This is a genomic window from Pseudomonas sp. P1.8 (assembly GCF_001269805.1).
Lineage (GTDB): Bacteria > Pseudomonadota > Gammaproteobacteria > Pseudomonadales > Pseudomonadaceae > Aquipseudomonas.
In genome coordinates this window covers 1-114,768 of sequence record NZ_LHVM01000025.1, presented here as the reverse complement: position 1 = coordinate 114,768, position 114,768 = coordinate 1, and the positions used below count along the sequence as shown (strand labels likewise).

The following is a 114,768-nucleotide window of genomic DNA, read 5'->3' as shown; positions in this document are numbered from 1 at the left end:
GTCGAAGCACTGGGCGAGGGCGCACGGGTGACCTGGTCTGGGAGGTTTGAACCGGTGGGAGTGAGCAACGAGGAAGTGGAGGCGTTGTTTACCGGCATCTATCAGGGCGGGCTCGAGGCATTGCAGGCCAATTACCCGGTCTGACCGTCAAAACACCAATCACCCTGTGGGAGCGGGCTTGCCCGCGAAGGCGGCGTGTCAGCCAACCTGTTTGTTGAATGAGAAACCGCCTTCGCTAGCAAGCCAGCTCCTACAGAGGGACAGCGGTGTTCAGGCTTGAGGAATCAGACTCTCCCGACAGTCGAGCACCAGACGTGCACCGCCCAGTTCGCTGCTGCCAACGTCCAGCGTAAACCCGTGCAGGCTGACGATCGCGGCGACGATCGACAGCCCCAGCCCGAAGCCACTTTGTTGATTGCCTGCATCGGCGCGATAAAAACGCTGGAACACGGCTTCGCGTTCGGCCTCGGGGATGCCGGGGCCGGAGTCGAGGACTTCGATTCGAGTATGTCCGCCCTGATTGACCCCACGCAAAATCACGGCACCCCCGGGAGGGGTGAATTTGATCGAGTTGCTCAACAGATTCGCCACGGCCTCGAACAGCAACGCCCGGTCGCCATGCATTGCTGGCAACGACGCTGGCAGGTGCAGTTGAAACACCAGGTTGTCGTCTTCTGCCAAGGGCAGGTAGAACTCGTGCAGTTCTCGCAGCAACGGCACCGGGTCCAGTTCAACGAAGCCGGAACGCCGCTGGCGATCCTCCAGTTCGGAGATCCGCAACAACCCGCGAAAACGCGCCATCAAGGTATCGGCTTCGCCAAGTACCAGGTCCAGTTGCGCGGCTTGCGATGAGCCTTCCCCCGCCTGTTGCTGCATGCGATACAGCTGCGCACGCAGGCGGGTCAGAGGCGTTCGCAAGTCATGGGCAATGTTGTCGCACACGCCCTTGACCTCATGCATCAGACGCTCGATGCGTTCGAGCATGACATTGACGATCGCAGCGAGCATGTCCAGTTCATCTCGACGATCCGACAGCGGCAGACGTCGGGTCAGATCGCCGGCGACGATGGCTTCAGCGCTGGCCTGAATGGCGCGAATGCGCCGCAACGGACGCCGTCGCAGCAGATGCCAACCGATGATGCCCGGCACGATGGTCAGGGTCATGCCCCATAGCAACGCGTGCAGGATGATCCGGGTCACGGCGAACAGCGAGCCGTTGTCCCGCATCAGAACCAGCCAGCGGCCATCCCGGGTCTGGGTCGCCACGGCGTCGCAGCTGTCGGCGGGCAGGGTTGGGTCGTCGGATTCGGCGCAGTCGCCGAGCATGTGGATCTTGCCGTCCAGCGGCAGGCCTTTGGGGATGTGACGCAGCGCGCCGTGGAGGTATTGGTGTTGGGCATCGAACAGGCCATAGGCATCGATGCCGCGAATGTCGAAGGTCATGCTGACGGCAAGAACGTCTTCCAGTTGTTCACCGGAAAATCGCGAGAACAGGTGCTGGCGTTGCATCAGCGAGTGTTTGGCCAGGTTATCCAGGTACGCGGAGACCTCGTAGTACATGACACCCATGAGAATCCCGCTCCAGATCACGAACAGCGAACTGTAGAGCGCCAGCAAGCGGCTGCTGGAAGAGCGCCAGCCCTTAGACGGGTTCGGCAATGACATAACCGGAGCCTCGCACGGTCCGAATCAGTGGGACATTGCCGGGCGGGTCGATCTTTTTGCGCAGACGGCCGATATGTACATCGATCAGGTTGGTGCCGGGGTCGAAGTGATAGCCCCAGACCTCTTCGAAAATCATCATGCGCGAAAGGATCTGTCCGGTGTTGCGCATCAAAAATTCCAGCAGTTTGTATTCGGTGGGCAGCAGCGTCAGCAGCTGGCCGTCACGGCTGGCTTCGTGGCTGATCAGGTTCAACTCGAGATCTGCCACCCGCAGCGTGGTGGCCTGGGCGGTCACGGTATTTTGTCGACGTAGCAGTACTTCGACCCGGGCGGCCATCTCATCGGTGGCGAAGGGTTTGGTCAGGTAATCGTCGCCGCCGGCACGCAAGCCGCGCACTCGCTCATCGACGTCGGAGAGGGCGCTGATCATCAGGATCGGCGTCGCCACGCCCATGGTCCGCAAAGTGGTCACGATCGCCAGGCCATCCAGTTCGGGCAGCATGCGATCGAGGGTGATCAGGTCATAGTGGCCGCTGACGGCGCGCTCCAGGCCTTCGCGGCCATTGTCGACCCAATCGACTTCCAGGCCGTGGCTGCTCAGTTCGGCGACGATTTCCCTCGCGGTCACGGCGTCGTCTTCGATGGTCAAGATGCGGGTCATAGGCGGGCCTGATTCAAGTGTTCACAACGTTGTGAGGCATTTTGCCAAGAAATGACCGCAGGTTTTCTAAATAAAAGTTCATGGACAACCACGAAGGGGTCAATGCAGAAAACCCGCTGTCTTGAGCGGTTCGTTGCATATTGCATGAACACTGGAAGTTCAAACTTTATAAATGATTGAAATATAGCGATTTATTCAAAGTCTGCGACTGGCACGGCGACTGCAATCACTCGAGTGAGAGTTGTAACACCATTTTTCTGCCTGGAGCGATACAACAATGAATAGATCCTCTGATGGTTTCTATCCTGCCGTGGAAGAGTCGAGCACGGTCTCGGGCGTGTCCTGGGGGGCGATCTTCGCCGGGGCCGCTGCGGCGGCGGCGCTATCGCTGATTTTGGTCCTGCTCGGCTTCGGTCTGGGGTTCTCGGCGGTTTCGCCCTGGGCTCATGAAGGCGTGAGCGCCAAAAGTCTGGGCATTTCAACGATTGTCTGGCTGGCGTTCACACAAATCATTGCATCCGGGTTGGGCGGTTACATCGCCGGACGTCTGCGGGTGAAGTGGGCGAATATGCACGGCGATGAAGTGTATTTCCGCGACACGGCCCATGGTTTTCTCGCCTGGTGCGTGGCGACCCTGGTCACCGCAACGCTGGTGGCCGGGTCGGTGAGCAGTCTCGTCAGCGGCGGTGTGCAGGCCGGGGCGCAGGTTGCAGGAGGCGCTGCCAGTGCAGTGACTCAAGTCGCGGGCACGGCGGCTGGCAAAACCGATAGCGATCAGTACGGTTACTTCATCGACAGCCTGTTTCGCGATGATCGTCCGGAAGCCGTCAGCGATGATGCCGCGCGTGGGACGGTCACTCGCATTTTTGTACGTTCGCTAAACAATGGCGGGCAATTGGCCGCTGAAGACCGCACCTACCTGGCACAACTGGTGGCACAACGGACCAACCTGACCCAGGAGGATGCTGAACGTCGGGTCGATGAAGTCTATGCCCGCACCCAGAAAGCTGTGGCCGACGCCAAACTTGCCGCGCAACAGGCGGCGGACACTGCCGCCAAAGTGGCTGCCATGAGCACGTTGTGGATGTTCGTTGCACTGCTGGCCGGCGCGTTCTTCGCCAGCCTCGCCGCGATTTTCGGCGGTCGTCGTCGGGATGCCGTGGTGTATCTGGAAACCGACACTTACGTGACCACCCCACCTGTTCGCTAACCCAGGAGAATCACCATGCGCTCATTACTGCTGTTTTTTCTCGGTGTACCAATCCCGATCATTATTCTGATTGCGTTGTTTGTGCATTGAGTCCACCGCCGCTTCAAGCTTTGGGTGAGGCGGCAATTTTCGCGAGCAGGCTCGCTCCTACGGGAGACTCCAATCCCCCTGTAGGAGCGAGCTTGCTCGCGATTACGCCAGATCAGGCGAAAGGAATCATCAGTCGATCGGCGTGCTGACAAACACTTCCAACCCCTCGGCATAAGCGGTAAAGGCCACGATCCGCGGAAATTGCGCCGCATCCACCTGGTCCGGCACCACTAGATTGGTAAAGCTCCATGCCACGGCGAGGGTGATGCCATCCTGATCAATTGAACCGTCCGTTTTCAACGGATACTTTTCCAGTTCACGCTCGAGTTCCGCATAGGCTGCAGCCAGTTGCCCTTCGACCCTTTGCACCCAGGGCTCGAACTGAATGTCCTCTGGTCGCAAGTTACGCTCGTAATAAAGCTGAACGGATTTTTCGCTGGCTGCCAAGGCCAGGCCAATCAGGCGCAGTGCGCGAAGGCGCGGGATCGCTTCGCTGGGCATCAAGGTGTTGGCGGGTTTGGCCAACGTCTCGAGGTAATCGATGATCAGCGTTGAATCCATCAACACTTCACCATCGTCCAGTACCAGCGTCGGCGCCTTGACCACGGGGTTGATCTGCTGGAATCGCTCAAAGTGGCGGAAAACCGATACCGAGTCATGCTCGAGTGCGATGGCGAGGTATTTGGCCGAGATGGCGACGCGTCGTACGTAAGGTGAATCCAGCATGCCGATCAGCTTCATGGTTCCTTTCCTTTATATGGCCGTTTCGGGAGGGACAACCTTAGCTGACGTTCTGGGCGCTGCAAATGCAGCCGTTTGTCCTCTATATAAAGCCGCTCGATTGAATTTCTTGCTATAAACGCACTCCGATAAACGCCCAAAAGCCTGTCGCAGAGCATTTTCAGGTCTTTGTCGGACAAATTCACTGTCTTTTCGGTTGCTGATGCCTCAAGTCGGCCGTAGACTGCCGCCCCTCGTAAATTGAGTGCCGGGTGGCGCTTTGAACAAACGGCGCCTTTGCGCTGACCTGCTCCGGTCTGCCGGAACGCTCCCTTATTCGCCTTAATGCACGTTTTTTTATAGAGATATCAATGACAAAGGACAAGTTGCTGGCCATGCCGGCGGATGACTACATGAATGCCGAGCAACATGCTTTTTTCTCTGAGCTGTTGCAGAACATGAAAGTCGAAACTCATGAGCGCATCGAACAGAACCGCATCGCCATCGAAAGCCTGGATACCCCGGCCGATCCGGCAGACGCGGCTTCCGTGGAAGAAGAGCGCACCTGGCTGGTGAACGCGATCGACCGCGACCAGCGCATGCTGCCGCAGTTGGAACAAGCACTGGAGCGCATCAAGGAAGACAGCTTCGGCTGGTGCGACGACAGCGGTGAAGCGATCGGCCTCAAACGCCTGTTGATCAGCCCGACCACCAAGTACTGCATCGAAGCTCAAGAACGCCACGAGCAAATCGACAAGCACCAGCGTCAGGCTTGATGACGGTGAGGTAGCCCTTCGAACAGGGCTGCCTTTGGAAAAGATCGCAGCTTTCGGCAGCGCCTGGCTATTGGGGTGCTGCCGAGGCTGCGATCTTGCTTTTGCGCGCCTGTAAAAATTGAGTGTGACGGAGTAGGCGCTCAACAATTGTTACGGGTTGAGCAACAAAGCTGTGCAGAGTGATCGCTTTTTCCTCTTTGGAAAACTAATTAACATATCTACTAGTTAGGTTGCTAATGAAGTTGAGAGGTCAACATGCAAAGCAAAGTCGATGTCGCGGTCATGATTGGCAGCGGTGTGCCCGCCACGCTACGTGCTTTGGGACGCACTGTGTGTTGGGTGGTGTTGCTCAACGGCGAGCGTCGCGGCACGGCATTCTCCAGCCGTACTGAAGCCGAGGAGTGCAAGGCTGCCTGGATGGCGCAATTGAATGCCCGTGCCCCTGACAGCCTGCATTGAGTCCGTAGTCGGGATTACTGGTGCATTCGCAGATTCAAATCATCGACTGCCTTTGCCCAGTCAGCGTCTTCGCGCAGTTGCTCTTTCAGGAAGGCCGCCTGTTGCGGCGACCAGAACTCGGCATCAATGAGTTTTTTGGCGTCGGGCAGAGGGGAATGGCTGGCAATGAAATCGTCGATAGCATTGTCATTGGAGTCCAGGCCGAGCTGGTCGAACAAGCCTTTCAAGTCGTGGGTCGGTGATTCCATCTTCATCTCCTTGCAAGTGATCGGTCGCGTCGGGATACGAAAGCGCGGCTTCATTGCATCTGAGGAGGCCGCGCTTGAGGAGTTCGATCGCGATGTTCAAACGCAGCAATGAGCATAGACCGCAAACCAGACCTCAGGCTTTCAACGCCCCGGCATCCACGGCAGCTTTCAATTCAATGGCCGATGCCTGTGCGGCAAGGGCCGCTATGTCCGAGGTTTTGAACCAGCGATCTTTTTCGACCTGATGGTAAGTAACGGTCTTTAGTGGTGGTTTGGCGCGCATGACAATGACCGCTTGGAACTCGCCATCGATTACTCTGGCTTCGCCCCGGATAAAAAACTCGCCGATATCAAATTCCGTCACGTAACAGCCTTCCCTTGTAAATATATTGTTGTCTTCAACGCGGCCCGGCCTGGTGGGCCGCGTTTTATTGGGCGGGCAGTATGGCAGTAGTTGCCTGTCGGCGGTTGTTAAGTCGTCGGGCAGGTGAAAACAGCTCTTGGCACATTCGGCGCGGGTGAGTCATTAATGTGACTCAAGAAACCGGGCAAGGGCACAGGCTTCGTTATGGCTGGCCCGGAAACCTCTGACGCAGCCCGTGGAAATTTCCTTGATATGGAAAAAGGCCTTGCCCGCCAATATCACCTGAAAACGGGGCTGGTGCGGTTCTTCAAACGGTGGCTGATGGAAGGACAGCAGCACGGAATGCAGCGTCGAATGTTCTCCAGTGGCAGGTGCAAGTGGATGGGCGAAGTGTGTCAACGTACACATATGAAGTCCTTTTCATGAGTTTACCGACGTATGTACGTCGTTTACGGGTAGTCTGGAAGCGCATCGCTGCTCTAGAATCACCCTCACTGGTGGGTGAGCCACGTTTATCTAAAGCAATTTTTCGCGTGTGATATGTAGGAAAAGTGTTTTTCTTGATCGGTTTTTTCCCTGAAGTTGATAGTCCATAATTTCTGGCCGCAGGAAGGGCGTTTTCCTTCAGCCTATGACGAACGCCATGCAGGACGATACGCCTGTCGTTCCAGTATTCTTGCGACGCTTCGTGCTGAATGAGTGCACTGCTCATTAGGGATTTCAACGTGGGTCATCTGGTTTCACCTTCGGCATTGCCGCTATTTTTGGCCGTGCGCTTTTCCTGCGTGCGGCATTCTTTTCAGACGTGGGGATGTTTCCTTGGCAGTAAGTAATCTCGATATGCATGCTTTGTTTGTGTTGGGTGATTTGCGCGCAAAGCTGGTCAAGCTGTTTCAGTCGCGTTTCGTCTACGTCACCGAGCAGAGTGCTGAAGGCATTTACATTGCCGAACTCGACACCGAATCAGCCTTGGTGGTGGACGACAAACCCGGACTCAAACTCAAGGTCGGCGATCATTTCAGTGCATCCGTCTTGCCCAGCCGCGAGGGCGGAAAACTGGACATCAAGTTCCGTGACATCAAGCTGACTGTTTATGGGCTGGGCGATTACGCCTTCGTCACCACTGCCGCCGGTCATGCCATTTTGTTCAGGGAAGGGCACAGCGTAGTGACGGTTTTCGCCGCCCACGAGCAATTGCAGGAAGGCCTGACGAAAACCCTGAAGGCGGTAACCGGCAAGGCAGCCAAGTGGCGCAAGGGCGAACTGGTGACATTCAAGGCCAGCGAGTAATGACTTTGAACCGCGCCGACTTCCACGAACAGAACCTGGTCAGCGCTCAAGCCCTGGCGCAGAAGTTGTTCGAGCAGAGGGCTGTTCTGCAGGGCGCCTGGCTGAACTGGGTGGCCTCACAGATTTACCTGCTGCGGCCGGCGGAGTACGCCAGCATGGTCAGAAGAGAGCTGACCCGCTTGCAGGAAATTTCCGGAAAATGATCCATGCCCCTCGAAAGCAGGAACCTCTACTACAGTCAGTTGACTGAGTATTCAGAGGCTTTGCGGTCTTCTGCCAGGCCATCCTGCTATTGCTGTGAACAGCACGAGGTGCAAAAGCATGAACGGATTTCGACGGTTGCTGGTTGCTGTCACGGCCACCTTCGCGTTGCTGGCAACGCCCGCCCAGGTGTTCGCCGCCCAGGCACCGATCCACTTCGCCGATTTGAACTGGGAAAGCGGCAGCCTGATCACCGATGTCTTGCGCATCATCGTCGAGAAAGGCTACGGCCTGCCCACCGACACCTTGCCGGGCACCACCATTACCCTGGAAACCGCGCTGGCCAACAATGACATTCAGGTCATTGGCGAAGAGTGGGCCGGTCGCAGCCCGGTCTGGGTCAAGGCAGAAGCCGAAGGCAAAGTGGTGAGTCTGGGCGACACAGTCAAGGGTGCCACCGAAGGCTGGTGGGTACCGGAGTATGTGATCAAAGGCGACCCGGCCAAGGGCATCAAACCCATGGCGCCGGATTTGCGAAGTGTCAGCGATCTGCCGCGTTACAAGGACGTGTTCAAAGATCCTGAGGCGCCGAACAAAGGGCGCTTTCTCAACAGTCCCATCGGCTGGACCTCGGAAGTGGTCAACAAGCAGAAACTCAAGGCCTACAAGCTGGACGACAGTTATGTGAATTTCCGCAGTGGTTCAGGCGCGGCGCTGGACGCGGAGATCACTTCGTCTATCCGTCGTGGCAAGCCCGTGCTGTTCTACTACTGGTCACCCACGCCGTTGCTCGGTCGCTTCAAACTGATCCAGCTGGAAGAACCACCCTTCGACGCCGAAGCCTGGAAGACCTTGACCGACGCCGATCATCCCGATCCCCGACCGACCCGCTCGCTGGCATCGAAGTTATCTATCGGCGTATCCACGCCATTCCAGAAGCAGTATCCGCAGATTGCCGAGTTCTTCAGCAAGGTCGATTTCCCTATTGATCCGTTGAACAAGGCGTTGGCCCAGATGAGTGAAAAACACACGTCGCCACGTCAGGCTGCCGAGGAATTCATGAAGCAGCATCCCGACGTCTGGCAGGCCTGGCTGCCCAGGGATGTAGCGGACAAGGTCGCTGCGGGGATGAAGTGATACCGTGAACCTGAGGCTCGTTTTGCATGGTGCGACACGGGTGTTCACATCGCCCGCAAGTGTCGGCGGTGACATGGAACTACCAATGGTCAGCCCGACTGATGCCGCCGCCAATCGGTCGTGCGCTTCATCAAATGCCGACTAGGATGTTTGTTCAGATCCCTTTCAAGGATGCCTGAACATGACCTTGGTGTTGGCTCAATGGCTGGTGACGACGTTTGCCACAATCAGCCTGATGCATGTGTACTGGGCGGTGGGTGGCGAATGGGCGGCAGTCGCTGTGGTGCCGCAAGTGCCGGTCGAGGGCGAGGTGCGATTGCGGCCCGCTTTCAAGCCGCGAGGCTGGATCACGCTGGGTGTGGCGGTGGGTTTGCTGCTGATTGCGATGGTTGTGTGTTTGCGCGTTGGTTGGTGGTTGCCGCAGGTACATCATCCGGCACTGCAATGGTTGATCAGTGCGATTGCCGTGATGTTGTTCGCCAGGGCCATTGGTGATTCGGAACTGGTGGGTTTTTTCAAGGAAGTCAAAAATTCGAAATTTGCCCAGCTCGATACCTGGGTTTACTCACCGCTGTGTGTGTTGTTGGGTTCGGGTTTGCTGGCGGTTGCCTGGGCCTGAGCAAAGGCGGGATCAGCCACCGCTTTCGGTCCTGCGGCTGCTCACCTCGGCCGGCACATCGTCACCGGCCATGCGCTTGCGAAACAGCGCTGCACGTGCCAGCAGCAAAGTGGTCACGGGCACGGTGACTGACAGCAGGATCGGAATCAGCCAGGCATGCAATACCGGCCCGGACTTGAGTGCCGAAAAGTAAATGATCGAAGCCAATGCCACGCACCAGGCACCCAATGTCGAGGCCAGCGCCGGCGGATGCATGCGCTGGAAGTAGTCCTTCATGCGCAACAGCCCGATCGCACCGATCAACGTGAATAGGCCGCAAAGGACCAGCAGGATCGCCACCGGAATTTCCACCCACAACGACAATTCCATATTCATTCGATGACCTCGCCACGCAGAAGGAATTTCGCCAGGGCAAACGAGCCAACGAAGCCGAACAGGGCGATCAGCAGCGCCGCCTCGAAGTAGGTGTCGCTGGCATAACGAATGCCCAGTGCCAGCATCATCAGCATTGCGACGATGTACAGATAATCCAGGGCGAGGACCCGGTCCTGGGCCGACGGCCCCCTGAACAGTCGGACCAGGGTCAGAATCATCGACAGGGAAAGCAGGAACAGGCTCAACAGAATCGCGTTCGACAGTAATGGGCTCATTCGAAGATCTCCATCAACGGGCGTTCGTAGGTCTGTTTGAAATGCTCGATGAAGCGCGCCTCGTCGTCCAGATCGAACACGTGCAGCAGCAGGATGCTGCGATCCAGAGCCAGTTCAGACCAGACAGTACCGGGCACGACTGTGGTGATCATCGACAGTGCCGCGAGGCCATTGGCGTCGCGCAGGTCCAGCGGCACCTTGATGAACCGCGAGCGCGGTGGGCGGCGACCCGCGTGAAGCACGGCCCAGGCGACAGCAAGATTGGACGCCAGCACGTCACGACCGACGATCAGGATCAGACGCAGGATGACTCCGGGCCGACGAATGCGAACAGGCAACGGTCGCAATCTGCGCATCATCAGCGGTGCGCAGAACCCCAGCACACCACCCAGCAGCAAGTTGCCGGGTGTCATCGACAGATTCAGCAGCAACCATAACAACCATAAGGCCAGCGATAGCCACGGCGCAGGAAACAGGCGCTTCACGGTTGCACCTCCAATACGCCAGCCTTGCCTTGCGGGTTAGGCACAACACGGGTGTCGAGCACGGCTGTCACGTATTGCTGAGGGTTGTTCAGGGCGTCGGCGGCTGCCTGGGTGTAGCGCAGCAACGGTTCGGCCTTGAAGGTCAGCAGGATGCTCAAGCCCAGCAAGGCGAAGATGGGGATGCATTCGAGGCGTCGCAACACAGGGGAGGGGCGTTCCGCTGGCGTCCAGAAGCGCTGGATGCCCAGGCGTGAAAAGGTGATGAGCGAGGCCAGTCCTGAAACAATCAACAACACCAGCAAAGCCCATGCAGCGGTCGACACCGGCTCGGTGCCGCCATTGCCCAGACCCTGTGGATTGAGCAGGGCGTTGAGCAGGCCGAGTTTGCCGATAAATCCCGAGAGCGGCGGCATCCCGATAATCAGCAAGGCGCACGCGATAAAGCTCAGCCCGAGAAATGCCATGGTCCAGGGAATCACCTGGCCGACCACGGCTTTCTGTTCGTCATCAAGGTTGATGCCTTTAGGCGGATGCAGGGATTCCAGAGGTCGCGGAAGCAGTTCTGTTTCGTCCTCCAGCAGCAGTTCATTGGCCGAACGCGAGCGTTCGATCAGCTCGGCCAGCAGGAACAAGGCGCTTAACGCCAATGTCGAGCTGACCAGATAAAACAGCGCCGAGCTCACGAGGTTCGGTTGCGCGAAACCGACGGCCGACAGCAGAATTCCCGCCGATACCAGAATGCTCAAGCTGGCCATGCGTTCCAGGCGTTGGGTGGCGAGCGTTGCGACGGCCGCGCAAACGATGGTGGCCATACCGCCATAGATCAGCCAGTCTGCGCCAAAAAACGCCGATGCCCCGGCCTGTGCGGAGAATAGCAGCGTCCACAAACGCAGCAGGGTGTAGACGCCAACCTTGGTCATGATCGCAAACATCGCTGCGACCGGCGCGCTCGCCGAGGAGTAGGCCGGTACCAGCCAGAAATTCAGCGGCCACATCCCGGCCTTGGCCAGGAATGCCACCGCCAGAATCCCCGCGCCGGCATGCAGGAGCCCGCGATCGGCTTGCTCCACCAGCGGAATTTTCTGCGCCAGGTCGGCCATGTTCAGTGTTCCGGTGACGCCGTAGATCAGCGCAGCACCAATCAGAAACAACGACGAGGCCAACAGGTTGATCGTGATGTAATGCAGCCCTGACGACACCCGCGCCCGCCCCGAGCCGTGCAGCATCAGGCCGTAGGATGCGGCCAGCAGCACTTCGAAAAACACGAACAGGTTGAACAGGTCGGCCGTGAGGAAGGCCCCATACAATCCCATCAGCTGGATCTGGAACAGCGCGTGGAAACTCGAACCGGCACTGTCCCAACGCGCCATGGCGAACAGCAGGGCGCTGACGCCGATGATGCCGGTCAGCACCAGCATCAATGCCGACAGGCGATCAACCACCAGCACCAGACCAAAGGGCACTTGCCAGTTGCTCGGCAGGTAGACACCAATGGAGCCCGGCACGCCGGTGGTTTGCGTCCATTGCAGCAGCGCCACCGCAATGCCCAGCCCGAGCAGGCTGGAGACCAGATTGATTTTGGCCTTCAGCGGGCGGTGCTTTTCGCCGAGCATCAGCATGATTGCAGCCGTCAGCAGCGGCAGCAGGATCGGTGCGACGATCAGGTGGTTCATCGCCATCATTCCTTAGGCTCCCGGCCGTCCACATGGTCTGTGCCGGTCAGACCCCGGGACGCCAGCAGCACCACCAGGAACAATGCGGTCATCGCGAAGCTGATGACGATGGCGGTCAGCACCAGCGCTTGTGGCAACGGGTCGGTGTAGTGCAACAAGTCCTGGGGTACGCCGTCCTTGATGATCGGCTCTTTGCCGATAAACAGACTGCCCATGCTGAAGATGAACAGATTGACGCCATACGACAGCAGGCACAGGCCCATGACCACCTGGAACGTCCGTGGTCGCAGGATCAGCCAGACGCCGGACGCGGCCAGTACGCCGATGGCGATTGCGATGACTTCTTCCATCAGACGGCTCCCTTGGCGACAACGGATTTGGGTTGGGCGGCGGTTTTGTGCCCGCGGACCGATTGGTGGGCAAGGGCCGTGAGGATCAACAGAGTCGAGCCGACCACGACGCCGTACACGCCGATGTCGAAGAACAACGCGCTGGCGAGGTGAATATCACCCAGCAACGGCAGGTCGAAATGCCAGGTATGAGTGGTCAGGAACGGATAGCCAACGACCATCGCGCCCAGGCCCGTGACCGTGGCAATCAACAGTCCCGTGCCCATCCAGCGCAGCGGGCGCAGGCTCATTTGTGCTTCGACCCACTGCGTGCCGGCGACCATGTATTGCAGGATGAACGCCACCGACATCACCAGCCCGGCGACAAACCCCCCGCCCGGCTGATTGTGCCCGCGCATGAACAGGTAGAACGACACCACCAGTGCAACCGGCAGCAACAGGCGTACCAGCACCGCCGGTACCATCATGAAGCCGAGGGCGGTGTCGCTGGCGTGGCGCGGGTTGACCAGGTCAGTGACCACGTCCGGAGCCAGCAGGCGTTGCTGGGCCGGCAGTTGCAAGCTTTCTTTGGGTGGGCGGAAGCGGCGTAGCAGGGCATACACCGTCAGGGCCACGGCGACCAGTACGGTGATTTCACCCAGGGTGTCGAAGCCGCGGAAATCCACCAGCATCACGTTGACCACGTTGCTGCCGCCACCCTCTGGGAGGGCACGGCTCAGGTAGAACGAGGAAATATCGTTGGGTGTCTGGCGTGTCAGCATCGCATAGGACAGTAGCGCCATGCCGACACCGACGGCGGTCGACAGCAGCAAGTCGCGGATACGCCGCACACGGGCGCGGCGCAGGCTGCCTGGCAACGGCGAGACTTCCTCGATCCGTCGCGGCAACCAGCGCAGCCCCAGCAGGATAAGCACCGTGGTCACCACTTCGACCGCCAATTGCGTCAGCGCCAGGTCCGGTGCCGAGAACCACACGAAGGTGACACACGTCATCAGGCCGCAGACGCTGACCATGGTCAGGGCTGCAAGCCGGTGATATTTGGCTTGATACGCTGCGCCCAGGGCACAGACGATGGCCAGTAACCAGAGCGTGACGAAGACGATCGAGCCCGGGATTTTCGGCCGGTCGCCCCAGCTCAGGCTGCTGTGCAGCATCGGGGTCAGCCCGGCCAGCACCGCGACGAGGACCACCAGAAACAACTGCGCCTGCAAGCGATGGGTGCCCAGGTGCCGTTCCAGGCGACGAGCCAGGCGCATCATGACCACAAGATTGCGTTCGAACAGACGCTTGCCGTCCAGACGGCCTATCAGGGGCGGCCGCTTGAATCGTCCGCGTTTAAGCTGATTGCGCAGCAGTAGATAAAGCAGGGTGCCGCAGCCCAGCGCGATCAGGCTCATGATCATCGGTGCGTTCAAACCGTGCCAGATCGCCAGGCTGTACTCGGGCAACGTGCCGCCGACCACCGGTTGCGCAGCGGCAGCGAGTATCGGACCGACCACCTGGGCAGGGAAAATCCCGACGATCAGGCACGCCAGCACCAGCAGCTCAACCGGTGCACGCATCCAGCGTGGTGGCTCGTGGGGTGTGTGCGGCAGATCGGTCGCGGTCGGGCCAAAAAACACATCTACGGTGAAGCGCAGGGAGTAAGCCACGCTGAAAGTGCCGGCGATGGTTGCCACGATTGGCAGGCTCAATTCGACCCAGCGGGTGGCGTTGATGAACACGGTTTCGGCAAAAAACATTTCTTTCGACAGGAAGCCGTTGAGCAAGGGCACACCGGCCATCGAGGCGCTGGCGACCATCGCCAGTGTGGCGGTAAACGGCATCAGCTTGTACAGGCCACTGAGTCTGCGGATATCGCGGGTACCGCTTTCATGGTCGATGATGCCGGCCGCCATGAACAGCGAGGCCTTGAAGGTGGCGTGGTTGAGGATGTGGAACACTGCCGCGACGGCGGCCAATGGGCTGTTCAGGCCGAGCAGCAGAGTGATCAGGCCCAGGTGGCTGATGGTCGAGTACGCCAGAAGCCCCTTCAGGTCGTTCTGGAACATTGCGCAGTAAGCACCGAGCAATAGCGTACAGGCGCCGGCGCCGCTGACGATGTAGAACCATTCTTCACTGCCCGAGAGCGATGGCCACAGCCGTGCCAGCAGAAACACCCCGGCCTTGACCATGGTCGCCGAGTGCAGGTATGCCGAGACGGGTGTAGGCGCGGCCATGGCGTGGGGCAGCCAGAAGTGAAAGGGGAATTGCGCACTTTTGCTCAGGGCGCCGATCAGGATCAGGGGTAGCAGAATGGGGTAGAGGGCATGGGCTCGAATCAGATCGCCGGCGGCCAGGACCTGGTCCAGGTCATAGCTGCCGACCACATGGCCGAGGATCATGACCCCCGCCAGCAAGCATAAACCGCCCGCGCCGGTGACCATCAGCGCCATGTAGGCACCGCGACGCGCATCGGCGCGGTGGTGCCAGTAGCCGATCAACAGGAACGAGAAAAGACTGGTCAGCTCCCAGAAAAACACGATCTGGATCAGGTTGCCCGAGATCACCAGGCCGAGCATGGCCCCCATGAAAGCGAGAAAAAATGCGAAGAAGCGCGGCACCGGATCGTCCGGTGACATGTAGTAGCGGGCGTATAGCGACACCAGTGTGCCGATGCCCAGAACCAGCATCGAGAACAGCCAGGCGAAGCCGTCCATGCGCAGGATGAAGTTCAGGCCCAGGCTGGGCAACCACAAGAACTCTTCACGGATCACGCCGCCATCGGCGATCTGTGGGTACAGGAGCGCGACCTGAACGGTGCCGATCAAGGCGACCAGGCCTGCCAGCAGCGATTCGGCGTTACGGGCGTTGTGCGGCAACACGGCCGCCAAACAGCTACCTATGAAAGGCAGAAGTAGTAGAACTATCAGGGACATAGGCTTCTAATCTGCGGAAGTTTGTGAAGCATCATACGTGCCAGCTCCCGGATCGCCAAACACCAAGCTGTCGCAGAATCCTACAAGGTAGACGGAAAAGCCCCGCTTCACATTGTTTACTGTCCGTCAAAAAAGATCGCAGCCTTCGGCAGCTCCTAGAGAGGGTTGCATACATCCGTAGGAGCCGCCGAAGGCTGCGTTCTTTTGATCCTGTTAATGACTGCGTTCACTCTCCAGCGATTCGCCAACATCTGCAGCGGCCTTACCCTTGGTCTTCAACTCACTGACAATCACCGCCGCGACAATCAACCCGGCCCCGAGCAAGGCAATTGCTGGCAGCCGTTCGCCAGCGATGCGCCCGACAATCCCGGCCCACACCGGCTCACCGGCATAGATCAGCGTCGCCCGGGTTGGCGAAACACTTTTTTGCGCCCAGTTCATTGCCACCTGAATGGCTGCACTCGCTGCGCCCAGGCCCAGTGCGCTGCACAGTAACAGCCACGAAAAATCAGGAATCGCCTCATTGGTCGGCACCACCAGCAGGAACGACAGTCCCGATGTGACCGCCAATTGCACCACGGTCACTCGGCGCACATCGACCTGACCGGCATAGGTGCTGATCAAAATGATCTCTGCGGCGATGGCCACCGCGCTGATCAAGGTGGCGATTTCCCCGGGACTGAAGTTGAACGAAGCACCGGCAGGGCCGGACACCAACATCAACCCGGCAAAGGCCAGCATGATGCCGATGCTGGGCATCAAGCCCGGACGTCGTCCCAGCACCAGCCATTGCAGCAACGGCACGAAAGGCACATACAGGGCGGTAATAAAGGCCGATTGGCTGCTGGGAATGCTCTGTAAACCGACCGTCTGCAAGCCGTAACCGAGCATGATCGCCACGCCGATAAAGGTCCCCGCCTTGAGTTCAAACAGGGTCAGTTGGCGCAGGTGACGCCATGAGAAGAGCGCCACGATGCTTGCCGCGGCGGCAAAGCGCAGGCCGACGAAAAACATCGGCCCGCTGACGGTCATTGCGTGCTGCACCAAGAGAAACGTGCCGCCCCAGACCATGGTGATCAGCACCAGCACGCATTCGGCCTTGCTGAACCTGGTGAAACGGGAGGAAGCCTGGGGGGAATTCAACGACGTCATGACCTTGCACGCTACTTGAGAGGGACGCACAATGCGTCGAATGTTGCGCAGTATACTGCCCAACCCTACCAAGTGAGCAATATAGTGCACAAAGATTCTCCCCCGCGGGCTTCGGTCCTGCAGCATGTCAGTCAAAATGTTCGACGCCTGCGCCATGCCGCCGACTTGAGCCAGACCGCATTGGCGCAGAAGTCTGGTGTCAGCCGGCGCATGCTGGTGGCCATCGAGGCGGGTGAAAAGAATGTCAGCCTGACCACCCTCGATCGTGTTGCCGAAGCCCTCGACGTTGCCTTCAGCGATTTGATTCAGGCACCCGACGCCCGCGATCCCAGCCGCATCAATGAACTGGCCTGGACCGGAACCCTCCCAGGCAGTAAAGCGGTGTTGCTATCCAAGGCCACCGCGAGCCGGGAAGTGGAGCAGTGGGAGTGGTGCCTGCAACCGGGCGAAGTGTATCCATCCGAACCGGACGCCGATGGCTGGAGCGAGCAGATCTATGTCTTCGAAGGCTGCCTGACGGTCATGCTGGGCGAACACGCGCAGAACATTGCCCAAGGCGAGTTCTTCATGTTCGCCAGCAATCAGCCACATTGCTATCGCAACGACGGGGCGGTGGCGACGCGGTTTGTGCGTAATGTGGTGATCTGAACAGGGAGTGCATGATGGAGCAGGGCTTGAACAATGACGCGGATATCCTGATTGTCGGCGGCGGGCTCAGCGGCACGATGCTGGCGGCGCAGTTGCTGCGTCTGCCGGGACAGCGGCGCGTACGGGTGATCGAACCTCGGGCGGAGCTGGGGCGGGGCGAAGCTTACAGTGCCGTGGAATTGGGGCATACGCTCAACGGCAATGCAGCGCGGATGAGCGTCGACCCGGACAATGCGGATGACCTGACCCAATGGCTGACTCGCTATATTGCTGACGGCGGCTGGCCAGAGTCGGATCAACAACCTGTGCCGATCAGCGAACTGTTTCCGCCTCGGGGGATTTTCGGTCTTTACGCGCAGCAACGTCTCAGAGAAGCGCAGGCGATGGGGGCTCTGAACGGCTCGACGCTTGAGCACGTGCAGGCCGAAGTGGTCGATTTGCAAACCGATGCCGAGGCCGTGCGGTTGACCTTGAGTGACGGCCGTTGCTTGCGCGGAGCATTTGCCGTGCTGGCCACAGGCATGTTCCCCGCCGCGCGGACACCACAAACCGAATCCAGCGGCCTTAACGCCGCCGCACTCGATCCATGGGATGTTGCGGCCATGCAGCAGCTCGATCCGCAGTCGACGGTGTTGATCATCGGGTCCGGCCTGACCATGGTCGATGCCGTGGTCTCGCTGGAGCAGGCCGGGCATCGGGGGCCGATTGAAGTGTTTTCCCGACATGGCTTGCTGCCCCATGTGCGCCGCCAGCCTCCGGCATGGGAGGATTTTCTCGCTGAGGACTACAGCATTCGCACACCTCGTCAGCTGATGCGCGAGCTTCGTCGGCACTGCCGGGACGCCATCGCCCAAGGCATCGACTGGCAGGCGCCGCTGGACACGGTACGCGCGCATATCGGCCGCTTGTGGCATCAGGCCAGCGACGTGCAGCGTCGGCAGTTTGTGCGGCATGTACGGCCGTGGTGGGAAAGCCATCACCACCGCTCGCCGCCGCTGAGCGCTGAATTGGTGGCGCGCTTATATAAAGAAGGACGATTGCGGATTCACGCCGCTTCTTTCAAGGGACTTGAGTCTTCAACCGGCGACCGGGTGAGTATTCGCCTGCGACGTCGCGGTCAAGCGCACACCGGTGTCGTCACCGGCGCAGCATTGATCAACTCCAGCGGCATCGAATATGACTGGCGCCGGGTCGCACGCCCATTGCCACAGCAACTGCTGGCCCGCGGGCTGGTTCAGCCGGGGCCGTTGGCTTTGGGCATTGCTGCCGAGGTTGACGGCGCGGTGTTGAACATCGACGGTCAGGCTGCCAGCCGTTTGTTTGCCATGGGGCCGCCATTGCGTGGAATGTGGTGGGAAAGCACGGCGGTGACGGATGTGGCGAGTCAGGCAAAGGCGCTGGCGCAGCGGCTTGTCCGAGGCGCGATTGGTTAATCCGCACGGGTCTTTGTAGGAGCGAGCCTGCTCGCGATGGTCGTCAACGATGACGCGTTCTGATTGCTTCAACGCGGCGCTCTTGAGTCCATCGCGAGCAGGCTCGCTCCTACAGGGTGCTACGCCCGGAAAAAAAAACGCGGCTCTTCCCAAGGGCCGCGGTTTTTCATGCCTGGCAATTACTGCTGCAACACGGTTGCCTGGTTGGCCGATCCATATTGCTGCACGTTGGCAGTCTGGGTCATGCCACTCTGATCGACGCTGGCGATGTTGCCGGTGCCGCCCTGGGTGACATAGGCCACGTTCATGGTGTCAGCCTGTTTGACAGTGATCATGTTGTCGCTGCCATACAGCTGGGTGGTATTGGCCAGGTTTCCGGTGCCGGACTGGTCGAACTCGGTGGTGTTGCCGGTTCCGCTGGTGGTGCCGACGGCCAGGTTGGTGGTACCACGCTGATCGGAGATCAGGATGTTGTCGGAGCCGTTCTGGTCGAAATACAGCTCGTTGTAAGAGTCAGCCTGGCTGATCGTGGTTTTGTTGCCAGTACCGCTCTGATTGGTCGTGACGATATGGCCCTCGCCATTCTGCGTAAAGTTGGCGATGTTTTCGTTGCCGTTCTGGTTGATGGTTGCACGTTGGCCGGTACCGAACTGACCGCCGGCTTGCGGGCCCTTCCAATTGCTGGCATAGACCTTGTTGCCGTCACCCACCGAGTTGGCATTGAGCACGTGACTGTCGCCACTCTGATAGGTGAAGTGCACGTTGCCGGTGCCCTCTTGGTACAGCGCGACCGTCGAGCCGATCGACTCGAACTGGTCGGCGTAGATCGCGTTCAGATCACCCACTTGCAGCACTTGGGCCACGTTGCTTTCGCCGTAACTCTGGTCGACCACTGTTTCGTTGCTGTTACCAATCTGGTTGACGGCGGCTTCGCTGGGAAGCTGGCTTTCCTGCCAGACCTCGGTGCCGTTGCCGTTGCCAAACTGGTTGATGGCCACGTTGCCGCCCTCACCATTGCGCTGATCGCCATAGGCATAGTTGCCGTCACCGGTCTGGTCGATGCCGATCTGGCCTCCGTTGTGGAACACCTGCTCGGCGGTGCCGTAGTTGAAGTTGCCGCTCTGCTGGATTTGCGCGTTATTGCCAACGCCTACCTCCATTTGTTCGATGTTGGTTTCGTTGAAGTCACCGAACTGCAAACTCTTGGCCGACGTGCCGTCCTGACTGTCCTGATAGATGAAAGAGAAGTTGCCGTTGCCCTGTTGTTGTTGCAATGCTTCGCTGCTACCCACGCCGATCGACTGACTGGCGTGGCTGACGTTAGTGGTGCCCGATTGTTGTTGGGTGATAGTGCTGCCGTTCTCGTAAAGCTGTTCGGCGTAGCCGGCGTTGAAATCACCGATCTGCGTCTGGTCGATGGTGCTGCTCGCGTTATCCTGCACGGCGGCCGCATCATTACCTTCCCCGAACTGCTGCTGGGTGGCGGTACTGAACGGGGCCAGGTTCTGCTTCACATCGGCGATGTTGGCTGTCCCGACCTGGTCCTGGTTGGACAGGCTGTCGTCAGCCATCGCCTGGGCACTGACAATGACCAGGATGGCGGCGGTAATGGGCGTCAATTTGAACATGATGAAACCTCCAGGTGGTGCAGTGCTTTAGCGATACTGTTTGACCGAAACGCTCATGCCGTTCCCGGACTGGGTCACGGCGCTTTGCAGCCCCGCGCCGGCCTGTTCGATGCTGGCGTCGTTGTTGTTGCCGTTCTGGGAAATCTGCGCGCGGTTATGGCTGCCGTTCTGGGTAATCGAGGCGGCGTTGCCGGAACCTTGCTGGTTGATCATGGCCATCAGGTCATTCCCTTGTTGCAGGATATAAGCCTCCTGGTTGCTGCCCGACTGGACAATGGTGCCGAGCAACGACTGACCGTTCTGTTGCAACAGCGCGAGGTTGGCCTGCCCGTTCTGATCGATCAGAGCGTGTTGGCCTATGGGTGGTGGCAACTCACCGAGATCGCCACCGGGGCCGAGGTCTTCGTTTTCCATCAAGTCATCGGCGCGCACGCCAGCACTGCTGCAGAGCAGAAGCAGGCAGAGCAGGGCAGCGGTCGACGTTTTCATGGCGAAGTCCTTGGGTTGAAGGCTTGCCCCACCGGCTGTACCGGCCGGTGGGGCAAGCGGTTACTGCACGGTGACCGCGACGTTGCGCACGGAGCCGGCGGCGGAACGGATGGTTGCCGTCGGGTTGACCGATGGAACGACCGCGTTGGTCAGGTTCATGGTCCAGCGCCCGGTAATCGCCACAGGGACGGTGCCGAGGGTGACCAACCCGGTCGGCGTGGTGACCTGGATGGTGACCGAGTTACCGAGGAGCGCCGACGACGTACCGGTGAAGGCCCAGGTAAAGCGGCCTCCGGCACGGGCAGTGACCGAGGACGCCGTTACGTTGAACACTTCCAGGACCACGGCTGGCGACACTTGCACGGTGACCGTGGCCGGTGCCGACAGGGCGCCGAAGCTGTCCCGGGCGACGTAGGTGAAGGTCGTGGTGAACGGTGCCAGGATCGTTGCCGGCGGGGTGTAGACGACGGCCGCACCACTGATGCTTACCGTGCCGCGCCCTGCCGCCGGTGGGGTGACACTGGCGACCGCCAGCGGTACGTTGCCCTCCGGATCCGTGTCGTTGGCCAGCACGTTGATCGTGATTGGCGATGAGCCCTGCACCGAGATGTTGTCGACCACGGCCACCGGAGACTGGTTAGGCGCAACGGTGACGGTCACGGTCGCCGCAGTGCTCGAGGCCAGGCCTTTGGCGTCCATCGCCTTGTAGGTGAAGGTTGTGGTCAGCAATCCGTTGACAACGGCCGGCGGGGTATAGACCACCGCGGTCGTACCGCTCAATGCCACGGTGCCCTGGCCTGCGGCCGGTGGAGTCAGCTCCGTGATGCTCAGCGGCGTGTCGCCATCCGGGTCATTGTCGTTGGCCAGCAGGTTGAGGGTGACCGGTACCCCGAAGCCGGTGGAGCCAGCATCAGAGACCGCGATCGGCGCCCGGTTCTCGCCGGTGTCCGGTGCCGAACCGGCCACCACGACAGCTTCTGTGTCCGCGCCGCCCGCCGCCGATTTGACCGTGACAGTGGCCGGTGGTTGGGGCAGATCGGAGACAGTCAGGCGTTGCAGGGTGCCATTCTTCGACAGGCGTCCGAAGCCCTGGGCGACCATATCCGGAACCACGGTTTCATCGGAGGACGTGGCTTCGATCAGCAGGCTGTGATTGTTCCAGTCGTAGCGAGCCGTCTGGATTTTCACGATGTCGCTGAGCTTGCTCGAGACAGCCGTGGGACGAGTGGTGCCGGCCGGGTTGGTCGCGGTGACCACAACAACTGGAGGCACGTTGCCGGTGAACAGGCGATTAGCGAAGAACTGGCCATGGTCGTCGCCCCACATAGTGGTCTGGCACGGCGTTGGTGGCGGTCCGGGGACAAGGGCGACGGATTCGCGGAAGCACAAGCTCGAGCTGTTGCCTGACTTGGCAAAGACCTCTACGCGGGTTCCGGCTCCGGTGCGGCGATAAGAGGCACGGTCGATTTCCACCGGCGTCTGCGCCCGGCTGTCGAGCACCTTGCCGGCCACCGTGAACAGGTTGGTCTGGATGGTCCCGGCCGGGCCCACGATGCGCACGAAGTTGGTGTTGAACGGGCTGCCGGTGACGGCTTCAGTGAGGTTCGGATCGCCGACGTAGGTTTCGACGGCGCCGGTGTCCGGGTTCACTTCGGTGTAGGGCGCGTTGACACTTTTCAGGAACGGCCCGATTGCACCGCCCACGGCGCCGCTGAAATTGCCCGGAGCGCCGATGCCGATGTCCTTGGTGATGTTGATGGCGCGGCGTCCCGGTGTGGTGACGTTGACCGTTTCCACGCCGTACGGGTGAGTGATGGTGTAGGTGCCCGCAGTGGGCACGTTCACGCGGATACGGATCCGCGCGAAACTTTGCTGATCGCCATCGACCGGGTTTTCCGAGGCGAATGCCGCTTCGATACCGGCCACGTAGACGTCCATGCCGTAGCCGGCGCCGTTGTTGGGGATGTTCGTCTCGGCCAGGAACCAGAAGGCTTCCGGTGGCCAGTTGTCAGGGAACACCATGGGCTGGGTGTCGTCGTACACACCCGGTTCCGGCAGCAGGGTGCACATGTAAGCCGGTGGCACGCTGACCGCTACCCGCGAACTCGCCGCCCGTGACTGGCACAATTCCATCGAAAGATTGTTGGTGTCCTGATACCACATGGGGAATTTCCCCGTGGCGAAGGTGTAGGGGCCGGGGTCGACGGCAGCGAGTTGCGCGAATGCACTGCCGGACAGCGATAGAGTCAGTCCCAGGGCGTTGAGCGCCAGGCGTGGCCAATTGTTCATGATGCCTCCTGATGAGGATCTGGGCATGTGAGCGTTCATTGCACGATGACCACTTCTTCGGTGTCGCCGCCGCCATTGGAAGACGACACATGGACCCTGGCTGGCGGATTCGGCGTGATGCCGGTGGCCAGGCTTTTCACTGCGCCGTCACCGCTCAACGCGCCGATGGCGACGCCAGTGCCGGTGGTGGCGGTGAGCACCGGTGGTGAGGTTTCATCGCTGGTCGAGGCCACAATCGTGATAAGCCCGCTGCTCAGGCTGTACTCGGCACGTGAGATCACCACCAGGTCAGTCAAGGGCATGGCAATCGTGGTCGGAGTGCTGCTGGCAATAGCCACGTGGTTGTCAGCGGTGACTTGCAACATGCTTGGCAACGTCGGGTTTTCAGGGGACTGGGTGTACCAGTGGCCCGTGGTGTTGGCTTCAATCAGGTTCAACACCGGGCTGTTGCTGTCCAGGGTCACGGTGGCAGGCGCCGGTGGTGCCATGACGAACACGTCCTGCTGGGCCACCGGAGCGCTGGCGCCGGCTTTGCGCGAATACGTGCTGCGTTCGGCAATGACGGGCGTCGGCCGCACGACAGTCGACAACTTGCCGGAAACGGCGAAGGCGTCGGTACGCAAGTCCAGGCCATTGGGGCCTTCGATGCGGATGAAGTTGGTGTTGAACGGACTGCCGGTGACAGCTTCCGAGAGGTTCGGGTCGCCAACGAATTGTTCAGCGGTACCGGTGAGCGGATTGGTTTCGGTGTAGGGGCCGTTGACACTGCGCAGGAACGGACCGATGTCACCCTTGAGGGCGCCGTCGTAGGTTTTCGGCGTGCCGATGCCGATGTCTCGAGTCATGTTGATGGCGCGGCGCCCAGGAGTATCGATGTTGAAGACGTCGACGCCGTAAGGGTGAGTGATGATATAGGTGCCGGCGGTAGGCACGTCGACGCGAATGCGGATACGGGCGAAGCTGACCTGGTCACCTTCGACGGGTTCTTCAGCGGCGAACGCGGCTTCGATGGCCGACACGTAGGTCAGGTCAATGCCTCGGGCCGCATCGACAATCGCGCCATCGGCGGTAAACCAGAACGCTTCGTCGGGAAAGTTGGTCGGGAAAACGATCGGTTGCGCGTCGTCAAATACGCCGGGGGTCGGCAGCAAATTGCACATGTAAGTGGGGGCGCCCGGCGCACTTGGGACGCGAGAACTGACAGCCTTGGACAGGCATAGATCGAGGGTTCTGCCATGGGTGTCCTGGTACCAGGAGGCGAAGCTCCCATTGGCAGGCAGGTAGGGTCCGGGGTCAACAGCAAACAGCGCCGCCTGGGCAGCGCCTTGGGCAAAAGCGGTAACGATCAAGGCGATCGCGGTTTTCGACAGTAAAGGGTGCATGAGTATTCCCTCTATCAGAGTACCTGTCCCTTGATATGGGCCAGTTGACAGGACTTCGGCAACTTCCATACCAATTTGTAAAAACAGCCTCGAAGTGCCCGCGTCACGGGCCTGCGGGGCGCGTCGGGGAGCAAGTCAGCGATTTCGCTAAAGGGCCACTGTCCCCAGGTTTGGGGGTGGATTGGGAGAGCGGGGGAGGTGCGGAAAGGCATTACCCGAATTGGGGCAATCCGCCATGAGTGGGCTATAAAGCTATGGGGTCTACCGAGAACCACTCGATGAATACAATTGCCGATGCACTTCCGTCCGACAGCGAAATTCGCCTGAGTACGCGCAAGCAGCCGTTCAATCTGTTGCGCTGGTTTTCGTTGATCAGCATGGCGGTGATCGGCACGGTCGCCGTGGCGTTGGGGGCGGTGTCGACGCGTTTTGTCATCACCGAAAGCGTGCAACGTGATGCGTTACTGACCTCGCAATTCATTCAGGCGATTGCCGCGGCGGAGGTGCGGCATGTGTCGATCCCCAACGTGCGGACCATGGGCGAATTGCTCGATCCGCGAAAGGACCGCGACTTTCCCGACGTTGACCCACTGGCCCGGGCCAGTGCCCGAGGCGAATTTCTGGACCATATCGAGCACCTGCCCGACGTGATCCTGGCCAACATCTATGCCCCCGACCGCATGGTGATCTGGTCGACCAATCCGTCTCTGATGGGCACCACGATTCATGCCGACGACGACCTCAATCGGGCGTTCATCTCCAAGACGCCGGTGTCGGCCAGTTATCACGATGTCGACAAGACCCGCATGGAGCAAAAGTTTGTAGTGCCCCCTGAATACATTTTCATCGAGAACTACATTCCGTTGTTCGACGCTGATGGCAGCACGGTCACGGCCATGGTCGAAATCTATAAAGAACCGCAAGACCTGATCAACCGAATGGAGCGCGGGTTGGTGATGATCTGGTTGGCCACTGCCCTGGGCGGCGGCCTGATTTACCTGGGCCTGTACTGGATCGTGCGGCGCGCTGCGATTTTGCTGGCAGAGCAGCAAAAACAACTGATCACCAATGAGACGTTTGTGGCGTTGGGCGAGATGTCATCGGCGGTGGCCCACAGCTTGCGCAATCCGTTGGCGACCATCCGTTCCAGCGCCGAACTGGCGCTGGAGTTCGACACCGGGCCCGCGCACAAGAACATCAACGACATCATCGGCCAGGTCGATCGCATGTCCAAATGGGTACGGGAGTTGCTGCAATCCCTGCGTCCGCTCAACGACGATCCCGAACCGGTCAATCTGGTGGCAGCGCTGCATGACAGCCTGATGGCCTACGAGTATCAAATCACCAAGGCCAAGGTCCGTGTCGAATTCCTGCCGGAACAGACTCCCATGGTGCTGAGCCAACACGTGCAGCTCACGCAGATCCTCAACAGTCTGCTGTCGAATGCGGTGGAGGCCATGGACCGTGGCGGCACCCTGACCCTTAAGATAGAACCGATCAACGCTCAGCGGGTGAGCCTGGTGGTCAGCGACACCGGCAAAGGGATGACCGAGGAACAGCGCCGCATGGCATTCCGCCCTTTCTTTACCACCAAGCAGGGTGGGCTTGGCGTCGGACTGGTATTGGTCAAGCGGATCATGGAGCGGTTTGGCGGTACGGTGACGCTGAACAGCCATGAGGGCGAGGGCACCTCTGTGCGCCTGTCGTTTACGTTGGTTGCCCCTGAAAAGGGTATGAATTCTCCCCGTTAACGGGTGCCAATCCCCAGTCGGTCCCCAAGTCATGGCAGTTTGATGTTGTTAAGCCATTGTTTTGGTTGTGTAAACAAATTTGTATAAGCCGGTTACAAATCTGGCGAGATCCTTGCAAAACCACCAGCACCCCCTTCACGACTTCGAGGCGGCTGGTGATGGACAAAAAAGCGCTCGACCTGGCGAAGCAAACTCCGCGCGCTCGTGCCTTGGGTATGCACCTCATATTGGTGCTGGTGACCGGGTTGCTGGCGAGCCGCATGCTAGTCGCCAACCCAGCGCCGCCCACACCCGCACCGGTCGCCGAGCCGCCTTCTACAGCTGTCGTCGACTCCGCCACGCCGTGGGGTGCCGACTACTTTCCCAACACGCTGTTGACCGATCAGGACGGTCGGCAGGTGCATTTTTTCGATGACATGATCAAGGGCAAGGTGGTGGTGATCAATTTCATCTTCACCTCGTGCAGTGACTCCTGCCCGCTGGAAACCGCGCGTCTGCGCCAGGTGCAGAAGCTGCTGGGGGATCGGGTCGGCAAGGACATCTTCTTTTACTCCATCAGCATCGATCCCTTGAGCGACACACCCGAGGTGCTCAAGGCTTACTCGCAACGTTTCCAGGTCGGACCGGGCTGGCAGTTCCTCACCGGGGAGTTTGCCGACGTCACCGAACTGCGGCAGAAACTCGGATTGTTCATCGAAGGCGTCGATAACGGACGCAGCAAGGACCACAACTTGAGCCTGATCGTCGGCAACCAGGCCACGGGGCGCTGGATGAAAGCATCGCCGTTCGAGAACCCCTGGATTCTGGCGGACCAGCTGGCCAACACCTTGCATAACTGGAAGCAGCAGAGCGTTTCAGAAAGCTACGCCAATGCGCCGCAAATTCGCCCGCCGAGCAATGGCGAAGAACTGTTCCGCACCCGCTGCGCGTCGTGTCACAGCCTGGGGCCAATGGACGGACAGGGCATCGGACTGCGCAGCATCGGCCCGGACCTGATCGGCGTGACCCGTCAACGCGATCCGGCCTGGCTCAACCGCTGGATCCGTGAGCCGGACCGCATGCTGGCGGAAAAAGACCCGATTGCGATGCAAATGTTCGAGCGCTTCAACAAGATCCCGATGCCCAACTTGCGCATCGATGAGCATTCGGCTCAGTCGATCATCGAATTTCTGCAGGCAGAAACCGATCGCCAGCATCCGCCGGTGACACCACTGGCCAGTGGTAACGATGAGCAAGAGCATCATCATGCAGTCGCACCCAAGGACATGACGCAGGTGCAATAGTGTCGAAATACTTACGTTGGCCATTCAATTGCTATCAATGTTACCTACACTGATTCGAAGCGGCTGAAAAGGCTGGATTTCCAGGACCCCAGGACACCCCCATGCAGATGCTGGAACAAGAAAAAGTACCTGCGCCGCAACTGCCGCCAGCGCAACGCAAGGGATGGCGCCCGCAGTTCAATCTGTTGCGCTGGTTTTCCCTGGCAAGCTTTTTGATCATCGCTGGGGTAGCGCTGGGGCTGGGTTATATCTCCACGCGTTTTGTGGTGGATGAAAGCATCGAGCGTGATTCGATGCTGACGGCGCAGTTCATACAAGCCATCGGTGCAGCAGAGATACGCCATGCCGGAATCACCCCGAACCGGACCATGGGTGAAATGCTCGACCCGCGTGACGACAATGCCTATCCCGATGTCAGCCCGGCAGCCCGAGCGTCTTCGCGTGTGGAGTTTCTCGACCATGTGGAACACCTGCCGGACATTTTGCTGGCGACGGTGTACGCCCTGGACCGCACGGTGGTCTGGTCGACCAATCCCGAGCTGATCGGCGTACGTATCAAGGACGATGATGAACTCGACGAATCCTTCGAAATGAAAGAGGCCGTGTCCACCAGTTACCACGAGATCGACGAAGAGCGTCCGGAACAGCGTTTGCTGCGCGAGCCCGAGTATCTGTTCATCGAAAATTACATCCCGATGTTCAACGCCGACCGCAGCAAAGTGATTGCCATGGTGGAAATCTACAAGGAGCCTCGGGATCTGATTGCGCGTATCCAGCGGGGTTTCAAGTCGATCTGGCTGGCCACCCTGATCGGTGGGGCGGCGATTTACCTGGGATTGTTCTGGATTGTGCGCCGCGCAGCCATGCTCCTGCAGAGCCAGCAGAAACAATTGATTGCCAACGAAACCTTTGTCGCCCTCGGGGAAATGTCCTCGGCCGTCGCGCACAGCCTGCGCAATCCACTGGCCAATATCCGCTCCAGCGCCGAACTGGCCCAGGAAATCGCCAGCCAGACCGCGCAGAAGAATATTGGCGACATCATCAGCCAGGTGGACCGAATGTCGCGTTGGGTCCGCGATTTGCTGATGTCGTTGCGGCCGATGAATGACGACCATGAGACGGTCGATCTGAGCCTGGCGCTCGAAGATACCTTGAGTGCCTTCGAACCCTTGATCAGGCGTTCTAACGTCGAAGTACGGTTCACCCCGCAAAGTGTTCCACCGGTCGTCAGCCAACAGGTGCTGCTGACGCAAATTCTCAATAGCCTGTTTGCCAATGCGCTGGAGGCGATGCCCAAGGGCGGAGTGTTGACGATCGATATCGATTCGCCCAGCCCCGGGACGCTGCGCATGGCCCTGACCGATACCGGCAAGGGCATGTCCAGGCAGCAGCAGCAAATGGTCTTCAAGCCGTTTTTTACCACCAAGCAAGGCGGGTTGGGCGTCGGCCTGGCATTGGTCAAAAGAATAATGGAGCGTTTTGAAGGCTCGGTCGAACTGACCAGTCAAGAGCAGGAAGGAACCCGCGTGTGTCTCAATTTCAAAGTGGCATCGGGAGGGGAATATGGAGCACAGCATTCTGCTGGTCGAGGATGACGAAATCCTTGCCGGGAATATTCAGACCTACCTGGAGCGAAAGGACTTCGAGGTGACCGTCTGCCATTCGGCTGAAGACGCACTGGAGCAATTGGGTTCTTTCCTTCCGGACGTGGTACTGACCGACAACTCGTTGCCGGGCATGAGTGGTCACGACCTGATCCAGAAGTTGCGCATCAGCGCGCCGGATCTGAAAGTGATCATGATGACCGGCTATGGCAACGTCGAAGACGCCGTGGTCGCGATGAAAGAGGGCGCTTTCCATTACGTGACCAAACCGGTGGCTCTGCCGGAGCTCAAGCTGTTACTCGACAAGGCGCTGGCCACGGACCGCATGGAGCGCACGCTGTCGTTCTATCAGGAGCGCGAAGCCCAGAAATCCGGGGTGCAGGCATTGATTGGCGAGTCGGCGCCGATGGCTTACCTCAAGGGCACCATCGCCCAGTTGCTCGACGCCGAGCGGCGCATGGCCAACAGTGATCTGCCGCCCGTGCTCGTCGAAGGCGAGACGGGCACCGGCAAGGAACTGGTGGCCCGGGCACTGCACTTTGACGGGCCGCGCAGCAAAGGCCCGTTCATTGAATTCAACTGTGCCTCCATCCCCTCCAATCTGGTGGAGTCGGAACTGTTCGGGCATGAGAAGGGCGCCTTTACCGACGCCAAGGATCGTCGACTCGGGTTGGTGGAAGCCGCCGACGGCGGCACGCTGTTTCTCGATGAAATTGGTGAAATGGACCTGCTGCTGCAAGCCAAACTGCTCAAACTGCTGGAAGACCGGACCATTCGCCGGGTTGGCTCGGTGAAGGAACGCAAGGTCGACCTGCGGGTGATCAGCGCCACCAACTGCAACCTCGAGCAAATGGTTCAGCAAGGAAAATTCCGTCGCGATCTGTTTTTCCGCCTGCGCATCATTTCGATCAAGGTCCCGCGTCTGTATGCCCGAGGCGCTGACATCCTGCTGCTGGCCCGGCACTTTCTGGCCACCCATGGCAAGCGCTACGGCAAGCCGAACCTGCATTTCAGCGACCAGGCCGAAGAGCTGCTGCTCAGCTACAGCTGGCCGGGCAACGTGCGGGAATTGCGCAACATGCTGGAGCAAACCGTGTTGCTGGCGCAAAGCGACACGGTTGCCGCCCATCAACTGAACGTCTGCCTGAGCCTGGTGGACGAGCCGCCGATGTTTCAGCATGAGATGCCGCCCAGCGATCAGCGACCGTCCTACAACGGCACCGAGTCGATGAACCTGCCGGAAGTTGAACGTGACATGGTGCGCAAGATGCTCGACAAGACCGACTGGAACGTCACCAAATCGGCGCGCCTGTTGGGCCTGAGTCGCGACATGCTGCGTTACCGGATTGAAAAGCTCGGCCTGGCGCGTCCGGACAAACGCCAGTGGTAGAACTCACTGCATCAGCGGGCCTTGTCTTAAGCACGCCTGCACGCAACCGGGATCGTCGACTTCCTGGTTCACGTAGATGCCGCGCTCTGGATCATAGGAGCGGATGAACACGCGAACGGTGGCATCGGCCACCGTGGGCAGGCGCGAGTCGGAAAACACGTGCTCGCTTGAAACCGGAATGAAATCACCGGGCGAGGTGGGGATGTACGCCCCCGGCGGCACCGTGCTGATGCTCGGCGGGACAGGATGGGCAAAGGGCTGGTCGGCGCCGTAATAGTTGAACTCGCTGCTGTAGCTGTCGGTTTGCATCGGCGCGTCGTCGGCGTGGGCACTCAAGACAGCAGTCAGACAAAGGGCGAACAGCAGCGTCAGATCGGCTTTTTTCATGGCAACACCTGCGATTTCGGTTTTCCCGCAATTCCCCAAGGCCATTAACTATAGCGTTCCCGTGGGCGGATGTTGGTGCTGCATGGATTACACCTTCGCAACAACTCCCGGAATTAGGGTGATCTAGACTCGGCTCGGTCAATCGAAAACCCCGAAGCGCTGGAGCGTGCAATGGAAATGCCGACAAACGAAAACGCCATCGCGAGCAATCGTGAGGCCTGGAATGACTCCGCTCGACATCATAAAAACGGCCCTGACTGGCAACCCCTGTTGCACGCAGTGGCGCAGACGGATTTTTCCTGCCTGGACGACACCCTGACCAAGTTGCTGATTCAGGTAGGAATCGAGGGCAAGGACGTGGTGCAACTGGGTTGCAACAACGGCCGCGAAAGTCTGTCGCTGTTTGCGTTGGGTGCACGCCATGTGGTGGGCGTCGACCAGTCCGAGGCCTTTCTCCAACAGGCGCGGGAACTGGCAGCGCACTCACCTCATGCGCCGCAATTCATCGAGGCCGACATCCACCGTCTGCCCGTTGAACTGCATGAGCGCTTCGACGTGGCGCTGATCACCATCGGCGTCCTGAACTGGATGCCCGACATCGGCGAATTCTTTCGCCATGTGGCGCAGGCATTGAAGCCAGGCGGTGCACTGGTGGTGTACGAGACCCACCCGTTCCTGGAATTGCTCGATCCAGAGGCGAGCGATCCTTTTCGCCTGGCCACTTCATACTTTCGCCAAGAGCCTTTCGTGCAGCATGAGCCGATCGTCTACGAAGGCAAGGTCGAACAACCCGCTGCGCCGTCCTACTGGTTCGTCCACACCTTGGGCGACTTGTTCGGCGCGGCCATTGCGGCCGGGTTGCAGATCCGCCACTTCAAGGAATACCCACACTCCAATCGCGAAGAACTCTATGACCGCTATGAGCGGCAAGAGGCGCAGGTGCCGATGTGTTTCACGTGGGTAGTGGTGAAGGACAGATGATGACCCGCCATGTTCAGCGGAAGAATTCTCCAGGCGTCTCACCAAACTGCTGACGAAAAGCGGCGATAAACGCCGATGTCGAATCGTAGCCGCAAGCGAGCGCCACGTCGGTGACTCGCTCACCTTGCTCCAGCGGCGTCAGCGCCCCGAGTAACCGCAAGCGCTGGCGCCAGGCGCGGAAAGTCAGGCCGGTGTCGCGCTGGAACAGGCGGCTGAGGGTTTTCTCGGTCACGCCGAATTTTTCGCTCCAGTGACTGAGCGTGGTTTGTTGCTCCGGGTGTGATTCCAGGCTTTGGGCGATTTGCCGCAAGCGACTGTCCTGAGGCAGGGGCAGCATCAAGTCGATCTGCGGCGCTTCAGCCAACTGGTCAAGAATCACCTGAGCCAACCGGCCGTGCGGCCCGCTCTGATCGTACTCCACCGGAACCTGGCTGAAAGCGCGGATCAACTCGCGCAACAGGTCGCTGACGCCCAGCACATGACACCCCGGTGGTGCCCACGTCGACACGCTGCAATCGATATACAAACTGCGCATCTCGGTACGCGGCGAGCTGAACACCCGGTGCGGCATGCCCGCCGGAATCCACACCGCACGCTCCGGTGGGGCGACGAAACGCCCGGCGCCGGTCTGTATTTCCAGCACACCTTGAATCGCATACGACAACTGCACCCAAGGATGGCTATGGCGCCGGGTAAGGGCCCGATTGGGCAGCGATTCGGTTCGACCGTAGAGGGGGCGCGGCAGGCTGGACAGGCCCGGGATAGTGCGTCGAACGCTTTTGTCATGTCCTTTAGGCGGCATCGGCTGGCTCATCGGCGTTAGTCGGTAATGATCAGGCACGTTAGAGTCGCTTTCACGCACTGGCAACCCCCGGATGATCAAGCCCATGACCCGCCCCCGTTTATTACCCGACAACTTCACCCTGACCCTGATCGGCGTGGTAATTCTTGCCAGCCTGCTGCCCGCCAGCGGTCAGGTGGCGGTCGGGTTCGGCTGGCTGACCAACATCGCCATTGCCTTGCTGTTTTTTCTGCACGGCGCCAAATTGTCCCGTGAGTCGATCATCGCCGGTGCCGGGCATTGGCGCCTGCATTTGCTGGTGTTCAGCCTGACCTTTGTGCTGTTTCCGATATTGGGCCTGGCGCTCAAGCCACTGCTGTCGCCGCTGATCGGCGACGATTTGTACATGGGCATGCTCTACCTCTGTGCACTGCCCGCGACCGTGCAATCGGCGATTGCCTTTACTTCGTTGGCGCGGGGGAATATTCCGGCGGCGATTTGCAGCGCGGCGGCGTCCAGTTTGTTCGGGATATTTCTCACGCCGTTACTCGTGACGTTGCTGCTGGATGTTCAGGGCAACGGCGGTTCGACCCTCGATGCCATCCTCAAGATCAGCGTGCAGCTGTTGCTGCCGTTCATTGTCGGGCAGATTGCGCGGCGCTGGATTGGCGACTGGGTGGCACGCAACAAGAGCTGGCTGAAATTCGTCGACCAGGGCTCGATCCTGCTGGTGGTCTACGGCGCATTCAGCGAAGCAGTGATCGAAGGCATCTGGCACCAGATTCCGTTGCTGGATCTGGTCGGGTTGGTGGTGGTTTGCTGCATCGTTCTGGCGTTGGTGTTGCTGGCGTCGACGGTGCTCGGCAAAGCCTTCGGCTTCAATCAGGAAGACCGCATCACCATTCTCTTCTGCGGCTCAAAGAAAAGCCTGGCGACCGGCGTGCCGATGGCGCAGGTGTTGTTCGCTGGCAGCACGATTGGCTTGTTGATTTTGCCACTGATGCTGTTTCACCAGATTCAATTGATGGTGTGTGCAGTGTTGGCGCAGCGCTATGCCAAACGACCGGAGTCGATTCCCGAGCTGATGGCTCAGGTTGATCCTTGATGAGTTGGGACTGGAGCCTGTGCCGCTCCAGTCCCGTTTTTTGGGTTCACCACCCAATCCCGGAAACCCGTAGGAGCCGGCTTGCTGGCGATGAACCCAAGTACGCCGCGTTTATCCAGTTCACCTGCGTTATCGTTAACGCCCATCGCTGCGATGCGGCGACCCGACAAGCCAGCTCCTACAGGGGAGCGTGCCCACGTTGAAATTACCGTTGGTCAGCCTTCAAAGGCGGAGTACGTGGCGGGATCATGCGCTTGTTGCCGGTCGACTCGAAGGCCGACGCCAGGTGCAGCAGCGACGAGTCGTCGTAGGCACGACCGGCAAACGTCAGGCCGACCGGCATGCCGATATCCGGCATCACACCCATTGGTACGGTGACTGTTGGCACACCGAGGTGACGGATGGCGAGGTTGCCGTTAGCCACCCAAACCCCGTTGCTCCAGGCGATATCCGCCGATTTTGGATCGACATCGGCATTCGCCGGACCCACGTCGGCGACCGTCGGGAACAGCACTGCGTCGAGGCCCAGGCGATCCATCCAGTCTTCCAGGTCGATCTTGCGGGTTTTCTCCAGACCGCGCAGGCCATCCGGCACCGTGGAAATCTGGTCCCACGGGGTGATGCCGCGCTCGGCCATCCGCACGTATTCATCCATGCCGGCGGCCAGGTCGCCTTCACGGTTGGGCAGGGTGCCCGGGTCATGAGGGAAAATCTGCGGCCCGTCGACATCCACCAGACGATTCAATTTTGGATCGCCGTTGGCTTGCAGGAAATCATCGAAGGCCCAGGCCGTCAGGTCCCACAGTTCATGGTGTAAGAATTCTTTGGAGACGATGCCGCGATTGAACACGGTCGGCGCGCCAGGACGATCGCCTTCACAATTGGAGACCAGCGGGAAATCCACTTCGAGCACTTCGGCGCCAGCGGCTTCGAGGGCCTTGCGCGCCTGTTCCCAGAGACCGATCACCGAAGGGCGGGTGTGGATGCGTTGGCCGGTCGGCCCACCGATGCCCGGCGACTCGGACGTACCAGCTTCAGGGTCGGCGTTGATGTACATGCGCGGGACGCCGAACTTCTTGCCTTTGAGCGCTTCGCTGTTTGCCGCGAGCGAGGCATAGGATTCGGGGCGCACCTCAGACGATTTCGGAATCGGCACCCAGGGTTGCAAGCGCCACAGATCGCCACGGGTGTCCGGGTCATCGGCCACTACCACGTCGAGCACTTCGAGCAGGTCGGCCATGGTTCGGGCGAACGGCACCACCACGTCCATGGTCGGCGTCAGCGGCCAGTTACCGCGTACCGAAATCACACCACGCGATGGTGTGTAGGCGCACAAGCCGTTGTTCGAGGCCGGGCCTCGGCCGCTTGACCAGGTTTCTTCCGCCAAACCGAATGCGGCGAAACTGGCCGCGGTCGCCGTACCCGCGCCATTCGACGAACCGGAGGCGAAAGGGGCGGTGAGGTATTCAGCGTTGTAGGGACTTTCGGCACGGCCGTAGACCCCGCGTTGCATCCCGCCATTGGCCATCGGCGGCATATTGGTCTTGCCCAGGCAGATCGCTCCGCCGGCGCGCAGGCGTTCGACGGTGAACGCATCGCGATAGGCGACGAGGTCTTTGAAAGCCGGGCTGCCCGAAGCGGCGGTCAGGCCCTTGACCAGATAGCTGTCCTTGGCCGTGTAAGGGATGCCATCGAGCGGACCCAGTGTTTCGCCCTTGGCGCGGCGGGCGTCGCACGCTTGAGCTTCGGCCAGCGCCTCGGGGTTGGACACCACGACGGCGTTGAGGGCGGTGGGTGTATGCGGACCGTCATAGGCCTCGATCCGGGCAAGATACGCTTGCACCAGTTCAACCGACGTGGTCTGGCCGGATTCGAGCGCGGCGCGCAATTGGGCAATGGAAACTTCGGTAACTTCGATCATGCTGCCACCGCCGTTTGCAGGTGGAGGTTCCCAAACACTTCACGTTTCTCGAAATGGACGTTCATATCGTTATTCTCATTGCACTGTCTGGCGCGACAGGGTCGGGTGTTAAAAATACTGAGCACTATTTAGCATTAAACCGGGTTTAGAGGAATATCTTGTCCAATTTATCTTACAGACGAAAGAAAAAGGTACTTCACCCATTCCCGAGAACTGTAGAAGCCGGCTTGCTGGCGATGGACTCCGGTGCGCCGCGTTTATCCGGTTTATACGCGTCATCGTTAACGACCATCGCTGGCGAGCCAGCTCCTACAAAAGACCGCGTTCGAGTCGAAAATGATGTGAACTCCAAACCAGTGAAAGAACCAGAAAAAAGGCCACCACAACCCGACGTTGTGGTGGCCCGAGGGTGACTCATTTTAGCACCGGATCACAGCCATTGGCCGCGTGATCAATGCGCGCCGGCAGCCTTGTTCAGATCGCTTTCGGCCCATTCGGTGTAGACGCAAGCGTCGGCGGTGGCCCAGCGCACTTTTACGCTGTCGCCGGCCTTGAGCGGCATGCCGGCGGCGGACAGCGCCTTTACCGTCATCGAGGTGCCACCGGCGGTGATCACGCTGCAGGTCTGGCTTTCCCCGAGAAACAGCACTTCCACGACCTTGGCCGAGACCTCGTTCCAGCCAGCGGCCAGCGGTTCGGCCACGGCTTGTTCGGCACTCAGGGCCAGGGCCTTTTCCGGGCGGACCATCAGCAGCACATCCTGGTCGGTTTGCAGGCCGGCAGTCAGACGGATCGACAACGGCTGGCCTTCAAAGGTCGCCACCGCATTGCCCTGAGCCTTGAGCTTGAGGAAGTTGGAGTTGCCGAGGAACGACGCAACAAAGGCATTCGGCGGATTCTGATAAAGGTCATAGCCGCTGCCCAAACCGACGATCTTGCCGTGACTGAAAATCGCGATGCGCTGGGACAGGCGCATGGCTTCTTCCTGATCGTGGGTCACGTAGACGATGGTGATGCCCAGGCGCCGATGTAGCTGGCGCAGCTCATCCTGCAAGTCCTCGCGCAGCTTTTTGTCCAGCGCACCGAGCGGTTCGTCCATCAGCAGGATGCGCGGCTCATAGACCAGCGCCCGGGCAATGGCGACTCGTTGCTGTTGGCCACCGGACAATTGCGAAGGGCGGCGATGGGCGAATTGCTCAAGTTGCACCAGTTTGAGCATCGCATCGACCCGGCGTTCGCGTTCGGCGGCCGCCAGTTTGCGGATGGCCAGCGGAAAGGCGATGTTGTCGCGTACCGACAGGTGTGGAAACAGCGAGTAGCGCTGGAACACCATGCCGATGTCGCGTTTGTGAGGCGGCACGTTCACCAGCGACTGGCCGTTGACCAGGATCTCGCCGCTGCTTGGGGTTTCGAAGCCGGCCAGCATCGACAGCGTGGTGCTTTTGCCCGAGCCGCTGGAACCGAGGAAGGTCAGGAACTCGCCGTCCTTGATGTCCAGCGAGATGTTGTCCACGGCGGCGAAGTCGCCGTAGTGCTTGTTCAGGTTGCGCAAGCTGACCAGGGGTTTGTCATTTTGCTGCGCGGCCTCTTTGATCACTGCACTCATGTCGTACTCCTGGCGCTCAAGCGCTGATTTCGTTGCGCCGGCGCAGAGCGGCGGCGATCACCATGACCAATACCGAGAGGCCGATCAGCAGCGTCGAAGCGACGGCGATCACGGGCGTCAGGTCCTGGCGCAGGGTGGTCCACATTTTCACGGGAAGGGTTTGCAGGGTCGGGCTGGCCATCATCACGCTCAGCACCACTTCATCCCAGGAGACGAGGAAGGCGAAGAGAGCGCCGGCCACCATGCCAGGACGGATCGCCGGGAACGTCACCTTGAACACCGCTTGCAAGCGCGAGGCGCCGCAGATCACCGCCGCGTCTTCAATCGACTGATCGAACAGCTTCAGCGAGTTGATGATCGAGATGATGGTGAACGGCAACGCGACGATCACGTGGCTGACCACGAACGCGAACATCGTCCCGGTGTAACCCAGTTTCAGGAACAGCGCGTACACCGCCACGGCGATGATCACCAGCGGCACGATCATCGGCAGGGTGAACAGACCGTAGAGCATTTCCCGCCCGGGGAAGCGGCCCCGCACTAGAGCAAACGCGGTTGGCAGGCCCAGCGCGACGGCGAAGAACGTGGTCAGCACCGCAACCTTGAGGCTGGCCATGGCGGCATTCATCCAGTCGGCATTGGAGAAGAACTGGACGTACCATTTCATCGTCCAGCCCGGCGGCGGAAACACCAGCCATTGCGACGAACCGAACGACAGCAGCACGATGAACACGATCGGCAGCAGCAGGAACAGACCGATCAACCCGGTGGTGGCGTACAGGCCGAAGCGCATGCGCCGGCTCATGGCATTGGGGGTCAGGAGCATGACGGTTTACCTCGCGTTGCTGGCGCCAACCGGGGATTCCGGTTGAAGCTTCAGGTAGAAGTAGAACAACACCAGCGTGATCACGATCAGCAACGCGGCGCCGGCACTGGCCAGGCCCCAGTTGAGGAACGACTGCACCTGCTGAATGATGAACTCGGGCAGCATCATGTTCTGCGCGCCGCCCAGCAGTGCCGGGGTGACGTAGTAACCGAGGGACATCACGAACACCATCAAGCCACCGGAGAACAACCCCGGCCGGCACAGCGGCAGGAACACCCGGAAGAAGTTGGTCCAGGGACTGGCGCCGCAGATCGAACCGGCCTGCAAAATCATCGGGTCGATGGCCTGCATGGTCGCCTGCAACGGCAGCACGATGAACGGGATCATGATGTAGCTCATGCCGATCACCACGCCGGTGAGGTTGTGCACCATCTCCAGCGGTTGATCGATGATGCCCATGGCCATCAACGCCTTGTTGATCACCCCGGAGGCTTGCAGCAACACCAGCCAGGAATAGGTGCGGGCGAGCAGGCTGGTCCACATCGACAGCAGCACGATGTTGAGGATCCAGCGGCCCCAGCCACGCGGTACCAGCGTGATCGCCCAGGCCAGCGGAAAGCCTAACAACAGGCTGAACAGCGTCACCAGACCCGCCACCGAGAAGGTGTTCAACAACACCCGTGCGTACGCCGAGTTGGCGAACAGTTGTTCGTAGTTGCCCAGCCCAGGCACCGGTTCCAGCACGCCGCGCAACAGCAAGCCAATCAATGGTGCGAGGAAGAACAGACCAAGAAACAGCAGAGCGGGGATCAGGTTGCTCGAACCGCGCCAGCGTTGTGCCAGGGAAGGAGATCGCTTCATCACAGCTGCCTTGGCGTTCGCCGAACCGGCAGCGCCCGTGGCGCTCCCGGTGGCAGTGGATGGGCGAGATGCGGTTGCTGTCATTTTCATTTGACCAGCCATTCGTTCCACCGTGTCGCGATGGCCGGACCGTTCTTGGCCCAGTACGCGAAATCAAGAGTGATCTGATCCTTTGCGTAAGCGGTCGGCAGGTTAGGGGCCAGCGCCGAATCCAGGCGCGCCACGCTGTCGACGTTGACCGGGGCGTAGGCGGTCAGGTTGGAGAAGTCGGCCTGTCCTTTGGCGCTGCTGGCGTTGGCCAGGAACTTCATCGCCGCGTCCTTGTTCTTCGAGCCTTTGGGAATGACCAGAATGTCGGCCATGACCAGGTTCTGTTTCCAGCTCACACCGACCGGGGCGCCGTCTTCTTGCAGGGCATGGATCCGGCCATTCCAGAACTGGCCCATGCTCGCTTCACCGGAGGCCAGCAGCTGCTGCGACTGCGCGCCACCGCCCCACCAGACGATGTCTTTCTTGATGGTGTCGAGTTTTTTGAAGGCGCGGTCGAGGTCCAGCGGGTAGAGCTTGTCCGCCGCTACACCGTCGGCCAGCAGTGCCAGTTCCAGTACGCCAGGGCTTGGCCATTTGTAGAGGGCGCGTTTACCGGGAAAGGTCTTGGTGTCGAACAGCGCGGACCAGTCCTGAGGCTTGTTGGCGCCGAGCTTGTCTTCGTTGTAGCCGAGGACGAAGGAGAAGAAGAACGAACCGACGCCGTGATCGCTGACGAAGCGCGGGTCGATCTTGTCGCGCTCAATGACTTTGAAATCGAGGGGTTCGAGCAAGCCTTCGGCGGCGGCGCGCAGGGCGAAGTCGGCTTCGACATCGACCACGTCCCACTGGACGTTGCCGCTCTCGACCATCGCCTTGAGTTTGCCGTAGTCGGTCGGGCCGTCCTGCACCACGGTGATGCCGCTGGCTTTGCTGAACGGATCGGCCCATGCCTGCTTCTGCGCATCCTGGGTGCTGCCGCCCCAACTCACGAAGTTGACGCTTTCAGCTGCCATCAATGCCTGGCTGGTCACGCTCAGCAGTCCCGCAAAAAGCACTGCGGTCGCACGTTTGTTCAACACCATTTTCACGCCCTCATTGTTGTGTTTATGAGCGGGGCTTTCTTGCCCGCCTATCGGGAGCAGTAGGTCCGTCGAGTCAGTGCTGACTGTCCGGTCTATGGAATATCATATTATGGTATTCCAAACTTTGTGCAAGCATTTTGCCGTACCGGCTATCAGCAAAAATGAGAGAACCCTTGGAGGAGCTGGCTTGCCAGCGAATGCGGTCGTTCAGCCATTGTTGAAGTCGTCTGACACGCCGCCTTCGCTGGCAAGCCAGCTCCCACAGGTTTTTTCCATGTTGGGAGGGCGGCGTTACTCGGTGAATGGAATGCTCTCCACCACCTCCAGGTCATACCCGGTCAAACCCGCATACTTCAGCGGCGGGCCGAGGTGGCGCAGCTTGCCGACGCCGAGGTTCTGCAGGATCTGCGCACCGGTGCCCACCTCCGAATAAATCCGCGATTGCGAGCGATTGAACTGCCGGGGCGCCTGGGTCAGTTGCGGCACTCGTTCGAGCAACGCCTGCGAGGATTCGTGATTGGCCAGCACCACCACCACGCCGTGGCCTTCCTCCGCCACCCGTTGCAATGCCGCCCACAACGTCCAGTTGCTCGGTCCGCTGTATTCGGCACCGACCAGATCGCGCAACGGGTCGATCACATGCACACGCACCAGCGTCGGTTCTTCGCGACGCAGATCACCCATCACCATGGCCATGTGGACACCGCCCTCGATGCGATCCTCGAAGGTGATCAGACGAAAGGTGCCATGCACCGTCGGCAGTTCGCGCTCACCGATGCGCACCACGGTGTGCTCGGTGCTGAGGCGATAGTGGATCAGGTCAGCGATGGTGCCGATCTTGATCCCGTGCTTGCACGCAAACATTTCCAGGTCCGGGCGGCGGGCCATGGTGCCGTCATCGTTCATCACTTCGACGATCACCGAGGCCGGGGTATGACCCGACAGGCGCGCCAGGTCGCAGCCGGCTTCGGTATGGCCGGCACGGGTCAGCACGCCGCCTTCACGGGCGCGCAACGGGAAGATGTGGCCGGGTTGCACGATGTCGTCGGGGCCGGAACGGGCGGCGACGGCAGCGGCCACAGTGCATGCCCGATCCGCTGCCGAGATGCCGGTGGTGACTCCGACTGCAGCCTCGATGGACACGGTGAAGGCGGTGCTGAACACGCTGCCATTGCTGGGCACCATTTGCTCCAGGCCCAGGCGTTTGCAGTGCTCGTCGGTCAGGGTCAGGCAGATCAGGCCGCGTGCTTCTCGGGCCATGAAGCTGATCGCCTCGGGTGTGCAGCAATCGGCGGCCAGCAACAGGTCGCCTTCGTTTTCCCGGTCTTCATCGTCGACCAGCAGGACCATTTTGCCGAGGCGGTAATCTTCGATGATTTCTTCGATGCTGTTGAAGGGCATGCTGGAGTCTCGGTGTTTGTTGGATGGGTAATCTGGTATACCATAATACAAAATAAACCAAGAGGTCACTATGAAGGCGTACTGGATTGCTCATGTGGATGTCACTGATGCTGATCAATACAGCCAATACACCCAGCGGGCGCCGCAGGCGTTTGCGCTGTATGGCGGTCGGGTTCTGGCTCGGGGTGGGCGTAGTGAGGCGATGGAAGGGCGGTTGACGCCGCAGCGTAGTGTGGTGATCGAGTTTGATTCCTACGAGCAGGCGGTGGCTTGCTATCACTCGGCGTTGTATCAGGAGGCCAAGGGGTATCGTGAAGGGGTGGCTTTGGCTGAGGTCATCATTGTCGAGGGGGTGGTGGGGCTCTGAAAAACGCCTGAGTACATATCCGTTTCTGCGGTAACGGCGGCTTATGGTTCCGCTCTTACAGCGGGTCACTTTTGGCAAACGCCCTCCGGTTGGCTTCGCTGGCACCTACATGCGATGAGTTCGACTGCGTCGAACGGCGCTGCGCGCCCATCCCCGGATGAACACCTCCACTCAGCCTCCCGAGGGGGCGGGTGGATCAAGATCAAGAGCTGCAGGCGAGCTAACGCTCGGCCTGATGAGTGGTGAAGAGCATGGGTGTACGCCGCTTTTGCTTTTTTCTTTTTGCTTTTCTGTAGGAGCTGGCTTGCCAGCGATGACGGCCTGCCAGCCAACCAATCCCTCGCAGATACACGCAAATCAAACTGTAGGAGCTGGCTTGCTAGCGATGGCGGCCTGCAAGCCAACCAATCCCTCTCAGATGTACTCAATCTCTGTAGGAGCCCGGCTTGCCGGCGATGGCGGTGTGTCAGGTGCCGCAGGGTTGGCTGGGGTGGCGCCATCGCCGGCAAGCCAGCTCCTACAGGGAGGGTGTAGAGCCTCACGATCAGGCCGGCCGGTAGGCCGCCTCGCTTTGGCTTTTGATCTTCTTGCCCCATCGAGAGGCCGAGTGGAGGTTCTGCGCAGTGGGCAACCCGGCATGGATGCCGGGTTAGCCGCCCCCGGCCATGGATGGCCGATGGCGGCGGGCCCACGGAGCAGGACCGGAGCGAGGGCATGCCGAGCCTAGGCGAGGCACCGAACGAAAGGGGCAAGAGCCTTTGGTTACTTTGGGCTTTTCAAAGTGACCCGCTGTAAGAGCGGAACCATAAGCGGCCGTTACCGCAGGAATGGATGTGTACACCCGAAAGCCAGCGTCGAACGACAAATCTTCGCGAGCAGGCTCGCTCCTACAGGGGAGTCGGTTACCAAAATTCGAACAACAGAAAACAGATCAGCGAATAAAGTGAATCTTCCCGCTGTCATCATTACCCATGTAAATGCCATACACCCCAGCCTGCCGCTCCTCGATATAACGCTCGAGAATCTGCCGGATCGCCGGGTAGTAGATGCTCTCCCAAGGGATATCCTCAGGCGCGAAAAACTTGTAGTCGAGGGTTTCCGGGCCGTACTGGCCGGTGATCTCCAGCGCGATGGCGCGGAAGATGATGTACACCTCGCTGATCTTCGGCACGCTGAAAATAGAATACGGCGAGACGATTTCCGCCCGCACGCCGCTTTCTTCCCAGACCTCGCGCAAGGCCGCCTGCTCGGTGGTCTCGCCGCTTTCCATGAAGCCTGCCGGCAGCGTCCAGGTGCCGGGACGCGGCGGGATCGCTCGCTGGCACAAGAGGTATTTGCCATCCTGCTCGATGATGCAGCCGGCAATGATCTTTGGATTGATGTAATGGATGTAGCCACAACCGCGACACATCAGGCGCTCGTGCGTATCGCCCGGCGGCAACTGCTGACCGAGATCAGCGCTGCCACACTTGGGGCAAAAGCTCGGGCTGAACATTTTCAGCGACCTATGCGCGGTTCTTTCAGCGCGATGGGCAGGGTGATCGGCGGCGTGGCACCGGTTTCTTCCTGCTTGCGCTTGAGGTAATCCAGGGCCACGGCGGCGGCCGCACGCACGTGGTCGACGCAAGCCTGGTGGGCAACCAGCGGATCGCCACCCTTGATCGCCTCGACCATGCGTTCCATCTCCTGATTGCTGGCACCGCGCCGATTTTCCTGGGATACCGACGTCGCGCGCAGGTAGCTGATGCGTGCCTGCAACTGACGCAACTGAGTGGCCGCGACATGGTTGCCCGAGCCTTCGAGCAGCACATCGTAGAAACCCTGAACCGAGTCGATAACCTGCTGCAGTTCGCCGTCTTTCAACGCCTTGCGGTTTTCTTCCAGGGCTTTTTCCAGGGCCTTGATGTCTTTGGCCTTGGCGCGCAGGGTGAACAGTTGCACGATCAGCCCTTCGAGCACGCAGCGCAGCTCGTAGATGTCCACGGCATCGGCCAGGGTGATGATCGCGACACGCGGGCCCTTGGCGTCGGCGAATTCCACCAGGCCTTCGGATTCGAGGTGACGCAAGGCTTCGCGCACGGAAGTACGGCTGACGCCCAGGCGATCGCACAGATCGCGTTCGACCAGACGGTCTCCCGGCAGAAGCTGGAAGTTCATGATGGCGCTTCGCAGTTTATCCAGCACGATTTCGCGCAGGGTAACGGGGTTGCGATTGACCTTGAAGCTGTCGTCGAGTGGCAGGCGTTTCATGGGGTCCGCTCTGATTGTGGCTGTCCATGCAAAAAGAGCACGTCGATTACGGGAATCTGGGTGCCCGGTCGATCAAACAGCCAAGGGTTAACTGGAGGCCTCGGCATCGGCTTCGGCGAAGGCTTCTCGGGCGAGCCGGAAACTGTCGACGGCAGCGGGGACACCGCAATATATGCCGACCTGAAGCAGAATTTCGCGTATTTGCTCACGACTCAGGCCGTTACGCAAGGCGCCGCGCACATGCAGTTTGAGTTCATGGGGCCGGTTGAGGGCCGAGATCATCGCCAGGTTGATCATGCTGCGCTCCTTGAGCGACAAGCCTTCGCGACCCCAGACGTGGCCCCAACAGTACTCGGTGACCATTTCCTGCAACGGCCGGGTGAAGTCGTCGGCGTTTTCGATGGAACGGTTGACGTAGGCCTCGCCCAGCACCTGGGTGCGGATCTTCAGGCCTTTTTCGTATTTCTCGTTGTTCATTCCGATGCTCTCCCGTGGGGGATTTGGATCTCGTAGGAGCCCGGCTTGCTGACGATGGCGTACTCGAAGACGCCTTCGCCAGCAAGCCGGCTCCTACAGGTTGAACCCGCGTTTCAGAGGCCACCCATCAAGGTGTATTTGAGTTCCAGGTAATCCTCGATGCCGTACTTCGACCCTTCACGGCCCAGCCCCGAGGACTTGATGCCGCCAAACGGCGCGACTTCGGTGGAAATCAGCCCTTCGTTGATCCCGACCATGCCGTATTCCAGTGCTTCGCTCATGCGCCAGGCACGGCCAAGGTCGCGGGTGTAGCAGTAGGCTGCGAGGCCGAATTCGGTGTCGTTGGCCATCTCGACGGCCTGGGCCTCGGTATCGAAGCGGAAAACGGCGGCCAGCGGACCAAAGGTTTCATCCCGGGCGACCTTCATTTGCGTGGTGACGTCGATCAGTACGGTCGGCTGAAAGAAACCATTGCCCAACGCATGACGTTCGCCACCGCACAGCAGTTGTGCACCGTGCTCCAGCGCGTCTTGCACGTGGTCTTCGACCTTGGCCACGGCACGTTCATTGATCAGTGGCCCTTGAGTGACGCCATCATCGAAACCGCTGCCGACCTTGAGTTGCGAAACCCGTTCGGCTAAACGCATAACAAAGGCGTCGTGGATGCCGTCCTGCACCAGGAAGCGATTGACACAGACGCAGGTCTGCCCGGCGTTGCGGAATTTGGCGATCAGGGCACCGTCAACGGCGCGCTCCAGATCGGCGTCGTCAAAGACAATGAACGGCGCATTGCCGCCCAGTTCCAGCGAGACTTTTTTCAACGTCGGCGCGCACTGGGCCATCAGCAATTTGCCGATCCCGGTGGAGCCGGTGAACGACAGTTTGCGCACGAGTGGGCTTGAGGTCAGCTCACCACCGATGGCAACGGCATCACCGGTGATCACGTTGAAAATGCCGGCGGGAATCCCGGCCTGTTCCGCCAATGCGGCCATCGCCAGCGCGGAGAACGGCGTTTCCGGCGCCGGTTTGACGATGCACGGGCAACCGGCCGCCAGCGCCGGGCCTGCCTTGCGGGTGATCATCGCCGCCGGGAAGTTCCACGGCGTGATGGCCGCGACGACGCCAATCGGCTCCTTGCTGACCACAATGCGCGCATCGCCCTTGTGGCTGGGAATGGTGTCGCCGTAGATGCGCTTGGCCTCTTCGGCGAACCACTCGATGAAGCTTGCGGCGTAGAGGATTTCGCCCTTGGCTTCGGCCAGTGGCTTGCCTTGTTCAAGGGTGAGGATTTCAGCCAGGGTGTCGGCGTTTTCCAGCATCAAGGCGTGCCAGCGCTTGAGCGTATTGCTGCGCTCCTTGGCGGTCAGTGCACGCCAGGCCGGCCAGGCTTTGTTGGCGGCCTCGATGGCCAGGCACGCATGCTCGGCGCCGAGGTTCGGCACCCGGCCGATGAGTTCACCGGTGGCCGGGTTGAAAATGTCCTGACAGGCGCCATCCGGCGCGTCCAGCCATTGGCCATTGATGTAGGCCTGTTGGCGGAACAGTAACGAGGCTGCTGGGCTCATGCCGGCTCCTGAGAATAATGGGTTACCTGTAGGAGCGAGCCTGCTCGCGAAAAACCCGAGAACGCCAAGGGCTGTCAGACAGCACGCGTTATCGTTCACGACCATCGCGAGCAGGCTCGCTCCTACAGGGGGCTGTGTCAGGCCAGGGTGGGCAGCGGGCCCAGCTTGCCTTTGTGATAGATCATCGGCGTCACCGGTTGCGCGGGCAGGATCAGGTTTCTCACCGCGCCGACGATGATCGCGTGATCGCCGCCGTCGTATTCGCGCCACAGTTCGCACTCGATGATCGCCGTGGCTTTGGCCAGGATCGGGTTACCCAGATCGCTCAAATGCCATTCGATGCCTTTGGCCTTGTCCTTGCCTTTACCGGCGAAGGCATAGGCTTCGGCGGTCTGCTCGGCGGACAGCAAATGAATCGCGAACTGCTTGCTGTCGCGCAGCACCGGGTAGGTGTCGGAGCCGTAGTTGGGGCAGAACAGCACCAGTGCCGGGTCGATCGACAGCGCACTGAACGCGCTGGCGGTGATGCCGACGATGCCGCCGTCCGGGTCGAGGGTGGTGACCACCGTGACCCCGGACGGGAACGAGCTCATGACGTCTTTGTAAATGCCGGGTTCGATCATTTTCCAGGACTCCTAGCGCATCACAAACGGATCAGGCATCGGTGCCTGGGAGAGATTGATCCATACCGTTTTCACCTCGGTGTAGGCCAGCACCGAATCGATGCCGCTTTCGCGTCCATAGCCACTGTTCTTGAAGCCGCCAATCGGCGCCATGGCCGACACGGCGCGATAAGTGTTGACCCAGATGATCCCTGAGCGCACGTCCCGGGCCAGGCGATGGGCGCGGCCCAGGTCGCGGGTCCAGATGCCGGCGGCGAGTCCGAACTGCGAGTCGTTGGCAATCGCCAGCGCTTCGGCTTCGTCCTTGAACCGGATGACCGAGGCCACCGGGCCAAAGACTTCTTCCTGCATGATTTTCATCGAGTTGCGGTCGCACTCGAACAGTGTCGGTTCGTAGAACCAGCCCTCACCCAGATTGGTCGGACGTTTGCCGCCCAGGCGCAGACGCGCACCTTCGGCGATGGCATCGGCGACCAGGCCTTCGACCACGGCCAATTGCTGCGCGGTGGCCATCGGTCCCATTTCGCTGTTGTCGTCCAGGGGGTTGCCGATACGGATGCGCTGGGCGCGTTCCACCAGACGGCCAACGAACTCATCGTAGATTTCATCCTGCACCAGCAGGCGCGAACCGGAGACACAGCTCTGTCCGGAGGCGGCGTAGATCCCGGCGATGGCGCCGTTGATTGCGCTGTCGAGGTCGGCGTCGGCGAAAATGATGTTCGGCGATTTCCCCCCCAGTTCCAGCGACAGTTTGGCGAAGTTCTCCGCGCTGCTGCGCACCACATGCCGTGCCGTGGCCGCGCCGCCGGTGAAGGCGATCTTGCGGATCAGCGGATGGCGGGTGAGGGCGGCGCCGGTGCTCGGGCCGTAACCGGTGACGACGTTGACCACACCGGGTGGAATGCCCGCTTCCAGCGCCAGACGCGCCAGTTCAAGAATCGTTGCCGAGGCGTGTTCCGACGGCTTGATCACGATGGTGTTGCCTGCCGCGAGGGCCGGCGCCAGCTTGATTGCAGTCAGATAAAGCGGGCTGTTCCACGGAATGATCGCGGCAACCACGCCCATGGCTTCGTGCACGGTGTAGGCAAACAGGTCCGGCTTGTCCAGCGGCAGGGTGCCGCCTTCGAGCTTGTCCGCGAGGCCTGCGGTGTAGTGGAAAAACTCCGGCAGATAGCCAACCTGGCCACGGGTTTCGCGGATCAGCTTGCCGTTGTCGCGGCTTTCCAGCTGCGCCAGTTGTTCCTTGTTCTCGGCGATCAGGTCGCCCAGGCGTCGCAGCAATTTGCCGCGAGCGGTGGCGGTCAAACCGCGCCATGCCGGGCTGTCGAAAGCGCTTTGCGCGGCGTGCACGGCGCGCTCGACATCGGCTTCGTCGGCATCGGGCAGTTCAGCCCAAGGCTCGGCCAGCGCCGGGTTGAGGCTTTCGAAGGTCTTGCCGGAGAGGGCATCGACCCATTCACCGCCGATGCACATCTGGAAGCGTGCGAGTGTCATGCAACGATCCCCTTGATCTGGTTTTGTTGGGAATGCGCGGTCTGCAGAAACTCCAGCAACAGCTGGTTGACCAGGCGCGGAGACTCTACGGGCATCATATGCCGTTGCTCGGCGAGCACGGCGACGGTTGCGCCGGGAATGCGTTCGGCCAATTGTCTGGCCATTTCCGGGGTCGAGCCGGGGTCCAGTTCGCCGGTGGCGATCAGCGTCGGCACCTGGATGCTGGCCAGGTCGTCGGCGCGATACATGTCTTGGGTGGCGAACAATTCATAGGTCGTCAGGTAACCTTGCGGGTCATTGCCGGCCAGGGTCTGGCGAATCGCGGCGATCTGCGCCGGGTTCGCGGCCTGGTATTCACGGCTGAACCAGCGCGACAGCGCCGCTTCGGCATTAGCGTCCGGCCCGTGTTCGGCAGCCTGGCTGGTGCGGGCGATGACCCCGGCGCGCTGTTCGGCGCTGCGGTTGAACACGCTGTTGAGCACCACCAGACCTTCCAGGCGTCGCGGGTAGTGCAGGGCAAAGGCCCGCGCCACCAGCCCGCCCATGGAAAAACCGATCACCGTAGCCTTGGGCAATTGCAGGTGGTCGAGCAGCTCCAGCAACTGGTCGGCATAGCCGAGCAGCGGCGTACCGATCGAAGGGCGCGGGCTGGCGCCATGTCCGAGCATGTCGTAGGCGATGACGCGGTACTGCGTGGCCAGGCCAACGATCTGGCCACCCCACATTTCTTTGTTCAGGCCCACGCCGTGGATCAAGACCACGGGCTGGCCTTGGCCGGTCGCCAGGTAACTGGTGCCAGCCGGGGTGAGTTCAGCGGTGAGCCGAATCATGGAGCGCTCCTGCAATGCCTTCTTGTTGTCGTTCTGCTGGCCGGTTACTGGGCTTTTTCGGCGGCCAGTTCTTCCAGGTCGATGTAGCGGTTACCGATGCGCGGGTGCAGGCGGCCGCCGTCGGCGCAACCCAGGACCACGACGATTTCGTCGGCACGCGGGGCGTCTTCGATCTGCATTTCCAGGGTGATGTAGTGCGAACGCAGGCCTTCGTCGTCCTTGTGCATCATCGGGATCTGGATCGAAGTGCCGGGGCCGCCGCGCTTGTTGGTGAAGCTCAGGTAGCTCTTGGCCTTGACCGCTTCGCGGTAGTGATTACCGAAGCGCAGGGTGTGGATCACCGCCGAAGCGTGTTCGATTTCGCCATCGGCGCCGACCACCGCAGCCTTGCCGTACGCCTCGATTTTCTCGGCACCGCCGATGATGCCCACCAGACGCTCGACCATCAGGGCGCCGAGGTCGGAGCAGTTGGCGCGGATCTGTGGCTTGAGGTCTTCGACGAAACCGTTGCCCAGCCACGGGTTTTTCATCACCACGGCCAGACCGACCATGGTCACGGGCTTATCGGTGGCTTTGCCGCCTTCAATAAAGGTTTCTTCGACATAGCTGACGATCTTGCGGATTTCGAAACTCATGAGCTGCTCCGTAGAGGTTTGGGTGTCTGTGCGTCTGATGGTATACCATAATACCGATGACGCAAGTCCCTGAACGGAGTTTCTGGTCGGGTGGTCGCAATGAGGGGAGAAAAACAGATTCTTTGCGCACACACCGACCCTGTAGGAGCGGGCTTGCCCGCGATCGCAGTGTGTCAGTCAACTTCAATGGCGGCTCAACGGACGCTATCGCGGGCAAGCCCGTTCTCACAGTTGTGTGGAACGAATGAGGGGGCGTTAGCGGGAGATAAGCCCATGATCGATGGCGTACTTGACCAGTGCCGCGGGCTTGTCGATGTTGAGCTTGCGCCGGATGCTCAAGCGATGCGTCTCCACCGTGCGCACGCTGATGTCCAGTTCGCGCGCCATTTCCTTGTTGTTCAGCCCTTGGGCCATCTTCGACAAGACCTGGCTTTCCCTCGGGGTCAGTTCGTTGTCGGTGTTCCGGTCCGCGATCAGCCGCTGGGCGATCTCGGCGCTGTAGAAGGTGCCGCCACTGCTGATGGCTTCGATGGCGGCGATGATTTCCCGTGACGGGGCGTTCTTCAGCACGTAGCCGCTGGCGCCGGAGCGCACCGATTCGCTGACGTATTCATAATTGTCGTACATGCTCAGCACCAACACCTTGAGTGAGGGGTACTGGCTACGCAGCACGCGAGTCAACTCCAGGCCGTTCATGTCCGGCAGGCTGATGTCGACCAGTAGCAGGTCCGGCTGGCAGCGTCCGACCATCTCGATGGCCTGCGCGCCGTTCTCCGCTTCGCCGACCATTTCCAGGGGCGACATCACGGCCAGCAACGCTTTGATGCCGTCGCGGACCAGGGAGTGATCGTCGACCAGAGCGACGCGGATCGGGGAGGGCAGGTTCATGCAAGGTTTCACTCTTGTAGTTTTGTGCCAGGTTTCATCGGCAGTCGTACGTCCAGCTCACTTCTGCCCGGCATCGAGATCAGATCGAAGCGCCCGCCAAAATGTTCGACGCGTTCGCGGATGTTACGCAAGCCAATGCCAGCCTGACGACGTTCGACCTGGGCAACGTTGAAACCGATGCCGTCATCGACCACTGTCAGCCGCACTGATTCGTCGCAGCCGCGCAGTGTAATGGACACGTTCTGCGCCTGCGCATGGCGTTCGATGTTGGTCAGGCCTTCCTGGACGATGCGGAACAGCGAAACCGCGGCGCCGTCGACCAGTTGGCAGTCGAATTCATTTTCGTCATAGGTCACGGTCAGCCCGCTGCGCTGCTCGAATTCGGCGGCCAATTGACCAATGGCCGCTGGCAGGCCGAGGGTGTCCAGCAGGGATGAGCGCAGGTCATGGGAAAGACTGCGGACTTCGCCGATGGCATCGCCCAGGCGATCGGTGGCATCCCTTAAAGTGTTCAAACCCTTGTCGTTTGTCTGTCCGTTTTCAAGCAGATGGCTGGCCAGTTCGAACTGAAACTTGATCGAAACCAACACCTGGCTGATGCCATCGTGCAGCTCACGGGACACCCGGGATCGCTCTTCCTCCTGCAAGCTGACAATACGCTGGGTCAGGCGCTGCAGTTTCTTGTCCGCCAGACGGTGTTCACTGACGTTGAGGGTCATGCCGGTGGCGAACACGAACAGCACCGCGACCAGCGCGACCACGGCAATCGCCATCATGGTCTTGCGGATGCCCATGGCCACTTCGACACGAGCCTGCTGGGTGGCGCGCTCGACGTCTTCCAGGTAGATGCCGGTGCCGAGCATCCAGCCCCAGCGATCGAGCATCACCACATAGGCGAGCTTGTCGGTCACCTGGCCGGAGGAAGGTTTGTTCCAGGCGTAGCGTTGAAAACCCTGGCCCGATTGCGCGCTTTGGAGCAGCGCCTGAATCACCGGCAGGCCGTGGGGGTCTTTCATGTCCCACAGGTATTGGCCCACCAGTTCCGACTGGCGCGCATGCATCAGACTGCGGCCTTGGTGGTCGTAGACGAAGAAGTAGCCGTTGACGCCGAAACTGAGCTTGCGCAGTTCTTCCAGCACTTGTTGCTGGGCGTGGGCGTCACCGTGGCCATCGTCGTACAGGGGCGCGATCAGGCTCTGGGCCATCTCCACGTAGTTTTTCAGCTCTGCACGCTTGCTCGCCAGAATGCTGTCTTCGATCAGTTGCGCCTGTTGATCGCCCAATTGGCGGTTGAGGGAAATCACCAGCGCGCAGATGACAGCAATGGCCAGCACCAGCGGCAAAATCCCGAGGGCGACGATCTTGTGTTTGAGCTGCATGTTGACTCCTGCCCGCGCGAAGGTTCGGGATGATATGCCAAAGAGGCGCCCTGTAGGAGCGAGCCTGCTCGCGAAAAAGGTACGGCCGACGCGGCTCAGCGCCTGAAATACCATCGCGAGCAGGCTCGCTCCTACATTTGATCGAGGATGGCCCCTGATCCGACGGTCAACCCACAGTTGATTTGTGGCGGATGTGAGTGTGTGTACACCCTCGAATACTGCGGCGCCTACGTAGTACTACGTAGACACCACGTACGTAGTAACGCGGATTTATTTGTGGACGCCATGCGCAGATATTGGGCCAGCTCCGCACCGCGGACACAATTATAAAAATTACCGCCGCAGTTCACTGGCTGTGGCAGGAGACACGCTATGCCCCGTCTGGCTAAACACCTTGCCTGGTTTGCCGTGGCTGTCCTGGGAGCGATTGCGCTGAGTGTCGTGGCCCTGCGCCGCGGCGAAGCGATCAACGCCTTGTGGATCGTCGTCGCAGCTGTCGCTATCTATCTGGTTGCCTACCGCTATTACAGCCTGTTCATCGCCAACAAAGTGATGCAGCTCGATCCAGCTCGGGCCACTCCGGCTGTGCTCAACAATGATGGTCTGGACTATGTTCCGACCAACAAACACGTGCTCTTCGGTCATCACTTCGCGGCCATCGCCGGTGCAGGTCCACTGGTCGGCCCGGTCCTGGCGGCGCAGATGGGCTACCTGCCCGGCACGCTGTGGCTGATCGCCGGCGTGGTGCTGGCCGGTGCCGTTCAGGACTTCATGGTCCTGTTCATGTCCACCCGCCGCAACGGTCGTTCCCTGGGCGATATGGTCCGCGAAGAAATGGGCCGGATTCCCGGCACCATCGCGCTGTTCGGCTGCTTCCTGATCATGATCATCATCCTCGCGGTGCTGGCGCTGATCGTGGTCAAAGCCCTGGCCGAGAGCCCGTGGGGTATTTTCACGGTCATGGCGACCATCCCGATCGCGATGTTCATGGGCATCTACATGCGCTACATCCGCCCGGGTCGCATCGGCGAAATCTCGGTGATCGGCGTGCTGTTGCTGCTCGGTTCGATCTGGCTCGGCGGGCAGATTGCCGCTGATCCGGTCTGGGCCAAGGCCTTTACCTTTACCGGTCTTCAAATTACCTGGATGCTGATTGGCTACGGTTTCGTCGCCGCAGTGTTGCCGGTGTGGCTGATCCTGGCCCCGCGCGACTACCTGTCGACCTTCCTCAAGATCGGCACCATCGTCGCATTGGCCATCGGCATCCTGGTGACCATGCCCGAGCTGAAAATGCCGGCGCTGACCCAGTTCATCGATGGTACCGGTCCGGTATGGAAGGGCGGTCTGTTCCCGTTCCTGTTCATCACCATCGCCTGTGGCGCGGTGTCGGGTTTCCATGCGCTGATCGCTTCCGGCACCACGCCGAAGTTGCTCGCCAATGAGGGGCATGCCCGTTACATCGGCTACGGCGGCATGCTGATGGAGTCCTTCGTGGCGATCATGGCCATGGTCGCGGCTTCGGTGATTGATCCGGGCGTGTATTTCGCCATGAACAGCCCGGCGGCCGTGGTGGGCGCCGATGCGGTGGCCGTTGCACAAACCGTTAGTAGCTGGGGCTTTGCAATTACCCCGCAAGCGCTGCAAGCGGTGGCCCACGACATCGGTGAAACCACGATTCTGGCCCGTGCCGGCGGTGCGCCGACCCTGGCGGTCGGTATCGCGCAGATCCTGCACCAGCTGTTGCCGGGCGAGAACACCATGGCGTTCTGGTACCACTTCGCGATCCTGTTCGAAGCGCTGTTCATCCTGACGGCAGTCGACGCCGGCACCCGAGCCGGGCGCTTCATGCTCCAGGATTTGCTCGGCTCTTTCGTGCCAGCGTTGAAACGCACCGAATCCTGGACCGCCAACCTGATTGCCACCGCCGGTTGCGTGGCCATGTGGGGGTATCTGCTGTACCAGGGCGTGATCGATCCACTGGGTGGCATCAACACCTTGTGGCCGTTGTTCGGCATCTCCAACCAGATGCTGGCCGGTATCGCATTGATGCTCGGCACCGTGGTACTGATCAAGATGAAGCGCCAGCGTTATGTCTGGGTGACCTTGCTGCCGGCTGTATGGCTGTTGATCTGCACCACCACCGCAGGCTTTATCAAGCTGTTCGACGCCAACCCGGCGATTGGCTTCCTGGCGCTGGCGAAAAAATACAGCGATGCCCTGGCTAATGGTCAGGTGCTGGCTCCGGCCAAGAGCATCGACCAGATGCAGCACGTGATCTTCAACGCCTACACCAACGCAACGCTGACGGCATTGTTCCTGTTCGTGGTGTTCAGCATCCTGTTCTTCGCGCTCAAGGTCGGCATCGCTGCCTGGGGCACCCAGGAACGTACGGATAAAGAAGCGCCATTCCAAGCGCTGCCGGATGCCTGATCATGTTCAATGACCTGAGTCGCCTCGGTAAATACCTCGGTCAGGCTGCGCGCCTGATGGTCGGCATGCCCGACTACGACAACTACGTCGAGCATATGCAGACCCGGCACCCGGACAAACCGCTGATGGACTACGAGGCGTTCTTCCGCGAACGCCAGGAAGCACGGTACGGCAGCAAGGCCGGACCGAAGTGTTGTTGAATGAATGAAAAAACCGGCCCCAAAGGCCGGTTTTTTTATGCCGCATGGTCAACAGTCCAGGGCATCCGGCCCCGCCGGTACAGCACGGTCGCCATCACACCGACCGATCTCATGCATTGTGGCGAGCATTCATGCCAATACCGGTCTGGACACGACCAGTCGGCGCTCGATCCCGTCGTTTTACGCTGTTTATCAGCTATCTGTGCCTGTTGTAACGACAGTTTCCCAGACCGGTACTTTAATGGTTGTTCTAGAGCGCCTGATCACGAGGCAGTCATAGCCTTAAGGCTATGGATCCCATGTCCAAAAGCTATTTCATTAATCGGTCATCCGGATCCACGCTCAAGGGTGGTTAGCTGAAAACAAAATAAAGAGGAGATGCCATGTCAACTGAATCGAAATGCCCGTTCAATCACGCCGCTGGCGGTGGCACGACGAACCGCGACTGGTGGCCGAACCAACTGAATTTGAAGATCTTGAGCCAGCATTCGCCCAAGTCTGACCCGTTGGGGGGCGACTTCAACTACGCCGCAGCTTTCAAAAGCCTGGACTTTCAGGCGCTGAAAAATGACCTGAACGCTTTGATGACCGACTCCCAGGAGTGGTGGCCCGCCGACTTCGGCCATTACGGACCCTTCTTTATTCGTATGGCCTGGCACAGCGCAGGCACCTATCGCACCGGTGACGGGCGCGGCGGTGCCGGTTCCGGCCAGCAACGCTTCGCACCGCTCAACAGCTGGCCGGATAACGTCAGCCTCGACAAGGCGCGCCGGCTTCTCTGGCCAATCAAGCAGAAGTACGGCAACAAGATTTCCTGGGCGGACCTGATCGTCCTCACCGGTAACGTGGCGCTGGAATCCATGGGCTTCAAGACCTTCGGATTTTCCGGCGGCCGTCCCGACGTGTGGGAGCCGGACGAAGACGTTTACTGGGGCTCGGAAAACAAATGGCTGGGCGGCGACAGCCGTTACGGCAAGGATGACAGCAAGCCCGTGCAACCACCTGGCGATGTTCCACTGGTTGCCGAGCCGGGCAGAAACGAAGACAGTCGGGTGGAAGATGGCCGTAATCTGGAAAACCCCCTCGCCGCTGTGCAGATGGGCCTGATCTACGTGAACCCCGAAGGCCCGGAAGGTGAGCCTGACCCGGTCGCATCGGCCAAGGACATTCGTGAAACCTTCGGCCGCATGGCAATGAACGACGAAGAAACCGTCGCACTGATCGCCGGTGGCCACGCTTTTGGCAAGACCCACGGTGCCGGTCCGGCCGACCACGTGGGGCCTGAGCCCGAAGCGGCCGGTCTTGAGCTGCAAGGCCTGGGCTGGAAGAGCACGTTCGGCACCGGTAAGGGGCCGGACACCATCACCAGCGGCCTCGAAGTGACCTGGACCACGACGCCAACGAAGTGGAGCAACAACTACCTGGAAAACCTCTTCGGCTTCGACTGGGAACTGACCAAAAGTCCAGCGGGTGCTCACCAGTGGAAACCGAAAAACGGCGCTGGCGCAGGCATCATTCCCGACCCGTTCGATTCGTCAAAACGTCGCGATCCGACCATGCTGACTTCGGACCTGGCCCTGCGCTTCGACCCGATCTATGAACCGATCTCGCGGCGCTTCCTGGCCAACCCCGATCAGCTCGCCGACGCGTTTGCCCGCGCCTGGTACAAACTCATCCACCGCGACATGGGCCCACTCTCGCGCTACCTCGGCCCGGAAATGCCCGCCGAAGAACTGCTGTGGCAAGACCCGATTCCTGACGTCGATCACCCACTGATCGGTGACAGCGATGTTGCCGCACTCAAGGGCAAAATTGCTGCCTCGGGCCTGTCGGTTTCGCAACTGGTGTCGACGGCCTGGGCAGCCGCCTCGACGTTCCGTGGTTCGGATAAACGCGGCGGTGCCAACGGCGGCCGCCTGCGCCTGGCCCCGCAGAAATCCTGGCAGGCCAACCAGCCGGAGCAACTGGCGAATGTGTTGGCGAAACTCGAAGGCATCCAGGGCGAGTTCAACAATGGCGGCAAGAAAATCTCCCTGGCCGACCTGATCGTACTCGCCGGCAGCGTGGGTGTGGAGCAAGCGGCGAAGAATGCCGGCCACAGCGTAACGGTGCCATTCACACCGGGTCGCATGGACGCCACTCAGGAGCAGACGGATGTCGACTCTTTCGGCTTCCTTGAACCGATTGCCGACGGTTTCCGTAACTACCTCAAGCAACAATACCGCGTGTCCGCCGAATCCTTGTTGATCGACAAGGCACAACTGCTGACACTGACGGCGCCGGAAATGACGGTGTTGCTGGGCGGCCTGCGCGTGTTGAACACCAATGTCGGCCAGAGCAAACACGGTGTGTTCACCTCGCGTCCGGAAGCGCTGACCAACGACTTCTTCACCAACCTGCTCGACATGGGCGTGGAGTGGAAGCCGGTATCGGACGCCGCACAGGAGTTTGAAGGACGTGATCGCAACAGCGGTGCAGTGAAGTGGACGGGTACCCGGGTCGACCTGGTGTTTGGCTCCAACGCACAGTTGCGCGCACTGGCCGAGGTGTATGCCAGTGCCGATGCGAAGGACAAGTTCGTCAAGGACTTCGTCGCTGCGTGGACCAAGGTGATGAACCTGGATCGCTTCGACTTAAACCACGTCGTCTAGAGGAGATGTAGTCATAACGCTGGCATTACCGGCGAAAAGTGCCTCGGCTCGCCCTCCGGCTCCTACATCAGCGGAGGGCATCGAGCGACCATAAACTCGGCGATCATGGTTCAGTCTTGGTGGCCAGGTTGCTTGGCCACCCACATTGGATTCTCACCAGCAGACAGCATCGTTGAGGCATAGGTGTGGCGACTCTGATAGGGTCGCCGCCACCTGACTCCGACTTCTTCATCGCCGGCATCCAGATGAGCCGGTCGATGTATCCGGCATGCTTGCAGGGCTCTCCAGTTCAGAAGGAGAGCTACCCTCGTATCTGACCCTATATGTGATCCATGCCGCGCGTGGCGGCAGAAAACAGGTAAATTGGGTTAAACCGTTCGTCGGAGCTTGCGCACGATCATCAAATCGAAAAGTCGATGAAGTAGCCCAAAAAAAACAGGTTTCTTATGCGACCACTAATCCTCGATTTGCCGAATGGGAGCGATCTCGCAAATGAACTTGATCTTGCAATCGCGCAGATGATGTCCATCCCGGTAGAACACCTCGGTGGCGCACTTTGGCTGGCAGCTTCCCTCAGGCAGCAGCAAGCTTTTCAGAATTGGCGAGAGTATCTGCAGCTCATGGCCGATGGGCGGGTACAGGTCGAGATGTTAAAGGTCGCGGGAATTTGTGGTCCCTTGTAGATGAGCCGGAGCATGTAGAGCGGAGCTGCCATGGCATTCACTCCGTACCGGTGAGGTAGGTAGGCTCGTTGGCTTTCGACAGCCATTGGCTTAAGCATCCACACTCCGCATGCGGTGGGTCTTCATGGGGCCCTATGGCGGGACATGCCCTGGCGGTGGAGATTGGTTACGCGGCGACTTGAACTTCTTGTTTTGGCGGCCACTCTGCGAACCCGACCTTCGGCGCCTAAGTCTTTGGGTTGATGATTGGCTTGCCTTTGGCGTCAACCAAGACGGCTATCGTTCTGATCCTCATGTCGCGGCATTTTCCCGACTTGCGTGCTAGCTCAATGAACTGCTCGGCAAACTGTGGGGCGTCGAATAGCGGGCTGGGTTGCTTCACCTTTGTGCCGGCCATGATCTGGTCTGCGCGAACACCGACCTTGTGCATCCACTCATCAACGGTGAGCTCGATGGTTTGGTCTTTCGCTTCGGATCAGATCGTGTAGTTTTGCCGGTTTTCCCGGCCTTGGTCATGACGACATCGCAGGTCATATCAAACACTGAAATGTGCTCTTGGGAATCTCCCGGATGCCATCTGTCTGATGAGGTGGCACTGAGGGGAATGGTTAGGTAGGGTTCGCGCTTTTTTTCGATTGGCAGGAGAGCCGAATGAGTAACAGAGCACTTTTAGTGGCTTTCGGGCTAGCCATAACCGCTTCATCTATCACCAGCGCGTACTTCGTATACGAAGCAAGCCAGATGGTGCTGAAGTCCTACTAAATGAGTTCAGAAAGCAATAGCCGCCAAAATATTTGGATGCTGAGTCCAAAGAAATTATCTCATTTGTTGCCGAATATCCTGATCTCCTCGAGACGGCCAGGAAATTTGGGGTTGGGCTGGACGACTTGGGTGTTAAAGCTTTTGGACAGAACCATTTGGGCCTGAAGTTGTTGAAACGATTCGAATGGTCTATTTTCGCTAATAAATGAAAAAGACAGACCAGTTTCGGGGGGCTATGCCCGCAGGTAGGGTCTGCACTACGTCGGGGAGACAACGCCAAGCTGTTCCGTGGGCGCGTTGTGTCCGTTCTTTCAATTTTTGTTTCGGTAAGTCATGAGCGAAGAACGAGATATTCCAGAGCCCGAGCACGACCACCTGCTCGATCATGAATTCCATGATGACGAGTCATGGGTTGAAGAAGACGCTCAGGCAATTGTTGATGAAGAAGAGGATGACGTTGATTTTCTTGACCAGATAGATCAAGACGACTGACACAGAGAAATTTAACACCCAAAAGGCCCGCCCATTCGCACGAGCCTACATGCTTTGAATAAAGCCCTGGCAGCCTGCCGGGGTTTTTTATGCCAACGATTTACACCGGCCTCGTCAATGACGGGGCCTTTTCATATCTGCGGGCTGGGTCGCAAATCTTCTCTGGGAGACAACCAATGCTGAAATACCTATTGGACAACCTGGAGGGTGTCGATGAATCCGTGCGCGCTCTTTACACCGAGAAGGAAGGCAAATTTTTCCTCGGTATTGAAGTCTGCCACAGCAAGAAGATGTATCCGGCCTCCAGGCCAAAGTGGATGAACTTCTCAGCGAGAAAAAGACAGCCGAGAAAAAGCACCGCGAGCGTCATCTTGATGAGCTCTTCATTCTTGTCGATGGCTTGCAGAGCGCCACGCACGTTTTTGGCGACATCAGCCGATCCGCGCAGCGCGACCCAGTTTGAAAGCTCCATGATGGCGGCTTCCAGAGCGAGCTGATTTTTATTGATTTTGAATAATAGGGAAGGGAGCGACCGGGTCTGATACCCGGTCGCGGTTTTTCAATTCCCCTTGCCGGTTTGTATGCCCGTGTATCAATGCCTGGGGTGTACACACGCGCATAACAAACGCCCCAATCCCGACACATCGCCGCTATTTTCCTCAAGCAAAGTAAGACTTCATTACTTTGAGAGGGCAGGACGATGCGACGCAATCTTTTACTGGTCAGCGCGGCGGTACTCGCCTCCGTGGTCGGCTACGTTCAGGCACAAGAGCTGAGACCGGCAGCTGCGACGCCAGCCAAAAGCTGGCAGCAGGGCCTTCATCGCACCGACCTGATTCGTCAGGATCTGGACGTATCCAATCCCGAAGTCATTCAGGTGCGCGTGGATTTCGATTCGGGAGTGGTGTCGCCCAAACACGCACATCCGGGGGTGGAAGTCGCCTATGTCATCAGCGGTACTTTCGAGTATCAACTGGAAGGGCGCGCGCCGGTCACGCTGAAGGCCGGCGACTCGCTGTTCATTCCTGCCGGTGTGGCGCATGTGGCGAAGAATGTCGGTTCGGACAAAGCGTCGGAGCTGGCGACGTACATGGTGCAGAAGGGCGAGCCGCTGTTGATTCTCAAGGAGTAACGCGTCGCGGCTACCGACTGCAAATGTCCCGCACGCAACCGCGCAACCAGCGATGGGCGGGGTCTGCATCCATGCGCGGATGCCAGAGCATCGAGACGGTGATGGTCGGTGTGGCGAACGGCAAGTCGAAGCAATGCATCCCTTCACAGAGGTGGCCGACGTGGCGTTCAGGCACCGTGGCGACCAGGTCCGAAGCCCGCGCCAGTGCCAGCGCCGCAGAAAAACCGCCGACGATGGTGACGATTTCCCGTTCCAGTCCGAGCAGGTTCAACGCTTCATCCATGACGCCTTTGTCGTGCCCGCGCCGTGAAACCAGAATGTGCCTGGCTGCCGCATAGCGCTCGGCGGTCATGCTGCCCCTGGTCAATGAATGCCCCTTGCGCACCGCAGCGATGAAGCGGTCGCCAAACAACAGGCGGGTGCGCACTTCCGGGCTGGTGGATTGCCCGATGACGCCGGTCTCCAGATCGACGGAGCCGTCGCGCAACAGGGTGCTGTCCTTGTTCAGCTTCTGCACAAAATTCAGGCGGACACCGGGGGCTTCTTCGTTTACCCGGGCGATAAGTGACGGCCCGAAGTTTTCCACGAAGCCGTCGCTGGTGCGCAGGGTGAAGGTGCGGACCAGTTGCCGGAGGTCGAGTGCTTCGTCCGGTCGCAGCACGGCCTCGGCGTCGTGCACCAGTGCGCTGACTCGTTCACGCAACGCCAGCGCCCTGGGCGTGGGCACCAGGCCGCGACCAGCCCTGACCAGCAGTGGGTCGCCCAGGGTTTCGCGCAAGCGTGCCAAGGCCCGGCTCATGGCCGATGGGCTGAGGTGCAGACGTATTGCGGCGCGAGCCACGCTGCGTTCCTCCAGCAATACATTCAGGGTGATCAGCAGATTCAGATCCGGCATTCAATGGGTCTCACATTGTTCATGTGGCGTCTGATGCATGTATCAAGTGCAAACGATGCGTCTTCCGCCATGTCAGTTGCGAGCTTAGGCTTGGGACAACCTGATTGCGAGTGACCCGAGCATGAAATCCCGATCTGAACGTGGAGCATTGATCAGCCTTTCGTTATCCATGTTGCTGTCGTCCCTCGGCACCAGCATTGCGAACGTTGGTTTGCCGACACTGGCCCAAGCGTTTGGCGCATCCTTCCAGCAAGTGCAGTGGGTGGTGCTCGCCTATCTGCTGGCCATCACCGCCCTGATCGTTGGCGCTGGGCGGTTGGGCGACGTCTTTGGCCGTCGGCGCCTGTTATTGATAGGGATGTCGTTGTTTACGCTGGCCTCGATCCTGTGCGCACTGGCACCCGATCTCTGGCTGCTGATCGCAGCCCGAACCCTGCAAGGCACAGGCGCAGCGATCATGATGGCGTTGACCATGGCGCTGGTGGGTGAGGCGGTGCCGAAGGCCCGGATGGGCAGCGCGATGGGCGCGCTCGGCACGATGTCGGCGATTGGCACGTCGCTCGGACCGACCCTCGGCGGTTTTTTGATTGCCAGTCTGGGATGGCCGGCAATTTTTCTGATCAATGTGCCGTTGGGTATTTTGGCGATTGGGCTGGCGCAGCATTTTTTACCCAATGATCGCCATGAGAAGAGGGCGGATGTCGATGTCCTGGGCACGGTGGTGCTGGGGCTGACGCTGCTGTCCTATACCCTGGCGATGACCCTCGGGCGTGGCAGCTTTGGTTCGTTGAATGCGGCTTTGTTGCTGGCGGCAGTGATCGGGTTGTGCGGGTTTGTCTACGTCGAGCAGGCAGCCGAGTCGCCGCTGCTTCGATTGTCGATGTTGTGCCATCCGCCCTTGAGTGCAGGTTTCGCCATGAACGCACTGGTGACGACAGTGGTCATGGCCACCCTGGTCGTCGGGCCGTTTTATCTGACGGGGGCGCTGGCGCTGGATGCAGCGAGCGCCGGATTGGTGATGTCCACGGGGCCGCTGGTTGCGGCACTGGCCGCGATTGCGGCAGGACGCTGGGTCGATCGATTGGGTGCGTATCGCTCCAGTACGCTCGGATTGATTGCGATGTTGATCGGCGCATGCCTGCTGCCTGCCATGCCGACCGGGTTCGGAGTGCTCGGGTACATCCTGCCGCTGGCTGTGATGACCGCCGGTTATGCCCTGTTCCAGACGGCCAACAATACGGCCGTCATGGCGGACGTGACAGCCCGCCAACGTGGTGTCGTTTCCGGATTGCTCGGCCTGTCACGCAACCTCGGATTGATCACAGGCGCTTCGGTGATGGGCGCGATATTCGCTTTCGGCTCGGCCAGTAGCGACATCTTGCAGGCCGGGCCCGCAGCCATCGTGCCGGGAATGCGCCTCACATTCATGGTCGCCGCCGGGCTGATTGGCGCGGCGCTGATCATTGGCATCCTCAGCCAGCGCCGTTCCCGAGTCGCCGCCCCCTCGTGCTGAAAAACGGCGCGACTGTCGTGAAAACGACCTGTTTGCGCTGAACGCGAAGCCTTGTCAGTTTTCTGTTGAACGAGTGTTCAGTCTGGACTATGTTGGGTTCACCTTTCCCCGGCTGGTTGCGGGCTTGCGTTTCTTCAATTCGAACGAGGCACTGGCATGCGGTTTTCACCCTTTGTTGAGCGGATCAGTGGCCAAGGCGTTGCCGCCTGGGATATCCACTACGCGGCCAATGCCGCCCAGCGCAATGGCGAGGATGTGATCATCCTCAGTGTCGGCGACCCGGATTTCCCCACCCCCGATTTCATCACCGATGCCGCGATCCATGCGCTGCGCGAAGGTGACACCCACTACACCGAAATCGCCGGTCGCCAGGCCCTGCGTGAGGCCATCGCCGCCCGCTACAGCGATGTGATCGACCGTGAACTGCAAGCGGCCAACGTGATTGTCGCGGCAGGGGCGCAAAATGCGCTGTTCGCCGCCTCGATGTGCCTGCTCAGCGCGGGCGACGAGGTAATAGCGCTCGACCCGATGTACGTCACCTACGAAGCCACGCTCAAGGCGTCCGGTGCCACGCTGGTGCGCGTGCCCTGTGCCGCGGACGCCGGTTTCCGCCTCGATGCCGCGGTGCTGGCGAAGGCGATTACCCCGCGAACCCGGGCGATTTTCTTCTCCAACCCGAACAACCCTACGGGCGTAGTGCTCAACCGCGAGGAGTTGCAAGCCATCGCCGACCTCGCCATCGCCCATGACCTGTGGGTGGTGGTGGACGAGGTCTACGAGAGCCTTGCCTATGAGCGCACTCATTTGAGTCTCGCAGCGTTGCCCGGCATGGCCGAGCGCTGCGTGGTGATCGGCAGCCTGTCCAAATCCCATGCGATGACCGGTTGGCGGATCGGCTGGATCGTGGCCGATGAAGCGTTGGTCAATCACGTCGAAACCCTGGTGTTGAGCATGCTTTACGGCCTGCCGGGGTTTGTCATGGAGGCGGCGCTCAAGGCCGTGCAGTCCCACGACGAAGTGACCCATGGCATGCGTGAGATCTACCGCCGCCGTCGCGATCTGGTGGTGTCAGGACTGGCGGATTGCCCGGGCATTGGCGTGCTCAATCCCGATGCCGGCATGTTCGTCCTGGTCGACGTGCGCGGCACTGGACTGACGTCGCTGGAATTCGCCTGGCGTCTGCTGCGCGAAGCCGGTGTGTCGGTGCTGGATGCAGCGGCATTCGGCGAACCGGCCCAAGGTTTTGTACGGTTGTCGTTCACCCTTGGAGAAGAACGGCTGGCCCAGGCCTGCCAGCGCATTCGCGACTTTGTGCTGGTGTTGAACGCAGAAGCGCCACGGCCGGTGACCCGTACCGTAACGTGCACCACGACCGTCGAACCGACCGCGGCCAAAACCATGATCGAAGTCGATCGCCTGCACAAACGCTTCGGCAATATCGAGGTGCTCAAAGGCGTTTCCCTGACCGCTTGCGAGGGGGAGGTGATCTCCCTGATCGGCGCCAGCGGCTCGGGTAAAAGCACCTTGCTGCGCTGCATCAACATGCTTGAGGTGCCGGACCAGGGACGCATCCTGGTCGATGGCGAAAGCATTCACCTGAACCAGAATCGTCCCGGCGCACCGCTGGTATCAGACGCCAAACAACTGGTGCGCATCCGTTCCAGCCTGGGCATGGTGTTCCAGAACTTCAACCTCTGGCCCCATCGCACGGTGCTGGAAAACCTCATCGAAGCGCCGACCCAGGTCCTGCGTGAAAGCCGTGCGGAGGCCACTGAACGGGCCGAAGCCCTGCTCGAACGCGTGGGTCTTGCGGCCAAGCGCAACGAGTACCCGGCGTTTCTCTCCGGGGGACAGCAACAACGGGTGGCCATTGCCCGGGCTTTGGCCATGCGGCCCAAGGTCATGCTGTTCGATGAACCCACCTCGGCACTCGACCCGGAACTGGTCGGTGAAGTGCTGCGGGTGATCCGCTCCCTCGCCGAAGAAGGCCGGACCATGATCCTGGTGACTCATGAAATGGCTTTTGCACGCGATGTCTCTTCCAAAGTCGCCTTCCTGCATCAAGGGCTGATCGAGGAAACCGGTTCGCCGGACGACGTGTTCGTACACCCACGCAGCGAGCGTTGCCGACAATTCGTCAACGCTCATCAGACTCGCTAACTCATCATAAAAAGACGGGAAAACAACATGGGAAATCGACGTTTTGCAAACTGGTTGAGCGGTGCGGCCTGCATCATGCTGGCCGGGATGAGCGCGGCACAGGCGCAGCCGATCAGGTTCGCAGTGGCCGCGGAACCCTATCCGCCGTACACCGAAAAGCAGGCCAATGGCGAATGGAAAGGTTTTGAAGTCGATCTGATTCACAAGCTGTGCAGCGAAATGAAAGCCGAGTGCGAGATCAGGGAAGTGGCGTGGGACGGGATCATTCCGTCGCTGCTGGCGAAGAAGATCGACGTGATTTTCTCTTCGATGTCGGTGACTGAAGAGCGCGAAAAACAGATCGCCTTCAGCAAGGCGTATTACGACTCGGTGATAGCCGTTGTCGGGCCGAAGGACGCTTCAGTCAAGAAATACCCGGATGACCTCAAGGGCAAGATCATTGGCGTGCAGAACTCTACCGTGAGCGCCAGTTACCTCAAGACCTACTACGAAAAAATCGCCGACGTTAAATACTACGATACCCAGGATTCGGCCAACGCCGACCTGATCGCCGGGCGCATCGACCTGATGATGGCGGATGGCACGGCCATGGCCGCGTTCGTCAAAACCCCGGACGCCAAGGACCTGGCTTACCTCAGCTCGGTGCCCTACGACCCGATCTTCGGCAAAGGCGTCGGCGCCGGTATGCGCAAGGACGATGCCGAGCTCAAGGCCAAGCTCGACAAGGCGATCCAGGAACTGCTGGCGAGCAAAGACTATGACGAGCTGTCGCAGAGCTACTTCGGTACCAGCGTGAAGCCTGCGTTCTGACCAGCACACAGATTCTGTAGGAGCCGTCTTGCCGGCGAAGGGGCCCTTGAGGCCGTCAAAAGCTTCGCTGGCAAGCCAGCTCCTACAAGGGTTGGGCAGTGTCTTTATGGTCGTTACTGGGGGTTGAAATGCCAGCAATGTTCGATCTGATCAATTTCACCGAGCAAGGGTGGGGCGGTGCGCTGTTGAAGGGGCTCTGGATGACCCTGCAGATTTCCGCCGGGGCCTTTGTGCTCGGTCTGGCCATCGGGTTGGTGGTGGCTTGCCTCAAACTTGGCGCGCCGAAACCGATTGCGGCCTTGATGCGCGGTTACACCACGTTGTTCCGGGCGGTACCGGAGTTGTTGCTGATCCTGTTGCTGTACTACGTGGGCTCCATGCTCCTCAATTCGTTGATGACTCATCTCGGTTACGGCGTGGTCAACGTCAGCGGTCCGTTGGCGGCGATCGTGGTGCTGGGGCTGGTGCAAGGCGCCTACGCTTCGGAGATTTTTCGTGCGGCGATCCAGGCGATTCCCTTCGGCCAGATCGAAGCGGCCAAGGCGTTCGGCCTGAGCGGTTTCGGCCTGTTCCGCCGCGTCACGCTGCCAATCATGGCGCCGTATGCGATGGCCGGGATGGCCAACCTGTGGATCAACCTGATCAAGGACAGCGCGCTGATCAGCGTGGTCGGCACCAACGAGTTGTTGTACACGGCCAAGCAGGCCGCGGGCTCGACGCGTCATTACCTGTTGTTCTACCTCACGGCCGCGGCTTTGTATTACGCGGTGACGCTGGTGTCGAACTATCTGTCGGGACGGCTTGAGCGACGTATTCGTCGCTGGATGCCTCTTGTTGACTGAACCGGCAGAGAGAATGAAATGATTCCAGCGTGGATAGTTGAATACGGGGCGTTATTGGGCCGAGGGTTGCAAACCACCATCGCCATTCTGTTGATTTCCAGTGTGTTCGGATTTGCCCTGGCGGTGCTGGTGGCGCTGGCGCGGATCTCGAAAAACAAAGTCATCGCCAAGGTCAGCCTGTTCTACACCAGTGTGACGCGCGGCACGCCGTTGCTGATCCAGATCTATATTTTCTACTACGGGCTGGGCAGTCTGTTCGCCCAGTTCCCGCTGATTCGCGGCAGCTTTCTGTGGCCGTACCTGCGGGACGGTTACTGGTACATCGTGTTTGCCCTGGTGGTGTCGGTGGGTGCCTATGTCGGCGAAGTGATTCGCGGCGGCCTGCTGGCGGTGCCCAAAGGTGAAATGGAAGCGGCCTCGGCCTTTGGCATGACCGCGCGCCAATCCTTGCTGCGGGTGCGTTTGCCCCGGGCGATGCGCCTGTTGTTGCCGACCCTGGCCGGGGAAACCGTGATGCTGCTCAAGTCCACCGCACTGGCCTCGACCATCGCGGTGATCGACTTGCTCGGCGCCGCCAACGTGGTTCGTGCCCAGACCCTGCAAGTCTATGAACCGCTACTGTTGGTGGCCGGCGTGTACGTTTGCCTGACATTCCTGATCGAGGCGCTGTTTGCCTTTGCCGAACGGCGCGGGACGCCCGTGCGCAGGTCCACCTGATGAGTTCGCCAGTGGTTGACCGTTCGCTGCAAGGCATTGGCCTGTGCACCCTGGGCTATGCGTTCCTGGCATTGCAGGATGCGGTGATCAAGTGGCTGGTGGCCGATTACTCGGTGGTGACCATTCTGTTCTGGCGCAGTCTGGTGGTGGTCGCGGCGGTGCTGCTGGTGGGGCGCCTGCGCCTGGTCCAGCGGGCCTGGCACTCGCCGAGTCGGCGTTTGCTGGTGGTGCGTGGGCTGCTGTCGATTGTCGCGTGGGTGCTGTACTACACGGCGGCACGGGACCTGACCCTGGCCGAGATGACCACCTTGTACTTTTCCGCACCGATCATGGTCACGGTGCTGGCAGCGGTGATTCTCAAGGAACGCGCCAGCGGCTGGCAGTGGTTCAGCCTGATCATCGGTTTTGTCGGCGTGGTCATTGCCTGTCGTCCCGACAACATGATCGACCCGTTGCCCATCGTCCTGACGCTGCTGGCGGCGATGTGCTGGGCGTTCACCTATATCCAGTTGCGGCAGGTGGATGACCAGACCTCGGTGCTGGAACAGATGCTCATCACCAACGTGGTGTTCGTGATTTGCATGGTGGTCGCCTTGCCGTTGACCTACACGCCATCACCGACCCCGGCGTGGCTGGGCATGCTCAGCGCAGGTCTGGTGGGCGGTATCGGCCAGTTCTTGCTGTTCGCCAGTTTTCGCCGGGCCACCGCGACCTTGCTTGCACCTTTTGAATACACCGGGCTGATCTGGGCGTTTGCGCTGTCGAGCCTGATCTGGGGCACGCTGATGGACATGTCGCTGATGATCGGCGCCGGGTTGATCGCGGTCAGCGGCACGCTGGCGATGATCTTCGGCCGGCACGCCTCACAAGACGTCGTCGGCGCTGAATGCTCCGTGTCGCAGCCCCTTTATCCAGCATCGGCAGATGTGGAGGCCGTTGGCGGCGCTGAAGGTCTCGGGGTTGAGGCACCACTCGAGCCAGAGACCGTCGAGCATCGCCGATAGACCGATGGCCGCCAGGCGGGTGTCGTGGATCACGAAGCCTTCGCTGGCGGCCAGTTCATCGAGCAATTGACTGAGCAGATCGATGTAGGCGCGGTAGGTTTTTTCATGGGATTGGCTGACGTGTTCGGAGTGCCGGATCAGGCTCCAGAACACCACCCACACGCCGAGCAGTTGCGGGTCCATGACTCGGGGGGAAAACGAGCCGACGAGGAACGCATCGATCTTCTGCGCAGGTGTTTCGGCCTGGGCGATTTCCTGGAGCAGTGCGCTGGTCAGTTCGCTGGCGAGCCGCTGGTACGTATCGGCAATCAGCGCTTCGATACTGCCGAAATGATGGTTGAGCAAACCGACCGACACCCCGGCCTCGGTGGCGATGCGCCGCACGGAAATGCCGGCGTGACCGTCGCGCCCCAGGCAGCGCAGCGTTGCGGCCACCAGCCTTTCGCGGCGGTCATCGGGGGCGGTGCGGCGGTTCGGGGGGGCATGGGTAGTCACACGGTTTTTCCTGGATTCGATTCCACGTTGGCGAGCTTAGTTGAACGTGCGTTCAATCTCCAGTTCGGCAAGGGCGATACAGCGATTCAAACAGACATGACGGGAGGACAAGCCAATGGCGCAGGATGTTTCGTTCAATGTTCGCAACAACAACGGGGAGGCAGTGCGGGTCGGTGCCTGGCGTTACGAAGGCGACGGCAGCGGGCCGTCGGTGCACTTGCAGGCCGGGGTGCACGCCGACGAAATTGCCGGGATGCTGGTCCTGCATTTGCTGATGCAACGCCTGCAGGTCGCCGAGTCTCAGGGCCGGCTCAAGGGGTGCATCACCGTTGTGCCGCAGGCCAACCCGCTGGGCATCGGGCAGTTTCGCCAAGGGCGGATTCTTGGCCGTTACCATGACGCCACCGGGCAAAACTTCAACCGCGCATTCGACTTGTCGGCGGCGATGGAGCGCCCTTCAACCAACGTCCAGCAATGGCAGAAAAGTCTGGTGCAACTGGCGGCCACGGCGGACGTGATGCTCGACTTGCATACCGATGACGAAGCCCTGCCATACCTGTACGTGCACCGCAGCTTTTGGCCCCGGGGCCGTGACCTGGCAGCGGCGATGAAGATGGACGTGGCGATCATCTGGGACGACGGCGGCGATGGTTCGTTCGAAGAAACCATCATTGCCCCGTGGTTGCGCGAAGGCGCCACTGACGGTCGCATGGCCGCGACGCTGGAGCTGCGCGGGCAGGGCGACGTCTGTGACCGTTTTGCCGAATCGGATGCCGAAGGGGTGTACAACTGGCTGTGCGGTTTTGGCGTCATTGATGAGAACGGCGTATCAGCAGACTGGCCTGTCGAGGCGGTAGACATGGGCCACATGGAAACCATCCTCGCGCCTCAACCGGGCGTGCTGATCTTCGAAACGGAGTTGGGTGACTTCGTCGAGGAAGGCCAGCGCTTTGCGCGGATTCTCGGGCGGCCGGGTGATCCCTCTTCCGAAGTGGTGCTGCACGCCGAACAGGCGGGGCGCCTGGTGACGCGCTATCGCGACCGGCTAATCTCACAGGGCATGGGCGTGGCGAAATTTACCGGCAGCCGGGTGTCGCGCAACTGGAGTGGCGGGCTGCTGGATCCGAACTAAAGCCTCAGCCTGGCAAAAGATGACGTTTGTGGAGAGGGAGCAGCTCCCTCGCCACAGGCAAGCGCATTATTGGCGGAGATCGATCTGGTCCAGTACCCGGTTCGCCGTGATCTCCGCCAGCATCACGCTGTTGGAAATCCCCAGCAGGGCATTGCGCGATCCGCCGTCCAGATGATCCACCAACTGATGCACCATCACATCGACCGAAGCCAGGGTCTCGACCAGATACCCCTCATGGTTTCAGTATCGATCTCGGGTGCCACGGCAAACAGAGTGCTGGGCGTACGCGGTGTGGCCTTGATATCGGCCGTCGAGGGGAAGTGAAAGTCGAGGGCACGTTCGGCGGCGTCGTTGAGCCGGGTTGAATCGGGTTCGTATGGGGAGATCGGATCGGCGTCCGGTGGGTTGGGGGTGACCTTGAACACGGTGAAAACTCCTGGAGCATGGAGCTACCACCCTTCGCTGCGAAACGAAAATAAGGTGGCAGCTGTACGCGGGTTCGCAGACCAGGACTCCAGGAACCCGGCAGACCCGAAGGTCTCCCACGCACAGCCGCCATGACATGAGATACAGACCTGATGAAGGATCTGTCCTCGGACGGAAGACGTTGTGAGTCTAGAGATTACCCCGGCTGCGAAACCCGATCACTGATGGGCAGTGACGCGAATCAAGTTACCGACGGGCCCCCAGGCGCACAAGCCGGCGGATTCTGGCGTAACTGTAGGCAACGACGCAAGGTGTCGAAGCCTTCAGGAAATGCCCTACAAACGTTTGAGCAAACGCCTGCGGGAATACCGTCTTCCGCGTATCACTGTGTATCAAGGCCTGAAATCTTTAAACAACCTTACAAAACCAGTCCTGCACGGATACAGCCCGGATACACCGCTGGGGCCAAATAGACCTGCCAAAGCGAGATGCACTTCGCACCTCGCCACCAGGTTATCAACCCTTGTGGCACGACCCATGACGGTCCAGCCACGCAAAAGATCCGGAGTATCAACATGTCTCGTATCCAGTCCCCGAATAAAACCCGTATTGGCCTGATCGCTGTTGCACTGGTCGGCGGTATCAACTTTGCGTCGTCCGCGTTTTCCGCCGAAGCCCTGCCTCAGGGCTATCAACTGGCTTCGGCAGAGAAGACCAGCGAAGGCAAGTGTGGCGAAGGCAAGTGCGGTGCCAGCGATGCCAGCGCCCAGAAGACCCAGGCCGAGGGCAAGTGCGGTGAAGGCAAGTGTGGCGATGCTTCCTTTGCACGGACGGACGCGGATCATGATGGTCGGGTTTCGTTGAAGGAACTGCTGGCGGTGGCACCGAAGGGCACCGAGGAATTCAAGGCGATCGATGCCAATAGCGATGGCTTCCTGTCCGAGGGTGAGGTGTACACGTTCCGCACCAACCAGTTCACCGCCAACGGCAAGAAAGTGCCGACCGAGCTGTATACCGAACTGAGCAAGGCAAAAGACTGATCCGCCAAAACGAAAGGGCCCTTCCTGTGCCGACACGCAGGAAGGGTTTTTGGCGTGTCTCGACGCATCAAAAGAATTTGAACCGCCGTCAGCCGCGCTCGCCTAATGATTAGCGTGTGGGTAATCCCACAGGCAATGTGCCTATCCCGGCACACTCCGAGAGGTGGTCAACGTGGCTAAAGACGAGAAGAAAAGCAAAGGGGAGTCTTCAAAAGCCAGCAAGGAATTGAAAGACAAAAAGTCATCACCGGCAAAGAAATCGGCGGCGTCGGCTCTTTCGAAATCTTCCGATAAGAAAGACAAGAAAAAAGTTGCCGAACCAAAGAAAGCTGCAAAAAAAGCTGATAGCAAGCCAGAAAAGGCCAAGAAATCAGACAAGGCTGAAAAGCCCGCGAAAAAGAAAAAGTGACGTCAGCTATCTGCCAGGGCATTACGCCCTGGTTTCCTCAAGCGGTGTTGCCTTCGCTGTCGCCAGAGAGTAATCAGGCGTATTAGTTGGAGGAGTAGCCATGTCAACAATTGATGCGAAATCCCGATTCGAAACAAAGCTTCTTCGTCCGGCAAAGCCTGGCGATGATACGTCGTGGGCGTTCGCAGTATTGCCAAGAGACGCGAGTGAACCGCTACCGAGGCGAGGAAGGACGACAGTTGAAGGCACAATCAATGGGCACCCTTTCCAGGCAACCCTTGAGCCGGATGGTCAACTGAGCCATTGGCTGCACGTCAGTAGAGAGTTACTCGAGGCTGCAGGCGCGGCCGTTGGGGATATCGTTACGCTGGAGCTGACCCCTGTGAAGAAGGAACCGGAACCGGATATCCCACAAGATTTTCAGGAAGCACTGGCAGCCACTCCTGAGGCTCGCAAGGTTTGGAACAATACAACGACCATCGCACGAGTAGACTGGATACACTGGATTACTTCAGCCAAACAACTCAAGACACGCGCAAAACGAATTGGTGATGCCTGCGACATGCTTGCATCCGGCAAGAAGCACGTTTGCTGTTTCGACCAGTCCGGCTACTACAGCAAGGCCTTCCGAGCGCCCGAGGCAGAAAATGACTAATTGGAACACTCCGTTGGAGGGTTCGGTCGAGACTTCGCCTGTTATCGAGTGAAGCTTCACCTTTTAAAACCAGGGGATGAAAACGTGCCTTGCTGACTGATCAGTCGAACAAGCCTGTGCAATTCCCCATCACGCCTTGACCCAGCGCTGGCGACTCCAGCTGCTCAGGCCGTCGACCGCAAACACCAACAGCAACATGGCCAGAATCACCGTGCTGGCCTGGGCTTCCTGGAACAGGCTGAGGCTGACATAGAGCATCTGCCCCAAGCCGCCGGCACCAACGAAGCCAAGCACGCTGGCCATGCGGATGTTGTTTTCCCAACGGTACAGAATGTACGCCAGCAACTGGGGGAACAGGTTGGGCAGGGTGCCGTAGCAGAACGCCGAGACGATGTTACCGCCCTGCAAACGAATCGCTTCGGCCGGTTCCGGCGGGGTGTTTTCCAGCGCTTCGGCGAACAGGCGACCGAGTACGCCGGTGGTGTGCATGGCCAATGCCAACGTGCCGGCGTTCGGGCCGAGACCGGCCGCCAACACCATCAACGCGGCCCACACCAGTTCAGGAATGGCGCGCAGGGCATTGAGCACAAGGCGCGACGCGCTCTGCAACGGCCAGCCGAAACGCCCGGCCGCGGGCAGGGCCAATACCAGCCCGAACACCGCCGCCAGCAAGGTGCCCAAGGCGGACATGGCAAGGGTTTCCACAGCACCACGAACGATGGCTTGCAAGTGACCGGCGCTCAGGTCCGGGCTGAGAAAGCGCAGCACGTAAGCGCCCATGTGGTTGAGGTTGCCGCTGCCCGCCAGTTCTCCCAGATCCAGACCCAGGTAGCTGAACGAGGCGATGGCCGCGGCGACGATCAGCGCGATCAGCATCAGGTTGATCAGGCGATTCATGCGAACCTCCAACGCAGCAGGCGGCTGATCTGATCGGCGAACAACACCAGGACAAAGAACGTCAGCAGCATGCTCGCCACTTCACCACCGGCGAACATGCGCAACGACAGATCGATTTGCTGGCCCAGGCCGCCTGCGCCGACGAATCCCATCACCACCGAGGCGCGGATCGCGCATTCCCAGCGGTACACCGTGTAGGACAGCAGCTCCGCCGCCACATTGGGCAGGATGCCGTAGCAGAAGGCGGCCAAGCGACTGCTGCCTGCTTGCAGCAAGGCATGGGCGGGGCGCTGGTCGACCGACTCGAAAATTTCCGCGTAGACCTTGCCGAGCATGCCGCTGTAAGTGATGGCGATGGCCAGCACCCCGGCCGTGGGTCCAAGGCCCACAGCACGGACGAACAGCAGCGCCCAGACGATTTCCGGCACGCTGCGCAGGAAGATCAACAGCCCGCGTACCGGCCAGCGCAGCAATCGACCGAGCAGGCTCGGGCGTCCGCTGCGCGAAGCCGCCGACAGCGACAGCGCCCGACTCGCCAGCAGGCTCGCAGGTACGGCCAACAGCAAGGCCAGGGCCATGCCGGCGGTGGCAATGGCCAGTGTCTGCAAGGTGGCTTGCCACAGCAATTGGAGGAACTCTTCACCATGGGCGGGGGGCCAGAAGGCTGCAACAAAACGGCCCATCTCACTCTGGCTGTCAGCCATGAACAGTACGCCCGGGTCCAGCTCACTGAAACGGATGCCCGGCCACAGCAGCGCAATCGCCAACAGGCTGAGCAGCAACCGAGGCAGGGCGGACGGGTCCCGCGTATCACGCTTCAGCATCGGGGAATCTGCACACTCAAAGGCGCCACGGGAACGGGCGGGGATTGCAGTTGTTCGTTGGCGTAGAGCCCGTCGAGCAGATCGTGATCGACGTCGCTGGCGGGCAGATCGAAAAAGACCTGACCGTCGCGCAAGCCGATGATCCGTGAGAAGTGCGACAGGGCCAGATCCACCGCATGCAGGCTGGCGACCAGCGTCACACGGTGCTCTTTTGCATGGCGACAGAGCGTCGACAGCGTGTGTGCGGCCAAAACAGGGTCCATTGCCGAGACCGGTTCATCGGCCAGTAGCACTTCGGGCGCCTGATACAGCACCCGGGCAATGCCCACACGTTGCAGTTGGCCGCCGGACAGTTGCTGGCACTGGGCGAACAGTTTGTCACCCAGGTCCAGCCGGGCGAGCGCCGCCCGCGCACCGGGAATGTCCAGCGGATGCACCAGATTCAGCAGGCTTTTGGCAAAACCCCACTGACCCAGTTTGCCGGCCAGCACGGCGGTGATCACGCGTTGGCGCGGAGGCAGGGGTGGCGATTGATGCACCAGGCCGATCCTCGCGCGCAAGCGCTGACGCTGGTGGGCGCTGAGCTGCCAGGCTTGCGCGTCGAGCACCTCGATCGCGCCACTGCTCGGGCGCAGGGCGGTGGCCAACAGGTTGAGCAGGCTCGACTTGCCCGCACCGGACGGGCCGATAATCGCCACTTGCTCACCGGCACCGATGTGCAAATCGATAGTGTCCAGCGCACGCACGCCATTGGCGTGCGTGAGGCTGACCTGAGTCAGATGCAAGGTCATTTCAGCAGGTCGGCGGCGCGTGCGGCTTCCTCGATGCCCTTGTAGTTCTCAGGGCTGGTCTCGATGAAACGGCTGGCGGCCTGCAAATCCAGAATCGCTTTTTGCTCCGGATTGGCCGGGTCCAGCGCCAGGAAAGCCTTTTTGATCTTGTCGGCAAGGGCCGGGTCGAGCGTACCGCGTACCGTCCAGTTGTAGTCGAAGTAGGCCGGCGTGGTGGCGAAGACCTTGACCTTGTCGGTGTCGACCTTGCCGGCCTTGACCAGTTTTTCCCAGACGCTGGCATTGAGTACGCCGGCGTCCACTTTGCCGGCCTGGACCCAGGCGACCGTGGCGTCATGGGCGCCCGAGTAACCCACGCGGCTGAACCAGGTTTCCGGCTTGATGCCATCCTTGAGCATGAAGTAACGCGGCATCAGGCTGCCCGAGGTGGAGGATACCGAACCGAAGGCGAAGGACTTGCCCTTCAAGTCGGCCAGGGATTTGACGTTCGGGTCGGCGGTGATGAATTTGCTGGTGAACTGGGCATCTTGTTCACGCTGAACCAGGGGAATGGCGTTGCCGGTTTTCAGTCGCGCCTGCACGAAGGTGAAGCCGCCCAGCCAGGCCATGTCGATGCGGTCGGTGGCCAACGCTTCGACCACGGCGGGGTAGTCGGATACCGGGACGAACTCGACCTTCATGTCCAGCTGCTTCTCCAGGTATTCGCCCAGCGGCTTGAATTTGCGCTGCAGTTCGGTGGGGGCTTCGTCAGGAATGGCGCTGACTTTCAGGGTGTCGGCAGCCTGCGCCAACAAGGAGGAAAGGGACAAGGTCAGGCCGACGGCCAATGCCAGGGTACGTTTGAGCATGAAGTTCTCCGGTTCAATAGCGGAAAAATGTCGATGCGCCCCGCACAAGCTGATTGCGACACGACGCTCCGTGAGGTTAGACGAAAACGCCGCGATTATAGGGACTCTTGCGGGGTTGACCAGCCTTCGGCCTGCAGTCAGCGCGTAAAATCGGAGGGAGGGCGTTCGCTCGTGATGACGCAGTGGCGCTTGCGACTGTCAGCTTGCAGACCGGCACTCCCACAGGGATTTTCAATGAACACGCGTAATGTGTGCGCTAAAAATCCACTGCAGGAGCGAGCCTGCGCGCGATAACGGCGCCGGTCAGGCCACCCGGATCTCAGATCCGAAAACTCCCCACCAACTGATTCAACCGCCCGGCCTGCTGCTCCAGCTCGGTGCAAGCGCGTAATGTCGATTGCAGATTCTCCACCCCTTGCAGGTTCAGGGTGTTGATCCGGGTGATGTCGACATTCAACGCCTCGACCACTGCTGTCTGTTCCTCGGTAGCCGCCGCGACCGACTGGTTGACGTTGTCGATCTCGCCGATGCGTTGGGTCACGCTGCCCAGGCAGGTGCCGGCGAGGTTGGCGATGGTCACGCTTTCTTCGCTGTGCTGTTGGCTTTCGGTCATGGTGGCGACCGAATCCCGTGCGCCCACTTGCAGCTCTTCGATCATCTGCTGGATTTCCAGCGCCGAGGTCTGGGTGCGTCCGGCCAGACTGCGCACTTCGTCCGCCACCACCGCAAAACCACGGCCCGCTTCACCGGCCCGCGCCGCTTCAATCGCGGCGTTGAGCGCCAGCAGGTTGGTTTGCTGGGAAATGCCCTTGATCACTTCGAGGATCTGCCCGATGTTCACGGTCTTGTCGTTGAGCACTTCGATGTTGGCGCACGACGCACGGATTTTGCCGGACAGCTCATTCATTACTTCGATCGTGCGCTCGACCACCTGGCGTCCATCTTCGGCTTGTTGGCGCGCGGAGGATGCCTGTTGCGAAGCATCGGAGGCGTTATGGGCGATCTCCTGGGCGGCTGCACCCAGTTGGTTGATGGCCGCCGCCACGCTGTTGGTGCGGGTGGATTGATCGTCGAAATTGCTCAGGGACGAGTTCGACGCCACCAGCACGCGCCGGGCGCCTTCATTGACGCCCACTGCCGCGCAGGCCACTTCGCGCATCGAGTGGTGAATGCGCTCGACAAAGCGGTTGAAGGCAGTCGCCAGTTGGCCGATTTCATCCCGCGATTGCACTTGCAGGCGACGAGTCAGGTCGCCTTCACCAAGGGAAATGTCTTCCATGACCCGGGTCAGCACTTGCAGCGGCCGGGTGATGCGCAGCGCTGTGTACCAGATCAACAGCAGGCCGAGCAGGGCAGAGCCGCCACCGAGCAGCAGTTCCAGTGCGGTGCTTTGCACGCCTTGAGCGTCGAGTTCTTTTTGCAGCGTGGTGACCGGTGCCAGCAACACGCTCTGCGGTACACCCACCAAAACGCCCCACGGCGCAGCCCCGGCAATCGGCGCCAGTGGTTCAAGGACCTTGATCTGCTGCGCGTCGACAAACACCTTCGGTTGCCCTTGTCGCAAGCTGTCCAACACCTCGGCATTGTCCATCGGCTGACCGAGGCGACTAACGTCCTGGCTATTGGCAGAAATCACACCGCGCGGGCTGACGATGCTGATCTGGCCATTGCCATCAAACAGTTCGTGGGCGCTGGCTTCACTGTTTTGTTGCAAGGCAGCGAGGTTGATGTCGAGACCGACGACGGCGATGACTTTGCCGTTTTCCAGCAGCGGGAAGGCAACGCTGGTCACCAGTTTGCGACTGCCCGATGCCTCGTCGAAATACGGCTCCAGCACACAGGCCTGACGGGTGTCGCGGGCACAGGTGTAGAAAGCGTTGTACGGCGCGCCGCTCGGCCCCGGTTCGGTGTTGGCGAGCAGGCCTTCATCGCCGATGACCGCTTGCAGTTCACCGGGCTTGCTTTGCACCCAATACAGGGCGAAGCGCCCGGTTTCGTTGCTGCCAAACGCGGCCTGACCGACGAAACCGGCGTCGGCGCCATCCAGTCCATCGGGTTCGAAAATGACATAAAGCCCGAGCAGGTCGGGCTTGTCGATGAGTGCCTGATGAAGCTGGGTGCTCAGCTCCTGGCGCAGTTGTTGGCGGGTCAGATTGCCCTGGTGTTGCAGTTGTCGCAGGTAGAGCAAATAACGCGATAAACCCTGGCCGTATTCGTGGGTCTGCATGAAAGTGCGCTGCACTTGCATGGCCTGGACCGTACCGAGGGCTTGCATGTGTTCCTTGGCGGCGCTGGCGAGCATGTCGCTGCTGGCCTCGGCCACTTGCTGGCTGCTCTGGTGGGTTTGATAAAGCGACAATCCCATCAACAAGCCCACGACCAACAGCAGGCAGAGACCGGCGAGCAGGGCGATCTTGCTCTGGATCGTCAGGAATGTTTTGTGCATTGGAAATACCTTTTTCCACGTGGGCAATGGCAGGTCCACTGCCCACGGCCGAGATTAGAAACCGGTGGCGAACACCACTTGGGCGTAGACGTTCTGGTCGTTGTTACCCAGTTGGGTACCACCGTTTTCAGCGCTCTTGTCTGCTTGGTAGATACCCACCAGCGGCATTACGGTCAGGTGGTCGTTGACATGCCATTCGGCGTACAGGTCGACTTCGTGGCCATCGGTGTTGCCGAGGTTGCGGTCGATGGTGTCGAAGTTGAAGTACATCGCGCCAACGCTCAGGTTTTCCAGCGGCGCGACTTTCAGCGTGACGTTCTGGATGCGCGAGTTGCTGTTGAACGGCCCGGCGTAGTTGCCCGCCACTTCGCCCTGGAACCAGGTGCCGTAGCCACGGCTGAAACCGTAGAACAGGGTGTCGTAGCCTTCCGAGAAACGGCTGTAGCGGTAGCTGGCGCTAGGTGTCCAGACCGCATCGGAGAAGGTCCAACCCGCTTCCAGGTACCAGGCGTCTTCGCTGGACGTGTGAGGTTTGTCCTGCTTGGCGTATTCACCGGACAGGAACAGGTCTTTGACTCCGGCGTTGCCCGCCGCCCGCAGGCTGTAGGTTTTCATGCCGTCGCGTTCGAGCTGGATCGGCGAGGCGTATTGTTCGTCGACATCGGTGGTGTCGACGTAGGTCAGGCCAACCGTACCGGCTTCGGCCACGTGCTCCAGGGTGCCGACGTACATTTCGGTCATCGCCTGGCCGCGGTTGTTGGACTTGAGCCACATCAGGTCACTGCGCCAGCCTTCCTTGCCGCCGATACGCAGCACGGCCGTCTCGTCGAATGCCTTGCGTGCCGCCAGGTAGTAGGCGCCGCCACGGTTGAATTCGCCGTCGGCCAGGCCTTTACCCAGGTTCAGTGCGTCGCCGTCGATCAGGAAACCGTCGCCGACCACGATGTTCTGACGACCGAAAGACACGTCGATGCCATCACTGCCCAGCGCGCCGATCAGATCGGCCGAGCGCCAGCCGAGGTAGGCGTCTTCGAACTTGGTGGTGCGTTCCGAACCATCGCTGAATCCTGCGGCGTCGCCGTCGCCCCAGGTGCCGGAACTGAGCATGTTCCCCGCGCCGTATGCGGTACCCATCCCGCCCAGGCCTTGATCGAAGCTCAAGCCGTATTTGATGTAGCCCTCGCGCCACGACGAGTTGCCTTCTTCCAGGCGACCGGACAGGGCGTAGTTTTCCTGGCTGTGGAAAATGCCGAACACGGCTTCCAGGGTAGCGTTCAGGTGGCTGGCGTCATCGGCGTAGAGTTCATAGGCACCGGCATTACCGGCACTGATCATCAGCGCGAGCGTCGAGAGACGAAGCAAGGGGGACTTGAGCATGGTGTGACATCCGTTCTTGTTCTTGAGCGCAGGTTTGCGGTCTGTCCGGATACTACGGCGCGACTTTTATTTGTCCTTTTCCCTGTTTGCCAATTAGTTGGTTGTGCATGCCAGATTGCATGGCGTGTTGCCATGCCGTCAGGTTTTGGTGCGCTGGTTGGAGCATTGCGCCGTTATCGCGCACGCTTTTGCCTGGCGGTCGTGAAGTTTGTTGGCGGCGCAGGGCGGGAACGAAAAGTGCAGGGCGCCTCGCAGCGAATAATGCGATGGATGAGGCTGTGATGAGCAATGCACAACAGGACGAGCGCTTTGATCAGTGGCTCGACAAGGTCAATCAGGTCTGCGGGCGTTTCGGTGCGAATCTGTTGGGCGGGCAGTTCGCCGGCTCCATCGATGAGTACCGCAGCGGTGAACTGAAGATGAGTTTCGTCGACGTGTCCCAGGCCTGTCTGTTCCGCACGCAGCATGAGATCGATCAGGGCGAGGGCGCGCATTATTACGCGGCGTTTCAGCTGGCCGGAGAGGCCGTGATGGAGCAGCAGGGCAGTTGCATCACCCTGATGCCGGGGGATATCACGCTGATCGATTCCACGCGCCCGAGCAACTTTGTGTACCGCAACAACGCCCGTCAGTTGTCCTTGATCCTGCCCCGCGAGCGAGTGGAGCAGCAGCTGCGCTTCACCACGGTCAAACCGGCGCAGCGCATACCGGCCTCGACGCCTATGGCGGGGCTGGCCAAGCGCCTGATTCTCGGTTCCACGGAACAGGGCCTCAGCCACGCCGAAAGCGAAGCGACGCTGGACGCCGTGATCAGCCTGCTGCGCCCGGCGATGGGTGCGAGCGACGCGGATGACTCCCCGCAGGCACGCACTTTCCGCAAGGCCTTGCGCTTTATTGATGAGCATATCGCTGACGAAGCACTGTGCCCGGAATGGCTGGCGACCCGGATTGGCGTCTCGGTGCGCGGCTTGTACCGGTTGTTTTCCCGACACGGCCTGGTGGTCGCGCAATACGTGAAAAACCGGCGCCTCGACCTCTGTGCCGAACAACTGCGCCATGCCTGGGGCGAGGGCAAGCTGTGTGCGCTGGGCTATGAATGGGGCTTCAACGATTCGAGCTATTTCTCCACGGCATTCAAGGCGCGGTTTGGCGTTTCGCCGGGTGAGTATCGCAAGCGGTATGCGAGCTGACTTATCCGGTCAGGCTTTTTCAAAGCAATGGCAAAAAAAGATGAAAGAGCACAAAAAATAAATTCTCTGAAAAATCGGACGTTTCCTGCTTCGTCCTACAGATGGATGACGGTCAGCACCGTTCGCTGTGTTTCAGTGGGTAGTCAACTTTGACGCCTGTTTTCAATGTCTTGAAAAAAACATCGCTGATGCTGTTTTAAGTTTGTGTTGTTGGACAAAGTGTCTTTCCTGAAATCTTGTGGGAGGTGTCTTTTATTGTTGAGTGAAAGTGCCTACGCGCAAAAAAATCTTCTCTTGCACACTTCTTCTGAAGTCATTAGATGTAGGCGTGTCACTTGATTCGAGTGGTGCTTCCTCTAATCGGCGAGTACTCAATAATGAAATGCGAATATTTTCGAAGTGTTCCTTGTTTTGACGATGAGTTTGAACATGGCTCATTACTGAGCATAGCCGCACTCTCAAAAGCGCAAAGCGGAATTGCAGATCGGGGAGGGGGCGGCCTGGATGCTCTACCCGACCCTGCAAAGGGACTTCCTAATGTTAAATATGCCTGGCTACGAAATACTTGATTTTGATTCTGGTACTTCAGAAACTTCTAAGGGTGGCAGGTCGATAAATCGGTCGCCTCCATTGCTGGGAGCACTGGCCAAGTTGAATCGCTATAAAAATATGCCGGCGGATGAACTTGATGAGGTGTTGTCAGAACATGGCTTAAAGCCAGAAGCGGACTACGACATTCTGGAACTAACATACTGAGGACAACCGCGGCCTTGCGCTAGGTCCATTAAAGGTCACCGTCCGGCAGGGCGGCCGCAATCTGGCACAACCGCCAACACAACTGGCACGCAGGGCAAAACCTGCGTGTCGGCGACCACCGACAATCCCTACCAACCTGTCGAAGCACCGTTGCCTCGGCATTTTTAGTGTTGGCGCTCGTCTGCTGACGGGTGCGTGGATTTTCAAGGTCGTTTCCTATGTTCACCTCGTTGCGTTTGTCTTTGGTTGGTTTGCTGTCCTTCACCCTGGCTCAAGCGGTCGTTGCTGCCGAGTGTGTGCCGGACACGCGCCGTGGCGCTGAAGTGTTCGCTAATGAATGCGGCGTCTGCCACGCGGTGAGCAAGGGCACGATGGGCATGATGGGGCCGAACCTGTCGGGTGTTTACGGGCGCAAGTCGGGCTCGCTGGAAGGCTTCAGCTACTCCCAGGCCATGCGTGACAAAGACATCAGCTGGCAGGCCGAGAACATTGCGCAACTGATCACCCAACCCCAGGCCTTCGTGCCCGGCACCTATATGCCGTACATGGGCCTGGCATCCGCCGACGATCGCCAGGCGGTCGTGTGCTTCCTCAAAGAACAACACTGATCAGGCGGATTACCGACTGACAACCAACCACCCCCTGTAGGAGCTGGCTTGTCGGGTCGCCGCATCGTAGCGAAGGCGGCCTTGAGTCTTGCACCGTCAGCCAAAACGCTTTCGCCGGCAAGCCGGCTCCTACAATTGAACGAAAGGTGATTCATGAGCAACGTTGAAATTCTGCCGCAGGTTGTTGCATTCCTCGAACGCGAGCATGGCTGCTTCATCGACGGGCAATGGGTACTTGCCGAAGGCGACCGTATCGCCGTGGTCAACCCGGCCACCGGGAAAACCCTGTGCGAAACCCTCGATGCGCCGCTGGACATCGTCGAGCGCGCCGTGCAGTCGTCGCACAAGGCTTTCAAATCCGGTGTGTGGTCGAGCCTGCGCCCGGCCGACCGTGAGCGCATCCTGCTGAACTTCACCCGTCTGGTCGAAGAGCACGCCGAAGAACTGGCCCAGCTGGAAACCCTGAGCCAGGGCAAGTCAATCAACATGGCCCGTGCGCTGGACCTGAACGCCACCGTGGAATTCATGCGCTACATGTCCGGTTGGGCGACCAAGATCGAAGGCCAGACCTTCGACGTGTCGATCCCGCTGCCACCGGGTGCCAAGTTCACCGCGTTCACCAAGCGTGAGCCAGTGGGTGTGGTGGTCGGCATCGTGCCGTGGAACTTCCCGCTGCTGATCGCCGCGTGGAAACTCATGCCGGCGCTGGCCACCGGTTGCACCGTGATCATCAAACCCGCAATGGAAACCCCGCTGACCGCCATGCGCCTGGCCGAACTGGCTCTGGAAGCCGGCATTCCGGCTGGCGTGTTCAACGTCGTCACCGGTGGCGGTGCTTCGGTCGGTGGCGTGCTGACAGCGCACCCGCTGGTGAGCAAAGTCTCCTTCACCGGCTCCACGGCTGTAGGCAAAAGCGTCGGCGTGGCGTGCATGGCGAACATGACACGTTTCTCCCTGGAACTGGGCGGCAAGAACCCGATGATCGTGCTCGCCGATGCCGACATCGAAAAAGCCGTACAAGGCGCGATCCTTGGCGGTCTGCTGAACAACGGCCAGGTGTGCGCGGCAGCCTCGCGTTTCTACGTGCACCGCTCGATCCACGACCAATTCGTTGAAGCCCTGGCGGCGGCTGTTTCGTCGATGCCGATCGGCGACGGCATGAACTGCGAAGCCGCGATCAACCCGCTGGTGTCGCGCAAGCAACAACAAAGCGTGCTCAAGCACATCGAACTGGCCCGTCAGGAAGGTGCGCGCGTCGTGACCGGTGGCGAGTTGCTGGAAGGCGATGGCTTCTTTGTGCAGCCGACCATTCTGGCTGACATCGACCACAGCATGGCCATGGCCCGTGAAGAAGTGTTCGGTCCGGTGTTGGGTGTGATGCCATTTGACGATGAAGACGCCGTCATCGAACTGGCCAACGACAACCGCTACGGCCTGGCCGCCAGCCTGTGGACCAACGACCTGGGCAAAGCCATGAACCTGGTGCCGCGCATTGAAGCCGGTACGGTGTGGGTCAACGCCCACGTACTGCTCGACCCGGCCATGCCATTCGGCGGCGTCAAGCAATCGGGCATGGGCCGCGAGTTCGGTCGTGCGGTGATCGAGGCTTATACCGAGCTTAAATCGGTGTGCATCGCGCATTGATGAGCCTGTAGGTGCTGTCGAGTGTAACGAGGCTGCGATCTCTTGATCTTGATGTAAAAAACAAGATCAAGAGATCGCAGCCTTCGGCAGCTCCTACGGGGATGTGCGTTACGCCGCTGGCGGTTTCGCCAGTTCGATCCCGGCGGCGCCCAGCCGCTTGAGAATTTCAAACAACAGTTCGCTCTTGATCGCCCCGACCATGCGCGGGCTACCGACGTAACCGGTGATGGTCAACGTGATGCCTTCGGGCTTGAGTTGGCTGAAACGCACGAACGACGCCGGTTTTTCCAGGATGGACTCGTGTTCGGTGTAAGTGTCGAGCAGCAGGTTGCGCACTTGCTCCGGGTCGATATCCAGCGGGAACATCAACTCCAGTGTCGCCACCCCTTGGGCGCTGCCGCCGAGCGTGACGTTACGCAAGTTCTGCGAAATCAGCTGCGAGTTGGGCACAATCACGATCGAGCGGTCGGCGAGCTGGATTTCCGTGGCGCGTACGTTGATCCGCCGAATGTCCCCCTCGACCCCGCTGATGCTGATCAGGTCGCCAACTTTCACCGGGCGCTCGGTCAACAGGATCAGACCGGAGATGAAGTTCTTGACGATCTCTTGCAGGCCGAAGCCGATACCCACCGACAAGGCGCTGACGATCCACGCCAGGTTGGTCCACTTGATCCCCAGCGACGACAGTGTCAGCAGCACCACCGAGGCATAACCGATATTGGCGAACAGTGTGCTCAGCGAGGCGCACATGCCCGGGTCCATTTCGGTTTTCGGCAGGAACTCGTTGTCCAGCCAACGGCGTAACGAGCGAATCAGGTAGATGCCGATCACCAGGGCGAGAAAGGCGTGCAGCAGGTTGTCCGGGACGATGTTGAGCTTGCGCAGCCCTTCGCCGCCAAGGATGGACAGGGTGTTGGTGACCAATTGACCGAGGGTTGTGCCGATCCCCCCGACAAACAGGGCGATGATTGCAATCAGCATCAGCGCGGCGCGACCGGCGCCGGACAGCACAGTGCAGATCTGTTCCAGGCGTGGGTTGCCGATACCCAGCAGTTGTTTGATGGACTTGCCGGTGGGTTGTCTGGGTGAAAATACATACTCGCAGGTGTCGGTATACACCTGGGTGAGCATGTAGAAACCCGCGGAAATGATGTAGATCCATACCAGTTCGTAGGTGATGAACCTGGCCAGCGTCACGTAGCCGATGAACAGGGCGAACAGGGAAACCACTACGGAAACGCCGGCAAACGCATAAATCAGCCCTGCGAATGTCGTTACGCCCTCGGGGGCTTCACCCGCCGCCGCGAGCGTGCGGCGGATCTTGCTGACGTGCAACAGCAGAGAGCCGATCACCAGTGTGACCACCAGGGCGACGATGCCCCGACCAAACAGTACGATCTCGGAACTCATACCGGTGACATTGCCCATCTGCACCAGCGTGACCAGCAACAGCAACAGGCCGGCCAGTATTTTCGGGTAGGGCTCGATCTCCAGCGCCACGGGGTCGGCAATGGCGGGCAGGCGCCACGTAGGGTGTTGAGTCGAGAGCAGGGCACGGCTCAATCCGGTGATCAGTACACAGGTATACGCCAGTTTTTCCAGGTATTCGGCCAGATCGGCAACCAGCGGTGTATAAGGCAACTGGCGAGTGCCGGCAAAATGCAGGAGTTCCAGGGCAGCGCCCGCGGTCAATACGGTGGCCATGACCGAGGCCAGGGCGAGGGAACTACGGCGCAATCGTCCCTCCGGCATTCTGTGAATGCACACCCAGGTCAACGCCCGGTCGGCGAGTCTTCGCCCCACGGTCCATATGATCAGGGCCAGCAATAGCAGGCCCGTCGTGATCAAGCGCTGACCAGGTTGCCAGGCGGCCTGATGCGTAGCTTTGAGCTGTTCGATAAGGGCACTGAACCGTTGACGGTCGTCCTGCGGCAGATCGAACAAGGGTGACCAGAAACGTGGATTGAGGATGCTGCTGGTCTTCTGGGTGACCTCGATTTCCAGCAAGTTGCGCCGGATGCCGGCGATCTGGGTGATGAGATCGGCAGCATTTTGTTTCAGCGTCGCCAGGGTTTTGAGCTGGTTGTCGATCCTGTGCTTCTGCTCGCTCAGCGTGGCTCTTTGTGATGCCATGGCTGATGTGATCAACCCGCCTTCATCGCTCGATACCGGGCCCAGCACATTGAGTTGGGCCTGCAATTGAGCCTGTTCGGGCAACAGCGCTGTCGTCAGGCGATCCACTTCCTGGATCAGCGCCTGCACCACATTTTGCGAACCTTCCAGCTGGGTGTAGTTGGCGGCCAGGGAAACCTGCTGCTTGAGATTGTCGAGCTGGTTTTGCAGCGTCTGTAAATCGCTGTCGGAAATGCTGACGGAGGCCGGGGCTACGCGGTCGGCTGGCGCGTCCAGTGAGGTCGCGGCTGACACCATCGGACCGTGCAGTCCCAATAGCGCGATGACGACGAACATCACTGATTTCAATGCATTGCACATAGGCGTGCTCGATGGATGTTGGGTCACTGAACCTAAGAGGTTAGGTCATGACACGCATTCTTGAGCGTTTTCGATCGAACAGGCACAGTTTCAGGTGGAAGATGTCGTTGGTGACGAAGTCATGAGGGGGCGCAAAACATCATCAAGCCGCCCGGGACGATCAACAGCAGGGCGGCGACCGACCCGGGCAGGAGGTGCCGGCCGAGGGCAGGCGGTCCTCGGCGCCATGGCCTACGCTTGTCCGCAGGCCAATGTTCAAATGAGCCGCAGAGACTTGCGCATCGATGGACAAGCGGCACCTATAAAAACAGTTCATTCGGGAGAGTCACTCATGTCCGTTTTGCTCCGTCGATTCAGTCAGTTTGTGGCGGCTGGCGTCACCGCGGCGGCTCTCGTCACGCCTGCCTTTGCGTTGGATACCGTCAAATTCATGGCCCCGGGCTCGGTCGGTGGTGGTTATGACCAGACCGCACGGGTACTGGGCAAAGCGTTGATCGAAGCCAGTGCCGCGAAATCCGTGACCTTCGAAAACAAAGGCGGCGCTGGAGGAACACTCGGCCTGGCGCAGTTTGCCAACAGCACCAAGGGCGATCCGAATGCGTTGCTGGTGGTGGGTGCGATCATGGTTGCGGGCATCGAGCAGAACAAACCGCAAATCACCTTGAAGGATGTGACACCGATTGCCCGGTTGTTCACCGAGTACAACGTGCTGGCCGTGCGCAAGGAGTCCGAATTCAAGACCCTCGACGACCTGATCAAAGCTTTCAAGGACAAACCGACCCGCATCACCTGGGGCGGTGGCTCCAAGGGTTCGATTGACCACATCGGCATCGCCGAGCTGGCGGGCAAACTGGATGTCCCGGTCAACAAGGTGAACTACGTGGCCTTTGGCGGAGGCGGTGAAGTGGTTGCCCAGGCGCTGGGTGGCCAACTCAAGGTGATCACAGGCGGTTACGCCGAGTTGGGTCAATACATCAAGGCCGGACAATTCCGTGTTCTGGCCATCGGCGCGCCGGAACGGGTCCCCGGGATTGATGCACCGACGCTCAAGGAAAGCGGCTACGACGTGATCATCGGCAACTGGCGCGGTGTATACGGGGCGGCGGGCCTCACGCCCGAGCAGCGTAAAGAAGTGACCGACGCGGTGGTCGCCGCCAGCAACAGCAAAATCTGGCAGGACAACATCCAGACCAATGCGTGGACACCGAGCGTGCTGACCGGCGATGACTTCGGCAAGTTCGTCGATGAGGAGCACGTACGGTTGCGCGCCATGCTGGTCAAGGTCGGGCTGCTTTGAAATGACCGGTGTGCGTAGTGTCGTACCGGCGCAGATGGCGATCAGCCTGGGCCTGATCGCCATCAGCAGCGTGCTCGCGCTGGGCGCGTTTCACTTTCCGCCGGAAATGGGCTTCGTCATCCTCCCGGCCTACGTTTATCCCTATGCGGTTGCGGCGTTTCTCGGCGTAGTGGGCGTGTTGCTGGGGTATCAGGCGATCACCGGTGGCTTTCGCGAACTGGACAACGCCCAAACCGTCACCGTGCCGGGTGGCAAAGCCGGCGCGGTGTGGGTCACGGCCGGCCTTCTCGGTGTAGCGCTGCTGATCAACGTCATCGGCTTCGTATTGGCCGCCGGGTTGTTGTTTGTCTGTGCGGCACGAGGTTTTGGCAGCCGCCATCCGATTCGGGACCTGGCCATCGGCATTGCCTTGACCCTGCCGATCTACTGGCTGTTCAACGCCGGACTCGGCGTGTCTCTGCCGCCGCTGATCAATGCCTGGATTTGAACGCAGAGCGACACCGTAAACATTCCTGCATGCCTGGGATGGTGCGGCGCACCGTATCCCGCGGCGGTAGATAATCAAGCGTCTTCAGGTCGTTTATGCAATTGAGCTTTCAAGCACTTTCCCGTTCGATCACCAGACACTCCAGCAGATTTATCCGCTGCACCTCGTCCTCCACCGGCAGCACTCCCAGGCTTTGCAGCACTCGCGTCGCTGCCATGACACCAATCTGCAGGGCAGGTGGTTTGATGGTACTCAAACTCGGTAGCAGCATTTCAGCAAACGGGTAATCGCCAAACCCAAGCACCGCACAGTCTCCGGGAATACTCAGCCCTGTGCGTTGCCCCGCCAGCAATCCGCCGGCTGCGAGATTGTCGTTGGCAAAGATGATGGCATCCGGTGGAGCAGGGGCCTGCATGAGCGCTTCCATCGCCTGTTTTCCGGCTTCAAACGGCGCCAGACCCACCGGCGGCGCAAACACCCACGGCTCCAGGCCCAGTTGGCGAACACAGTTGATGTAGCCATCGCGGCGCTCCAGCGCACTGAAATCACCGGCGGCACTGTTCTGCACAAAGGCCATTCGCCGATAACCCTTGTCATGCAGGTAGCGCGCGGCTGTCACGCCCACGTCAAAGTGCGAAAAGCCGATCTGCATCGGCCCGCGCTCCGGTTGGTAGTCCCAGGTTTCAATCACCGGGATGTCCGCTTCAGCGATCATTTTTTCGGTGCCAACGCTGTGAAAGTGACTGGTCAATACCAACGCCGCCGGCGACCAGCCAAGGAACGCCCGCACCGCACTTTCTTCCTGTTCGACACTGAAATAACTCGACGCCAAAAGCAGCTGATAACCGTTGCGACTGAGCGTGTCGCTGAAACCCTGAATAGTGTCGGCGAAGATCGGCCCGGAAATGTTCGGGATCACCATCCCGACGATTTTGCCGCGTGCCGAGGCTAATCCTCCGGCCACCAGGTTTGGCACGTAGCCCAATTGCGCGACCACGGCAGCGATGCGCTCGCGTCGCTCAGGCGATACCTGTTCCGGCTGGTTGAAAAAACGCGAAACGGTGATGGCCGAGACACCGGCCTGTCGCGCCACGGTGTTGAGGGTAACGCGGCCGGCGCCTCGGCGTTTACGAGGTAAATTTTCGCTCAACTCGCAATCCTTTTAAAAACTAAAAGATATATAAAACTAATTTATTAGTATTTGACGATCTATGTAGCGGTTGTTGATACTGTCGATGTTAGCGCTACCAAGGCGTTTTGTCTGCTACTCGCTCGAGCGAATGCCCAAGACATATTTCAGACGCTGTCGTCGCAGAACGGCAGCGGTTCAGGGCACACTTTCGAGCGGGTAGACCATGGGCAATTTTCCTGGGGCAAGAAACACATTGGCGCATTCGATTCGCGCTGCGGGGTGGTTATTTACCGGCTTGGCCGTGTTGCCGTCTGGTAATGCGTTCGCCGCCGACAACAGTGAGCCGACGCTTACATCCGTCACAGTCACCGCGACTCGTCGCGAAGAATCGCTGCAAAAAATCCCGGTGGCGGTGTCAGTCGTCGATGGCGAGCAGCTGGAGCGAGACAACCGTAACAGCGTATCGAGCATCGTCCAGCAAGTACCGTCGCTGAATTTTCGTACCGGTGCTTCGAACAAGGACACCTCGTTGTTCGTGCGTGGAGTGGGGACGATCTCCACTTCCCCTGGCGTTGAACCGACCGTGGCTACCGTGATCGATGGCGTGGTCTACGCTCGCCCTGGTCAAACGACCCTCGACCTGCTGGATCTGGAACGGATCGAAGTCCTGCGTGGCCCGCAAGGTACGCTGTTCGGCAAGAACGCTTCGGCCGGCGTACTGAACATCATCAGCCGGGCACCGACCGCCGAAACCCGCGGTTACATAGACCAGTCCAACTACAGTGGCAACGAAAGCCGTACCCGTTTCGGTCTTGGCGGCAGTCTGATTCCAGACACCTTGAAGGGCTCGATCACCACCTTGTTCGGCAGCTATGACGGCAACGTCGATAACGAGCACAACGGTCAGGAGGTCAATGGCTACAACCACAAAGGCGCACGCGGCAAACTGGAGTTCACGCCTGACGCTGACCTCAAGTTCACCTTCATCGCGGACTACATGCAGTCCCATGACGATGCACCCAATGGTGTAGTCAGCGAGTCGCTGACGCCGGCCTTTGCCAATGCGTTGAACCCGGTGCGAGCGTCCAGCGATAACCGCAAGATCAACACTGACACGCGCACCCACGTCGAAGACATCAACAAAGGCCTCTCTGGCCAACTTGACTGGAGCCTGGGTAATTACACACTGACTTCGATCACGGCGTGGCGTGGCTGGGATAACACCCAATATCAGGATGGCGATCGCCTGAGTACCGTCACCGCCGCATTTCCAGGCACCGCCGACAGAGGCGATCTGGCCTTCGATCAGTACTCGCAGGAGCTTCGCCTGGCATCACCGAAGGGGGAGTTCCTGGAGTACGTGGGTGGCCTGTTTTACATGCACGGCAAGGACGATGAAACGTATCAGCGCACGTTGACCACTCCCACGAGCGTCAACCGTGGTGTCGCCGATTACGGCACCACCAACGATAGCTATGCGGTGTTTGGTGAAAGCACGTTGAACTTCACATCGACCTTTCGCGGTATCGCCGGCCTGCGCTGGACGCATGACGATCTGGAGTACGATCACCGTCGGGTCTCCACTTCAGCGACCGCCGTCACCGGCATCCAGCCGGGCACCAGCAGTTCCGGATCAGTGGACGAAGACGGCTGGTCGGGTCGACTTGGCCTGCAGTACGACCTGAGCGACACGGTCACCAGCTATCTGACCTATTCACGTGGTTACAAAGGACCGGCCTACAACGTGTTCTTCAACATGCAGCCGCGTGATACCGACGCGCTGAAGCCGGAAACATCCAACAACTGGGAGCTGGGAGTCAAAGCGACGTCCTGGAATAACCGCCTGGTCACCAACGTCGCGGTGTTCCACAGCGAGTACGACAATTACCAGGCGAACTTCTTCGATACCGTGGCAGGGCAAGTGGTGACCCGTCTGATCAACGCCGGCAGTGTCAGTACCGAAGGCGTCGAACTCGATTACGCGTTGCAGGCCACCCGGCAACTGAAGTTTTCCGGCGCGCTGGCGTACACCCATGCACGCATCGACGAGTTTGCCTGTCCGTCGGGTGCCGCCGCGTCGTGCAACGTCAATGGCAAGCCGCTTCCGTACAGTCCGGACTGGAAGAGCTACGTGCGCGCCGACTACAGCATCCCGTTGGATAACGGTCTGGATGTCGAACTGGGTACCGACTACAGCTGGCAGAGTGAAGTGCAGTACGACATCAGCCAGAACCCCGACACCAAACAGGGCGCATTCGGGATCTGGAATGCCAGCATCGCGCTGGCTGATTACAACAACGGCTGGCGCGTGGCGCTACTGGGCAAAAACCTCGCCGACAAGTCCTATTCACCGATGCTGGCCACTGGCGGCAGCTACATCTACCGCGCGGTGCCACGGGACGACGAACGCTACTTTGGTGTGCAACTGCGCAAGGACTTCTGAACATGACTCGACAGCTCAAACTGGGAGCCTTTCTAATGGCCGGCGGGCACCACATCGCCGCCTGGCGACACCCCGAAGTGTCGGCCGACGCCGGACTGGATTTCGCCCATTACAGACATCTGGCGCAGATTGCTGAAGCGGCGAAGTTTGACGCCTTGTTCCTCGCCGATAACGTCGCCGCGCCCAGAGATGAGATTGCCAGCCGTATGGCGCGCTCGGATTCCTTTGAGCCACTGACGTTGCTGTCAGCCTTGAGTGTGGTCACCGAACACATCGGTCTGATCGCCACGACCACCACCAGCTACAACGAGCCGTACCACGTAGCGCGTAAATTCGCTTCCTTGGATCACCTGTCCGGCGGGCGAGCGGGGTGGAATCTGGTGACCTCGGATAACGCTGCCGAAGCGCAAAATTTCGGCCGGGACGAACACATTGGGCACGCGGATCGCTACAGCCGCGCTCGCGAGTTCCATCAGGTGGTCACGGGGCTGTGGGACAGCTGGGACGACGACGCGTTTATCCGCGACAAGACCAGCGGCGCCTATTACGATCCGGCCAAGCTGCATGTGCTGGATCATGTCGGTGAGCACTTCCGGGTGAAGGGCCCGCTGAATGTTGCGCGCTCCCCGCAAGGGCATCCGGTGATTGTGCAGGCCGGATCTTCCGAGGCCGGACGCGATCTGGCGGCGCAAACGGCGGAGGTGGTATTCACGGCGCAAACGTCGTTGGCCAATGCCCAGGCGTTTTACGCCGATCTCAAGGGCCGTTTGGGCCAGTACGGCCGTAGCCACGATTCGATGAAAATCATGCCCGGCGTTTTTGTCGTGGTCGGGTCAACTGAAGAGCAAGCGCAGGAAAAGTTTCAAACCTTTCAGCGATTGGTCGAACCTGAAGTTGGCGTTGCTCTGCTTGGGCGTATGCTGGGCAATTTCGACCTGTCGAAGTATCCACTGGACGGGCCGCTCCCGGACTTGCCGCTCACAGAAAGCGGCCAGCAGAGCCGGCAGAAACTGCTGACCGAGTTGGCTGGACGGGAAAACCTCAGTCTCGCCGAACTGGGTAGAAAAATTGCTGGTGGTCGCGGTCATTACAGTCTGGTGGGCACACCGGTGCAGATCGCCGACCGACTGCAGCAATGGTTCGAACAAGGTGCGGCCGATGGCTTCAACGTACTGGTGCCGCACCTTCCTGGTGGTCTGGAGGATTTCGCCAACGAAGTAGTGCCGGAGCTGCAACGTCGAGGGCTTTTCAGAACCGAGTACGAAGGCCGTACTTTGCGCCAGAACCTGGGGCTGGACAGACCATCAAACAAATTCATACGGCCGCCTCAACACCCATTTGCGGACAACCAGGAAAAAACGCTATGACTTACATCGCTGCCCAAAACCGCTACGACTCCATCCCTTACCGCCGCGTGGGTCGCAGCGGCCTGGTACTGCCGGCGCTGTCCCTGGGGCTGTGGCACAACTTCGGCGACAGCACACCGCTCGACACCCAGCGTGCGTTGCTGCGCACGGCGTTCGATCTGGGCATTAATCATTTCGACCTGGCCAACAACTACGGCCCGCCGTATGGCAGCGCCGAGATCAACTTTGGCCGTCTGCTGCGTGAAGATTTCAAGCAGTACCGCGACGAATTGATCATCTCCAGCAAGGCCGGTTGGGACATGTGGCCCGGCCCTTACGGTCAGGGCGGCGGCTCGCGCAAGTACGTGTTGGCCAGCCTCGATCAGAGTCTGCAACGCCTGGGCCTGGAGTATGTGGACATTTTCTACTCTCACCGATTCGACCCCGATACGCCGCTGGAGGAAACCGCCAGCGCGCTGGCGACTGCGGTGCAGCAGGGCAAGGCACTGTACATCGGGATTTCGTCCTATTCCGGGGTGAAAACCCGTGAAATGGCGGCGTTGCTCGAAGCGTGGAAAGTGCCGCTGCTGATTCACCAGCCGGCCTACAACCTGCTCAATCGCTGGGTGGAAAAAGACCTGCTGGATACCACCGACGAACTCGGCACCGGTGTGATTGCCTTCACCCCGCTGGCCCAGGGCTTGCTGACCGACAAATACCTGAACGGCGTGCCGGCGGATGCGCGGGTCAACCGTCCGGGCGGTGGTTCGTTGCAGGCGTCGCACTTGTCCGAGGCCAACATTTCCCACGTGCGGGCACTCAACGAAATCGCCAGGCGTCGTGGCCAGAGTCTGGCGCAGTTGGCGCTGGCCTGGACCCTGCGTGATCCTCGGGTCACTTCGGCATTGATTGGTGCGAGTCGGCCGGAGCAGATCATCGAGAACGTCGGGGCGTTGAAGAACCTCAGTTTCAGCGCGCAGGAACTGGCGGAGATTGACCGATTTGCCCGAGAGGGCGGGATCAATCTTTGGGAAAGGCCGTCGACTGCTGAATAAATAAGCCCAACTCAGGCGTTCTCCCGGATTTCAAACAACGAGACAAAGATGACATTTCTAAAAGTTTTTTTTACGGGGTTAGCACTGTTCAGTCTGACAAACTCGGTAATGGCAGCAGACCCTGCAACCCTGAGAATCGGCTACCAGAAAGGCTCGATTGCCTTATTACTCGCTAAAGAGCACGGGCTTTTGGAGAAGCGTTTTCCTCAAACGGCAGTGCAGTGGATTGAATTTCCTGCCGGGCCGCAGATGCTGGAAGCGATCAACGTCAATGCGCTGGACATCGGCTCCACCGGGGACATCCCGCCGCTGTTCGCGCAGGCGGCGGGAGCCGATCTGGTCTACATCGGCACCGAGCCGCCAAAACCACAAGCGGAAACCATACTGGTGCGCGCAGACAGCTCGCTAAAAAACATTGCCGACCTGAAAGGCAAAAAGGTGGCTTTTCAGCGAGGGTCCAGTTCACACAACCTGATACTGAGGGCGTTGAACAAGGCCGGATTGAGCTACCAGGACATCCAGCCAATGAACCTGCCACCCGCCAATGCGCGTGCAGCCTTCGAACAAGGCAGCGTCGATGCCTGGGCAATTTGGGAGCCTTACTCTTCGCTTGCCTTGAGTCAGGGCAATGTTCGCGTGCTGGCCAACGGCGAAGGTTTGAACCTGTCAGGTCCGGTGTACACCGCACGACGCGCCTACGCGAAAGCCAATGGTTCTTTTGTCCACGCGCTGCTCAATGAGTTGACTGGCGCCGAAGGGCTGACCCGCAGCCAGCGGGAAGAAAGCCTGAAGGTGGTAAAAAAATACATGGGACTGCCCGACGATGTGATTGCCAGTTACCTGGATAATCGGCCGCCTTCGCCAATATTGCCGATTGATGAAAGCATCATCAGCGCGCAGCAAATGACGGCCGACCTGTTTTATCAAAACAAGCTTTTGCCCAGGAAAGTCGATGTGCGTGAGGCGGTATGGAACGAGTCTGATTGAGTGCAGAACGGGCAATCTACAGAAGTCCAATACGTCTGCATCTGCGCAAGAGCCCTGAGTAGCGGTGCATCGGAATTTTGGATGGGGCCGGGAAACGGGACCTGCATGTCGAGCGCGAGATAAACCGAGGCGGCAACAACTAGTGCTGACAGGGTGAACCTTCCTACACCATTGGGCATCGATGGGCGGCTCCTGGCCGGGATATTGCTATATCCTTGGCGAACAATAAAAGTGAGTCGAACACTGTGAAGTTTCATCAAATCAGAGCTTTGGTAGCGATCAACCAGTGCGGCAGTATCAATGAGGCCTCGCAGATACTGCACGTTACCCAGCCTGCATTGAGTCGTTCAATCAAGGATCTGGAGCGAGAGCTTGGGTTGACCTTGCTGCAGCGGTCTTACAAGGGCATGTCGCTGACCGAGGAGGGGCGGCGGATCATTCGCCACGCGCACATGGCGGTCGAGAGTATGCGACGGCTGCAGATCGAAGCCGATAATATTCATGACATGGCGGTTGGTGATGTGGCCATCGGGATCACCTCACTGACAGCGATGCTGCCCGGATTCGAGCAGTGCATCAGTGATTTTCAGGCGAAGAACCCACGGGTGCGGATCAAGCTAACCGAGCAGCGGCCGAGCCATATCGTGCAGCGTTTGCGCGACGGGAGCCTGGATTTTGCCCTGACTTCGCAGCAAAACACACAGCGTCTGAATCTGGATTGGGAGGCCTTGCATCGCATTCAGGGGGCCGTGTTCTGTGGCACCGACAACCCGCTGCGCCATTCGCGCTCATTGCGCCAGTTGCAGTACGCCAACTGGATCAGCCTGGATGAGATCGACGATCGTTCGTCGCAGTTCTATCAGATGTTCGAGGTCAACGATATTCACCCGCCGCAGAAGGTCATTGAATGCGCGTCGTTGCTGTTGGCTCTGCGCCTGGTAGAGAGCGCCGACGCGTTCATGACCCTGAGTAACCTGGCGGTAGGCAACACATTGCCAGCTGGGCGGGCGCCAGAGTTGGTCTGCGTTGAGGTCGAGGAGATCATTCCCGAATACCCGATTTACCTGGTATGCATCGACCGTCATTCGCTGACGTCGCCGGCCAAGGAACTGTTCTACAGCCTCAAATCAAGGCTGACTGCGGAGTCGTTGGCCGAACTCGCTCGTTAGAAGTGGTAGTACATGCCGATTGCCAGGTTCTGCGGGTCGTCACCGGCCTGCTCGATCGGGATGCCGGCGTAGCTGATGGATGAGTTGGGGTGATTATCGATCAGCGCGACGCGGCCGTAGATGGCCCAATTAGGCCTCAGAAAATGGTCATAGCCGAGCATCATCCCGAATGCGTCCTTGTTGCCGAATTCGATATTGCGCTGGACCAGTGACAGGCGTGCCACATCGGTTTTGCCCACAGGCGCGGCAATGCCCACTGTCCAGGCGGTCATGCTCGGTGTCGCTTGGTAGTCGACGTCCTGGCGCTGCCAGGTGAGGCTGGCCGCGAGCGGTCCGAAGTCGTAAAACGCTGAAGCGCTTTTGAAGTAGTTGTGGGTCTGGCGCTCACGATCACCGTCATCCCAGGGATCGCTCAGATAATCGTTGAACGAGCCAATCAAGATCCAGTGCGCATTGCTGTATTGCAAACTCACACCCTTGCCGCGCAGGGTCTTTCCCGAACTGGCCGTATCGTTCAAGCCAAAGCTCAATGCGCTGCCGAGGCTGAAACCGGCGAATTTCGCGGTGGTATAGGCCAGGGTGTGTTTGGGCCGCAGGTCCAGATAATAGGCGCCGCGCCCGGCGGGCGGAGAGGTCAGGTAAGTATAGGGTGAGCCATAGGTAGCCAGAAACGGGTCGGCGTAGGTCGGCGTGCCCATGCCGTAGGTTTTGCCAAACTCCAGTTTCCCGTAGTTACGCGAGCGTAGCGCCACGACGGCCAGGCGCAATGCGCCGACCTGCTTCCAATGCTCGTCGAGCGCCTTGCCGTTGAGGTTGAAGCCTTCTTCGACATCCGCTTCCAGTACCGTGTCCGCATCGACAGCCTTGCGCATGTATAGCCCCAGTTTGTTGGTCCAGGCCGCGCCGCCGGCGACCTTGACCCCTGAGTAATGACCCGAGTCCTGGTAGTTCACGAAGGCATCGACGGTGCCATAGAACTTGAGCTTGTCATCAAAGCCCTTGTCGACGTTGTAGTAGCCAAACCCTGGCGCCACTCGGGCGATGGACGGGAACCCTTCAGCCTGGCTGACTGCAGGCAGGCTCACCCCCAGCAGCATGGCGGCCAATGACGAATTGCGCGCGGCGGACGTACCCATTACAGACTCTCCGTGTAGCTGATGACTGAAGGTTCGCAGCCTCCACGAAAATAAAATGAGTCGGAAATTGTCAATTTTGTATGGGTATGCCTGATTGCTAATTTGGTAGCTGAAAACTGGGTTTCAGGGGGGTGGAGGGTGGGGCAATTCTCTTGTAGTCGTCGGATTCACCGCGTCCACTGGTTTCGACAGGCGCTGTTACTGGAAAAAACCGGTGCGTTGAAGGGCTCAATGACCAAGGATCGCACCGTCGTGGAGCGATATTTCGGGGCGAAGCCCGACGAAATAAACTGTTGGTTAATCGTGTGCAAAAAGCGCAAGTGATTCATCGTCAGAGTTACCCGATAGTTGGTGCCGACAACGCCAATAACTCGGAGATCTCCCATGACCACCCTGCAATCGGATACTCCCTTGGCCAATGGCACGATACGGCGCGACAGTGCCGCCGTCGGGTCTAGAAAAGCCACCGTTGCATGCGCTCTGGGCAATGCCCTGGAGATGTACGATTTCACCATCTACAGTTTTTTCGCCGTGGTGATCGCCAGGAATTTCTTTCCGGCGCAGTCGCCGGTAGCGTCATTGCTGATGTCGTTGACCGCCTTCGGTGTGGGCTTTCTGATGCGGCCAATCGGGGCGATGGTGATCGGTCGTTTCGCCGACCGCAAGGGTCGCAAGGCGGCCCTGACGCTGACTATTTTCCTGATGACACTGGGCACCGCCTTGATCGCATTCGCCCCCACTTACCAGCAAGCCGGGGTCTTCGGCACCGTGCTCCTGGTCATCGGACGCCTCACCCAAGGGTTTTCCGCCGGTGGTGAAATCGGCACCGCCTCGGTGCTCATGATGGAGTCGACCGGAACGGCCAATCGTTGTGCCAACGTCAGTTGGCAGGCCGCCAGCCAGGGATATGCGGCCTTGGTCGGGGCAGGCATCGGGTTGCTGCTGACCAGTGTCATGAACACGCCTGACCTGGAAAACTGGGGCTGGCGCATTCCGTTCATCGTCGGTCTGCTGATCGGCCCGGTCGGTTGGTACATCCGCCGTTGTCTGCCGGAAACGCTTGAGCACGCAGTCATTGAGCAACCGCCATCCACCGGCCGCAAGCCTCGCTGGCGCGAGGTGATCGACCTGCGCAACACCGTCCTGGCCACGGGCCTGATGGCGAGCGCGACCATCGGCATGTACCTGTTCATTTTCTACATGCCGTCGTACCTGGTCACCGCGCTGCACTATCCGCAGCGCAGCGCCTTGGCGATTGCCTGTGTTGCCGCCGCGTGCCTGGCGATCATCACGCCGATTGCCGGGCGTTACGCCGACCGTCATGGCCTGCGCAAAAAGCTTTTGGTGTGGACCGTCACGTTGCCCGTCATCGCGGCATGGCCGGCGCTGTGGTTGTTGTCGCACACCACCGACCTGTATCTGGCGATGCTGATCGTGGCGCTGCTGGTACTTCCCGGTTGCGTCGGTTCAGGGGCGTTTTTCGCGATGATCATGGAAGCCTTCGCCAAACCGCAGCGGGCACTCGGCACCTCGGTCAGCTACAGCTTTGGCGTGACCCTGTTCGGGGGGTTCTCGCCGCTGATCGCCACCTGGCTGACGTCGACTCTCAACGACCCGTTGGCCCCTGCCTTTTACTTGGTGGGCGGTGGGGTGATCAGCCTGACCTGCCTGAAACTATTCCCGGAAAACATTGGAAGAGCCTGAACCATGAGCACTCAACAAATCAGCCCTGTTTTGAGCAACGCCGACCTGCAAACGTTCGTGGCGCTGCGCCGACAAATTCACGCTGCTCCCGAGCTTGGGGGTGAAACCCCAAATACCGCCGAACTGGTCGCCGCCAAGCTGGCGCAGTGGGGCTATCAGGTCCATTGCGGCATCGGCGGGCATGGCTTGGTCGGCGTCCTGAAAAAGGGCCAGGGCAACCGCCGCATCGGCCTGCGCGCCGACATGGACGCGCTGCCGATGCAGGAGAAAAACGCCTTTGCCCACGCCAGTCAGATCGCCGGCCGCATGCATGCCTGCGGTCACGACGGGCACACCGCGATCTTGCTTGCGGCCGCTTATCGTCTGGCGACCAGCGCCGAGTTCAATGGCACCCTGAATCTGATTTTCCAGCCCGACGAGGAGGGGTTGTGCGGCGCCAAGGCAATGATCGACGACGGCCTGTTCCAGCGTTTTCCATGCGATGCGATTTTTGCCCTGCACAACATGCCCGGCGCACCCGTGGGTACGGTCGTGGTTCAGGCCGGACCGACCATGGCGTCTTCCGAGCGGGTGCAACTGAGCGTCACCGGTAAGGGGGGACACGGCGCCATGCCCGAACTGGCGGTGGATCCGGTGCCCGTGGTAGCCAGCTTGATCAACGCGATCCAGACCATCAAGTCGCGCAACCTGGGCCCTGAGGAATATGCGGTGATCAGCATCGGCATGCTACAGGCCGGGAGTGTCTACAACATCATTCCTGACGAGGCCAGCATGCTGATCAGCGTGCGCACCGACACCCCGCAGACCCAGCAGAAAATCAACCAACGCCTGGAGCAGATTGTCTGCGGCCACGAGCAATCATTCGGCGTCAGCATCGACTTGAAGATCACCCAACTGGCGCCTGCGCTGATCAACGATGTGGCCGAGACGCAACGGGTGCGCCAGAGTCTGGAGCCGCTGTTCGAACCTGGCTGCCTGCACAGCCGCGGACCCAAGGTCATGGGCACTGAGGACTTTGCCTGGATGCTCGGTGAAGTGCCGGGCTGTTACTTCATGCTGGGCAACGGCGAGGGCGAGTTCCATGGGTGTTCCGTGCATAACCCGCATTACGACTTCAACGACGAGTTGATCCGTCTGGGCTCTGATTGCTGGGTCAAGCTGGTGGAGGATTTTCTTGTTTAGGTTCAATCGCTAGCCATCAGCCATGTCAGGGCTCTCGCATCAAGCGCGTCCTGAAACGGGCTCGTTTGCGTCGACGTGGCACACGTGACGCGACCGATGCGTACACGCTAGCCGCCGCAGAGCAGAACCTGCGACGGCTGGCGAAATTTCCTTCTCAAAGCAGACCGCCAACGGATTCGTAGGCGCCTGAAAACAACGCAAGCGGTGACCGACAGAACAGCGTTTGTCGCTTTGGCGAAAACGAAAACAGGATGAGTGTCCTAATCTAAGTGCAATCGGCACCCAAAAAACAGTTTCGCGAGACGCTCATGTTCACTTCATTGCGTCGATCGAGCCGTTCCATCTCCATTGGTGCATTCGATGACTGGATCTGACTCGGGCCAAAGGAGGTAACACGGTGGACATTCTCGCTAGCCTGGCGATGGGTTTTGCCTCGGCACTGACGCCGATCAATTTGTTATGGGGTTTTATCGGCTGTTTGCTTGGTACTGCCATTGGTGTATTACCCGGCATCGGACCGGCCTTGACGGTGGCCTTGCTACTGCCGATTACCGCCAAGGTCGATCCAACCGGTGCGTTGATCATGTTCGCGGGGATTTATTACGGCGCACAGTTCGGCGGCTCAACCACCTCTATTTTGCTCAACACACCTGGTGAGTCTTCATCCATGGTCACGGCACTGGAAGGCAACCTGATGGCCCGCAACGGGCGCGCCGGCCCCGCGTTGGCCACGGCGGCGATTGGTTCTTTTGTGGCCGGCACCATCGCGACGGTTTTACTGACCCTGTTCGCGCCGGTGGTGGCCAGGCTGGCGCTGAACTTTGGCCCGACCGAGTATTTCGCGATTCTGGTGTTGTCGTTCACCACGGTGTCGGCGGTGCTCGGCGCCTCCATGCTGCGTGGCTTTGCCTCGTTGGGTATCGGTTTGACCATCGGCCTGATCGGGTTGGACGCGACTTCGGGGATCGCCCGCTACACCCTTGGCGTTCCCGAACTGGTCGACGGCATCGAAGTGGTGCTGGTGGCAGTGGGGTTGTTTGCCGTTGGCGAGGCGTTGTACAGCTTGCTGTATCAAACAGAACAGCGTGAAGGGCGGCACCGCCTGACGTCGTTATGGATGACCCGTGCCGACTGGAAGCGCTCGGTGCCAGCCTGGCTGCGAGGCACGCTGATCGGTTTTCCGTTTGGCTCGATACCGGCCGGTGGTGCGGAGATTCCGACCTTTCTGTCCTATTCCACCGAACGCAAACTCAGCAAGTATCCCAAGGAGTTTTCCGCCAACAAGGGCGAGGGCGCCATCGAAGGCGTCGCCGGCCCGGAAGCGGCCAATAACGCAAGCGCGACGGGATCGTTGGTGCCGTTGTTGACCCTCGGGATTCCGACCTCCGCCACGGCGGCGATCCTGTTGGCCGCGTTCCAGAACTACAACCTGCAACCGGGGCCGATGCTGTTTGAAACGTCTGCCGAACTGGTCTGGACCCTGGTGGCGTCGCTGTACATCGGCAACGTTATTCTGCTGGTGTTGAACCTGCCCCTGGTGGGGCTGTGGGTCAAGTTGCTGCAGATCCCCCGGCCGTATTTGAACGCGGGCATTCTGGTGTTCGCGACCATTGGCGTGTACGGCATGCGCCACTCTTCCTTCGATTTGGTGCTGATGCTGGCGATTGGTTGGGGCGGGGTGCTGATGCGCCGTTTCGACTTCCCGGTGGCGCCGGTGATCGTCGGCATGCTGCTTGGGCCGATGGCCGAGAAGCAACTGCGCAACGCGTTGTCGATCAGCGAGGGCGACTGGACGATTTTTCTGACGCAACCGATCTCGGCGTTTTTCCTGGCGCTGACTCTGCTGGTGCTGGTGGTGCCGCCTGTGCTGCATGCGCGGGGGATCAAGTTGCATGAGGATGATTGATCCGGGCGGCGTTCCGACGATAGCGTTGGGTCAGTCCACTCAGCTGTTTGATGTCACATCGTCTTCGCGAACAGGCTCGCTCCCACAGGTTTGTGCGGTAAACCACTGCATCACCGATGCGCACGCCGGATGGGCCGCAGCCGAAGGTTGCAGACACAGCGAGTAAATGCCTCGGGTCTTCAACGGTTCACCAAAGGGCACGACCAGCACACCGCGCTCAATCGATTCGCCGGCCAGGGTCATGTCGGTCATCGCCACACCCAGGCCTCGTGCGGCGGCATCGAGGGCCAGTTCGTCGAGGTTGAACGGGATGTGCCGGTAGTCCTTCAGCGACTTGCCGCCGTTGGCCGACAACCAGTCCTGCCAGTCATGCTGGTCGGCGGAACGGTGCAGCAGGGCGAAACCCGAGAGATCTTCCAGCGACGTCAATGGCTGTGTCGGGCTGCCCAGACCGGGCGCGCAGACCGGCACCAGCGCTTCCTCGAACAGGGTCAGGCATTGCGCCGCAGCCGTTGGTTCGGGCAGATACAGGATGTACGCATCGCTGTCGCTGGCCGGCTCTACGATCTCCGTGGCCACGGTTTCAATCGCCAGTGAAACGTCGGGATGATGGCGGTAAAAGTCACTCAGTTTGGGCAGCAACCAACGCACCGCCAGCGACACGTGCATGCGGATGCGGAACGGACGCTTTTGCGGTGCGAGGCGATCTTCGAGCGCTCTTAATTGCTCGAGGATGGCGCGAGCGCTGGCCAGCACCTGCTCACCTTCGGCCGTCAGTTGAATGCTGCGACTGCTCCTGACGAATAACGCCACGCCGAAGTGGCTTTCCAACTGCTGGATCTGCCGGCTCACCGCACTTTGGGTCAGACAGAGCTTGCGCGCCGCCAGGGTGAAGGTGCCGCATTCGGCGACTTCGACCAAAGCCTGCAAGCCCTGCATCGATGGCACGTGGCGAATTTTATCCATGCGTTTTAAGAATACCTCGATGATTTAATAGCGTTGGTCGTGGGTGTTCAGAGCCTTTAGATTCTAGTCATCGAAACCGCCATCGCCAATCATTCATGCGAAACGTGCATGAGGTCGGGTTGGTTCGGCAGGCCGGACAAGAACAAGAGGTGATGCATGGAAAATAGTTGTGGCTGGATCGCGCAAGCCGGGTGTTCGCCCCAGCGAGATTCGCTCAAGGGAACGCAACTGGCCGATTGGCTGATCATCGGCGGCGGGATCACGGGGCTGAGCGCTGCGCACGCCCTTACCCAGATGCACCCGCAGGCCAGCATCGTCGTGGTCGACCGGCAGCGTGCCGCCCAAGGCGCATCGGCGCGCAACTCCGGATTTGTCGTGGCTCATGAACATCCCGCCGCGAGTGAGTTGCTGGGCAGCGACGGGTTCGCCGGCTATGAACTGGACACATCGATCGGGCGAGCCGCCGCCGACGAAGTCCGCAAGCAGATTGCCCGACATGGCATCGAATGCGACTTCCAGGAGTCAGGTTATTTCTTCGCCGTCAGCGATCCGCGCAAGTTGACCGACGTCGAGAGCAAGCTGAAAACCCTGCGTGCGGTGGGTGCTTCTGCGCAGTTTCTACAAGGCGAACAGTTGAGTGAAAAACTCGGCACACAGCACTACAAGGCCGCGATCTGGTGCGGCAACGGCAATGCGTTGCTGCAACCGGCGAAGTATGTGAAGGGTTTGCTCGATGCCTTGCCGCAGAAGGTGACGGTTTTTGAAAACACCGACATCAGCGGTCTTGAACGCTTGGGTAACGGCCGTATTCGCGCCCGCAGCCGCGGCGCATGTGTCGAGGCCAAACAGGTGTTGGTGTGCCTGAATGCCTTTATCCCGCGGACGGGTATCGACGACAGCGCAACGTTCCCGATGGAGCTCAGTGCCAGTCTGACACGGCCGCTCAGCGATGCCGAGTTTCAAGCCATCGGCGCGGCAGCGCCCTGGGGTGTGCTGTCCACCCGGCCACTGGGGGCGACGGTGCGTCTGACGCCGGATCGTCGGGTGATGATCCGCAACACCGCGGAGTATCGTGCGCAGGATTTGTCCCTGGACCAATTGTCGCTACGTCGTCAGCACCACGTGCTGGGTTTGCAGCGGCGTTTTCCGTTCTTCGGCGAGCAGGATATCGAACACACCTGGACCGGGCACCTCAGCGCGTCACGCTCGGGGCAACCTTATTTCGCCAGGGTCGAGGAGGGCGTGTTTGCCGTGGCAGGGTGCAACGGCTCGGGCGTTGCGCGCGGCACGTTATGGGGGCGGTTGCTCGCGGAACTGGCTTCGGGGGGCGACTCAACACTGATGCGATCAGTCATGCAGCGAGCCCAACCCGGCTGGTTGCCACCCAAACCCTTGCTCGACATCGGTGCCATGCTACGGATGCGCGTGGAAGCGGTCAGGGCCAGAACCGAAATCTAAAGAATCGAACCACACAACAAGAACAACACTCCGTACATCGAAGGTGATTCAACATGCGCGTCAATACCCTTTCTCTGGTGGCCCTGGTCTCTGCGTTTTCCGCTGCCGCTTTTGCCGATGAAACCGTGAACATTTCCAACTGGAACGGTTACATCGCCGACGACACCCTGGCCAACTTCACCCGGCAAACCGGGATCAAGGCCACGTACGACATCCACGACAGCAATGAGGTGCTGGAGTCGAAATTGATGACGGGCAATACCGGTTATGACGTGGTCAGTCCGTCGAACCACTTTTTGTCGCGCCTGATCAAGGCCGGGGCCATCCAGAAATTCGACAGGAGCCAACTGCCCAACTGGAAAAACCTCGACCCGGCGTTGCTGAAAAAACTTGAAGTCAACGACCCCGGTAACCTGTACGGCTACCCCTACATGTGGGGCACGGCGGGCATCGGTTACAACGTCGAGAAGATCAAGGCGATCTTCGGCAACACCGACGTTACTCATTCCTGGAACCTGTTCTTCGACGAAAACAACATCAAGAAGCTCAGTGAGTGTGGGGTGGCGATCATCGACAACCCGACGCAGATCCTGCCGATCACTCTCAACTACCTGGGTCTGCCGCCGCACAGCCACGAGCCGGCCGACTACAGGAAAGCCGAGCAGGCACTGCTGAAAATCCGGCCCTACGTGCAGTACTTCCATGCCTCCAAATACATCAGCGACCTGGCCAACGGCAACGTCTGTGCAGTGATCGGTTTCAATGGCGACATCGTGCAAGCCGCCGCCAGCGCCAGGGAAGCCAAAAACGGCATCGAGATTGCCTACTCGATTCCGGATGAAGGCTCCACGCTGTGGCTCGACATGGTGGTCATGCCCAGGAACGCACCCCATGAGAAGAACGGCTACGCCTACATGAACTACCTGCTGGAGCCGAAGGTGATTGCCAATATCAGCAACAGCATCCATTACGCCAACCCGAACAGCGCGGCGGATGCCTTTGTCGACCCCGCCGTGAAGCAGGATCTGGCGATTTACCCGCCCAAGAGTGTCATGGACAAGTTGTTCACCGTCGAGGACTTGCCCGCGGCGATTGCGCGGCTCAGTACGCGGTTGTGGACGAAGCTCAAGACCAATACCTGATGGCGGAACGCGTACCTGTAGGAGCAAGCTTGCTCGCGAAAGCGTTCATTCATCATCAGCAATGTCGGCTTGCCTGTCGCGATCGCGAGCAAGCTTGCTCCTACGGGTAAGAAAAAAGCGAACTTTGCAACGCGCAGCTTTCTCGAAGTAGAAGGGCTTTACCCATACATCGAGGAACGCAAGCCATGCAGTCCAACCGACATTCGCGGTATGAGCTGGCCTTGTTGACGGTTTTCCTGCTGATCGTTTTGGCATCGGGCTTTTCACCCCGCAGCCGGGTGGATTGGGCGTTGGAAAACGTGCTGGTGCTGTTGTTGGTGGGCACGTTGATCGCGTTCTCTGGCCGGTTCAGATTGTCTGCGGTGTCCATCACTCTGGTGTTTGTGTTTTTGTGCGTGCATGAGCTTGGGGCGCATTACACCTATTCCCTGGTGCCGTACGATCAGTGGAGTTCGGGGATGTTCGGGTTCAGTCTGGAAAAATCCTTCGGCGTTCATCGCAATCACTATGACCGCCTGGTGCATCTGAGCTACGGACTGTTGTTGGTGTATCCGGTTCGGGAAGTGCTGATGCGCCTGACGCCGTTGCGGGGTTTCTGGCTGTTTTTCATTGCACTGAACATCATGCTGTCGACCTCGGCTCTCTACGAACTGGTGGAGTGGGTCGGCGGCGCCTTCCTCGGCGACGACACTTCGAAAGCGTTCGTCGGTGCGCAAAACGACCCTTGGGATTCGCAGAAGGACATGGCCATCGCCGTGGCCGGTGCGCTTGTCAGCTTGCTGTTGGTTTCCCTGCGCGGCACGACGCAAACGACGCCGCTACCGACCGCATGTCGCAAAAACGACAATCTGTAGCAATAGGCTTCAATTACCGCTCAAGCCAGTCGATACCCTCTTCAGCAGTGTCATTCGTGGTGGGCGACGCCCAGCCGACAACCGTGCCAGAGAGGAACCACAGAGTGTCCATAAAACTACGTTTATGCTTGCTGATCGGCACCGGTCTGCTCGCCGCCCTGGTCATGAGCCTGGTCAGTTACCTGGGAAACATGCGCATGGCCGAGGCCGTGAACGACAACAACGTCAGCATGACGGCACTGCGCAATCACCTCGAAGCCGACATGATGCACGACGCCCTGCGCGCCGACGTGCTGTCGGCGATGCTGGTGGGGTTGGGCAAGAGCACCAGCAGCAAGGCCGAGGTGCGCAGTTCCATCGAACAACACACCACACATTTTCGTGAAGTGCTGGGCGATAACCTCAAACTGCCGGTCAACGACACCCTCAAGACGGCTTTGAACAAAATCAAGCCAAGCCTCGACACTTATATTGGCGCTGCCGAGCGCATCGTCGGTCTGGCGCTGGAAAACCCCGAGGCCGCGCAACAGCAATTGGGCACGTTCAACACGGCGTTCAGCCAACTGGAAGACCAGATGGCGGCGCTCAGCGAGCTGATCGAAAGCAACACCCAGCAGACCAGTCAGGGCACGGCGCACGCCATCAGCAACGCCAATCTTGCCCTCGGTGGCGTGCTGGTCGTCAGCCTGTTGCTGCTGCTCGCCCTTGGCCGCTCGGCGATCCTGAGCATCATGGGGCCGTTGCAGACGGCCAGTCGCATCGCCGACAGCATCGCCCACGGCAACCTCAGCGAACCTATTGTCGAGCCTGCCCGGCATGACGAGGCCAGTGCGCTGATCCGCAGCCTGGCGATCATGCAGCGCGATTTGCGCGGCATGATCGAAGTGGTACGCGGCAATGCCCACGGCGTGAGCGGCATGAGCAAGCAATTGAGCAACGGTTGCCACGCAGTTGCCGGCAGCAGCCAGCAGCAAAGCGCTGCGGCCAGCACCATGGCGGCGGCCGCCAGCGAAATGACCGCGAGCATCGAGGAAATCACCCGGCATGCCGGACGGGCGCTGGACATGGCCAATCAGGCCGAAGCGTTGGCCAAGGATGGCGGGCGGGTGATCCATCAAGTGGTCAACGACATGGATGGCATCGCACGCTCGGCTCAGCATTCGGCGCAGGTGATTCGCACGCTGGACAAGGAGTCCGAGGGGATTTTCAACATTATTCAAGTGATCAAGGGCATCGCCGACCAGACCAACCTGTTGGCGCTGAACGCCGCCATCGAGGCAGCCCGCGCCGGCGAGCAGGGTCGTGGTTTTGCCGTGGTGGCCGACGAAGTCCGCAGCCTGGCCGGGCGCACCAGCGCCTCGACCCAGGAAATCGCCAGCATGGTCGCACGCATCCAGCAAAGCACCCGTGAAGCGGTGATCAGCATGGAGGAGGGCGTGGCGCAGGTCGACAAGGGCATGGCGGTGACTGCCGATGTCGAGCGTGCGATTCGTGAAATTCTCGAAGCGACGCTCAACACCACGCAACTGGTCAACGACATCAGCCGCACCATCGGCGAGCAAAGCCTGGCCAGCAATGAAATTGCCCATCAGGTGGAAATGATTGCCGGGATGTCCGAGGGCAACAGCAAAGTGATCGGGCAGACGGCCTCGACCACCGACGAATTGTCGAGCCTGGCGGGTCAGTTGTCGCAGTCGGTGGATCGGTTCAGGTTGTGAGGCGATCCTTCAGGAGCCGGCTTGCTGGCTCCTGAAGGCGATGTGGTGCATCAGGTACACCGTGTCGCCTGAATCGCCAGCAAGCCGGCTCCTACAGGTCTAAAGATACTTATCCGTTACCGCTCCCTCTGAAGCGCTGGAAACAGTCTTCGCGTACTTGGCCAACACCCCGCGCTTGTACTTCGACTCCGGCCGCACCCAGCGCGATTTGCGCTCGGCCAGCTCGGTGTCGGACACGTCGACCGTGATCTGCCGGGTTTCGGCATCAATGGTGATCCTGTCGCCATTTTTCACCAGCGCAATCGGCCCGCCTTCAAAGGCCTCCGGCGTGATATGGCCAACCACGAACCCGTGTGAACCGCCGGAAAAACGCCCGTCGGTAATCAACGCGACTTCCTTGCCCAGACCCTTGCCCATGACTGCCGACGTCGGCGACAACATTTCGCGCATGCCCGGTCCGCCCTTGGGTCCTTCGTAGCGAATCACGATGACTTCGCCGGGCTGCACTTCACCGTTGAGAATGCCGGCAAGAGCGCCTTCTTCGCCGTGATAGACCCGGGCCGTGCCTTCGAAGCGCAGGCCTTCCTTGCCGGTGATCTTGGCCACGGCGCCGGTGGGCGAGAGGTTGCCGTGCAGCACCACCAAGTGCGAATCCTTTTTGATCGGCCGGTCGAAGGGCAGGATCACGTCCTGGCCTTCGGGGTAGTCGGCCACGTGTTCGAGGTTTTCAGCGAGGGTCTTGCCAGTGACGGTCAACGCATCGCCATGCAGCATCCCGGCGGCCAGCATGCGCTTCATCAACGGTTCAATGCCGCCGATGGCGACCAGTTCGCTCATCATGTATTTGCCGCTGGGACGCAGGTCGGCAACCACCGGGGAAATCTTGCCTAGCTCGGTGAAGTCATCCAGGGTCAGCTCTACGTCCACCGCATTGGCCATGGCCAAAAGGTGCAGCACGGCGTTGGTTGAGCCGGCGAGGGCGATGACCACGCGGATGGCGTTTTCAAAGGCCTTGCGGGTCATGATGTCGCGGGGTTTGAGGTCCAGCTTGAGCAGCTCCATGACCTGCTGGCCGGCGCGGAAACTGTCCGAGGCCTTGTCGCCGCCAATGGCCTCCTGGGAGCTGGAACCGGGCAGGCTCATGCCCAGCGCCTCGATGGCCGAGGCCATGGTGTTGGCGGTGTACATGCCGCCGCAGGAACCGGGACCGGGGATTGCCACTTCCTCGATCTGCTTGACCTGAATCTCGCTGATGTCACCGCGGGCATGCTGGCCCACGGCTTCGAACACGGAAATGATGTCGGTGTGGCCGGCGCCCGGTCGAATGGTGCCGCCGTACACAAAGATCGAAGGACGGTTCAACCGCGCCATGCCAATCAGGCAGCCCGGCATGTTCTTGTCGCAACCGCCGACGGTGACCAGACCATCGAAGCCTTCGCAGCCGACCACCACTTCGATGGAGTCGGCAATCACCTCGCGGGACACTAGCGAATACTTCATGCCTTCAGTGCCATTGGCGATGCCGTCGGAAATGGTGATGGTGTTGAAAATCACGCCTTTGGCACCCGCCGCATTCGCGCCTTTTTCCGCTTCGATCACCAGTTTGTCGATGTGCATGTTGCAGGGCGTGACCATCGCCCAGGTCGAGGCAATGCCGATCTGCGGCTTCTTGAAGTCTTCATCGGTGAAGCCTACGGCGCGGAGCATGGCGCGTGCGGGGGCGGCTTCGATGCCGTCGATGACCTGGGAGGAATACTTGCGCAGATCGTCTTTGTCGCCCATGACACATCCTCATATGCGGGTGGAAAACAGGGTGAGTATAGAAGGGCTCAGTGACCGGACCGGGACAAACGATTCAGCAACAGACACGCGGGCCCGCCCCGACGTGATATTCTTCGCGCCAACTTGGTTTGACCTATTCAGTTTGCATGTCCTTGAGACGTGCCGACGGAATCACTGTCGCTCAAGCAGCTGAAGCCAATAAAGATAAAAAGTCAGTTCAGAAGGGACATTAAACTGGGGTCGATGCGTTTCGTCGGCCTTGTGTGCCCACCCTGTAATCCCGCTGTGCCTTCACCCATGATCTGCCGTGAAACATGGGGCTGCGTGCGCGAGGATGGAAGGGCGGATGGCGTTTTATCATAGGTGCAACAGATGTTTAAGAAAGTAAACACAGCCCTGCTGGGGTTGGCCTTGTCGTTGGGGATGACCACGGCCCAGGCTGAAGAGGCGAAGAAAGTCGATGTGCTGCTGATTGGCGGCGGCATCATGAGCGCGACCCTGGGTGTATGGCTCAATGAGCTGGAACCTGGCACCTCGATGCAAATGATCGAGCGCCTCGACGGCGTCGCTCAGGAAAGCTCCAACGGCTGGAACAACGCCGGTACCGGTCACTCCGCGCTGGCGGAGCTGAACTACACGCCGGAAGACGAGAGCGGCAAGGTCTCGATCCCGAAGGCTGTTGAAATCAACGAAGCCTTCCAGATCTCCCGTCAGTTCTGGGCCTGGCAGGTTCAGCAAGGCGTGCTGAAAAACCCGCGTTCGTTCATCAACTCCACACCGCACATGAGCTTCGTGTGGGGCGATGACAACATCAAGTTCCTGAAGAAACGCTACGACGCTCTGCAAGCGAGCCCGCTGTTCGCCGGCATGCAGTACTCCGAAGACCCGGCTGTGATCAAGCAATGGGTACCGCTGATGATGGAAGGGCGTGACCCGAACCAGAAAATCGCGGCCACCTGGAGCCCGCTGGGTACTGACGTGAACTTCGGCGAAATTACGCGCCAGTTCGTTGCACATCTGCAAACCACACCGAAATTCGACTTGAAGCTGTCCAGCGAAGTGCAGGACATCACCCGTAACGAAGACGGCAGCTGGCGCGTCAGCTACAAAAACCTCAAAGACGGCAGCAAAACCGAAACCGACGCCAAGTTCGTGTTCATCGGCGCTGGCGGCGGTGCCTTGCACCTGCTGCAGAAGTCCGGCATTCCTGAAGCCAAGGAATACGCAGGCTTCCCGGTAGGCGGCTCGTTCCTCGTGACCGAAAACCCGACCATTGCCGAGCAACACCTGGCCAAGGCCTACGGCAAAGCTTCCGTTGGCGCACCGCCGATGTCGGTTCCGCACCTGGACACCCGCGTGCTGGATGGCAAGCGCGTGATTCTGTTTGGCCCATTCGCGACCTTCAGCACCAAGTTCCTCAAAGAAGGTTCGTACCTGGACCTGCTGACCACCACGACCACACACAACGTGTGGCCAATGACCAAGGTTGGCATCAAGGAATACCCGCTGGTCGAGTACCTGGCAGGCCAACTGATGCTGTCGGATGAAGACCGCCTCAACGCCTTGAAAGAATACTTCCCGAACGCCAAGGCTGAAGACTGGCGTCTGTGGCAAGCCGGGCAGCGTGTGCAGATCATCAAGCGCGACGAAGCCGCCGGTGGCGTGCTGAAACTGGGCACCGAGATCGTCGCTGCGCAAGACGGCAGCATCGCCGGCCTGCTGGGCGCCTCGCCAGGCGCTTCGACCGCCGCACCGATCATGCTGACCGTGCTGCAGAAAGTCTTCAAGGACAAGGTCGCGAGCCCGCAGTGGCAGGAAAAGCTGCACCAGATCGTCCCGAGCTACGGCACCCAGCTGAACGCCAGCCCGGAAAAGGTTGCGCAGGAATGGGCGTACACCGCCAAGGTGCTGGAACTGACGACGCCTCCGGCGACGATGGCTCCGGCAACGACCCCGGTGACTGTCGATCTTGATGCAAAAGCGCCGAAAGCCGATGCTGCGCGTGATATGGCTCTGTAACCAGACCGCCTAATCAAATAAAACCCACTGCACCGGAGACGGTCAGTGGGTTTTTTTGTGGGCGCTGGAATGGGCATTGGACTTGGGGCTCCAGTCCTGTCATCAAATGCTAAGTCACTGACGCTCAATGTAAAGCGAACAGTTTTTGCGTGGCGATACTGACTTGTTTTCCGGCGTCGAACCGTAAGCCTGATACCCCTCCGTAGGGCAGGCACCATTGTGTAGGAGCGAGCTTGCTCGCGATGTGCTCAAGAGCGCTGCGTTTATCCAGTAAACACGCGTCTTCGCTCACGACCATCGCGAGCAAGCTTGCTCCTACAAAAAGCCTCGCGTGCAGGTGGGGAGCCGTCAGTTGCATCTCAATAAAACAATCATAGAGAGCGCAGAATGAAGTTCAGTTTTATAGACAACAGCCAGCCGAGCCGTCGGCGGGTTTTACGTGATGCTTTCACCTTGGCGTTGGCGGCTTCGCCCTTGGCGAGTCTCGCCAAGGCCGCCGATGAAACTGCCGCGACCAGCCAGTCCCCTGAAGACGTGACCTTTGCCGCGGGCCCACGACCGTTGGTGCAATACCCGCAAAAGCGCCCGTTGACTCTGGTGACAACCCGTCCGCCACACCTGGAGACGCCGTTCCCTGTGTTCAATGAAGGGCCGATCACGCCCAACGACGCTTTTTTTGTGCGCTATCACCTGGCTGATTTTCCGACCAGCATTGATCCGGACACTTACCGTTTGACGGTCAAGGGCACGGTCGAGACGCCGCTCTCATTGTCTCTCGCCGAGCTCAAGGCGCTCGCCGAACCGGTGGAAGTGGTCGCCGTCAATCAATGTTCGGGTAACAGTCGTGGCTTCTCGATGCCGCGCGTGTTCGGCGCTCAGTTGGGCAATGGTTCCATGGGCAACGCGCGCTGGGTTGGGGTTTCGCTCAAGACTGTACTGGAAAAGGCCGGGGTGAAAGCCGAGGCTGCGCAAGTGACCTTCCGTGGGCTGGATAAGCCGGTGCTGCCGAGCACCCCGGAATTCATCAAGGCGCTGGACATCAGCCATGCCATGGACGGTGAGCCGATGATCGCCTGGTCAATGAACGGCACCGACCTGCCATTTCTCAACGGTTACCCGATTCGTCTGGTGGTGCCCGGCTACTTCGGTACGTATTGGGTCAAGCATTTGAGCGAAATCGAAGTCGTCGACCACACCTTCGACGGTTTCTTCATGGCCAAGGGTTACCGTCTTCCGGATAACGATTGTTTCTGCATTGCCCCCGGCACCACGGCGGCGAAAACCCTGCCGATTTCCAAGTTGGCGGTGCGCAGTTTCATCACCAGCGTTAAGCACGGCGACGTGATGCCGCTGAACAAAAACGTGCTGCTCAAGGGCATTGCGTTCGACGGTGGCGTGGGGGTCAACAAGGTGGAGGTCTCGATCGACGGCGCGAACACCTGGCGCGAAGCCGCGCTTGGCGAGGATCTGGGGCGATTCTCCTTCCGCGAGTGGACATTGCCGATCACCTTCACCAGCAAGGGCGCGACGCAATTGATGGTGCGCGCCAGCAACAGTGCAGGCGAGACCCAACCGATGAAAGCCGACTGGAACCCCAGTGGTTACCGTCGCCACGTCGTGGAAACCAGCCACGTGACCGTCGCCTGAGGAGGGCCGCATGAAACCCATGAAATTCATCATCACCGCGCTATGCGCGGCTCAGGTGTGTCTGGCGACCCTGGCTAGCGCGGCACCGCTATCGATCACGCTGCCGCCGGAAACGGCAGTATTCAAGCCCAGCGCCATGCCTGGCTACGCATTGGCGCAGCAGAAGTGCTCCGTTTGCCACTCGGCCGATTACATCAACTTTCAGCCGCCAGGCTTGAGCCTGGCCCAGTGGACCGCTGAAGCGGGCAAGATGCAGCACGTGTACGGCGCGCCGATCAGCGATCAGGATGTGAGTGTGATTGGCGCTTACCTGGCGGTGACCTACGGCAGTGCCAAGGCGAGCGATGCCGATGTTCAGGCGGCCTCCAACCCCCCGGCGGCCCAGCCTCCGGTGGTGACAGTTGCCAAAGTCGACGCCAAGGCTTTGCTGCAGAACAATGCCTGCCTGTCCTGCCACGCGATCGATCACAAGGTAGTAGGCCCGGCTTACCACGATGTGGCGGCCAAGTACGCCAAAGACCCGCAGGCATTGGACCGGCTGATGTCCAGCATTCAGCAGGGTGGCAGCGGCAAATGGGGGAATGTGCCCATGCCGCCTTTCGCTCAATTGAGCCCGGATGATCTGAAAAGCCTGGCGACGTTCATCTTGAGTCAGTGAGTCCTGGCCTGTGTCTAGTCCTGAAATAGGTTTACACCTGTTTCAGTCTCAAAACGCCCGATGCACCGCATCGGGCGTTTTGTATTTCAAGGCCAGATGTGGCCGCTCCGCGTTGTAGATCAGCACCGATTCATCAACCATTCTCACCGCGTCGGCCAGGTTCTTGGGGCGATGCAGCAAAAACTCCGTCTTCAAAATCCCGTTTATTCGCTCCGCCATCGCGTTCTGATAGCAGTCATAGCCATCGGTCATCGAACAAATGACCCCGTGCTTGGTGTGAAAACGCTGATAAAGGTCGGAGCAA

The 114,768-nt window shown here is 59.9% G+C and carries 100 protein-coding genes and 6 pseudogenes (1 of these 106 only partly in view); 55 read left to right on the top strand and 51 right to left on the bottom strand.

Going from position 1 to position 114,768, the window contains the following annotated elements; genetic code table 11:
- On the top strand, positions 1-144 hold the 3' end of the coding sequence (locus tag AD668_RS27765) for an SRPBCC family protein (protein WP_053164318.1). Its footprint begins 267 nt before the window's first position; only the last 144 of its 411 coding nucleotides appear in the window; its start codon lies off the left edge, out of view; it ends in the stop codon at positions 142-144.
- Positions 145-270: 126 nt separating this feature from the next.
- Here AD668_RS27765 and AD668_RS27760 read toward each other — a convergent pair whose 3' ends face one another.
- Together AD668_RS27760 and AD668_RS27755 are read right to left on the bottom strand one after the other, a co-directional pair.
- The gene (locus AD668_RS27760) at positions 271-1,665 is read right to left on the bottom strand and encodes a HAMP domain-containing sensor histidine kinase (RefSeq protein WP_053164316.1); all 1,395 of its coding nucleotides are present in this window, start codon (positions 1,663-1,665) and stop codon (positions 271-273) included.
- Complete coding sequence (locus AD668_RS27755) at positions 1,643-2,326, bottom strand: response regulator transcription factor (RefSeq protein WP_053164314.1); 684 nt, start codon at positions 2,324-2,326, stop codon at positions 1,643-1,645. The genes AD668_RS27760 and AD668_RS27755 overlap by 23 nt, the downstream gene beginning before the upstream one ends.
- Positions 2,327-2,603: 277 nt before the next feature.
- Here AD668_RS27755 and AD668_RS27750 point away from each other — a divergent pair, with 277 nt between their 5' ends.
- Positions 2,604-3,536 (top strand): hypothetical protein, encoded by a 933-nt coding sequence (locus AD668_RS27750; protein WP_053164312.1) that lies wholly within the window; start codon positions 2,604-2,606, stop codon positions 3,534-3,536.
- 219 nt (positions 3,537-3,755) lie between these two features.
- Here AD668_RS27750 and AD668_RS27745 read toward each other — a convergent pair whose 3' ends face one another.
- A complete protein-coding gene (locus tag AD668_RS27745; RefSeq protein ID WP_053164310.1) occupies positions 3,756-4,367 on the bottom strand; it encodes a glutathione S-transferase in 612 nt (203 codons plus the stop codon).
- A 350-nt stretch (positions 4,368-4,717) separates the two neighbouring features.
- Between AD668_RS27745 and AD668_RS27740 the strand changes: the two genes are divergently transcribed.
- Both AD668_RS27740 and AD668_RS27735 read left to right on the top strand, forming a co-directional pair.
- Complete coding sequence (locus tag AD668_RS27740) at positions 4,718-5,122, top strand: TraR/DksA family transcriptional regulator (RefSeq protein ID WP_007907888.1); 405 nt, start codon at positions 4,718-4,720, stop codon at positions 5,120-5,122.
- 255 nt (positions 5,123-5,377) lie between these two features.
- Complete coding sequence (locus AD668_RS27735) at positions 5,378-5,581, top strand: hypothetical protein (protein ID WP_053164308.1); 204 nt, start codon at positions 5,378-5,380, stop codon at positions 5,579-5,581.
- A 14-nt stretch (positions 5,582-5,595) separates the two neighbouring features.
- On the opposite strand, the gene AD668_RS27730 is transcribed toward AD668_RS27735, so the two are convergent.
- From AD668_RS27730 to AD668_RS30160, 3 genes are all read right to left on the bottom strand, one after another.
- Positions 5,596-5,829, bottom strand: coding sequence for a DUF2789 domain-containing protein (locus AD668_RS27730; protein ID WP_053164306.1), 234 nt, complete (start codon positions 5,827-5,829; stop codon positions 5,596-5,598).
- A 133-nt stretch (positions 5,830-5,962) separates the two neighbouring features.
- Entirely contained in the window at positions 5,963-6,193 is a 231-nt protein-coding gene (locus AD668_RS27725; protein WP_053164304.1) for a hypothetical protein, read from the bottom strand.
- Between the two features lie 162 nt (positions 6,194-6,355).
- On the bottom strand, positions 6,356-6,601 hold the full coding sequence (locus AD668_RS30160; RefSeq protein ID WP_082344581.1) for a hypothetical protein: 246 nt from the start codon (positions 6,599-6,601) through the stop codon (positions 6,356-6,358).
- A gap of 411 nt (positions 6,602-7,012) precedes the next feature.
- Between AD668_RS30160 and AD668_RS27720 the strand changes: the two genes are divergently transcribed.
- The 4 genes from AD668_RS27720 to AD668_RS27705 all read left to right on the top strand — a co-directional run bounded on the left by AD668_RS27720 (position 7,013) and on the right by AD668_RS27705 (position 9,440).
- Complete coding sequence (locus AD668_RS27720) at positions 7,013-7,483, top strand: hypothetical protein (protein WP_053164302.1); 471 nt, start codon at positions 7,013-7,015, stop codon at positions 7,481-7,483.
- Positions 7,483-7,686, top strand: coding sequence for a hypothetical protein (locus AD668_RS27715; RefSeq protein WP_053164300.1), 204 nt, complete (start codon positions 7,483-7,485; stop codon positions 7,684-7,686). The genes AD668_RS27720 and AD668_RS27715 overlap by 1 nt, the downstream gene beginning before the upstream one ends.
- 118 nt (positions 7,687-7,804) lie before the next feature.
- Positions 7,805-8,821: an ABC transporter substrate-binding protein gene (locus tag AD668_RS27710; RefSeq protein ID WP_053164298.1), complete on the top strand. Its 1,017-nt coding sequence runs from the start codon at positions 7,805-7,807 to the stop codon at positions 8,819-8,821.
- A gap of 181 nt (positions 8,822-9,002) precedes the next feature.
- Positions 9,003-9,440, top strand: coding sequence for a DUF3995 domain-containing protein (locus tag AD668_RS27705; protein ID WP_053164296.1), 438 nt, complete (start codon positions 9,003-9,005; stop codon positions 9,438-9,440).
- A gap of 12 nt (positions 9,441-9,452) precedes the next feature.
- On the opposite strand, the gene AD668_RS27700 is transcribed toward AD668_RS27705, so the two are convergent.
- From AD668_RS27700 to AD668_RS27670, 7 genes are all read right to left on the bottom strand, one after another.
- Positions 9,453-9,815: a Na+/H+ antiporter subunit G gene (locus AD668_RS27700; RefSeq protein ID WP_053164294.1), complete on the bottom strand. Its 363-nt coding sequence runs from the start codon at positions 9,813-9,815 to the stop codon at positions 9,453-9,455.
- Complete coding sequence (locus AD668_RS27695; RefSeq protein ID WP_053164292.1) at positions 9,812-10,090, bottom strand: K+/H+ antiporter subunit F; 279 nt, start codon at positions 10,088-10,090, stop codon at positions 9,812-9,814. The genes AD668_RS27700 and AD668_RS27695 overlap by 4 nt, the downstream gene beginning before the upstream one ends.
- Positions 10,087-10,575, bottom strand: coding sequence for a Na+/H+ antiporter subunit E (locus AD668_RS27690; protein ID WP_053164290.1), 489 nt, complete (start codon positions 10,573-10,575; stop codon positions 10,087-10,089). The genes AD668_RS27695 and AD668_RS27690 overlap by 4 nt, the downstream gene beginning before the upstream one ends.
- Complete coding sequence (locus tag AD668_RS27685) at positions 10,572-12,257, bottom strand: monovalent cation/H+ antiporter subunit D (RefSeq protein WP_053164288.1); 1,686 nt, start codon at positions 12,255-12,257, stop codon at positions 10,572-10,574. Before AD668_RS27685 ends, AD668_RS27690 begins: the two co-directional genes overlap by 4 nt.
- Positions 12,254-12,598, bottom strand: a complete 345-nt coding sequence (locus AD668_RS27680; protein WP_007986256.1) for a Na+/H+ antiporter subunit C — start codon at positions 12,596-12,598, stop codon at positions 12,254-12,256. Before AD668_RS27680 ends, AD668_RS27685 begins: the two co-directional genes overlap by 4 nt.
- Positions 12,598-15,516: a monovalent cation/H+ antiporter subunit A gene (locus AD668_RS27675; RefSeq protein WP_053164286.1), complete on the bottom strand. Its 2,919-nt coding sequence runs from the start codon at positions 15,514-15,516 to the stop codon at positions 12,598-12,600. The genes AD668_RS27680 and AD668_RS27675 overlap by 1 nt, the downstream gene beginning before the upstream one ends.
- Positions 15,517-15,729: 213 nt before the next feature.
- Complete coding sequence (locus tag AD668_RS27670) at positions 15,730-16,758, bottom strand: DMT family transporter (protein WP_082344580.1); 1,029 nt, start codon at positions 16,756-16,758, stop codon at positions 15,730-15,732.
- Between AD668_RS27670 and AD668_RS27665 the strand changes: the two genes are divergently transcribed.
- Together AD668_RS27665 and AD668_RS27660 are read left to right on the top strand one after the other, a co-directional pair.
- Complete coding sequence (locus AD668_RS27665; protein ID WP_053164282.1) at positions 16,753-17,316, top strand: helix-turn-helix domain-containing protein; 564 nt, start codon at positions 16,753-16,755, stop codon at positions 17,314-17,316. The two genes, AD668_RS27670 and AD668_RS27665, sit on opposite strands and share 6 nt — an antisense overlap.
- A 14-nt stretch (positions 17,317-17,330) precedes the next feature.
- A complete protein-coding gene (locus tag AD668_RS27660) occupies positions 17,331-18,749 on the top strand; it encodes an FAD/NAD(P)-binding protein (protein WP_053164280.1) in 1,419 nt (472 codons plus the stop codon).
- Between the two features lie 179 nt (positions 18,750-18,928).
- On the opposite strand, the gene AD668_RS27655 is transcribed toward AD668_RS27660, so the two are convergent.
- The 4 genes from AD668_RS27655 to AD668_RS27640 are packed head-to-tail and all read right to left on the bottom strand — an operon-like array spanning position 18,929 to position 24,537.
- The gene (locus AD668_RS27655; RefSeq protein ID WP_053164278.1) at positions 18,929-20,377 is read right to left on the bottom strand and encodes a curlin; all 1,449 of its coding nucleotides are present in this window, start codon (positions 20,375-20,377) and stop codon (positions 18,929-18,931) included.
- Positions 20,378-20,404: 27 nt separating this feature from the next.
- Positions 20,405-20,866: a curlin gene (locus tag AD668_RS27650; protein WP_053164276.1), complete on the bottom strand. Its 462-nt coding sequence runs from the start codon at positions 20,864-20,866 to the stop codon at positions 20,405-20,407.
- Positions 20,867-20,926: 60 nt separating this feature from the next.
- Entirely contained in the window at positions 20,927-23,155 is a 2,229-nt protein-coding gene (locus AD668_RS27645; RefSeq protein WP_053164274.1) for an Ig-like domain-containing protein, read from the bottom strand.
- 35 nt (positions 23,156-23,190) lie between these two features.
- Positions 23,191-24,537: a hypothetical protein gene (locus AD668_RS27640; protein ID WP_053164272.1), complete on the bottom strand. Its 1,347-nt coding sequence runs from the start codon at positions 24,535-24,537 to the stop codon at positions 23,191-23,193.
- A gap of 278 nt (positions 24,538-24,815) precedes the next feature.
- Here AD668_RS27640 and AD668_RS27635 point away from each other — a divergent pair, with 278 nt between their 5' ends.
- The 4 genes from AD668_RS27635 to AD668_RS27620 all read left to right on the top strand — a co-directional run bounded on the left by AD668_RS27635 (position 24,816) and on the right by AD668_RS27620 (position 30,565).
- Complete coding sequence (locus AD668_RS27635; protein ID WP_053164270.1) at positions 24,816-26,288, top strand: sensor histidine kinase; 1,473 nt, start codon at positions 24,816-24,818, stop codon at positions 26,286-26,288.
- Positions 26,289-26,446: 158 nt separating this feature from the next.
- Positions 26,447-27,571 carry an SCO family protein gene (locus tag AD668_RS27630; RefSeq protein ID WP_053164268.1) on the top strand — a complete coding sequence of 375 codons (1,125 nt, stop codon included), beginning with the start codon at positions 26,447-26,449 and terminating at the stop codon, positions 27,569-27,571.
- A gap of 101 nt (positions 27,572-27,672) precedes the next feature.
- Entirely contained in the window at positions 27,673-29,166 is a 1,494-nt protein-coding gene (locus tag AD668_RS27625) for a sensor histidine kinase (RefSeq protein ID WP_053164266.1), read from the top strand.
- Complete coding sequence (locus tag AD668_RS27620) at positions 29,135-30,565, top strand: sigma-54 dependent transcriptional regulator (protein ID WP_053164264.1); 1,431 nt, start codon at positions 29,135-29,137, stop codon at positions 30,563-30,565. Before AD668_RS27625 ends, AD668_RS27620 begins: the two co-directional genes overlap by 32 nt.
- Before the next feature lie 3 nt (positions 30,566-30,568).
- Here AD668_RS27620 and AD668_RS27615 read toward each other — a convergent pair whose 3' ends face one another.
- On the bottom strand, positions 30,569-30,952 hold the full coding sequence (locus AD668_RS27615; protein ID WP_053164261.1) for a hypothetical protein: 384 nt from the start codon (positions 30,950-30,952) through the stop codon (positions 30,569-30,571).
- A 171-nt stretch (positions 30,953-31,123) separates the two neighbouring features.
- Between AD668_RS27615 and AD668_RS27610 the strand changes: the two genes are divergently transcribed.
- A complete protein-coding gene (locus AD668_RS27610) occupies positions 31,124-31,933 on the top strand; it encodes a bifunctional 2-polyprenyl-6-hydroxyphenol methylase/3-demethylubiquinol 3-O-methyltransferase UbiG (RefSeq protein WP_053164259.1) in 810 nt (269 codons plus the stop codon).
- A 13-nt stretch (positions 31,934-31,946) separates the two neighbouring features.
- On the opposite strand, the gene AD668_RS27605 is transcribed toward AD668_RS27610, so the two are convergent.
- Positions 31,947-32,735, bottom strand: coding sequence for a helix-turn-helix domain-containing protein (locus AD668_RS27605; protein ID WP_053164257.1), 789 nt, complete (start codon positions 32,733-32,735; stop codon positions 31,947-31,949).
- An 85-nt stretch (positions 32,736-32,820) separates the two neighbouring features.
- Between AD668_RS27605 and AD668_RS27600 the strand changes: the two genes are divergently transcribed.
- Positions 32,821-33,819, top strand: a complete 999-nt coding sequence (locus AD668_RS27600) for a bile acid:sodium symporter family protein (RefSeq protein ID WP_053164475.1) — start codon at positions 32,821-32,823, stop codon at positions 33,817-33,819.
- Between the two features lie 205 nt (positions 33,820-34,024).
- Here AD668_RS27600 and AD668_RS27595 read toward each other — a convergent pair whose 3' ends face one another.
- From AD668_RS27595 to ribBA, 6 genes are all read right to left on the bottom strand, one after another.
- Complete coding sequence (locus tag AD668_RS27595; protein WP_053164256.1) at positions 34,025-35,740, bottom strand: amidase; 1,716 nt, start codon at positions 35,738-35,740, stop codon at positions 34,025-34,027.
- A gap of 451 nt (positions 35,741-36,191) precedes the next feature.
- A complete protein-coding gene (locus tag AD668_RS27590; protein WP_053164254.1) occupies positions 36,192-37,346 on the bottom strand; it encodes an ABC transporter ATP-binding protein in 1,155 nt (384 codons plus the stop codon).
- Between the two features lie 16 nt (positions 37,347-37,362).
- Entirely contained in the window at positions 37,363-38,172 is an 810-nt protein-coding gene (locus AD668_RS27585) for an ABC transporter permease (protein ID WP_053164252.1), read from the bottom strand.
- Between the two features lie 6 nt (positions 38,173-38,178).
- Positions 38,179-39,123, bottom strand: coding sequence for an ABC transporter permease (locus tag AD668_RS27580; RefSeq protein ID WP_053164250.1), 945 nt, complete (start codon positions 39,121-39,123; stop codon positions 38,179-38,181).
- Positions 39,120-40,145, bottom strand: a complete 1,026-nt coding sequence (locus AD668_RS27575; protein WP_053164249.1) for an ABC transporter substrate-binding protein — start codon at positions 40,143-40,145, stop codon at positions 39,120-39,122. Before AD668_RS27575 ends, AD668_RS27580 begins: the two co-directional genes overlap by 4 nt.
- Before the next feature lie 291 nt (positions 40,146-40,436).
- On the bottom strand, positions 40,437-41,546 hold the full coding sequence (gene ribBA, locus AD668_RS27570) for a bifunctional 3,4-dihydroxy-2-butanone-4-phosphate synthase/GTP cyclohydrolase II (protein ID WP_053164247.1): 1,110 nt from the start codon (positions 41,544-41,546) through the stop codon (positions 40,437-40,439).
- A 70-nt stretch (positions 41,547-41,616) separates the two neighbouring features.
- Here ribBA and AD668_RS27565 point away from each other — a divergent pair, with 70 nt between their 5' ends.
- A complete protein-coding gene (locus AD668_RS27565) occupies positions 41,617-41,913 on the top strand; it encodes a DUF1330 domain-containing protein (RefSeq protein ID WP_053164245.1) in 297 nt (98 codons plus the stop codon).
- 931 nt (positions 41,914-42,844) lie between these two features.
- Here the strand turns inward: AD668_RS27565 and AD668_RS27560 are convergent.
- The 10 genes from AD668_RS27560 to AD668_RS27515 form a co-directional block, all read right to left on the bottom strand.
- Positions 42,845-43,408, bottom strand: coding sequence for an NUDIX hydrolase (locus AD668_RS27560; protein ID WP_053164243.1), 564 nt, complete (start codon positions 43,406-43,408; stop codon positions 42,845-42,847).
- A 2-nt stretch (positions 43,409-43,410) separates the two neighbouring features.
- A complete protein-coding gene (locus tag AD668_RS27555; protein ID WP_053164241.1) occupies positions 43,411-44,163 on the bottom strand; it encodes a GntR family transcriptional regulator in 753 nt (250 codons plus the stop codon).
- A gap of 87 nt (positions 44,164-44,250) precedes the next feature.
- Positions 44,251-44,640, bottom strand: coding sequence for a carboxymuconolactone decarboxylase family protein (locus tag AD668_RS27550; RefSeq protein ID WP_007991919.1), 390 nt, complete (start codon positions 44,638-44,640; stop codon positions 44,251-44,253).
- 113 nt (positions 44,641-44,753) lie between these two features.
- Positions 44,754-46,205, bottom strand: a complete 1,452-nt coding sequence (locus tag AD668_RS27545; protein ID WP_053164239.1) for an NAD-dependent succinate-semialdehyde dehydrogenase — start codon at positions 46,203-46,205, stop codon at positions 44,754-44,756.
- A 137-nt stretch (positions 46,206-46,342) separates the two neighbouring features.
- Positions 46,343-46,828: a flavin reductase family protein gene (locus tag AD668_RS27540; RefSeq protein WP_053164236.1), complete on the bottom strand. Its 486-nt coding sequence runs from the start codon at positions 46,826-46,828 to the stop codon at positions 46,343-46,345.
- Between the two features lie 12 nt (positions 46,829-46,840).
- A complete protein-coding gene (locus tag AD668_RS27535) occupies positions 46,841-48,322 on the bottom strand; it encodes an aldehyde dehydrogenase (protein WP_053164234.1) in 1,482 nt (493 codons plus the stop codon).
- Complete coding sequence (locus AD668_RS27530) at positions 48,319-49,152, bottom strand: alpha/beta fold hydrolase (protein ID WP_053164232.1); 834 nt, start codon at positions 49,150-49,152, stop codon at positions 48,319-48,321. The genes AD668_RS27535 and AD668_RS27530 overlap by 4 nt, the downstream gene beginning before the upstream one ends.
- Positions 49,153-49,196: 44 nt before the next feature.
- Positions 49,197-49,787: an amino acid synthesis family protein gene (locus AD668_RS27525; protein ID WP_007978708.1), complete on the bottom strand. Its 591-nt coding sequence runs from the start codon at positions 49,785-49,787 to the stop codon at positions 49,197-49,199.
- Between the two features lie 255 nt (positions 49,788-50,042).
- Positions 50,043-50,675 (bottom strand): response regulator transcription factor, encoded by a 633-nt coding sequence (locus AD668_RS27520; RefSeq protein ID WP_053164230.1) that lies wholly within the window; start codon positions 50,673-50,675, stop codon positions 50,043-50,045.
- A gap of 8 nt (positions 50,676-50,683) precedes the next feature.
- The gene (locus AD668_RS27515) at positions 50,684-52,054 is read right to left on the bottom strand and encodes a cache domain-containing protein (protein ID WP_053164228.1); all 1,371 of its coding nucleotides are present in this window, start codon (positions 52,052-52,054) and stop codon (positions 50,684-50,686) included.
- 372 nt (positions 52,055-52,426) lie between these two features.
- Between AD668_RS27515 and AD668_RS27510 the strand changes: the two genes are divergently transcribed.
- The 6 genes and pseudogenes from AD668_RS27510 to AD668_RS27480 all read left to right on the top strand — a co-directional run bounded on the left by AD668_RS27510 (position 52,427) and on the right by AD668_RS27480 (position 60,404).
- Positions 52,427-54,484 (top strand): carbon starvation CstA family protein, encoded by a 2,058-nt coding sequence (locus AD668_RS27510; RefSeq protein ID WP_053164226.1) that lies wholly within the window; start codon positions 52,427-52,429, stop codon positions 54,482-54,484.
- Positions 54,485-54,486: 2 nt separating this feature from the next.
- Positions 54,487-54,684: a YbdD/YjiX family protein gene (locus AD668_RS27505; protein ID WP_053164223.1), complete on the top strand. Its 198-nt coding sequence runs from the start codon at positions 54,487-54,489 to the stop codon at positions 54,682-54,684.
- Positions 54,685-55,067: 383 nt separating this feature from the next.
- Positions 55,068-57,335, top strand: coding sequence for a catalase/peroxidase HPI (gene katG / locus AD668_RS27500; RefSeq protein ID WP_053164221.1), 2,268 nt, complete (start codon positions 55,068-55,070; stop codon positions 57,333-57,335).
- A 1,778-nt stretch (positions 57,336-59,113) separates the two neighbouring features.
- Positions 59,114-59,272: a hypothetical protein gene (locus AD668_RS29705; RefSeq protein WP_172681870.1), complete on the top strand. Its 159-nt coding sequence runs from the start codon at positions 59,114-59,116 to the stop codon at positions 59,270-59,272.
- A 176-nt stretch (positions 59,273-59,448) separates the two neighbouring features.
- A pseudogene (locus AD668_RS30150) lies at positions 59,449-59,636 on the top strand (hypothetical protein); the annotation flags it as partial.
- 336 nt (positions 59,637-59,972) lie between these two features.
- Positions 59,973-60,404 (top strand): cupin domain-containing protein, encoded by a 432-nt coding sequence (locus AD668_RS27480; RefSeq protein ID WP_053164215.1) that lies wholly within the window; start codon positions 59,973-59,975, stop codon positions 60,402-60,404.
- 10 nt (positions 60,405-60,414) lie between these two features.
- Here AD668_RS27480 and AD668_RS27475 read toward each other — a convergent pair whose 3' ends face one another.
- On the bottom strand, positions 60,415-61,299 hold the full coding sequence (locus AD668_RS27475; protein WP_053164213.1) for a LysR family transcriptional regulator: 885 nt from the start codon (positions 61,297-61,299) through the stop codon (positions 60,415-60,417).
- Positions 61,300-61,420: 121 nt separating this feature from the next.
- Between AD668_RS27475 and AD668_RS27470 the strand changes: the two genes are divergently transcribed.
- From AD668_RS27470 to AD668_RS30135, 6 genes are all read left to right on the top strand, one after another.
- Positions 61,421-62,812, top strand: a complete 1,392-nt coding sequence (locus AD668_RS27470; RefSeq protein ID WP_053164211.1) for an MFS transporter — start codon at positions 61,421-61,423, stop codon at positions 62,810-62,812.
- Between the two features lie 156 nt (positions 62,813-62,968).
- Positions 62,969-64,972: an aminotransferase class I/II-fold pyridoxal phosphate-dependent enzyme gene (locus AD668_RS30210; protein WP_053164209.1), complete on the top strand. Its 2,004-nt coding sequence runs from the start codon at positions 62,969-62,971 to the stop codon at positions 64,970-64,972.
- 27 nt (positions 64,973-64,999) lie between these two features.
- The gene (locus AD668_RS27460) at positions 65,000-65,782 is read left to right on the top strand and encodes a transporter substrate-binding domain-containing protein (RefSeq protein ID WP_053164206.1); all 783 of its coding nucleotides are present in this window, start codon (positions 65,000-65,002) and stop codon (positions 65,780-65,782) included.
- 128 nt (positions 65,783-65,910) lie between these two features.
- Positions 65,911-66,624 (top strand): ABC transporter permease, encoded by a 714-nt coding sequence (locus AD668_RS27455; protein WP_053164205.1) that lies wholly within the window; start codon positions 65,911-65,913, stop codon positions 66,622-66,624.
- Between the two features lie 18 nt (positions 66,625-66,642).
- Complete coding sequence (locus AD668_RS27450; RefSeq protein WP_053164203.1) at positions 66,643-67,341, top strand: ABC transporter permease; 699 nt, start codon at positions 66,643-66,645, stop codon at positions 67,339-67,341.
- Positions 67,341-68,345: a DMT family transporter gene (locus tag AD668_RS30135; protein WP_053164202.1), complete on the top strand. Its 1,005-nt coding sequence runs from the start codon at positions 67,341-67,343 to the stop codon at positions 68,343-68,345. Before AD668_RS27450 ends, AD668_RS30135 begins: the two co-directional genes overlap by 1 nt.
- Here AD668_RS30135 and AD668_RS29295 read toward each other — a convergent pair.
- Positions 68,301-68,780, bottom strand: a pseudogene (locus tag AD668_RS29295) (TetR family transcriptional regulator C-terminal domain-containing protein); the annotation flags it as partial. The gene AD668_RS30135 and the pseudogene AD668_RS29295 overlap by 45 nt on opposite strands.
- A 175-nt stretch (positions 68,781-68,955) precedes the next feature.
- Here AD668_RS29295 and AD668_RS27440 point away from each other — a divergent pair.
- Positions 68,956-69,972 (top strand): succinylglutamate desuccinylase/aspartoacylase family protein, encoded by a 1,017-nt coding sequence (locus AD668_RS27440; RefSeq protein ID WP_053164200.1) that lies wholly within the window; start codon positions 68,956-68,958, stop codon positions 69,970-69,972.
- Positions 69,973-70,038: 66 nt separating this feature from the next.
- Here AD668_RS27440 and AD668_RS27435 read toward each other — a convergent pair.
- Positions 70,039-70,397: pseudogene (locus tag AD668_RS27435) on the bottom strand (DUF6124 family protein).
- Between the two features lie 576 nt (positions 70,398-70,973).
- Between AD668_RS27435 and AD668_RS27430 the strand changes: the two are divergent.
- From AD668_RS27430 to AD668_RS27420, 3 genes are all read left to right on the top strand, one after another.
- Positions 70,974-71,438 carry a hypothetical protein gene (locus AD668_RS27430; protein ID WP_053164198.1) on the top strand — a complete coding sequence of 155 codons (465 nt, stop codon included), beginning with the start codon at positions 70,974-70,976 and terminating at the stop codon, positions 71,436-71,438.
- A gap of 163 nt (positions 71,439-71,601) precedes the next feature.
- Complete coding sequence (locus AD668_RS27425; RefSeq protein WP_053164196.1) at positions 71,602-71,847, top strand: hypothetical protein; 246 nt, start codon at positions 71,602-71,604, stop codon at positions 71,845-71,847.
- 100 nt (positions 71,848-71,947) lie between these two features.
- A complete protein-coding gene (locus AD668_RS27420) occupies positions 71,948-72,502 on the top strand; it encodes a YdeI/OmpD-associated family protein (protein WP_053164194.1) in 555 nt (184 codons plus the stop codon).
- Between the two features lie 129 nt (positions 72,503-72,631).
- Here the strand turns inward: AD668_RS27420 and phnE are convergent, their stop codons facing one another.
- The 7 genes and pseudogenes from phnE to AD668_RS27390 all read right to left on the bottom strand — a co-directional run bounded on the left by phnE (position 72,632) and on the right by AD668_RS27390 (position 79,685).
- Positions 72,632-73,399: a phosphonate ABC transporter, permease protein PhnE gene (gene phnE / locus AD668_RS27415; RefSeq protein WP_053164192.1), complete on the bottom strand. Its 768-nt coding sequence runs from the start codon at positions 73,397-73,399 to the stop codon at positions 72,632-72,634.
- Positions 73,396-74,223 (bottom strand): ABC transporter permease, encoded by an 828-nt coding sequence (locus tag AD668_RS27410; RefSeq protein WP_053164190.1) that lies wholly within the window; start codon positions 74,221-74,223, stop codon positions 73,396-73,398. The genes phnE and AD668_RS27410 overlap by 4 nt, the downstream gene beginning before the upstream one ends.
- Positions 74,217-75,014 (bottom strand): phosphonate ABC transporter ATP-binding protein, encoded by a 798-nt coding sequence (locus AD668_RS27405; RefSeq protein ID WP_053164187.1) that lies wholly within the window; start codon positions 75,012-75,014, stop codon positions 74,217-74,219. The genes AD668_RS27410 and AD668_RS27405 overlap by 7 nt, the downstream gene beginning before the upstream one ends.
- Positions 75,011-75,862: a putative selenate ABC transporter substrate-binding protein gene (locus tag AD668_RS27400; RefSeq protein ID WP_053164186.1), complete on the bottom strand. Its 852-nt coding sequence runs from the start codon at positions 75,860-75,862 to the stop codon at positions 75,011-75,013. Before AD668_RS27400 ends, AD668_RS27405 begins: the two co-directional genes overlap by 4 nt.
- 319 nt (positions 75,863-76,181) lie before the next feature.
- Positions 76,182-76,778, bottom strand: a pseudogene (locus tag AD668_RS30430) (methyl-accepting chemotaxis protein); the annotation flags it as partial.
- Positions 76,779-77,039: 261 nt separating this feature from the next.
- Positions 77,040-78,089 (bottom strand): annotated as a pseudogene (locus tag AD668_RS30425) (HAMP domain-containing protein); the annotation flags it as partial.
- Positions 78,090-78,362: 273 nt separating this feature from the next.
- Positions 78,363-79,685, bottom strand: a complete 1,323-nt coding sequence (locus AD668_RS27390) for a hypothetical protein (protein ID WP_053164182.1) — start codon at positions 79,683-79,685, stop codon at positions 78,363-78,365.
- A gap of 281 nt (positions 79,686-79,966) precedes the next feature.
- On the opposite strand from AD668_RS27390, the gene feaR reads away from it, so the two are divergent.
- From feaR to AD668_RS27370, 4 genes are all read left to right on the top strand, one after another.
- Entirely contained in the window at positions 79,967-80,875 is a 909-nt protein-coding gene (gene feaR / locus AD668_RS27385; protein WP_053164180.1) for a transcriptional regulator FeaR, read from the top strand.
- 537 nt (positions 80,876-81,412) lie between these two features.
- Positions 81,413-81,631 (top strand): hypothetical protein, encoded by a 219-nt coding sequence (locus tag AD668_RS27380; RefSeq protein ID WP_256220801.1) that lies wholly within the window; start codon positions 81,413-81,415, stop codon positions 81,629-81,631.
- Positions 81,632-81,849: 218 nt separating this feature from the next.
- Positions 81,850-82,239 carry a cytochrome c family protein gene (locus AD668_RS27375; RefSeq protein WP_053164178.1) on the top strand — a complete coding sequence of 130 codons (390 nt, stop codon included), beginning with the start codon at positions 81,850-81,852 and terminating at the stop codon, positions 82,237-82,239.
- A gap of 153 nt (positions 82,240-82,392) precedes the next feature.
- Positions 82,393-83,883: an aldehyde dehydrogenase family protein gene (locus AD668_RS27370; protein WP_053164176.1), complete on the top strand. Its 1,491-nt coding sequence runs from the start codon at positions 82,393-82,395 to the stop codon at positions 83,881-83,883.
- A gap of 108 nt (positions 83,884-83,991) precedes the next feature.
- Here the strand turns inward: AD668_RS27370 and AD668_RS27365 are convergent, their stop codons facing one another.
- On the bottom strand, positions 83,992-86,376 hold the full coding sequence (locus AD668_RS27365) for a DUF3772 domain-containing protein (protein ID WP_053164175.1): 2,385 nt from the start codon (positions 86,374-86,376) through the stop codon (positions 83,992-83,994).
- A gap of 331 nt (positions 86,377-86,707) precedes the next feature.
- Here AD668_RS27365 and AD668_RS27360 point away from each other — a divergent pair, with 331 nt between their 5' ends.
- Positions 86,708-87,673, top strand: a complete 966-nt coding sequence (locus tag AD668_RS27360; protein WP_053164173.1) for a tripartite tricarboxylate transporter substrate binding protein — start codon at positions 86,708-86,710, stop codon at positions 87,671-87,673.
- A 1-nt stretch (position 87,674) separates the two neighbouring features.
- Positions 87,675-88,160 carry a tripartite tricarboxylate transporter TctB family protein gene (locus AD668_RS27355; protein WP_053164171.1) on the top strand — a complete coding sequence of 162 codons (486 nt, stop codon included), beginning with the start codon at positions 87,675-87,677 and terminating at the stop codon, positions 88,158-88,160.
- 109 nt (positions 88,161-88,269) lie between these two features.
- Here the strand turns inward: AD668_RS27355 and AD668_RS27350 are convergent, their stop codons facing one another.
- Complete coding sequence (locus tag AD668_RS27350; RefSeq protein ID WP_053164169.1) at positions 88,270-89,310, bottom strand: LacI family DNA-binding transcriptional regulator; 1,041 nt, start codon at positions 89,308-89,310, stop codon at positions 88,270-88,272.
- A gap of 205 nt (positions 89,311-89,515) precedes the next feature.
- On the opposite strand from AD668_RS27350, the gene AD668_RS27345 reads away from it, so the two are divergent.
- The 5 genes from AD668_RS27345 to AD668_RS27325 all read left to right on the top strand — a co-directional run bounded on the left by AD668_RS27345 (position 89,516) and on the right by AD668_RS27325 (position 96,292).
- On the top strand, positions 89,516-91,735 hold the full coding sequence (locus AD668_RS27345) for a TonB-dependent receptor (RefSeq protein WP_053164167.1): 2,220 nt from the start codon (positions 89,516-89,518) through the stop codon (positions 91,733-91,735).
- 2 nt (positions 91,736-91,737) lie between these two features.
- Entirely contained in the window at positions 91,738-93,102 is a 1,365-nt protein-coding gene (locus AD668_RS27340; protein ID WP_053164165.1) for an LLM class flavin-dependent oxidoreductase, read from the top strand.
- Positions 93,099-94,136, top strand: coding sequence for an L-glyceraldehyde 3-phosphate reductase (gene mgrA / locus AD668_RS27335; RefSeq protein WP_053164163.1), 1,038 nt, complete (start codon positions 93,099-93,101; stop codon positions 94,134-94,136). The genes AD668_RS27340 and mgrA overlap by 4 nt, the downstream gene beginning before the upstream one ends.
- A 48-nt stretch (positions 94,137-94,184) precedes the next feature.
- The gene (locus tag AD668_RS27330) at positions 94,185-95,123 is read left to right on the top strand and encodes a sulfonate ABC transporter substrate-binding protein (RefSeq protein WP_053164161.1); all 939 of its coding nucleotides are present in this window, start codon (positions 94,185-94,187) and stop codon (positions 95,121-95,123) included.
- A gap of 245 nt (positions 95,124-95,368) precedes the next feature.
- On the top strand, positions 95,369-96,292 hold the full coding sequence (locus AD668_RS27325) for a LysR family transcriptional regulator (protein ID WP_053164159.1): 924 nt from the start codon (positions 95,369-95,371) through the stop codon (positions 96,290-96,292).
- On the opposite strand, the gene AD668_RS27320 is transcribed toward AD668_RS27325, so the two are convergent.
- On the bottom strand, positions 96,289-97,428 hold the full coding sequence (locus tag AD668_RS27320; RefSeq protein WP_053164157.1) for a porin: 1,140 nt from the start codon (positions 97,426-97,428) through the stop codon (positions 96,289-96,291). The genes AD668_RS27325 and AD668_RS27320 overlap by 4 nt on opposite strands.
- 384 nt (positions 97,429-97,812) lie before the next feature.
- On the opposite strand from AD668_RS27320, the gene AD668_RS27315 reads away from it, so the two are divergent.
- From AD668_RS27315 to AD668_RS27305, 3 genes are all read left to right on the top strand, one after another.
- Positions 97,813-99,132 carry an MFS transporter gene (locus AD668_RS27315; RefSeq protein WP_053164155.1) on the top strand — a complete coding sequence of 440 codons (1,320 nt, stop codon included), beginning with the start codon at positions 97,813-97,815 and terminating at the stop codon, positions 99,130-99,132.
- Between the two features lie 3 nt (positions 99,133-99,135).
- Positions 99,136-100,314 (top strand): M20 aminoacylase family protein, encoded by a 1,179-nt coding sequence (locus AD668_RS27310; protein ID WP_053164153.1) that lies wholly within the window; start codon positions 99,136-99,138, stop codon positions 100,312-100,314.
- A gap of 397 nt (positions 100,315-100,711) precedes the next feature.
- On the top strand, positions 100,712-102,220 hold the full coding sequence (locus AD668_RS27305) for a tripartite tricarboxylate transporter permease (protein ID WP_053164151.1): 1,509 nt from the start codon (positions 100,712-100,714) through the stop codon (positions 102,218-102,220).
- A 39-nt stretch (positions 102,221-102,259) separates the two neighbouring features.
- On the opposite strand, the gene AD668_RS27300 is transcribed toward AD668_RS27305, so the two are convergent.
- Positions 102,260-103,186 (bottom strand): LysR substrate-binding domain-containing protein, encoded by a 927-nt coding sequence (locus tag AD668_RS27300; protein ID WP_053164149.1) that lies wholly within the window; start codon positions 103,184-103,186, stop codon positions 102,260-102,262.
- A gap of 156 nt (positions 103,187-103,342) precedes the next feature.
- On the opposite strand from AD668_RS27300, the gene AD668_RS27295 reads away from it, so the two are divergent.
- The 5 genes and pseudogenes from AD668_RS27295 to AD668_RS30415 all read left to right on the top strand — a co-directional run bounded on the left by AD668_RS27295 (position 103,343) and on the right by AD668_RS30415 (position 108,358).
- Positions 103,343-104,644: an FAD-binding oxidoreductase gene (locus AD668_RS27295; RefSeq protein WP_053164148.1), complete on the top strand. Its 1,302-nt coding sequence runs from the start codon at positions 103,343-103,345 to the stop codon at positions 104,642-104,644.
- Between the two features lie 53 nt (positions 104,645-104,697).
- The gene (locus tag AD668_RS27290; protein WP_053164146.1) at positions 104,698-105,786 is read left to right on the top strand and encodes a polyamine ABC transporter substrate-binding protein; all 1,089 of its coding nucleotides are present in this window, start codon (positions 104,698-104,700) and stop codon (positions 105,784-105,786) included.
- Positions 105,787-105,971: 185 nt separating this feature from the next.
- Positions 105,972-106,640 carry a DUF2238 domain-containing protein gene (locus AD668_RS27285; protein ID WP_053164144.1) on the top strand — a complete coding sequence of 223 codons (669 nt, stop codon included), beginning with the start codon at positions 105,972-105,974 and terminating at the stop codon, positions 106,638-106,640.
- Positions 106,616-107,500 (top strand): annotated as a pseudogene (locus tag AD668_RS30420) (MCP four helix bundle domain-containing protein); the annotation flags it as partial. The gene AD668_RS27285 and the pseudogene AD668_RS30420, both read left to right, overlap by 25 nt.
- Entirely contained in the window at positions 107,495-108,358 is an 864-nt protein-coding gene (locus AD668_RS30415) for a methyl-accepting chemotaxis protein (RefSeq protein WP_371259850.1), read from the top strand. The pseudogene AD668_RS30420 and the gene AD668_RS30415, both read left to right, overlap by 6 nt.
- Before the next feature lie 99 nt (positions 108,359-108,457).
- Here the strand turns inward: AD668_RS30415 and ilvD are convergent, their stop codons facing one another.
- The gene (gene ilvD, locus AD668_RS27275; RefSeq protein WP_053164140.1) at positions 108,458-110,140 is read right to left on the bottom strand and encodes a dihydroxy-acid dehydratase; all 1,683 of its coding nucleotides are present in this window, start codon (positions 110,138-110,140) and stop codon (positions 108,458-108,460) included.
- A 372-nt stretch (positions 110,141-110,512) separates the two neighbouring features.
- On the opposite strand from ilvD, the gene mqo reads away from it, so the two are divergent.
- The 3 genes from mqo (at position 110,513) to AD668_RS27255 (ending at position 114,464) form a co-directional block, all read left to right on the top strand.
- Positions 110,513-112,159: a malate dehydrogenase (quinone) gene (gene mqo / locus AD668_RS27270; RefSeq protein WP_053164136.1), complete on the top strand. Its 1,647-nt coding sequence runs from the start codon at positions 110,513-110,515 to the stop codon at positions 112,157-112,159.
- A 387-nt stretch (positions 112,160-112,546) separates the two neighbouring features.
- The gene (locus tag AD668_RS27260) at positions 112,547-113,806 is read left to right on the top strand and encodes a molybdopterin-dependent oxidoreductase (RefSeq protein ID WP_053164133.1); all 1,260 of its coding nucleotides are present in this window, start codon (positions 112,547-112,549) and stop codon (positions 113,804-113,806) included.
- A gap of 10 nt (positions 113,807-113,816) precedes the next feature.
- Complete coding sequence (locus AD668_RS27255; protein ID WP_053164131.1) at positions 113,817-114,464, top strand: c-type cytochrome; 648 nt, start codon at positions 113,817-113,819, stop codon at positions 114,462-114,464.
- Between the two features lie 48 nt (positions 114,465-114,512).
- Here the strand turns inward: AD668_RS27255 and AD668_RS27250 are convergent.
- On the bottom strand, positions 114,513-114,768 hold a 256-nt coding region (locus AD668_RS27250; RefSeq protein WP_156322403.1), incomplete at its 5' end, for an integrase core domain-containing protein.

What these genes read in the sequence shown, in the direction of transcription:
- AD668_RS27760 (WP_053164316.1), bottom strand. Translation starts at nt 1,665, where the DNA reads ATGTCATTGCCGAACCCGTCTAAGGGCTGGCGCTCTTCCAGCAGCCGC.
- AD668_RS27755 (WP_053164314.1), bottom strand. Translation starts at nt 2,326, where the DNA reads ATGACCCGCATCTTGACCATCGAAGACGACGCCGTGACCGCGAGGGAA.
- AD668_RS27750 (WP_053164312.1), top strand. Translation starts at nt 2,604, where the DNA reads ATGAATAGATCCTCTGATGGTTTCTATCCTGCCGTGGAAGAGTCGAGC.
- AD668_RS27745 (WP_053164310.1), bottom strand. Translation starts at nt 4,367, where the DNA reads ATGAAGCTGATCGGCATGCTGGATTCACCTTACGTACGACGCGTCGCC.
- AD668_RS27740 (WP_007907888.1), top strand. Translation starts at nt 4,718, where the DNA reads ATGACAAAGGACAAGTTGCTGGCCATGCCGGCGGATGACTACATGAAT.
- AD668_RS27735 (WP_053164308.1), top strand. Translation starts at nt 5,378, where the DNA reads ATGCAAAGCAAAGTCGATGTCGCGGTCATGATTGGCAGCGGTGTGCCC.
- AD668_RS27730 (WP_053164306.1), bottom strand. Translation starts at nt 5,829, where the DNA reads ATGGAATCACCGACCCACGACTTGAAAGGCTTGTTCGACCAGCTCGGC.
- AD668_RS30160 (WP_082344581.1), bottom strand. Translation starts at nt 6,601, where the DNA reads ATGTGTACGTTGACACACTTCGCCCATCCACTTGCACCTGCCACTGGA.
- AD668_RS27715 (WP_053164300.1), top strand. Translation starts at nt 7,483, where the DNA reads ATGACTTTGAACCGCGCCGACTTCCACGAACAGAACCTGGTCAGCGCT.
- AD668_RS27710 (WP_053164298.1), top strand. Translation starts at nt 7,805, where the DNA reads ATGAACGGATTTCGACGGTTGCTGGTTGCTGTCACGGCCACCTTCGCG.
- AD668_RS27705 (WP_053164296.1), top strand. Translation starts at nt 9,003, where the DNA reads ATGACCTTGGTGTTGGCTCAATGGCTGGTGACGACGTTTGCCACAATC.
- AD668_RS27700 (WP_053164294.1), bottom strand. Translation starts at nt 9,815, where the DNA reads ATGAATATGGAATTGTCGTTGTGGGTGGAAATTCCGGTGGCGATCCTG.
- AD668_RS27695 (WP_053164292.1), bottom strand. Translation starts at nt 10,090, where the DNA reads ATGAGCCCATTACTGTCGAACGCGATTCTGTTGAGCCTGTTCCTGCTT.
- AD668_RS27685 (WP_053164288.1), bottom strand. Translation starts at nt 12,257, where the DNA reads ATGATGGCGATGAACCACCTGATCGTCGCACCGATCCTGCTGCCGCTG.
- AD668_RS27680 (WP_007986256.1), bottom strand. Translation starts at nt 12,598, where the DNA reads ATGGAAGAAGTCATCGCAATCGCCATCGGCGTACTGGCCGCGTCCGGC.
- AD668_RS27675 (WP_053164286.1), bottom strand. Translation starts at nt 15,516, where the DNA reads ATGTCCCTGATAGTTCTACTACTTCTGCCTTTCATAGGTAGCTGTTTG.
- AD668_RS27660 (WP_053164280.1), top strand. Translation starts at nt 17,331, where the DNA reads ATGGAGCAGGGCTTGAACAATGACGCGGATATCCTGATTGTCGGCGGC.
- AD668_RS27655 (WP_053164278.1), bottom strand. Translation starts at nt 20,377, where the DNA reads ATGTTCAAATTGACGCCCATTACCGCCGCCATCCTGGTCATTGTCAGT.
- AD668_RS27650 (WP_053164276.1), bottom strand. Translation starts at nt 20,866, where the DNA reads ATGAAAACGTCGACCGCTGCCCTGCTCTGCCTGCTTCTGCTCTGCAGC.
- AD668_RS27645 (WP_053164274.1), bottom strand. Translation starts at nt 23,155, where the DNA reads ATGAACAATTGGCCACGCCTGGCGCTCAACGCCCTGGGACTGACTCTA.
- AD668_RS27640 (WP_053164272.1), bottom strand. Translation starts at nt 24,537, where the DNA reads ATGCACCCTTTACTGTCGAAAACCGCGATCGCCTTGATCGTTACCGCT.
- AD668_RS27635 (WP_053164270.1), top strand. Translation starts at nt 24,816, where the DNA reads ATGAATACAATTGCCGATGCACTTCCGTCCGACAGCGAAATTCGCCTG.
- AD668_RS27630 (WP_053164268.1), top strand. Translation starts at nt 26,447, where the DNA reads ATGGACAAAAAAGCGCTCGACCTGGCGAAGCAAACTCCGCGCGCTCGT.
- AD668_RS27625 (WP_053164266.1), top strand. Translation starts at nt 27,673, where the DNA reads ATGCAGATGCTGGAACAAGAAAAAGTACCTGCGCCGCAACTGCCGCCA.
- AD668_RS27620 (WP_053164264.1), top strand. Translation starts at nt 29,135, where the DNA reads ATGGAGCACAGCATTCTGCTGGTCGAGGATGACGAAATCCTTGCCGGG.
- AD668_RS27615 (WP_053164261.1), bottom strand. Translation starts at nt 30,952, where the DNA reads ATGAAAAAAGCCGATCTGACGCTGCTGTTCGCCCTTTGTCTGACTGCT.
- AD668_RS27610 (WP_053164259.1), top strand. Translation starts at nt 31,124, where the DNA reads ATGGAAATGCCGACAAACGAAAACGCCATCGCGAGCAATCGTGAGGCC.
- AD668_RS27605 (WP_053164257.1), bottom strand. Translation starts at nt 32,735, where the DNA reads ATGCCGCCTAAAGGACATGACAAAAGCGTTCGACGCACTATCCCGGGC.
- AD668_RS27600 (WP_053164475.1), top strand. Translation starts at nt 32,821, where the DNA reads ATGACCCGCCCCCGTTTATTACCCGACAACTTCACCCTGACCCTGATC.
- AD668_RS27595 (WP_053164256.1), bottom strand. Translation starts at nt 35,740, where the DNA reads ATGATCGAAGTTACCGAAGTTTCCATTGCCCAATTGCGCGCCGCGCTC.
- AD668_RS27590 (WP_053164254.1), bottom strand. Translation starts at nt 37,346, where the DNA reads ATGAGTGCAGTGATCAAAGAGGCCGCGCAGCAAAATGACAAACCCCTG.
- AD668_RS27585 (WP_053164252.1), bottom strand. Translation starts at nt 38,172, where the DNA reads ATGCTCCTGACCCCCAATGCCATGAGCCGGCGCATGCGCTTCGGCCTG.
- AD668_RS27580 (WP_053164250.1), bottom strand. Translation starts at nt 39,123, where the DNA reads ATGAAAATGACAGCAACCGCATCTCGCCCATCCACTGCCACCGGGAGC.
- AD668_RS27575 (WP_053164249.1), bottom strand. Translation starts at nt 40,145, where the DNA reads ATGGTGTTGAACAAACGTGCGACCGCAGTGCTTTTTGCGGGACTGCTG.
- ribBA (WP_053164247.1), bottom strand. Translation starts at nt 41,546, where the DNA reads ATGCCCTTCAACAGCATCGAAGAAATCATCGAAGATTACCGCCTCGGC.
- AD668_RS27565 (WP_053164245.1), top strand. Translation starts at nt 41,617, where the DNA reads ATGAAGGCGTACTGGATTGCTCATGTGGATGTCACTGATGCTGATCAA.
- AD668_RS27560 (WP_053164243.1), bottom strand. Translation starts at nt 43,408, where the DNA reads ATGTTCAGCCCGAGCTTTTGCCCCAAGTGTGGCAGCGCTGATCTCGGT.
- AD668_RS27555 (WP_053164241.1), bottom strand. Translation starts at nt 44,163, where the DNA reads ATGAAACGCCTGCCACTCGACGACAGCTTCAAGGTCAATCGCAACCCC.
- AD668_RS27550 (WP_007991919.1), bottom strand. Translation starts at nt 44,640, where the DNA reads ATGAACAACGAGAAATACGAAAAAGGCCTGAAGATCCGCACCCAGGTG.
- AD668_RS27545 (WP_053164239.1), bottom strand. Translation starts at nt 46,205, where the DNA reads ATGAGCCCAGCAGCCTCGTTACTGTTCCGCCAACAGGCCTACATCAAT.
- AD668_RS27540 (WP_053164236.1), bottom strand. Translation starts at nt 46,828, where the DNA reads ATGATCGAACCCGGCATTTACAAAGACGTCATGAGCTCGTTCCCGTCC.
- AD668_RS27535 (WP_053164234.1), bottom strand. Translation starts at nt 48,322, where the DNA reads ATGACACTCGCACGCTTCCAGATGTGCATCGGCGGTGAATGGGTCGAT.
- AD668_RS27530 (WP_053164232.1), bottom strand. Translation starts at nt 49,152, where the DNA reads ATGATTCGGCTCACCGCTGAACTCACCCCGGCTGGCACCAGTTACCTG.
- AD668_RS27525 (WP_007978708.1), bottom strand. Translation starts at nt 49,787, where the DNA reads ATGAGTTTCGAAATCCGCAAGATCGTCAGCTATGTCGAAGAAACCTTT.
- AD668_RS27520 (WP_053164230.1), bottom strand. Translation starts at nt 50,675, where the DNA reads ATGAACCTGCCCTCCCCGATCCGCGTCGCTCTGGTCGACGATCACTCC.
- AD668_RS27515 (WP_053164228.1), bottom strand. Translation starts at nt 52,054, where the DNA reads ATGCAGCTCAAACACAAGATCGTCGCCCTCGGGATTTTGCCGCTGGTG.
- AD668_RS27510 (WP_053164226.1), top strand. Translation starts at nt 52,427, where the DNA reads ATGCCCCGTCTGGCTAAACACCTTGCCTGGTTTGCCGTGGCTGTCCTG.
- AD668_RS27505 (WP_053164223.1), top strand. Translation starts at nt 54,487, where the DNA reads ATGTTCAATGACCTGAGTCGCCTCGGTAAATACCTCGGTCAGGCTGCG.
- katG (WP_053164221.1), top strand. Translation starts at nt 55,068, where the DNA reads ATGTCAACTGAATCGAAATGCCCGTTCAATCACGCCGCTGGCGGTGGC.
- AD668_RS29705 (WP_172681870.1), top strand. Translation starts at nt 59,114, where the DNA reads ATGAGCGAAGAACGAGATATTCCAGAGCCCGAGCACGACCACCTGCTC.
- AD668_RS27480 (WP_053164215.1), top strand. Translation starts at nt 59,973, where the DNA reads ATGCGACGCAATCTTTTACTGGTCAGCGCGGCGGTACTCGCCTCCGTG.
- AD668_RS27475 (WP_053164213.1), bottom strand. Translation starts at nt 61,299, where the DNA reads ATGCCGGATCTGAATCTGCTGATCACCCTGAATGTATTGCTGGAGGAA.
- AD668_RS27470 (WP_053164211.1), top strand. Translation starts at nt 61,421, where the DNA reads ATGAAATCCCGATCTGAACGTGGAGCATTGATCAGCCTTTCGTTATCC.
- AD668_RS30210 (WP_053164209.1), top strand. Translation starts at nt 62,969, where the DNA reads ATGCGGTTTTCACCCTTTGTTGAGCGGATCAGTGGCCAAGGCGTTGCC.
- AD668_RS27460 (WP_053164206.1), top strand. Translation starts at nt 65,000, where the DNA reads ATGGGAAATCGACGTTTTGCAAACTGGTTGAGCGGTGCGGCCTGCATC.
- AD668_RS27455 (WP_053164205.1), top strand. Translation starts at nt 65,911, where the DNA reads ATGCCAGCAATGTTCGATCTGATCAATTTCACCGAGCAAGGGTGGGGC.
- AD668_RS27450 (WP_053164203.1), top strand. Translation starts at nt 66,643, where the DNA reads ATGATTCCAGCGTGGATAGTTGAATACGGGGCGTTATTGGGCCGAGGG.
- AD668_RS30135 (WP_053164202.1), top strand. Translation starts at nt 67,341, where the DNA reads ATGAGTTCGCCAGTGGTTGACCGTTCGCTGCAAGGCATTGGCCTGTGC.
- AD668_RS27440 (WP_053164200.1), top strand. Translation starts at nt 68,956, where the DNA reads ATGGCGCAGGATGTTTCGTTCAATGTTCGCAACAACAACGGGGAGGCA.
- AD668_RS27430 (WP_053164198.1), top strand. Translation starts at nt 70,974, where the DNA reads ATGTCTCGTATCCAGTCCCCGAATAAAACCCGTATTGGCCTGATCGCT.
- AD668_RS27420 (WP_053164194.1), top strand. Translation starts at nt 71,948, where the DNA reads ATGTCAACAATTGATGCGAAATCCCGATTCGAAACAAAGCTTCTTCGT.
- phnE (WP_053164192.1), bottom strand. Translation starts at nt 73,399, where the DNA reads ATGAATCGCCTGATCAACCTGATGCTGATCGCGCTGATCGTCGCCGCG.
- AD668_RS27410 (WP_053164190.1), bottom strand. Translation starts at nt 74,223, where the DNA reads ATGCTGAAGCGTGATACGCGGGACCCGTCCGCCCTGCCTCGGTTGCTG.
- AD668_RS27405 (WP_053164187.1), bottom strand. Translation starts at nt 75,014, where the DNA reads ATGACCTTGCATCTGACTCAGGTCAGCCTCACGCACGCCAATGGCGTG.
- AD668_RS27400 (WP_053164186.1), bottom strand. Translation starts at nt 75,862, where the DNA reads ATGCTCAAACGTACCCTGGCATTGGCCGTCGGCCTGACCTTGTCCCTT.
- AD668_RS27390 (WP_053164182.1), bottom strand. Translation starts at nt 79,685, where the DNA reads ATGCTCAAGTCCCCCTTGCTTCGTCTCTCGACGCTCGCGCTGATGATC.
- feaR (WP_053164180.1), top strand. Translation starts at nt 79,967, where the DNA reads ATGAGCAATGCACAACAGGACGAGCGCTTTGATCAGTGGCTCGACAAG.
- AD668_RS27380 (WP_256220801.1), top strand. Translation starts at nt 81,413, where the DNA reads ATGTTAAATATGCCTGGCTACGAAATACTTGATTTTGATTCTGGTACT.
- AD668_RS27375 (WP_053164178.1), top strand. Translation starts at nt 81,850, where the DNA reads ATGTTCACCTCGTTGCGTTTGTCTTTGGTTGGTTTGCTGTCCTTCACC.
- AD668_RS27370 (WP_053164176.1), top strand. Translation starts at nt 82,393, where the DNA reads ATGAGCAACGTTGAAATTCTGCCGCAGGTTGTTGCATTCCTCGAACGC.
- AD668_RS27365 (WP_053164175.1), bottom strand. Translation starts at nt 86,376, where the DNA reads ATGTGCAATGCATTGAAATCAGTGATGTTCGTCGTCATCGCGCTATTG.
- AD668_RS27360 (WP_053164173.1), top strand. Translation starts at nt 86,708, where the DNA reads ATGTCCGTTTTGCTCCGTCGATTCAGTCAGTTTGTGGCGGCTGGCGTC.
- AD668_RS27355 (WP_053164171.1), top strand. Translation starts at nt 87,675, where the DNA reads ATGACCGGTGTGCGTAGTGTCGTACCGGCGCAGATGGCGATCAGCCTG.
- AD668_RS27345 (WP_053164167.1), top strand. Translation starts at nt 89,516, where the DNA reads ATGGGCAATTTTCCTGGGGCAAGAAACACATTGGCGCATTCGATTCGC.
- AD668_RS27340 (WP_053164165.1), top strand. Translation starts at nt 91,738, where the DNA reads ATGACTCGACAGCTCAAACTGGGAGCCTTTCTAATGGCCGGCGGGCAC.
- mgrA (WP_053164163.1), top strand. Translation starts at nt 93,099, where the DNA reads ATGACTTACATCGCTGCCCAAAACCGCTACGACTCCATCCCTTACCGC.
- AD668_RS27330 (WP_053164161.1), top strand. Translation starts at nt 94,185, where the DNA reads ATGACATTTCTAAAAGTTTTTTTTACGGGGTTAGCACTGTTCAGTCTG.
- AD668_RS27320 (WP_053164157.1), bottom strand. Translation starts at nt 97,428, where the DNA reads ATGGGTACGTCCGCCGCGCGCAATTCGTCATTGGCCGCCATGCTGCTG.
- AD668_RS27315 (WP_053164155.1), top strand. Translation starts at nt 97,813, where the DNA reads ATGACCACCCTGCAATCGGATACTCCCTTGGCCAATGGCACGATACGG.
- AD668_RS27310 (WP_053164153.1), top strand. Translation starts at nt 99,136, where the DNA reads ATGAGCACTCAACAAATCAGCCCTGTTTTGAGCAACGCCGACCTGCAA.
- AD668_RS27300 (WP_053164149.1), bottom strand. Translation starts at nt 103,186, where the DNA reads ATGGATAAAATTCGCCACGTGCCATCGATGCAGGGCTTGCAGGCTTTG.
- AD668_RS27295 (WP_053164148.1), top strand. Translation starts at nt 103,343, where the DNA reads ATGGAAAATAGTTGTGGCTGGATCGCGCAAGCCGGGTGTTCGCCCCAG.
- AD668_RS27290 (WP_053164146.1), top strand. Translation starts at nt 104,698, where the DNA reads ATGCGCGTCAATACCCTTTCTCTGGTGGCCCTGGTCTCTGCGTTTTCC.
- AD668_RS27285 (WP_053164144.1), top strand. Translation starts at nt 105,972, where the DNA reads ATGCAGTCCAACCGACATTCGCGGTATGAGCTGGCCTTGTTGACGGTT.
- AD668_RS30415 (WP_371259850.1), top strand. Translation starts at nt 107,495, where the DNA reads ATGCAGCGCGATTTGCGCGGCATGATCGAAGTGGTACGCGGCAATGCC.
- ilvD (WP_053164140.1), bottom strand. Translation starts at nt 110,140, where the DNA reads ATGGGCGACAAAGACGATCTGCGCAAGTATTCCTCCCAGGTCATCGAC.
- mqo (WP_053164136.1), top strand. Translation starts at nt 110,513, where the DNA reads ATGTTTAAGAAAGTAAACACAGCCCTGCTGGGGTTGGCCTTGTCGTTG.
- AD668_RS27260 (WP_053164133.1), top strand. Translation starts at nt 112,547, where the DNA reads ATGAAGTTCAGTTTTATAGACAACAGCCAGCCGAGCCGTCGGCGGGTT.
- AD668_RS27255 (WP_053164131.1), top strand. Translation starts at nt 113,817, where the DNA reads ATGAAACCCATGAAATTCATCATCACCGCGCTATGCGCGGCTCAGGTG.